The organism is Pseudomonas sp. TH08, assembly GCF_016651275.1.
In the GTDB taxonomy this organism is placed as follows: domain Bacteria; phylum Pseudomonadota; class Gammaproteobacteria; order Pseudomonadales; family Pseudomonadaceae; genus Aquipseudomonas.
Map to the genome: position 1 here is coordinate 635,391 of NZ_JAEKEE010000002.1, position 115,343 is coordinate 750,733.

At 59.1% G+C, this 115,343-nt stretch carries 100 protein-coding genes and 2 pseudogenes (2 of these 102 cut by a window edge); 57 read left to right on the forward strand and 45 right to left on the reverse strand.

The features are described from left to right. From JFT91_RS12560 to JFT91_RS12570, 3 genes are all read right to left on the reverse strand, one after another. Nucleotides 1-731 carry the 5' portion of an ABC transporter substrate-binding protein gene (locus tag JFT91_RS12560; protein ID WP_201232544.1) on the reverse strand. 373 nt of this gene lie to the left of the window's left edge, so the window shows 731 of its 1,104 coding nt (coding positions 1-731); its start codon is at nt 729-731; its stop codon lies beyond the left edge, outside the window. A 217-nt stretch (nt 732-948) separates the two neighbouring features. Continuing rightward, complete coding sequence (locus JFT91_RS12565) at nt 949-2,397, reverse strand: aldehyde dehydrogenase family protein (RefSeq protein ID WP_201232643.1); 1,449 nt, start codon at nt 2,395-2,397, stop codon at nt 949-951. After that, nucleotides 2,397-4,034 carry a 5-guanidino-2-oxopentanoate decarboxylase gene (locus tag JFT91_RS12570; RefSeq protein ID WP_201228295.1) on the reverse strand — a complete coding sequence of 546 codons (1,638 nt, stop codon included), beginning with the start codon at nt 4,032-4,034 and terminating at the stop codon, nt 2,397-2,399. Before JFT91_RS12570 ends, JFT91_RS12565 begins: the two co-directional genes overlap by 1 nt. A gap of 230 nt (nt 4,035-4,264) precedes the next feature. Here JFT91_RS12570 and JFT91_RS12575 point away from each other — a divergent pair, with 230 nt between their 5' ends. After that, nucleotides 4,265-5,146, forward strand: a complete 882-nt coding sequence (locus JFT91_RS12575; protein ID WP_201232545.1) for a LysR substrate-binding domain-containing protein — start codon at nt 4,265-4,267, stop codon at nt 5,144-5,146. Between the two features lie 111 nt (nt 5,147-5,257). On the opposite strand, the gene JFT91_RS12580 is transcribed toward JFT91_RS12575, so the two are convergent. Both JFT91_RS12580 and JFT91_RS12585 read right to left on the reverse strand, forming a co-directional pair. Beyond that, complete coding sequence (locus JFT91_RS12580; protein WP_201228297.1) at nt 5,258-5,872, reverse strand: NAD(P)-dependent oxidoreductase; 615 nt, start codon at nt 5,870-5,872, stop codon at nt 5,258-5,260. Nucleotides 5,873-5,917: 45 nt separating this feature from the next. After that, entirely contained in the window at nt 5,918-6,796 is an 879-nt protein-coding gene (locus tag JFT91_RS12585) for an MBL fold metallo-hydrolase (RefSeq protein ID WP_201232546.1), read from the reverse strand. Nucleotides 6,797-6,910: 114 nt separating this feature from the next. Between JFT91_RS12585 and JFT91_RS12590 the strand changes: the two genes are divergently transcribed. Next, complete coding sequence (locus JFT91_RS12590) at nt 6,911-7,816, forward strand: LysR family transcriptional regulator (protein ID WP_207196863.1); 906 nt, start codon at nt 6,911-6,913, stop codon at nt 7,814-7,816. Between the two features lie 220 nt (nt 7,817-8,036). Continuing rightward, a complete protein-coding gene (locus JFT91_RS12595; RefSeq protein WP_201232547.1) occupies nt 8,037-8,213 on the forward strand; it encodes a hypothetical protein in 177 nt (58 codons plus the stop codon). Nucleotides 8,214-8,344: 131 nt separating this feature from the next. Here JFT91_RS12595 and JFT91_RS12600 read toward each other — a convergent pair whose 3' ends face one another. Beyond that, nucleotides 8,345-9,229, reverse strand: a complete 885-nt coding sequence (locus JFT91_RS12600; protein ID WP_201232548.1) for a helix-turn-helix domain-containing protein — start codon at nt 9,227-9,229, stop codon at nt 8,345-8,347. Between the two features lie 177 nt (nt 9,230-9,406). On the opposite strand from JFT91_RS12600, the gene pobA reads away from it, so the two are divergent. Further along, complete coding sequence (pobA, locus tag JFT91_RS12605) at nt 9,407-10,600, forward strand: 4-hydroxybenzoate 3-monooxygenase (RefSeq protein WP_201232549.1); 1,194 nt, start codon at nt 9,407-9,409, stop codon at nt 10,598-10,600. A gap of 79 nt (nt 10,601-10,679) precedes the next feature. Further along, nucleotides 10,680-12,197: a DHA2 family efflux MFS transporter permease subunit gene (locus JFT91_RS12610; protein ID WP_201228301.1), complete on the forward strand. Its 1,518-nt coding sequence runs from the start codon at nt 10,680-10,682 to the stop codon at nt 12,195-12,197. A gap of 120 nt (nt 12,198-12,317) precedes the next feature. Here JFT91_RS12610 and JFT91_RS12615 read toward each other — a convergent pair whose 3' ends face one another. The 4 genes from JFT91_RS12615 to JFT91_RS12630 form a co-directional block, all read right to left on the reverse strand. Continuing rightward, the gene (locus JFT91_RS12615; protein WP_201232550.1) at nt 12,318-13,166 is read right to left on the reverse strand and encodes a cache domain-containing protein; all 849 of its coding nucleotides are present in this window, start codon (nt 13,164-13,166) and stop codon (nt 12,318-12,320) included. Nucleotides 13,167-13,445: 279 nt separating this feature from the next. After that, nucleotides 13,446-14,300, reverse strand: coding sequence for an ATPase (locus JFT91_RS12620; RefSeq protein WP_201232551.1), 855 nt, complete (start codon nt 14,298-14,300; stop codon nt 13,446-13,448). A 126-nt stretch (nt 14,301-14,426) separates the two neighbouring features. Further along, nucleotides 14,427-15,419 carry an NAD-dependent epimerase/dehydratase family protein gene (locus JFT91_RS12625; protein ID WP_201232552.1) on the reverse strand — a complete coding sequence of 331 codons (993 nt, stop codon included), beginning with the start codon at nt 15,417-15,419 and terminating at the stop codon, nt 14,427-14,429. 96 nt (nt 15,420-15,515) lie between these two features. Beyond that, a complete protein-coding gene (locus JFT91_RS12630; protein ID WP_201232553.1) occupies nt 15,516-16,415 on the reverse strand; it encodes a LysR family transcriptional regulator ArgP in 900 nt (299 codons plus the stop codon). Nucleotides 16,416-16,513: 98 nt separating this feature from the next. Here JFT91_RS12630 and JFT91_RS12635 point away from each other — a divergent pair, with 98 nt between their 5' ends. The 10 genes from JFT91_RS12635 (at nt 16,514) to JFT91_RS12680 (ending at nt 30,716) form a co-directional block, all read left to right on the forward strand. Beyond that, on the forward strand, nt 16,514-16,915 hold the full coding sequence (locus tag JFT91_RS12635) for an ACT domain-containing protein (RefSeq protein ID WP_201232554.1): 402 nt from the start codon (nt 16,514-16,516) through the stop codon (nt 16,913-16,915). Nucleotides 16,916-16,920: 5 nt separating this feature from the next. Then, nucleotides 16,921-17,523: a LysE/ArgO family amino acid transporter gene (locus tag JFT91_RS12640; protein WP_201228308.1), complete on the forward strand. Its 603-nt coding sequence runs from the start codon at nt 16,921-16,923 to the stop codon at nt 17,521-17,523. A gap of 176 nt (nt 17,524-17,699) precedes the next feature. Beyond that, entirely contained in the window at nt 17,700-18,296 is a 597-nt protein-coding gene (locus tag JFT91_RS12645; RefSeq protein WP_042560704.1) for a superoxide dismutase, read from the forward strand. Nucleotides 18,297-18,731: 435 nt separating this feature from the next. After that, nucleotides 18,732-20,783, forward strand: a complete 2,052-nt coding sequence (locus JFT91_RS12650) for a putative bifunctional diguanylate cyclase/phosphodiesterase (protein WP_201228309.1) — start codon at nt 18,732-18,734, stop codon at nt 20,781-20,783. Nucleotides 20,784-20,979: 196 nt separating this feature from the next. After that, a complete protein-coding gene (locus JFT91_RS12655) occupies nt 20,980-22,326 on the forward strand; it encodes an imelysin family protein (RefSeq protein ID WP_201228310.1) in 1,347 nt (448 codons plus the stop codon). Nucleotides 22,327-22,602: 276 nt separating this feature from the next. Further along, nucleotides 22,603-24,030 carry a di-heme oxidoreductase family protein gene (locus JFT91_RS12660; protein ID WP_201228311.1) on the forward strand — a complete coding sequence of 476 codons (1,428 nt, stop codon included), beginning with the start codon at nt 22,603-22,605 and terminating at the stop codon, nt 24,028-24,030. 26 nt (nt 24,031-24,056) lie between these two features. Continuing rightward, on the forward strand, nt 24,057-25,121 hold the full coding sequence (locus tag JFT91_RS12665; RefSeq protein ID WP_201228312.1) for an imelysin family protein: 1,065 nt from the start codon (nt 24,057-24,059) through the stop codon (nt 25,119-25,121). A 14-nt stretch (nt 25,122-25,135) separates the two neighbouring features. After that, nucleotides 25,136-26,236, forward strand: coding sequence for a DUF1513 domain-containing protein (locus JFT91_RS12670; RefSeq protein ID WP_201228313.1), 1,101 nt, complete (start codon nt 25,136-25,138; stop codon nt 26,234-26,236). A gap of 282 nt (nt 26,237-26,518) precedes the next feature. After that, nucleotides 26,519-27,667 carry an efflux RND transporter periplasmic adaptor subunit gene (locus JFT91_RS12675; protein ID WP_201232555.1) on the forward strand — a complete coding sequence of 383 codons (1,149 nt, stop codon included), beginning with the start codon at nt 26,519-26,521 and terminating at the stop codon, nt 27,665-27,667. 13 nt (nt 27,668-27,680) lie between these two features. Next, nucleotides 27,681-30,716 carry a multidrug efflux RND transporter permease subunit gene (locus JFT91_RS12680; protein WP_201232556.1) on the forward strand — a complete coding sequence of 1,012 codons (3,036 nt, stop codon included), beginning with the start codon at nt 27,681-27,683 and terminating at the stop codon, nt 30,714-30,716. Nucleotides 30,717-30,880: 164 nt separating this feature from the next. On the opposite strand, the gene JFT91_RS29565 is transcribed toward JFT91_RS12680, so the two are convergent. The 5 genes from JFT91_RS29565 to colR form a co-directional block, all read right to left on the reverse strand. Next, complete coding sequence (locus JFT91_RS29565; protein WP_242485633.1) at nt 30,881-31,108, reverse strand: hypothetical protein; 228 nt, start codon at nt 31,106-31,108, stop codon at nt 30,881-30,883. A 2-nt stretch (nt 31,109-31,110) separates the two neighbouring features. After that, complete coding sequence (locus tag JFT91_RS12685; protein WP_201147328.1) at nt 31,111-31,824, reverse strand: lipopolysaccharide kinase InaA family protein; 714 nt, start codon at nt 31,822-31,824, stop codon at nt 31,111-31,113. A gap of 4 nt (nt 31,825-31,828) precedes the next feature. Then, on the reverse strand, nt 31,829-32,497 hold the full coding sequence (locus tag JFT91_RS12690) for a class I SAM-dependent methyltransferase (RefSeq protein WP_201228316.1): 669 nt from the start codon (nt 32,495-32,497) through the stop codon (nt 31,829-31,831). Nucleotides 32,498-32,659: 162 nt separating this feature from the next. Then, the gene (locus tag JFT91_RS12695) at nt 32,660-33,934 is read right to left on the reverse strand and encodes a sensor histidine kinase (RefSeq protein ID WP_201232557.1); all 1,275 of its coding nucleotides are present in this window, start codon (nt 33,932-33,934) and stop codon (nt 32,660-32,662) included. Further along, nucleotides 33,934-34,605: a two-component system response regulator ColR gene (gene colR, locus JFT91_RS12700; RefSeq protein WP_158833779.1), complete on the reverse strand. Its 672-nt coding sequence runs from the start codon at nt 34,603-34,605 to the stop codon at nt 33,934-33,936. Before colR ends, JFT91_RS12695 begins: the two co-directional genes overlap by 1 nt. 202 nt (nt 34,606-34,807) lie before the next feature. Between colR and JFT91_RS12705 the strand changes: the two genes are divergently transcribed. Next, entirely contained in the window at nt 34,808-36,757 is a 1,950-nt protein-coding gene (locus JFT91_RS12705) for an LTA synthase family protein (protein ID WP_201232558.1), read from the forward strand. A 54-nt stretch (nt 36,758-36,811) separates the two neighbouring features. Continuing rightward, nucleotides 36,812-37,555 carry a phosphatase PAP2 family protein gene (locus tag JFT91_RS12710; RefSeq protein WP_201232559.1) on the forward strand — a complete coding sequence of 248 codons (744 nt, stop codon included), beginning with the start codon at nt 36,812-36,814 and terminating at the stop codon, nt 37,553-37,555. 205 nt (nt 37,556-37,760) lie between these two features. Here the strand turns inward: JFT91_RS12710 and groL are convergent, their stop codons facing one another. The 4 genes from groL to JFT91_RS12730 form a co-directional block, all read right to left on the reverse strand. Beyond that, nucleotides 37,761-39,407: a chaperonin GroEL gene (gene groL, locus JFT91_RS12715; protein WP_201228320.1), complete on the reverse strand. Its 1,647-nt coding sequence runs from the start codon at nt 39,405-39,407 to the stop codon at nt 37,761-37,763. Nucleotides 39,408-39,457: 50 nt separating this feature from the next. Continuing rightward, nucleotides 39,458-39,751 carry a co-chaperone GroES gene (locus tag JFT91_RS12720; protein ID WP_003227685.1) on the reverse strand — a complete coding sequence of 98 codons (294 nt, stop codon included), beginning with the start codon at nt 39,749-39,751 and terminating at the stop codon, nt 39,458-39,460. A gap of 260 nt (nt 39,752-40,011) precedes the next feature. Further along, nucleotides 40,012-40,497 (reverse strand): FxsA family protein, encoded by a 486-nt coding sequence (locus tag JFT91_RS12725; RefSeq protein WP_201232560.1) that lies wholly within the window; start codon nt 40,495-40,497, stop codon nt 40,012-40,014. Nucleotides 40,498-40,562: 65 nt separating this feature from the next. Beyond that, the gene (locus JFT91_RS12730) at nt 40,563-41,294 is read right to left on the reverse strand and encodes a HugZ family pyridoxamine 5'-phosphate oxidase (RefSeq protein WP_201228322.1); all 732 of its coding nucleotides are present in this window, start codon (nt 41,292-41,294) and stop codon (nt 40,563-40,565) included. Nucleotides 41,295-41,456: 162 nt separating this feature from the next. On the opposite strand from JFT91_RS12730, the gene JFT91_RS12735 reads away from it, so the two are divergent. Next, nucleotides 41,457-42,215 carry an SDR family oxidoreductase gene (locus JFT91_RS12735; protein ID WP_201228323.1) on the forward strand — a complete coding sequence of 253 codons (759 nt, stop codon included), beginning with the start codon at nt 41,457-41,459 and terminating at the stop codon, nt 42,213-42,215. Nucleotides 42,216-42,344: 129 nt separating this feature from the next. Here the strand turns inward: JFT91_RS12735 and apbC are convergent, their stop codons facing one another. Then, on the reverse strand, nt 42,345-43,439 hold the full coding sequence (gene apbC / locus JFT91_RS12740) for an iron-sulfur cluster carrier protein ApbC (protein ID WP_201228324.1): 1,095 nt from the start codon (nt 43,437-43,439) through the stop codon (nt 42,345-42,347). A gap of 321 nt (nt 43,440-43,760) precedes the next feature. Here apbC and metG point away from each other — a divergent pair, with 321 nt between their 5' ends. From metG to JFT91_RS12780, 8 genes are all read left to right on the forward strand, one after another. Next, nucleotides 43,761-45,812 (forward strand): methionine--tRNA ligase, encoded by a 2,052-nt coding sequence (gene metG / locus JFT91_RS12745; RefSeq protein WP_201232561.1) that lies wholly within the window; start codon nt 43,761-43,763, stop codon nt 45,810-45,812. A gap of 114 nt (nt 45,813-45,926) precedes the next feature. After that, nucleotides 45,927-46,496 (forward strand): Rnf-Nqr domain containing protein, encoded by a 570-nt coding sequence (locus JFT91_RS12750; protein ID WP_201232562.1) that lies wholly within the window; start codon nt 45,927-45,929, stop codon nt 46,494-46,496. Continuing rightward, on the forward strand, nt 46,493-47,701 hold the full coding sequence (rsxB, locus tag JFT91_RS12755) for an electron transport complex subunit RsxB (protein ID WP_201232563.1): 1,209 nt from the start codon (nt 46,493-46,495) through the stop codon (nt 47,699-47,701). Before JFT91_RS12750 ends, rsxB begins: the two co-directional genes overlap by 4 nt. After that, the gene (locus JFT91_RS12760) at nt 47,688-48,671 is read left to right on the forward strand and encodes an RnfABCDGE type electron transport complex subunit D (RefSeq protein WP_201232564.1); all 984 of its coding nucleotides are present in this window, start codon (nt 47,688-47,690) and stop codon (nt 48,669-48,671) included. Before rsxB ends, JFT91_RS12760 begins: the two co-directional genes overlap by 14 nt. Then, entirely contained in the window at nt 48,668-49,273 is a 606-nt protein-coding gene (locus JFT91_RS12765) for an RnfABCDGE type electron transport complex subunit G (RefSeq protein ID WP_201232565.1), read from the forward strand. Before JFT91_RS12760 ends, JFT91_RS12765 begins: the two co-directional genes overlap by 4 nt. Continuing rightward, entirely contained in the window at nt 49,270-49,851 is a 582-nt protein-coding gene (locus JFT91_RS12770; protein WP_201232566.1) for an Rnf-Nqr domain containing protein, read from the forward strand. The genes JFT91_RS12765 and JFT91_RS12770 overlap by 4 nt, the downstream gene beginning before the upstream one ends. Continuing rightward, nucleotides 49,848-50,486, forward strand: coding sequence for an endonuclease III (nth, locus tag JFT91_RS12775; protein WP_201228331.1), 639 nt, complete (start codon nt 49,848-49,850; stop codon nt 50,484-50,486). The genes JFT91_RS12770 and nth overlap by 4 nt, the downstream gene beginning before the upstream one ends. Before the next feature lie 106 nt (nt 50,487-50,592). Next, the gene (locus JFT91_RS12780; RefSeq protein WP_201232567.1) at nt 50,593-50,769 is read left to right on the forward strand and encodes a PA3496 family putative envelope integrity protein; all 177 of its coding nucleotides are present in this window, start codon (nt 50,593-50,595) and stop codon (nt 50,767-50,769) included. Between the two features lie 89 nt (nt 50,770-50,858). On the opposite strand, the gene JFT91_RS12785 is transcribed toward JFT91_RS12780, so the two are convergent. Continuing rightward, nucleotides 50,859-51,485 carry a response regulator transcription factor gene (locus JFT91_RS12785; protein ID WP_053123410.1) on the reverse strand — a complete coding sequence of 209 codons (627 nt, stop codon included), beginning with the start codon at nt 51,483-51,485 and terminating at the stop codon, nt 50,859-50,861. A 515-nt stretch (nt 51,486-52,000) separates the two neighbouring features. Here JFT91_RS12785 and JFT91_RS12790 point away from each other — a divergent pair. Further along, the gene (locus JFT91_RS12790; RefSeq protein ID WP_201232568.1) at nt 52,001-52,714 is read left to right on the forward strand and encodes a hypothetical protein; all 714 of its coding nucleotides are present in this window, start codon (nt 52,001-52,003) and stop codon (nt 52,712-52,714) included. A gap of 136 nt (nt 52,715-52,850) precedes the next feature. Here JFT91_RS12790 and JFT91_RS12795 read toward each other — a convergent pair whose 3' ends face one another. Both JFT91_RS12795 and JFT91_RS12800 read right to left on the reverse strand, forming a co-directional pair. Next, nucleotides 52,851-54,068 carry an argininosuccinate synthase gene (locus JFT91_RS12795; protein ID WP_129395322.1) on the reverse strand — a complete coding sequence of 406 codons (1,218 nt, stop codon included), beginning with the start codon at nt 54,066-54,068 and terminating at the stop codon, nt 52,851-52,853. 129 nt (nt 54,069-54,197) lie between these two features. Then, the gene (locus JFT91_RS12800) at nt 54,198-55,106 is read right to left on the reverse strand and encodes a flagellar protein MotY (RefSeq protein ID WP_201146911.1); all 909 of its coding nucleotides are present in this window, start codon (nt 55,104-55,106) and stop codon (nt 54,198-54,200) included. A gap of 160 nt (nt 55,107-55,266) precedes the next feature. Between JFT91_RS12800 and pyrC the strand changes: the two genes are divergently transcribed. Beyond that, on the forward strand, nt 55,267-56,313 hold the full coding sequence (gene pyrC, locus JFT91_RS12805) for a dihydroorotase (protein WP_201228335.1): 1,047 nt from the start codon (nt 55,267-55,269) through the stop codon (nt 56,311-56,313). Further along, nucleotides 56,310-56,990 carry a ribonuclease T gene (gene rnt / locus JFT91_RS12810; protein ID WP_201232569.1) on the forward strand — a complete coding sequence of 227 codons (681 nt, stop codon included), beginning with the start codon at nt 56,310-56,312 and terminating at the stop codon, nt 56,988-56,990. Before pyrC ends, rnt begins: the two co-directional genes overlap by 4 nt. Before the next feature lie 73 nt (nt 56,991-57,063). On the opposite strand, the gene JFT91_RS12815 is transcribed toward rnt, so the two are convergent. Beyond that, complete coding sequence (locus JFT91_RS12815; RefSeq protein ID WP_003227723.1) at nt 57,064-57,666, reverse strand: peroxiredoxin; 603 nt, start codon at nt 57,664-57,666, stop codon at nt 57,064-57,066. Between the two features lie 315 nt (nt 57,667-57,981). On the opposite strand from JFT91_RS12815, the gene JFT91_RS12820 reads away from it, so the two are divergent. Beyond that, on the forward strand, nt 57,982-58,200 hold the full coding sequence (locus JFT91_RS12820) for a bacterioferritin-associated ferredoxin (RefSeq protein ID WP_003227725.1): 219 nt from the start codon (nt 57,982-57,984) through the stop codon (nt 58,198-58,200). 201 nt (nt 58,201-58,401) lie between these two features. Beyond that, on the forward strand, nt 58,402-58,875 hold the full coding sequence (gene bfr / locus JFT91_RS12825; protein ID WP_095190453.1) for a bacterioferritin: 474 nt from the start codon (nt 58,402-58,404) through the stop codon (nt 58,873-58,875). Between the two features lie 176 nt (nt 58,876-59,051). Here bfr and grxD read toward each other — a convergent pair whose 3' ends face one another. The 3 genes from grxD to plzR all read right to left on the reverse strand — a co-directional run bounded on the left by grxD (nt 59,052) and on the right by plzR (nt 62,021). Next, nucleotides 59,052-59,393: a Grx4 family monothiol glutaredoxin gene (gene grxD / locus JFT91_RS12830; RefSeq protein WP_042560740.1), complete on the reverse strand. Its 342-nt coding sequence runs from the start codon at nt 59,391-59,393 to the stop codon at nt 59,052-59,054. A gap of 97 nt (nt 59,394-59,490) precedes the next feature. Then, on the reverse strand, nt 59,491-61,596 hold the full coding sequence (locus JFT91_RS12835; protein ID WP_201232570.1) for a molybdopterin oxidoreductase family protein: 2,106 nt from the start codon (nt 61,594-61,596) through the stop codon (nt 59,491-59,493). 134 nt (nt 61,597-61,730) lie between these two features. After that, nucleotides 61,731-62,021 (reverse strand): PlzR type 4 pili assembly inhibitor, encoded by a 291-nt coding sequence (gene plzR / locus JFT91_RS12840; RefSeq protein WP_201232571.1) that lies wholly within the window; start codon nt 62,019-62,021, stop codon nt 61,731-61,733. Nucleotides 62,022-62,425: 404 nt separating this feature from the next. Between plzR and argF the strand changes: the two genes are divergently transcribed. Together argF and JFT91_RS12850 are read left to right on the forward strand one after the other, a co-directional pair. After that, a complete protein-coding gene (gene argF, locus JFT91_RS12845) occupies nt 62,426-63,346 on the forward strand; it encodes an ornithine carbamoyltransferase (protein ID WP_201228339.1) in 921 nt (306 codons plus the stop codon). Then, on the forward strand, nt 63,343-64,452 hold the full coding sequence (locus tag JFT91_RS12850) for an ABC transporter ATP-binding protein (protein WP_201228340.1): 1,110 nt from the start codon (nt 63,343-63,345) through the stop codon (nt 64,450-64,452). Before argF ends, JFT91_RS12850 begins: the two co-directional genes overlap by 4 nt. Nucleotides 64,453-64,630: 178 nt before the next feature. Here the strand turns inward: JFT91_RS12850 and JFT91_RS12855 are convergent, their stop codons facing one another. Both JFT91_RS12855 and ybaK read right to left on the reverse strand, forming a co-directional pair. Further along, nucleotides 64,631-65,413: a PhzF family protein gene (locus JFT91_RS12855; RefSeq protein ID WP_201232572.1), complete on the reverse strand. Its 783-nt coding sequence runs from the start codon at nt 65,411-65,413 to the stop codon at nt 64,631-64,633. 98 nt (nt 65,414-65,511) lie between these two features. Continuing rightward, the gene (gene ybaK, locus JFT91_RS12860) at nt 65,512-65,982 is read right to left on the reverse strand and encodes a Cys-tRNA(Pro) deacylase (protein ID WP_201228342.1); all 471 of its coding nucleotides are present in this window, start codon (nt 65,980-65,982) and stop codon (nt 65,512-65,514) included. Between the two features lie 362 nt (nt 65,983-66,344). On the opposite strand from ybaK, the gene JFT91_RS12865 reads away from it, so the two are divergent. From JFT91_RS12865 to glpD, 4 genes are all read left to right on the forward strand, one after another. After that, the gene (locus tag JFT91_RS12865) at nt 66,345-67,196 is read left to right on the forward strand and encodes an MIP/aquaporin family protein (RefSeq protein WP_201228343.1); all 852 of its coding nucleotides are present in this window, start codon (nt 66,345-66,347) and stop codon (nt 67,194-67,196) included. Nucleotides 67,197-67,273: 77 nt separating this feature from the next. Further along, a complete protein-coding gene (gene glpK, locus JFT91_RS12870) occupies nt 67,274-68,776 on the forward strand; it encodes a glycerol kinase GlpK (RefSeq protein WP_201146917.1) in 1,503 nt (500 codons plus the stop codon). A gap of 238 nt (nt 68,777-69,014) precedes the next feature. Further along, entirely contained in the window at nt 69,015-69,770 is a 756-nt protein-coding gene (locus JFT91_RS12875) for a DeoR/GlpR family transcriptional regulator (protein ID WP_007916700.1), read from the forward strand. A gap of 322 nt (nt 69,771-70,092) precedes the next feature. Further along, complete coding sequence (glpD, locus tag JFT91_RS12880) at nt 70,093-71,631, forward strand: glycerol-3-phosphate dehydrogenase (protein WP_201232573.1); 1,539 nt, start codon at nt 70,093-70,095, stop codon at nt 71,629-71,631. A gap of 231 nt (nt 71,632-71,862) precedes the next feature. On the opposite strand, the gene JFT91_RS12885 is transcribed toward glpD, so the two are convergent. Next, entirely contained in the window at nt 71,863-72,750 is an 888-nt protein-coding gene (locus JFT91_RS12885; protein WP_201232645.1) for a LysR family transcriptional regulator, read from the reverse strand. Nucleotides 72,751-72,855: 105 nt separating this feature from the next. Between JFT91_RS12885 and JFT91_RS12890 the strand changes: the two genes are divergently transcribed. The 9 genes from JFT91_RS12890 (at nt 72,856) to JFT91_RS12930 (ending at nt 81,948) form a co-directional block, all read left to right on the forward strand. Then, on the forward strand, nt 72,856-74,223 hold the full coding sequence (locus tag JFT91_RS12890) for an MFS transporter (RefSeq protein ID WP_201232574.1): 1,368 nt from the start codon (nt 72,856-72,858) through the stop codon (nt 74,221-74,223). Further along, nucleotides 74,204-74,617, forward strand: coding sequence for a DUF4440 domain-containing protein (locus tag JFT91_RS12895; RefSeq protein WP_201232575.1), 414 nt, complete (start codon nt 74,204-74,206; stop codon nt 74,615-74,617). Before JFT91_RS12890 ends, JFT91_RS12895 begins: the two co-directional genes overlap by 20 nt. 259 nt (nt 74,618-74,876) lie before the next feature. Beyond that, nucleotides 74,877-75,791 carry a glutamate/aspartate ABC transporter substrate-binding protein gene (locus JFT91_RS12900; RefSeq protein WP_201146919.1) on the forward strand — a complete coding sequence of 305 codons (915 nt, stop codon included), beginning with the start codon at nt 74,877-74,879 and terminating at the stop codon, nt 75,789-75,791. Between the two features lie 192 nt (nt 75,792-75,983). Further along, the gene (locus tag JFT91_RS12905) at nt 75,984-76,730 is read left to right on the forward strand and encodes an amino acid ABC transporter permease (protein ID WP_201228345.1); all 747 of its coding nucleotides are present in this window, start codon (nt 75,984-75,986) and stop codon (nt 76,728-76,730) included. After that, nucleotides 76,730-77,401 (forward strand): amino acid ABC transporter permease, encoded by a 672-nt coding sequence (locus JFT91_RS12910; RefSeq protein WP_201146921.1) that lies wholly within the window; start codon nt 76,730-76,732, stop codon nt 77,399-77,401. The genes JFT91_RS12905 and JFT91_RS12910 overlap by 1 nt, the downstream gene beginning before the upstream one ends. Then, complete coding sequence (locus JFT91_RS12915; RefSeq protein ID WP_007927141.1) at nt 77,398-78,132, forward strand: amino acid ABC transporter ATP-binding protein; 735 nt, start codon at nt 77,398-77,400, stop codon at nt 78,130-78,132. Before JFT91_RS12910 ends, JFT91_RS12915 begins: the two co-directional genes overlap by 4 nt. Before the next feature lie 239 nt (nt 78,133-78,371). Beyond that, nucleotides 78,372-80,273, forward strand: a complete 1,902-nt coding sequence (gene aauS, locus JFT91_RS12920; protein WP_201228346.1) for a two-component sensor histidine kinase AauS — start codon at nt 78,372-78,374, stop codon at nt 80,271-80,273. Next, entirely contained in the window at nt 80,270-81,598 is a 1,329-nt protein-coding gene (gene aauR, locus JFT91_RS12925; protein ID WP_201228347.1) for a two-component response regulator AauR, read from the forward strand. The genes aauS and aauR overlap by 4 nt, the downstream gene beginning before the upstream one ends. Before the next feature lie 11 nt (nt 81,599-81,609). Continuing rightward, nucleotides 81,610-81,948, forward strand: coding sequence for a GlpM family protein (locus tag JFT91_RS12930; protein WP_201232576.1), 339 nt, complete (start codon nt 81,610-81,612; stop codon nt 81,946-81,948). A gap of 37 nt (nt 81,949-81,985) precedes the next feature. Here JFT91_RS12930 and JFT91_RS12935 read toward each other — a convergent pair whose 3' ends face one another. Both JFT91_RS12935 and JFT91_RS12940 read right to left on the reverse strand, forming a co-directional pair. Further along, a complete protein-coding gene (locus JFT91_RS12935; RefSeq protein ID WP_201232577.1) occupies nt 81,986-82,444 on the reverse strand; it encodes a hypothetical protein in 459 nt (152 codons plus the stop codon). Nucleotides 82,445-82,649: 205 nt separating this feature from the next. Beyond that, a complete protein-coding gene (locus JFT91_RS12940) occupies nt 82,650-83,684 on the reverse strand; it encodes an alpha/beta fold hydrolase (protein WP_201232578.1) in 1,035 nt (344 codons plus the stop codon). 206 nt (nt 83,685-83,890) lie between these two features. Between JFT91_RS12940 and JFT91_RS29570 the strand changes: the two genes are divergently transcribed. The 3 genes from JFT91_RS29570 (at nt 83,891) to JFT91_RS29580 (ending at nt 89,426) form a co-directional block, all read left to right on the forward strand. Continuing rightward, complete coding sequence (locus JFT91_RS29570; protein WP_242489260.1) at nt 83,891-85,639, forward strand: dermonecrotic toxin domain-containing protein; 1,749 nt, start codon at nt 83,891-83,893, stop codon at nt 85,637-85,639. Between the two features lie 119 nt (nt 85,640-85,758). After that, entirely contained in the window at nt 85,759-86,286 is a 528-nt protein-coding gene (locus tag JFT91_RS29575) for a hypothetical protein (RefSeq protein WP_242489261.1), read from the forward strand. Between the two features lie 38 nt (nt 86,287-86,324). Beyond that, nucleotides 86,325-89,426, forward strand: a complete 3,102-nt coding sequence (locus JFT91_RS29580; RefSeq protein ID WP_347340634.1) for a dermonecrotic toxin domain-containing protein — start codon at nt 86,325-86,327, stop codon at nt 89,424-89,426. A gap of 73 nt (nt 89,427-89,499) precedes the next feature. On the opposite strand, the gene metE is transcribed toward JFT91_RS29580, so the two are convergent. After that, the gene (metE, locus tag JFT91_RS12950; RefSeq protein ID WP_201232579.1) at nt 89,500-91,812 is read right to left on the reverse strand and encodes a 5-methyltetrahydropteroyltriglutamate--homocysteine S-methyltransferase; all 2,313 of its coding nucleotides are present in this window, start codon (nt 91,810-91,812) and stop codon (nt 89,500-89,502) included. 111 nt (nt 91,813-91,923) lie between these two features. Between metE and metR the strand changes: the two genes are divergently transcribed. Further along, nucleotides 91,924-92,841 carry a transcriptional regulator MetR gene (gene metR / locus JFT91_RS12955; RefSeq protein WP_201228350.1) on the forward strand — a complete coding sequence of 306 codons (918 nt, stop codon included), beginning with the start codon at nt 91,924-91,926 and terminating at the stop codon, nt 92,839-92,841. A 98-nt stretch (nt 92,842-92,939) separates the two neighbouring features. Here metR and JFT91_RS12960 read toward each other — a convergent pair whose 3' ends face one another. From JFT91_RS12960 to JFT91_RS12980, 5 genes are all read right to left on the reverse strand, one after another. Continuing rightward, nucleotides 92,940-93,446, reverse strand: coding sequence for a GNAT family N-acetyltransferase (locus JFT91_RS12960; protein WP_201232580.1), 507 nt, complete (start codon nt 93,444-93,446; stop codon nt 92,940-92,942). Nucleotides 93,447-93,448: 2 nt separating this feature from the next. Further along, nucleotides 93,449-94,087 (reverse strand): LysE family translocator, encoded by a 639-nt coding sequence (locus JFT91_RS12965; protein WP_201232581.1) that lies wholly within the window; start codon nt 94,085-94,087, stop codon nt 93,449-93,451. Nucleotides 94,088-94,110: 23 nt separating this feature from the next. Further along, nucleotides 94,111-94,533, reverse strand: a complete 423-nt coding sequence (locus tag JFT91_RS12970; protein ID WP_201232582.1) for an NUDIX hydrolase — start codon at nt 94,531-94,533, stop codon at nt 94,111-94,113. 79 nt (nt 94,534-94,612) lie between these two features. Next, entirely contained in the window at nt 94,613-95,938 is a 1,326-nt protein-coding gene (locus JFT91_RS12975) for an APC family permease (protein ID WP_201232583.1), read from the reverse strand. A gap of 180 nt (nt 95,939-96,118) precedes the next feature. Then, on the reverse strand, nt 96,119-96,940 hold the full coding sequence (locus JFT91_RS12980) for a carbon-nitrogen hydrolase family protein (protein WP_201232584.1): 822 nt from the start codon (nt 96,938-96,940) through the stop codon (nt 96,119-96,121). 125 nt (nt 96,941-97,065) lie between these two features. Here JFT91_RS12980 and JFT91_RS12985 point away from each other — a divergent pair, with 125 nt between their 5' ends. Both JFT91_RS12985 and JFT91_RS12990 read left to right on the forward strand, forming a co-directional pair. Beyond that, nucleotides 97,066-97,854 (forward strand): helix-turn-helix transcriptional regulator, encoded by a 789-nt coding sequence (locus tag JFT91_RS12985; RefSeq protein WP_201232585.1) that lies wholly within the window; start codon nt 97,066-97,068, stop codon nt 97,852-97,854. 129 nt (nt 97,855-97,983) lie between these two features. Beyond that, a complete protein-coding gene (locus tag JFT91_RS12990; protein ID WP_201232586.1) occupies nt 97,984-99,603 on the forward strand; it encodes an FMN-binding glutamate synthase family protein in 1,620 nt (539 codons plus the stop codon). A gap of 492 nt (nt 99,604-100,095) precedes the next feature. Here the strand turns inward: JFT91_RS12990 and JFT91_RS12995 are convergent, their stop codons facing one another. The 4 genes and pseudogenes from JFT91_RS12995 to JFT91_RS13010 all read right to left on the reverse strand — a co-directional run bounded on the left by JFT91_RS12995 (nt 100,096) and on the right by JFT91_RS13010 (nt 103,689). Further along, nucleotides 100,096-101,178: a glycosyltransferase family 39 protein gene (locus JFT91_RS12995; protein ID WP_201232587.1), complete on the reverse strand. Its 1,083-nt coding sequence runs from the start codon at nt 101,176-101,178 to the stop codon at nt 100,096-100,098. Then, nucleotides 101,175-101,537, reverse strand: coding sequence for a GtrA family protein (locus JFT91_RS13000; RefSeq protein WP_201232588.1), 363 nt, complete (start codon nt 101,535-101,537; stop codon nt 101,175-101,177). The genes JFT91_RS12995 and JFT91_RS13000 overlap by 4 nt, the downstream gene beginning before the upstream one ends. A gap of 116 nt (nt 101,538-101,653) precedes the next feature. Further along, a pseudogene (locus JFT91_RS30210) lies at nt 101,654-101,818 on the reverse strand (glucosyltransferase domain-containing protein); the annotation flags it as partial. Between the two features lie 452 nt (nt 101,819-102,270). Beyond that, nucleotides 102,271-103,689: an amino acid permease gene (locus JFT91_RS13010; protein ID WP_201228360.1), complete on the reverse strand. Its 1,419-nt coding sequence runs from the start codon at nt 103,687-103,689 to the stop codon at nt 102,271-102,273. 687 nt (nt 103,690-104,376) lie between these two features. On the opposite strand from JFT91_RS13010, the gene JFT91_RS13015 reads away from it, so the two are divergent. The 5 genes from JFT91_RS13015 to JFT91_RS29965 all read left to right on the forward strand — a co-directional run bounded on the left by JFT91_RS13015 (nt 104,377) and on the right by JFT91_RS29965 (nt 113,590). Continuing rightward, nucleotides 104,377-104,835, forward strand: coding sequence for an REP-associated tyrosine transposase (locus JFT91_RS13015; RefSeq protein WP_201232590.1), 459 nt, complete (start codon nt 104,377-104,379; stop codon nt 104,833-104,835). A gap of 281 nt (nt 104,836-105,116) precedes the next feature. Next, on the forward strand, nt 105,117-108,260 hold the full coding sequence (locus tag JFT91_RS13020) for a transglycosylase domain-containing protein (RefSeq protein ID WP_201232591.1): 3,144 nt from the start codon (nt 105,117-105,119) through the stop codon (nt 108,258-108,260). A 188-nt stretch (nt 108,261-108,448) separates the two neighbouring features. Next, the gene (locus JFT91_RS29585; RefSeq protein WP_242489263.1) at nt 108,449-110,281 is read left to right on the forward strand and encodes a dermonecrotic toxin domain-containing protein; all 1,833 of its coding nucleotides are present in this window, start codon (nt 108,449-108,451) and stop codon (nt 110,279-110,281) included. Nucleotides 110,282-110,348: 67 nt separating this feature from the next. Continuing rightward, nucleotides 110,349-111,611, forward strand: coding sequence for a DUF6543 domain-containing protein (locus tag JFT91_RS29590; protein WP_242489264.1), 1,263 nt, complete (start codon nt 110,349-110,351; stop codon nt 111,609-111,611). Further along, on the forward strand, nt 111,539-113,590 hold the full coding sequence (locus tag JFT91_RS29965; protein ID WP_347340632.1) for an NEL-type E3 ubiquitin ligase domain-containing protein: 2,052 nt from the start codon (nt 111,539-111,541) through the stop codon (nt 113,588-113,590). The genes JFT91_RS29590 and JFT91_RS29965 overlap by 73 nt, the downstream gene beginning before the upstream one ends. A gap of 53 nt (nt 113,591-113,643) precedes the next feature. Here the strand turns inward: JFT91_RS29965 and JFT91_RS13030 are convergent. The 3 genes and pseudogenes from JFT91_RS13030 to JFT91_RS13040 all read right to left on the reverse strand — a co-directional run. Further along, nucleotides 113,644-114,135 (reverse strand): annotated as a pseudogene (locus JFT91_RS13030) (CS1 type fimbrial major subunit); the annotation flags it as partial. 33 nt (nt 114,136-114,168) lie between these two features. Beyond that, nucleotides 114,169-114,912 (reverse strand): molecular chaperone, encoded by a 744-nt coding sequence (locus JFT91_RS13035; RefSeq protein WP_201232593.1) that lies wholly within the window; start codon nt 114,910-114,912, stop codon nt 114,169-114,171. 42 nt (nt 114,913-114,954) lie between these two features. Then, nucleotides 114,955-115,343, reverse strand: partial view of a hypothetical protein gene (locus JFT91_RS13040; RefSeq protein ID WP_201232594.1) — the end only. It continues 826 nt past the right edge of the window; 389 of the gene's 1,215 nt are visible here — the last part of the coding sequence; its start codon lies off the right edge, out of view; it ends in the stop codon at nt 114,955-114,957.

Genomic DNA, 115,343 nt, shown 5'->3' on the forward strand with positions numbered 1-115,343 from the left:
AGCCCGCCCATGTCCAGCGAACCGGTGCGGAACAGCTCGGCAATCTGGTTGGGGTTCTCGCCCAGTGTCACCACGCGGTCCTTGAGTTCAGCGAGTTTCTTGAAGCCCGGCTCGATGTTGTGTTCGTCACCGCCAGCGAGTTTCGCGGCGATGATGATCAGGTCCATCGCCTCGGTCCAGTTTGGCGGCGGCAGGAAAATATTCGGCGCCAGTTCGGCGTCCCACAGCGCGGCGTAACTGTCCGGCGCTTCCTTCTGGGTGCGAGTGCTGTAGACCAGACTGTTGCACCACAACAGATAGCCGATACCGTGACCGTTGGCCCCCGTGCGATATTTTTCCGACACGTCGACCAGGTTGGGAATGCGGTTCAGATCAGGTTTTTCCAGCAGCCCGGCGGCGGCCAGACCTTCGGCGCCAACGCCCGCCAGGGTGATGATGTCGTACTGCGGACGGTCACCGCCGGCCTTGAGTTTGGCGACCATTTCCGAGGTACTGCCGGTACGGTCGGCGATGACCTTGGCGCCGGTCTTGGCTTCGAAGGTTGCGGCAATGTTGCGCAGTGCGGCGAGACCGGTGTCATCCGACCAGGTCAGCAAACGCAGGGTCTTGCCGGCGAAACGCGTGTCGCTGGCACTCGCCCGGATGAAGGGCATGCTCATAGCGGCCGCCGCCACCGAGGCGACGCCAACGGTTTTAATGAATTGACGCCTGTTCAGATCGTGCTCGCCCATGACGGACTCCCTTTGTTTTTTTAAGTATGAGGTTGGTCGCAACCGTTGCATCCGCGCGGCCGGATCCGCGCCAAGACCCGTATTACAAGGGCTTTAGCGCTGCCGACAGGTTCATCCTGAGGTCGTGCAAAACACCTGACTATCGATAAAAACTCATTGAAGCCATGACGCCGACGCATGCCTCGTTGCGAGGCATGCGCTGACCTTTTCGGGCGTTTCAGAGCGCCCGGATCACGTGTTTGATTTCCTGAAACGCGGCCAGGCCCCACGGCCCCAACTCACGGCCAATGCTGCTCTGCTTGTAACCGCCCCACGCCGCCTGCGGGAAAATCACCTGCGGTACATTGATCCACACCAGCCCCGCCTGTAACGCATTGGCCACACGATCCGCCGCTACAGCATCAGCCGTCACCACACTCGCCACCAAGCCAAACGGCGTGTCATTGGCCAGCGCAATCGCCTCGGCCTCACTGCTGAAACTGCGCACGCAAACCACCGGGCCGAAAATCTCTTCACACCACAGCGCACTGTCCAGCGGCACGTCGGTGAACACCGTCGGCTGCAAGAAGTAGCCGCGTGGCAGATCTGTCGGGCGATTGCCGCCGCAGATCAATCGCGCACCGGCACTCAGTCCACGGTCAATGTGCCCGAGCACTCGCTGGTACTGCGCCTGATTGACCAGCGCGCCCATTTCCACGTCAGCATCGAACGGATCGGCGACACGAATGGCCTGCGCACGCTTCTGTAGCCGACGCAGAAACTCCTCTTCCAGCTCATCAGCAACCAATACACGACTGGTGGCCGAGCACATCTGCCCGGCGTTGAAAAAGGCGCCGCCGCAGGCCAGCTCAACCGCCAAATCGATGTCCGCATCCGCCAGCACCAGCAGCGAGGATTTGCCGCCCAGTTCCAGGCTCACGCCCTTCACCGTTTCCGCCGCGCGCTGCATCACCTGCACGCCGACTGCGTTGCTGCCGGTAAAGGAGATCCTGGCGACACGCGGGTCCGCCGACAACGGCGCACCCACCGCCAGCCCCGTGCCGCAAACCAGATTGAACACGCCATTGGGCAGACCCGATTCAGCGATGATCGCCGCCAGTTCCAGCTCCGGCAGTGGCGTGACTTCCGAAGGCTTGAGCACCACGCAGCAACCCGCCGCCAGCGCTGGCGCCAGTTTCCACGCGGTGGTGACCATGGGGAAATTCCACGGCACGATCAGCCCGACCACACCGCACGGCTCACGGCGAAGGCGTGCGCTGAAATCATCGCTGGGCAGCGGCACGTTGCTGTCCTGTTTCGCGTCGAGGCCTTCAGCGAGTTCGGCGTAATACTCGAACGTGGCGATGACATCGTCGACGTCGATAGCCGCTTCGAATTGCGGTTTGCCGTTGTTGCTTGACTGCAACTTCATCAAATGCTCGCGACCGTCGCGCACGCCGTTGGCGATGTTGCGCAGGATCGCGCCGCGCTCGGCGCCCGTGGTTTGCGACCAGCGCTTGAACGCCTCGCTGGCAGCCGCGATGGCTTGGTCGACCGCTTGCTCGTCACCGCCATTGACGGTGGTCAGCAGCGCTTCGGTGGCCGGGTTGATCACGCGCAGATGCTCGCGACCGGCAGACCATTGGCCGTTGATGTAGAGGCCATCGAGTGTGGTTGGGAAATTGATCATTGCGCCACCGCCTTCATCCATTGGGTCTGGTCGATTTCAATCAGGGTCGGGCCCTGCCGATCGGTTGCACAACGCAAGGCGCTGCGCAGTTGCTCGATGCTGCTGATGGCTTCGGCCGCGCAACCGAGGCCCTTGGCCACAGCGACAAAATCCGGGGTGTAGATGTCGACGCCGACCGGTTCGATGGCGCGGTTGACCATGTACTTTTTGATTTCTTCGTAGCCCTGGTTATTCCACAGCAGGACGATCACCGGCACCCGAGCTTCGACGGCGCTGGCCAGTTCCGGGAGGGTGAATTGCAAGCCGCCGTCGCCAATCAGGCACACCACCGGCGGGCGCGCGCCTTTGTCGAGTTGGCCACCGAGCCAGGCGCCAATCGCAGCGGGCAAGGCGTAACCGAGGGTGCCGTAACCGGTCGAGGCGTTGAACCAGCGACGCGGGTGATCGGGGTTGAAGGTCAGGTTGCCGGTGTACACCGGTTGCGTGGAGTCGCCGACGAACACCGCGTTCGGCAGTTCATCGAGCACGGTGTCGAGGAAACGGGTTTGCGCGAGGGTCGGTACGTCCCAGCTCGCGGCCAGTTCAGCGCGCAATTTGCCGGCGCGGGCCTGACCCCAATCGCTGCTGCGCTCATTGAGTTTTTCCTGGGACAGCGTGTTCAGCAAGGCTTGTGCAGCGTTGCGTGCATCGGCCACCAGCGCCAGGTGCGGCGGGTAGTTGCGCACGGTCTGGTCGGCGTCGATATCGATGCGCAGCAGTTTGCCGGGAATCTCGAAACCGCCGGCGAAGGTCACGTCGTAATCGGTCTCGGCCAGTTCGGTGCCGATGGCCAGCACCACGTCGGCATCAGCGACCAGCGCGCGGGTTGCGACCAGTGTCTGGGTCGAGCCGATCAGCAGCGGATGGTTGCCCGGCAGCATGCCTTTGGCATTGATGGTCAGCGCCACCGGCGCGTCGAGCAGCTCGGCAAGTCGGGTCAATTCCGGCGCTGCGTCGATGGCACCGCCGCCCGCCAGAATCAGTGGACGTTTGGCTTCGGCCAGCAGCTCGCTCATGCGTTTGACGGCACTCGGTGCAGCACCGGCGCGGTCAATGTTGACCGGGACACTGGCGAGCAACTCATCGGCGTTTTCGACCAACACGTCCAACGGAATTTCGATGTGCACCGGACGCGGACGGCCGGCCTGGAACAGCGCAAACGCGCGAGCCAACACCGCCGGCAATTCAGCCGCCGACATCAGCGTGTGAGAAAACGCTGCGACACCGCCAACCAACGCACTCTGGTTCGGCAATTCATGCAGCTTGCCGCGACCGCCGCCCAACTGACTGCGCGATTGCACGCTGGAAATCACCAGCATCGGGATCGAATCGGCATAGGCCTGGCCCATGGCGGTGGTGATGTTGGTCATCCCCGGGCCGGTGATGATGAAGCACACGCCCGGTTTACCGCTGGTGCGCGCGTAACCGTCGGCCATGAAACCGGCGCCCTGCTCATGCCGTGGCGTGACATGACGAATGCTCGAACGGGCCAGCCCGCGATACAGCTCCACGGTATGTACGCCAGGAATGCCGAACACCTGCTCGACCCCATAACCTTCAAGTAACTTGACCAGTACTTCGCCACACGTCGCCATGTCGATTGCCCTTGCATATTCATTGAAGACACAAGGCTTTGTGTAGGAGTGAGCCTGCTCGCGATGGCGGTAGATCAGTCACTGCGAATGCTGGATGTGATGACGCCATCGCGAGCAGGCTCACTCCTACTTAAAAGCCCTTCATGGGTTCATTGAACGGTTGCCAGGTAGCCGCAACAATCGATTAAAAGTCATACTAGCCATGTCCTCACGTCATACCTTGGATCCACATGAAGCGCCTGCCTCCCCTGCCCGCTCTGCACACGTTCTGGATTACTGCGCAGTGCTGCAACTTCACCCGCGCTGCCGAGCAACTGCACATCACTCAAGGTGCGGTGAGCCGCCAGATCGCCGGGCTGGAGGAGCATCTCGGTTATCCGTTGTTCATTCGTCTGGCGCGAGGTCTGGCGCTGACGGCCGAAGGTCGTGAATGGCTGCCGCGAGTGCAACAGGTCTTCGCCCTTATCAGCGAAGCGTCCGAGCAGATCGGTCTCAAGCGTGAAACCCTGCAACTCAAGGCACCGAGCTGCGTGATGCGCTGGCTGTTACCGCGTTTGCTGCAATGGCAAAAGGAACGCCCCGACGTGCCGGTCAAACTCACGGCGTCGTTACAACACGGTGTCGATTTCCAGCGCGAGCAGTTCGACGCGGCGGTGATCTACGGCCCGCCGCCGGACAACGCACCGGGGGCATTGCACCTGTTTGATGAGCAATTGACGCCGGTATGTTCGCCGCTGCTGCTCAAAGGTACGCCAACGCTGAATACACCCGCAGACCTGCAACAGCATCTGTTATTACACCCGACTCACGATATTCAGGATTGGTCGGTGTGGCTGAACGCTGCCGAGCTGCAGCTGAACAACATCAGCAGCGGCCAGCATTTCGAAACGCTGGATCAGGCGATGTCGATGGCGTCGCACGGGACGGGAGTCGCCATTGGCGATTGGTCGTTGATTGGCGATGACTTGCGCGCGGGGCGGCTGGTGATGCCGTTTGATTTGAAGGTGAAGACAGGGTTGGCGTATTACCTGGTTTTACCGCCAGCAGTCGAGCCGTCGCCACCGCTCGAAGAGCTGATGATCTGGCTGGTCGAGCAGGCGCATTTGCGCTGAAAAATGTAGGAGTGAGCCTGCTCGCGATAGCGGTGAGTCAGTGACATTTACTTCGACTGACACACCGCTATCGCGAGCAGGCTCACTGCTACAGTTAAAAAGCGCGGAGCATCAGTAGCCGACGGTGTAGCGTTGGCGCGAGTGCTTGGGTGTTTCCACTTCGTCGATCAGCGCAATCGCATAGTCGGCAAAGGTGATCCAGCTACGGCCCTCGGCGCTCACCAGCAAATGGTCCTTGCCGACGCGGAATTTGCCCGTGCGCTCACCTTCAACGAATTCCGCCGATGGCGAGAGGAAGGTCCAGTCCAGATCCTTCTCCTGGCGCAATGCATCAAGAAACGCAGCACCGGCGCTGGCCTCGGTTTTGTACTCGGCCGGGAAACCCGCGCTGTCGATCACTCGCGTGTCGTCCGGCAGCAATAGCGAACCCGCACCGCCGACCACCAACAAGCGCTTCACGCCGGCCTGCTTCACCGGCCCGACGATTGCGCTCGCAGGAACAGTGGCGAAATGTGCGGCGGTGATCACCACGTCGTGACCGGCCACCGCATCTTGCAACGCTGCCGAATCCAGCACGTCGACATTCTTGCTGACCACACCGGCACGGGCGGCGAGCTTCGAGGTATCGCGAGCGATAGCGGTAACGCTATGGCCGCGACGCAGGGCTTCTTCCAGCAGCTGGCTACCGGCACGGCCGGTGGCACCAATGATTGCGATCTTGCTCATGACGTTCTCCAGTTGGCTTGAGAGTGCTGCGTTTTCAGATTCGGATTACCACTTCATTTCACCCTTGGCGACTTTCGCGCTCAGTTCCAGCGAGCTCTCTTCACCCAGCTTCGGGTAGCGCTTTTTCATCGCCGCGATCAGCGCAGCAGAATCCTTGGCCTTCGCGGTTTCCTCGTCGAAAGCTTTAATGTAGTCGGCGGTGAATTTTACGCTGGCCAACGAGCGGCTGCTGTTACCGAGGTAGTGACCCGGCACCACGGTTGTCGGCTTCAGGGTTTCAATCGAATGCAAGGTCTCCAGCCAGTCGGCGTGGGACTGCGCGCTCTGGGTGTCGGCCATCCACACGTGAATGTTCTCGGCAACTACCACGCCACCGACCACAGCCTTGAGCGATGGAATCCACACGAAGCTGCGATCCGGCTGCTTGCCTTCAAGCCCGACCACCTGCAACTTCTGCCCTTCCAGCATCAGGCTGTCGCCCTTGAGCACGCCCGGCACAATGGTTTTCGCCGGTACGTCGGCGCCCATTTTCGGGCCCCAGAAAGCCAGTTTGCCGGCAACGGTTTTGTTGATGTGATCGACGGTCGGCTGCGAGGCGAGCACCTTGGCGTCGGGAAAAGCTTTGGTCAGCGTGTCGAGGCCGAAGTAGTAATCCGGATCACCGTGACTGATGTAGATGGTGGTCAATTGTTTGCCGCTGGCGCGAATCTTTTGCACCACCTGCTCAGCCTGGGGTTTGCCGAATTGCGCGTCGACGAGAATCGCGTCCTTCTCACCGCTGACCAGTACCGACGTCACCGGAAAAATCGCGTTGGTACCTGGGTTGTAGACATCGAGCGTCAGGTTGGCAGCGGCCGCATGCGCGGCGAATCCGAGGGAGGCGGTGGCGAGTAGAACGCGTTTGAGGGTGGTGAAGCCGATCATGGGTTGCTCCGGTGTCCGTATGCCGTGTTTGGCGATGGGACAGAGCTTAGTTGCCTGACTCAGTACAAAAAATGCGATGCTTGGACATAGTTTGTTTCTGAAAGCGGGCAAATCATGGATCGTCTCCAAGCAATGCGGGTGTTTGTCACCGTGGTCGACCTGGGCAGTCAATCGGCCGCCGCCGATCACCTCGACCTGTCACGGCCAGTGGTTTCGCGCTATCTGGCGGAGCTCGAAGACTGGGTCGGCGCACGTCTGATGCACCGCACCACGCGCAAGTTGAGCCTGACAGCCGCCGGCAGTGAAATCCTCCCGCGCTGTCGGCAGATGATCGAACTGTCCAGCGACATGCAGGCCGCCGTCAGCGAACCCCACGATGCACCGCGCGGATTGCTGCGGATCAGCGTCAGCACCTCGTTCGGTCAAGCCCAACTGGCCGATGCGATGGCGGCGTACGTCAAGCGCTACCCCGGCGTGAGCATCGACCTGCAGATGCTTGATCGCACGGTGAATCTGGTGGATGAACGGATCGATCTGGCGATCCGCACCAGCAATGACCTCGATCCAAACCTGATCGCCCGGCGTCTGACCGTTTGCCGCTCGGTCGTCTGCGCTGCGCCGGCCTATCTCGATGAACATCCCGTGCCGCAACGGGTTGAAGAACTGAGCCGGCATAACTGCCTGACTCACTCGTATTTCGGCAAGAGCCTTTGGCATTTCGAAGAGGACGGCGAGCCGGTATCAGTGCCGGTGCAGGGCAATATCAGCGCTAACGAAGCCAGTACGTTATTGCGCGCAACGTTGGCCGGCGCAGGGGTGGCCATGCTGCCGACCTATCAGGCCGGTGTGCATATCCATTCGGGAGAATTGATTCGATTACTGCCGGATGCCGAGCCACGGCAGATGAACATCTACGCGGTGTACGCCTCACGCAAACACATGCCGGCGGCGTTACGCAGCATGCTGGATTTTCTGGTAGAGCGCTTTCCAGAGCATCCGCAATGGGACGTTGATCTGTAAACCCGATCCCCTGTAGGAGTGAGCCTGCTCGCGATAGCGGTGTGTCAGTCGGATAGAGGGTACCTGACACACCGCCTTCGCGAGCAAGCTCTGCTCCTGCAAGGGTTCATCAATGTTCTGAATGGCGGGGTACATCCTCAGGCGTACTCGCTGGCAACTCCCCGGCGCTGGCCTATGCTGAAAGTAATACCTCAGGGTATTTCGTTCAGAGGTGAACGCCATGAACATCAAAACAAGAAAGTACTTCGCGATTTTCATCACCTGCGCCGCCACGCTGGCGCTGTACGGCACCGCTGCCTGGCGGGTCGAGCAACTGCGACAACTGCCGCGTGAATACGCGAGCTGTAACTTCGAGCGCTGCATTCCGCACAACGCCACGCTCAACGCGTTGCGCTGATGTAGCTGAAGCGAACCCTGTAGGAGTGAGCCTGCTCGCGATAGCGGTGTGTCAGTCTTCTGCAATATTGATCATGACGGCGCTATCGCGAGCAGGCTCACTCCTACAAGGGATTTGTGGTGGTTACAGATTTACTGCTCGGTCTTCAGACGATCGCGGAACGCCTTTGGCGAGATCCCCACCCGACGCCGAAACAGGCGCGTGAAGTTGGTCGGATCGGAAAACCCCAGCAATTCCGACATCTCGTAAATGGTCATGCTGGTGTAAGTCAGCAAGCGCTTGGCTTCGAGCAACTGACGCTCGTGCATGATCTGTAACGCCGGTTGCCCGGCCAGTTCACGGCACGTGCCGTTGAGGTGCGAGACCGAAATCCCCAGCCGATGGGCCAGATCCTCAACCTTCACATGCTGGCGGTAAGTCTCCTCCACCAATTGAATGAAACCGTTGAGGTATTCGCGTTGACGTTGCGGCCGTTGGCTGGCGTTATGGCGCACGATGGCCTGCCGACTGACCCAGACCATGATCACGCTGACCAGCGAGTGCATGAGCATTTCCCGCGCCGGTTGATGGCCGTTGTACTCAGCCTGCAACGCTGAAAAAAGACTGTTCAGGTAATCGCCGTCAGGGCCTGCCGGATAGCTTTCGGCTCTGGCGAGCGCATGCACCGCATCGCCCAGTTGCGCCTGCAAGTGGTTGATCAGTGGCGTTGCGAGCGTGACGACAAATCCTTCGACGTCTTCGGAAAAGCGAAAGCCATGCACCGATAACGGTGGCAGGACTTGAATAGCGGGGGTCTGGAGTTGTGTGCGCTGACCTTCAATCTCAAGCTCTGCCTGACCTTTGAAGACGAAGAGCAGCTGGCATAAATCGGCGTGACGGTGGGGTTTGATTTCCCATTGATGTTCGCGACTGCGTGAGGAAATAGTTTCACAGTGCAGCAAGTCAGGGGTCGGCCAGTCCAGGCTTTCACCGTAAAGCTTGAACACCGGAATGGAAGGCAGCTCGGGCTTGTTCATCACTTCATCCAGGCCTCGAAGGTTGCGGGCGATAATCGCACCGATTGGCAGAATGTACAGGTATCGGCTCAGTTTTCACCTTCAATTGACAGACCCGCAAGGGAAAAATGCAAGCACTCGATCCATAAAAAACATTCGCCGGCATTTGCCGCGTGAAGCTTGCGAGTCATAAAAACAATGAAAACGCTGAAAACCCAAGTCGCCATCATTGGCGCCGGCCCCTCCGGTTTGCTCCTCGGTCAGTTGCTGCACAACGCCGGCATCGACACCCTCATCCTCGAACGCCAGACGCCCGATTATGTGCTCGGTCGCATCCGCGCCGGTGTGCTTGAACAAGGCATGGTAGAGCTGTTGCGTCAGGCTGGCGTGAGTCAGCGCATGGACACCGAAGGTCTGGTTCACGGCGGCTTCGATCTGGCCATCGACGGGCGTCAGGTACACATCGATCTGCACGCATTGACCGGCGGCAAGACCGTGATGATCTACGGCCAGACAGAGGTCACTCGCGACCTGATGGCCGCTCGTCGGGAGGCCGGTGCAGCGACTATTTATCAAGCGAGTGATGTCGTTCCTCACGGGATGAAAAGCGACGAAGCTTTTGTCACCTTCGAAAAGGACGGCGAAACCTGGCGCGTCGATTGCGATTACATCGCCGGTTGCGATGGCTTCCACGGTGTGGCGCGGCAGTCGATTCCGGCGGACTGCCTGAAGGTATTCGAGCGGGTTTATCCGTTTGGCTGGTTAGGGATTCTCGCCGATACGCCGCCGGTGCATGAGGAGTTGGTCTACGCCCGTCATGCACGTGGTTTTGCCTTGTGCAGCATGCGTTCAGCGACGCGCACGCGTTACTACTTACAGGTGCCGGCAGATGAAAACGTCGACGCCTGGAGCGATCAGCGTTTCTGGGATGAACTGAAAAGCCGCATGCCTGCGCAGCTCGCAGAAAAACTGGTGACCGGCCCGTCCATCGAAAAAAGCATCGCGCCGCTGCGCAGCTTTGTCGTCGAACCGATGCAGTACGGGCGCATGTTTCTCGTCGGCGACGCCGCCCACATCGTCCCGCCCACTGGCGCCAAGGGCCTGAATCTGGCGGCCAGTGACGTCAGCACATTGTTCAATATTCTGCTGAAGACCTATCGCGACGGCCGCACCGATCTGTTGGAGAAATACTCCGAGATCTGCCTGCGCCGAGTCTGGAAAGCCGAGCGCTTTTCATGGTGGATGACGTCAATGCTGCATCGCTTCGACGATCAGGATGATTTCAGCCAGCGCATCAGCGCCTCCGAACTGGACTACTTTGTCAGTTCAGAAGCGGGTCGAAAAACCATTGCAGAAAATTACGTCGGACTTCCTTATGAGGCTATCGAATAGCCTGCTACCGACTTACACTGGCGAGCACCTACCCGCGCGCCCTGGCTGTGCGGGTCAATCACTGCCCGCAGGCTTGCCCGTGACCAATCTCAATCACCCCGAAACGCCCAAACCGGCCATTCGCAGCGTGCTGGTCGCGCTGATGATGGCGATCTTTCTTGGCGCGCTGGATCAGACCATCGTCGCCGTGTCGATGCCGGCCATCTCCGCACAGTTCAAAGATGTCAGCCTGCTGGCCTGGGTGATTTCCGGGTACATGGTGGCGATGACCGTGGCGGTGCCGATCTACGGCAAACTCGGTGATCTGTACGGGCGACGCAAATTGATGCTGTTCGGCATGGGCCTGTTCACCCTGGCCTCACTGTTCTGTGGCATGGCGCAGAACATGGAACAACTGGTGCTGGCGCGAATCGTTCAGGGCATCGGCGCAGGCGGGATGATTTCCGTCAGCCAAGCGATCATCGGCGATATCGTGCCGCCGCGCGAACGGGGTCGCTACCAGGGTTATTTCAGCAGCATGTATGCGATGGCCAGCGTCGCCGGCCCGGTGCTCGGCGGCTACATGACGGAATATCTGTCGTGGCGCTGGGTGTTTCTGATCAACCTGCCGCTGGGTCTTGGCGCCTGGTGGGTCGCCCAGCGCAATTTGCGCGGGCTGCCGATTCCCAATCGTAAACCGATCATCGATTACCTCGGCACCGTACTGATGATCATCGGCCTGACGGCGTTGTTGCTCGGCATCACGCAGGTCGGTCAGGGCCATTCCTGGCGCAGCGGTGAAGTGCTCGGTCTGCTGGCCGGCGCTGTCGCAGTGCTGGCGGTGTTTGTCTGGCATGAACGCCGCGCGCGCGAGCCGTTGCTGCCGATGCACCTGTTCGCCAACCGCAACGCCTTGCTGTGCTGGTGCACGATTTTCTTCACCAGTTTCCAGGCGATTTCGTTGATCGTGCTGATGCCGCTGCGCTTTCAGAGTGTCACCGGTGGCGGCGCCGACAGTGCGGCACTGCACTTGCTGCCGTTGGCGATCGGGTTGCCGATCGGCGCCTTTTTCGCGGGCCGCCGCACCTCGATCACCGGGCGCTACAAGCCGCAGATTCTGACCGGTGCGATGCTGATGCCGATTTCGATTCTCGGCATGGCGTTCAGCCCACCGGAGGCGACGCTGGTCAGCGGGTTGTTCATGTTGCTCAGCGGCATCTCCAGCGGCATGCAGTTTCCGACCTCATTGGTTGGTACGCAGAATTCGGTGGAGCAGCGCGACATCGGCGTGGCCACCAGCACCACCAACCTGTTCCGCTCGCTGGGCGGTGCGGTCGGTGTCGCGTTGATGTCGGCGCTGTTGCTGGCGTTGTTGCAGGATTCGAGTTTTGCTCACTTGGCGAGCAGTTCGCTGATGAGCGAGGGGCACTCGGGCAACGTTTTGCTCGACGGATTGAACGCCGCGCCGGGGGATGCGCAGAACGCCTTGCGTGCGGAACTCGCGGTAACGTTCCGGCATCTGCTATGGGTCAGTGCGGCGGTGTCGTTGCTCGGGTTGGCGGCCGCGATTGCGATGCCCAACAGCCTGCTGCGCGGGCGTGAACACGGCGCCAAATAAAACAAGCACTACGAAACGCTGTAGGAGTGAGCCTGCTCGCGATGAGGGCGTGTCATACAACAATGACGTCGACTGACACACCCTCATCGCGAGCAGGCTCACTCCTACAAGGGCTGATCTTCAAGGGCTGTAGTAACCCACCGCCACCAGGAAATGCCCGACCTTCTTCAGGTAGGCATGTTTGTCCTCGATCTTGCCGGTCACCGGATTCTTCCAGCGGTACTCGTATTCACCCGCGTCCTGCTTGGCGATCAGCGCCAGAATCGGCTCGCCCACCGGTTTGCCCTCCGGGTCCTTGACCTTGCCGAAGTCGGTGTTGATCAAACGCAAATTGGTGCCATGGGCGACGTAGCGCTGGGTGTCCAGATCGACCACGAACACGTACAGATCATCCTGCAAATACCCGCCCTTGAGCGAGTTGATTGCCGTCAGCGTGGTCTTTTCATCCTTTGTCAGATCCGTTGCGGCTTTATCCAGCAGAGCTTTGGCTTGTTCAGCGGAGGCGCGCGGCAGGTAATAACCGACCGCCAGAATTCGCTGACCGATGCGTTGGTAGAACACATGCTTGCGCTCGACCTTGCCGTCCGCCTGGTTCTGCCAGCGGTACTCGGCTTGCTGAATGCCATTGCCTTCGGGCACCAGCAGCGCTTCCTTGAACGCCTTCTGCAAGTCCGGCCCGAGCACTTCAGTGACGTCGCGGCCGATCAACGCTGATGAAGGCCCGCCGCTGGCGAGCATCACGCCTTTGGTATCGACCACGAACACGTAGCGATCCTTATCGACGAACTCGCCCTGGCGACTGAACGCGGCGAACGCCTTGTCGCCATTGTCGTGGTAGTAGGCCAGCGCTTTTTCCAGCAAGGCAATGGCGGCCTGGCTGTCATCTTTGGTTGTTGTGGCGGCGCTGGCCTGACCGAAACCGGCCAATAACATCACACCAAGCCAGGCTATTTTGTGCAAAAACCCCATGACGCATCCCTCGTTCTTGTTGGTGTTTCAAGAGCGTAGACGGGTTGGGGTGATGTATGGATATTCAGAAGGTTTCTGGAAATGACACAGTCCCCTGTGGTGAAAGGGGATTATCTGTGGTGAGGGGATTTATCCCCGATGGGCTGCGAAGCAGCCCCAATTCAAGCAACACATATTTCCTGACACACCGATCTGAATGGTTGTAGGGCTGCTTCGCAACCCATCGGGGATAAATCCCCTCACCACAGGATTTACCCACTCCACAAAAATGCTGTTCAGTTAAGGTCGGGCATTGATCTGCTGCTGCAAGTTCTGGATCTGCGCCTGAAGCGTGTTGATGTTGCGGGTCATCTGCCCGCGGAACGCATCGAACTCAGCCGTATTGCCACCGCCCTGCGGGGCTGCCGGACGATTGTCCTGCTGACTTTTCAGGACGACGATGTCCTGTTCCAGACGATCAATCGCCGCGCTCGGGTTGCCCTGTTTCTTCAACGCGGCGATATCGGCGCCGAGGCTCTTGAACTGCGCATCGAAGCCCTTGAGCTGAGCGTCGACCTTGCTGGTGTCGCCCGACGTGCTTTTCACCGCCGCCAACTCCGCGCTCAAGGCTTTGACCTGCGCCTGCAACTGGCTATTGGCGTTCTGCTGTTCGGTGGTCTGCGCCGTCATCTGCGCCAGACGCTTGTCGAGATCACTGGCCTGACCGGCGACGCCCTGCTGCTGTTTGCTCTGATCCAGCAGCTTGCCTTCCAGTTGTTTGATCTGCAGCTTCAAGGCTTCGCTGTCACTGCTGACGTTGGTCTGACTGGCGACGACCTTGCCGGAAATGTCCTGCAAGCGCCCCGCTGCTTCTTCGCTGATGCGCGCGAAACTTTCCTGGGTCGCAACCAGTTGCTGCTCCATCAGCGAAATCTGCTGAAAGCTCCACCAGGCAAGGCCGATGAAGGCAAAAAACAAGGCACCGACCAGCGCCCACAATGGCCCGGTGCTCGCTGCCTTGACCTTGACCACAGGCGGTGTGCGCGAGTGCACGGAGGTGCGGGCGGTGGTCGGAATGTCATCGTCGTCGAAGGTGTCGGCACGCAGGCTCGGGACATCGTCGAAATCGTCGTGGGCATCATTACGCATGGACATTGAGGCAACCTTTGTGGAACGCGGTGATGGCAGATTGGCGCGAAGTATAAACCCCACAGCCGCAGGGATTGACCCTCAACCTGCGGTGCGGTTCATTGCCGGCCGGCCGATTCGTTTCAACGAATGTCAACGAATGTCCTGAGCTTTCCACCAGCTGCAGAACTCATCCAGTGCCGACCAGAGGCTGACTTTCGGATCGTAGTCCAGATAATGCCGGGCGCGACTGATATCGAGGGTGAAATTTTTCTTCATCACTTGCATGCCCAAGCGCGACAGCGTCGGCTCCGGGCGCCCGGGCCAGAGTTTGCACGCGCCTTCGTTGAGCGCCGCGACGCTGTAGGCCAGTCCGTAGGAACGGTACTTGGTGACCTGTGGGACTTCCATCTTGCGCATCACGTAATTGACCACATCCCACAGCGGCACCGGCGCGCCGTTGCTGATGTTGTAGGCCTTGCCCAGCGCGGAACCGGCGGCCAGCAGACTGCTGAGCATGGCTTCGTTGAGGTTCTGCACGCTGGTGAAATCGACCTTGTTCAGGCCATTGCCGATGATCGCCAGCCTCCCCTTGCGCTGCATGTTGAGCAGCCGCGGGAAGATGCTCATGTCGCCGGCACCGGTGACGAAACGCGGGCGCAGCGCAATGGTTTCGAGACCGAATTCCTGCGCACCGAAGACCTTCTGCTCGGCCAGATACTTGGTCGCCGCGTAGTGATGCTTGAAGCGTTTTGGCACTTGTTCTTCGGTCAGGTTGAGGTGGTCGCGGCCATCGAAATAGATCGACGGCGACGACAGATGCACCAGCCGCCGCACGCGTTGCTTCAAACAGGCTTCGACGACATTTTCGGTAACTTGCACGTTGCCCTGATGAAAGTCCTGATAACGACCCCACAGCCCGACGGCGCCAGCGCAATGCACCACGGATTCAACGTCGCTGCAGAGTTCGCGCACCAGGTCCGGGTCCGTCAGATCGCCGGGGACGAACTCAGCGCCACGGCGCACCAGATGCTCAACGCTCTCGGCCCGGCGACCATTGACCCGCACGTCCAGGCCCTGCTCCAGAGCGAAACGCGCAAAGCGTCCGCCAATGAAGCCGCTTGCGCCGGTGACCAGAATTTTCATGTATAGCTCCAACAAAAAGCAGCTACTAGCGTCAAGCTTCTAGCTGCAAGTTTAAAACGGCGCACAGCGCTGAACTTGCCGCTTGCAGCTTGACGCTTATGGCTGCTTCCAGGGCACCAGCCATTGCGCTGAAGAGCGCACCAGTTGCTCGGTCAACAAGCCCAGCAACTGACCGCCATTGCGCCAATGATGCCAGTACAGCGGCACATCGATCGGTTTATCTGGCAACAGCTCGCATAACTCACCGCGCTGTAATTGCTCGCGCACTTGCAGTTCCGGTACCAGGCCCCAGCCCAGGCCGGCTTCGGTCAGGCGGATAAAACCTTCGGAAGACGGGCATAAATGGTGCTCGAAACCGCCATCGACGCCGAGCGACGCCAGGTAACGATGCTGCAGAAAGTCGTCCGGGCCGAACACCAGCGCCGGCGTGCGCGGCAGTTGCTCGGCGCGCACGCCATCGGGGAAATGCCGCGCGATGAACGCCGGGCTGGCCAGCGCGCGATAACGCATCGCGCCGAGCAACACACTGCGCGCGCCGGCCACCGGCCGTTCACTGGCGCATAGGCATGCGGCCACTTCACCGGCGCGCATGCGTTTAAGGCCCACGGTCTGGTCTTCGACGATCAGATCCAGCAACAAATGCTGTTCGGCGCAGAAATCCCCCACCGCTTGCGCCCACCACGTGGCCAGGCTGTCGGCGTTCAACGCGATGCGCAGGCGCTCCGGCACACCCTCTTCGTCCAATGCCGGCACCAGGGTCTGCAAGTCACGCTCAAGCAGACGTACCTGCTGCACATGGTTGAGCAGACGCCGGCCAATTTCGGTCGGCGAAGGCGGTGTGCCGCGCACCAGCACCGGTTGGCCGACCCGCGCTTCGAGCAGTTTGATCCGCTGCGAAATCGCCGACTGCGACAAGCCCAGCACCTGCGCGGCGCGTTCGAATCCGGCCTGCTCGACCACGGCGGCCAGAGCGGAAAGCAATTTGTAGTCGAACATCAGTTTTCCTAATGAGCGATCAGCACTATTGGTTTTTCTTATACAGCGTTCAACCGGAGAATAGCCAGCAAGCACCCTCTTTGTTCAGGAATACCTTCATGGCTGGCGAAACTTCACTCACGACCCTGCTGCGCAGCATGAGCCCGCAACTCAATGTCGGCGAATACGTGTTCTGCACCTTGCGCGACGGTCAGATGCCGAGCGGGCTGGAGATTGTCGGCAGCTTCCGCGAGCAGGAAGGTCTGACGGTGATTCTCGAACGTTCCCACGCCGAACAGGCCGGTTTCAGTTTCGATTACGTCGCTGCCTGGATCACCCTCAACGTGCATTCAGCACTGGAAGCGGTCGGCCTTACTGCAGCATTCGCCAGCGCACTGGGCAAGGCCGGGATCAGCTGCAACGTGATTGCCGGTTACTACCACGATCATCTGTTTGTCGGTCAGGCCGACGCCGAACACGCCATGCACGTGCTGCGCGATCTCGCAGCCAACGCGGAGTAAACCTTATGTGGCAAAGCTATGTGAACGGCCTGCTGGTGGCGTTCGGGCTGATCATGGCGATCGGTACGCAAAACGCTTTTGTGTTGGCGCAGAGCCTGCGTCGCGAGCATCACCTGCCGGTTGCCGCGCTGTGCGTGGTCTGTGATGCACTGCTGGTAGCCGCCGGAGTGTTCGGCCTTGCAACGGTGCTGGCGCATAACCCGACACTGCTGGCGGTGGCTCGCTGGGGTGGTGCAGTGTTTCTGATCTGGTACGGCAGCCAGGCGTTGCGCCGAGCATTCTCGAAACAGAGTCTGGATCAGGGTGAAAACCAGACCGTGCGCTCTTTGCGTGCCGTGATGCTCAGTGCCTTGGCGGTGACTTTGCTCAACCCGCACGTTTATCTGGATACCGTGCTGCTGATCGGCTCGCTGGGCGCGCAACAATCGGTGCCGGGCGCGTATGTGGTGGGCGCTGCGAGCGCTTCGCTGTTGTGGTTTTTCACTCTGGCGCTGGGCGCGGCATGGCTGGCGCCCTGGCTGGCTCGCCCGAGTACCTGGCGGATTCTCGATCTGGTGGTCGCGCTGATGATGTTTACCGTAGCGGGACAACTTATTATCGCCAGTTGATTTATTCCAAACGGCTCTGGAACCTCTATCCCACACAGTTGTTGCGTGGTTAAGCCGCAACCCCGGTGCTATGATCCGAACCCTGCGCCGCAAAGAGTAAAAACTCGCCGGTGCATTTCTGGCCGCCCGTGATCGGCCTTGCGCTCACCGCAACAGACCTGATTAGGAGAATCATCATGGCTTTCGAATTGCCGCCGCTGCCTTACGCACACGATGCCCTGCAGCCGCACATTTCCAAGGAAACCCTGGAATTTCACCACGACAAGCACCACAACACCTACGTCGTGAACCTGAACAACCTGGTGCCAGGCACCGAGTTCGAAGGCAAGACCCTGGAAGAAATCGTCAAGACTTCTTCGGGTGGCATCTTCAACAACGCCGCTCAGGTCTGGAACCACACTTTCTACTGGAACTGCCTGGCGCCAAACGCCGGCGGTCAACCTACCGGCGCGCTGGCTGAAGCCATCAACGCAGCCTTCGGTTCGTTCGACAAGTTCAAGGAAGAGTTCAGCAAAACCTCGATCGGCACCTTCGGTTCCGGCTGGGGCTGGCTGGTGAAAAAGGCTGACGGCTCCCTGGCTCTGGCCAGCACCATCGGCGCCGGCAACCCGCTGACCAGCGGCGACACCCCGCTGCTGACCTGCGACGTCTGGGAACACGCTTACTACATCGACTACCGCAACGTTCGTCCGAAGTATGTCGAAGCGTTCTGGAACCTGGTCAACTGGAAGTTTGTTGCTGAGCAGTTCGAAGGCAAAACCTTCACCGCTTAAGCTGCGCGCCAGTCAAAAAACCCGGCATTGCCGGGTTTTTTTATGCCTTTGATTCATGCAGGAGCTGCCGCAGGTTCGGGCCGTGATCGAATGATCTTTTGACGTTGATCGGGAAAACAAGATCAAAAGACCGCAGCCTTCGGCAACTCCTACATCGGGATGGCGTTACTCCCACAGAAAATGCAGCTTCAAGCCGCTTGCTGCCTTGCTACGGAGGGCTAACATCAAAACATTGGGAAAATTGTTCCGCGCCGCTCAAGTTGAGGGCCAAAACTACCGACACAGTACAATTAGGGCTAATACTCCAGACAGCAGCATTTTGGCCAAGGCTAAAGGCAAATGATCCTGGGCCTGATTGTCCCTTTGACTGCCAACTCGGGATTGCCAATACTCATGGCAACTTGATGCTACCCGCACGGAACAAGGAATAACCCTTTGAAGCTGGAACTCAAGAACAGCTTGTCGGTGAAGTTGCTCCGGGTCGTGCTCCTGTCGGCATTGATCGTCGGCGTGGTCTTGAGCTGCGCGCAGATTGTTTTCGATGCCTACAAAACCCGTCAGGCCGTTGCCAACGACGCCGAACGGATCCTCGACATGTTCCGCGATCCCTCCACCCAGGCGGTCTACAGCCTGGATCGCGAGATGGGCATGCAGGTGATCGAAGGTCTGTTCCAGGACGACGCCGTGCGCCAGGCCTCCATTGGCCACCCCAACGAAGCGATGCTCGCGCAAAAATCCCGCGACTTGCAGCATTCCAACAGCCGCTGGCTGACCGACCTGATCCTCGGCCAGGAGCGCACGTTCACCACGCAACTGGTGGGCCGTGGCCCGTACAGCGAGTATTACGGCGACCTGAGCATCACCCTCGACACCGCGACTTATGGCGAAGGTTTTATCGTCAGCTCGGTAATCATCTTCATTTCCGGCGTTCTGCGGGCCCTGGCCATGGGTCTGGTGTTGTACCTGGTTTATCACTGGCTGCTGACCAAACCGCTGTCGCGGATCATCGAGCACCTGACCGAAATCAACCCGGACCGCCCCAGCGAACACAAAATCCCCCAGCTCAAGGGCCACGAAAAGAACGAGCTCGGTCTATGGATCAACACGGCCAACCAGTTGCTCGAATCCATCGAGCGCAATACCCATCTGCGCCACGAAGCGGAAAACAGCCTGCTGCGCATGGCCCAGTACGATTTCCTCACCGGCCTGCCGAACCGCCAGCAATTGCAGCAGCAACTGGACAAGATTCTGGTCGATGCCGGCAAGTTACAGCGCCGGGTCGCGGTCTTGTGCGTCGGGCTGGACGATTTCAAAGGCATCAACGAGCAGTTCAGTTATCAGACCGGCGACCAGTTATTGCTGGCCTTGGCCGATCGCCTGCGTGCCCACAGCGGCCGCCTCGGCGCCCTCGCCCGTCTGGGTGGCGACCAGTTTGCGCTGGTGCAGGCGGACATCGAGCAGCCGTACGAAGCCGCCGAACTGGCGCAAAGCATTCTCGATGACCTGGAAGCGGCGTTTGCCCTCGATCATCAGGAAATCCGCCTGCGCGCGACCATCGGCATCACCCTGTTTCCCGAGGACGGCGACAGCACTGAAAAGCTGCTGCAGAAAGCCGAGCAGACCATGACGCTGGCCAAGACCCGCTCGCGCAACCGCTATCAGTTCTATATCGCCAGCGTCGACAGCGAGATGCGCCGCCGTCGCGAACTGGAAAAAGACCTGCGCGATGCCTTGCTGCGCGATCAGTTCTACCTTGTCTACCAGCCGCAGATCAGCTATCGCGATCACCGCGTGGTCGGCGTCGAAGCGCTGATTCGCTGGCAACACCCGGAGCACGGACTGGTGCCGCCGGACCTGTTCATTCCGCTGGCCGAGCAGAACGGCACGATCATCGCTATCGGCGAATGGGTGCTTGATCAGGCCTGCAAACAGCTGCGCGACTGGCACGATCAAGGCTTCGTCGACCTGCGCATGGCGGTCAACCTGTCGACCGTGCAACTGCACCACGCCGAGCTGCCGCGAGTGGTCAACAATCTGTTGCAGATGTATCGCCTGCCACCGCGCAGCCTGGAGCTGGAAGTCACCGAAACCGGCCTGATGGAAGACATCAGTACCGCCGCCCAGCACTTGCTGAGCCTGCGCCGCTCCGGCGCGCTGATTGCCATCGACGACTTCGGCACCGGCTATTCATCGCTGAGTTATCTGAAAAGCCTGCCGCTGGACAAGATCAAGATCGACAAGAGCTTCGTCCAGGATCTGCTCGATGACGACGACGACGCGACTATCGTTCGGGCAATCATTCAACTGGGCAAGAGCCTTGGCATGCAGGTGATTGCCGAAGGCGTGGAAACCGCCGAGCAGGAGACTTACATCATCTCCGAAGGCTGTCATGAAGGTCAGGGTTACCACTACAGCAAACCGCTGCCGGCGCGTGAATTGACCGCCTACCTCAAGCAGGCACAGCGCAGTAACGCGGCCATTCTTTAAAAATCAAAAGATCGCAGCCTCTGGAAGCTTCTGCGTTCCCTGTAGAAGCTACCGGAGGCTGCGATCTTTCGATCTGCGTAAATAAGAAATATTTCCAGCCACAACCCTTTACACATAATGCGAAAGATTTGCATTATGTCGCAGCTTTGCGCACCCCCGCGCCTGTCCATTCATCTACCGAAGCAGGATGTTCGCCATGATTCGTATGCCTCTGGCTACCGCCAGTCTGCTGGCCATCGCTATTTCCCTCGCCGGTTGCGGCGAAGGCAAAGACAAGGCCGCCGCTCCGGCCACGCCGACTCCAGCCGCCAGCACCACCGCACCTGCGGCTGCTCCTGCCGCTGCCGGTAAAGTCGACGAAGCCGCCGCCAAGGCTGTGGTCGCGCATTACGCCGACATGGTCTTCGCCGTTTACAGCGATGCCGAATCCACCGCGAAAACCCTGCAAACTGCCGTTGACGCCTTCCTCGCCAAGCCGAACGCCGACACCCTGAAAGCCGCCAAGGCTGCCTGGGTCGCTGCCCGCGTTCCTTACCTGCAGAGTGAAGTGTTCCGCTTCGGCAACACCATCATCGATGACTGGGAAGGTCAGGTGAACGCCTGGCCACTGGACGAGGGTCTGATCGACTACGTCGACAAATCCTACGAGCACGCACTGGGTAACCCGGGCGCCACTGCCAACATCATCGCCAACACCGAAGTTCAGGTCGGCGAAGACAAGGTCGACGTCAAAGACATCACCCCGGAAAAACTCGCCAGCCTGAATGAGCTGGGCGGTTCCGAAGCCAACGTCGCCACCGGCTACCACGCGATCGAATTCCTGCTCTGGGGCCAGGATCTGAACGGCACCGGCCCTGGTGCTGGCAACCGTCCTGCTTCCGACTACCTGGAAGGCGCCGGCGCCACTGGCGGCCACAACGATCGTCGTCGTGCCTACCTGAAGTCGGTGACCCAACTGCTGGTCAGCGACCTGGAAGAAATGGTCGGCAACTGGAAGCCAAACGTGGCTGACAACTACCGCGCCACGCTGGAAGCCGAGCCAGGCGAAACCGGCCTGCGCAAAATGCTCTTCGGCATGGGCAGCCTGTCCCTGGGCGAACTGGCGGGCGAGCGCATGAAGGTGTCTCTGGAGGCGAACTCGCCTGAAGACGAGCAGGACTGCTTCAGCGACAACACCCACAACTCGCACTTCTACGATGCCAAAGGTATTCGTAACGTCTACCTGGGCGAGTACACCCGTACCGATGGCACCAAAATGACCGGCGCCAGCCTGTCGTCGCTGGTGGCCAAGGCTGACCCGGCTGCCGACACCGCGCTGAAAGCCGATCTGGCTGCCACTGAAGCGAAGATCCAGGTCATGGTTGATCACGCCAACAAGGGTGAGCACTACGACCAACTGATCGCTGCCGGCAACACCGCTGGCAACCAGATAGTCCGCGACGCCATCGCCTCGCTGGTCAAGCAGACCGGTTCGATCGAAGCCGCTGCCGGCAAACTGGGCATCAGCGACCTGAACCCGGACAACGCTGATCACGAGTTCTGATCAACAGCGTCCGCGTCAAAAAAGGCGACCTTCGGGTCGCCTTTTTCATGCCTGATGTTCACAGTCCCCTGTAGGAGTGAGCCTGCTCGCGATAGCGGAGTGTCAGCCAAGAATTAGCCGACTGACACTCCGCTATCGCGAGCAGGCTCGCTCCCACAGGGTTTGCATGAGCTTCAAGGCTTGCCACAAATCAAGCAAACGATAATTCCTCTTATTCAAACCCCCTCTCCCTGTTAGACTTTGCGCCTTTATTTTTGCCCGTCCGCAGGATGTCTGATGCCCTCGCTGCCTCTTCGCTTGTCCGCACTGTGTCTGGCCCTGGGCCTGAGTGCCTGCGATGACGCCCCGCGTTTCACCAAGGCCGAGCCTGGTGAAGCACGTTCGGGCGGTGCAGCGACCGTGCGCAAGACCGATCAGAACGCGTTCTCCCTGCCCTCGGCCAACCTGCCGCCGTCGCGTCGAGTGGACTTCAGCGTCGGCAACAGCTTCTTCCGCAGCCCGTGGGTGATCGCGCCGTCGACCACCACCGCGCGTGACGGACTCGGCCCGCTGTTCAATACCAACGCCTGCCAGAACTGTCACATCAAGGACGGTCGCGGTCATCCGCCAACGCCGGGTGCGGCCAATGCGGTGTCGATGCTGGTCAGGCTGTCGATTCCCGACGCTCCGGAATATGCCCGGCTCATCGAGCAGGTCGGCGTGGTGCCGGAGCCGGTCTACGGTGGCCAGTTCCAGGACATGGCTGTGCCCGGCGTCGCTCCCGAAGGCAAAGTGCGGGTCGACTACACGCCGGTGCCGGTACGGTTCAAGGACGGCACCGAAGTCGAACTGCGCAAACCGACGTTACAGATCACCCAACTCGGCTACGGCCCAATGCACCCGGACACGCGTTTCTCCGCCCGCGTCGCCCCGCCGATGATTGGCCTCGGCCTGCTCGAAGCGATCCCTGAAGAAGCGATCCTCGCCAACGCTACCGCGCAAGCCAAAGAGAACGGCGGCATCAATGGCCGGCCAAACCGAGTCTGGGACGACGCGTTGCAGCAAACCGTGATCGGCCGATTTGGCTGGAAAGCAGGGCAACCGAATCTCAATCAACAAAATGTTCACGCGTTTTCTGGTGACATGGGCCTTACGACCAGCCTGAGACCTTTCGATGACTGCACCGAGGCGCAAACCGCCTGCAAGCAGGCGCCGAACGGCAATGGCCCGGACGGCGAGCCGGAAGTCAGCGACAACATCCTGCGTCTGGTGCTGTTCTACAGCCGTAACCTCGCCGTGCCCGCGCGCCGTAACGTCAACGATGAACAAGTGCTGGCCGGCAAAAACCTGTTTTTCCAGGCCGGCTGCGATTCGTGTCACACCCCGAAATACACCACCGCCGCCAACGCCGCCGAACCTGAATTGGCCAATCAAGTGATTCGCCCTTACAGCGATCTGCTGCTGCACGACATGGGCGACGGTCTGGCTGACAACCGCACGGAATTCCAGGCCTCCGGCCGCGACTGGCGCACGCCGCCGTTGTGGGGGATCGGCCTGACGCAAGCGGTCAGTGGCCACACCCAGTTTTTGCATGATGGCCGCGCGCGCAATCTGCTCGAAGCGGTGCTCTGGCACGGCGGCGAAGCAAAAGCGGCGCAGCAACAGGTTTTATCGTTCAATGCCGAGCAGCGTGCCGCGCTGCTGGCGTTTCTGAATTCACTTTAAACACTTAAAAGAATCGGGAGCCCGACATGTTCCGTCCCAAGCTACTGTTCACCAGCCTTGCCGCACTGGCCCTCGGCGCGTGCTCGCCACAGGATCCGCAAGCCGTCACCTCGGCGGCCATCGCCAAATCGGTGATCCTGCCGACTTACACCCGCTGGGTCGAGGCCGACAAGCAACTGGCTGTCAGCGCCCTCGCCTACTGCCAGGGCAAGGAAACCCTGGAGACCGCCCGCGCCGACTTCCTGCACGCGCAGAAAGCCTGGGCCGAGCTGCAACCGCTGCTGATCGGCCCGCTGGCCGAGGGCAACCGTTCGTGGCAGGTGCAGTTCTGGCCGGACAAGAAAAACCTCGTCGGCCGTCAGGTCGAGCAACTGGTCGTCGCCCAGCCGCAAATCGATGCCGCTGCACTGGCCAAGTCGAGCGTGGTGGTACAGGGCCTGTCGGCTTACGAGTACATCCTGTTCGACGCCAAGCCTGATGTCGCCAACGCCGACCAGAAAGCCAAGTACTGCCCGCTGTTGATCGCCATCGGCGAACGTCAGAAGCAACTGGCCGAAGAGATTCTGCAGAGCTGGAACAACACCGACGGCATGCTCGCGCAGATGACCAAGTTCCCCAACCAGCGCTACGCCGACTCCCACGAAGCGATCGCCGATCTGCTGCGTGTACAGGTCACCGCACTCGACACTCTGAAGAAAAAACTCGGCACGCCGATGGGCCGCCAGAGCAAAGGCGTGCCACAGCCGTTCCAGGCCGATGCATGGCGCAGCCAGTCGTCGTTGACCGCGTTGGAAGCCAGCCTTGCCGCCGCCAAAACCGTTTGGGAAGGCGTCGACAACAAAGGCCTGCGCAACCTGCTGCCAAGCGATCAGAAGCCATTGGCAGACAAGATCGACGCCGCTTACGCTGCCTCGCTGAAACTGTTCGACAGCACCCAGCGGTCGCTCGGCGAAATGCTTGAAGACGATGCGGGTCGTCAGCAACTCAACGACATCTACGACAGCCTCAACGTCGTCCATCGCCTGCACGAAGGCGAATTGGCCAAGGCGCTGGGCATTCAACTGGGCTTCAACGCCAACGACGGTGACTGATGAGGGCAAGTGCCATGCTGCGACGCCAGGCTCTGACTTTAGGTAGTGTGCTGCTGGGAGCAGTGACGCTGGGCGGCTGGACGCTGTTCAAACGCAAGGATCAGAGCCCGCTGCTGCTGTCGGCGCGCGACGACACCGACGGCAAGCACTATGCCGTCGGTTATCGGCTGGATGGCACGCGCGTGTTCGCCACCGAAGTCGGCCAGCGTTGCCACGACATCATCAACCACCCGACGCAGCCGATTGCACTGTTCGTCGCCCGCCGGCCGGGCACCGAGAGCTACCTGATCGATCTGCGCGACGGTGCTTTGTTGCAGACCGTGACGTCGCAACCGAACCGGCACTTCTACGGTCACGCGGTGATTCACAAGGACGGCGAATACCTGTACGCCACCGAGAATGACACCAGCGATGCCGGTCGTGGTTTGCTCGGGGTGTACAAGTTCGAAGGCGAACGGCTGGTGCACAGCGGTGAGATTTCCACTCATGGCCTCGGCCCGCATCAGGTGTCATGGATGCCCGATGGCGAGACGCTGGTGGTGGCCAACGGCGGGATTCGTACTGAAGCGGAAAGCCGCGTCGACATGAACCTCAACGCCATGGAGCCGAGCCTGGTGCTGATGCAGCGCGACGGCACCCTGCTGAGCAAGGAAACCCTCGCCCAGCAGATGAACAGCGTGCGCCACCTGGGCATTGCCAGCGACGGCACCATCGTCGCCGGCCAGCAATTCATGGGCGCCTCGCATGAGCGTTCGGAGCTGTTGGCGATCAAGCGTCCGGGGCAGCCATTCGTGGCGTTCCCGGTGCCGGAGCATCAGTTGCAGTCGATGGGCCATTACACCGCGAGTGTGGCGGTGCACAGCGAGTTGCGTCTGGTCGCATTGACGGCGCCCCGTGGCAATCGCTTCTTTATCTGGGATCTGGACAGCGGCGAAGTGCGCCTCGACGCGCCGTTGCCTGATTGCGCGGGCGTGGGTGCGGTGAAGGACGGTTTTGTCGTGACCTCGGGTCAGGGCCGTTGCCGTTACTACGATTGCCGCCAGGATGAACTGTTGGCCAAGCCACTGGAACTGCCGGCGGGGCTCTGGGACAACCATTTGCACTTGATGGCATAACCACCTGTTCTGAGTACGACTCATAACCTGTGGCGAGGGGATTTATCCCCGATCGGCTGCGTAGCAGTCGCAAAACCATCGCACACGGTTCAATTGACAGACCGCGGTTGCAGGTTTTGGGGTGGCTTCGCCACCCATCGGGGATAAATCCCCTCACCACAGGTTTTGTGTTCAGACTTCTTCACTCCATCCTCCCCTGTAATAACTGGCAGTTGGAATCCCTGCCTGTCTCGGAGTAATGTGCCCGCCTGTCTCACCTGATTTATCCAAGGAACTGGAAATATGCTGCGTCGCCGCATGCTGATCATGTTGGGTGTTGTTTTGCTGATCGTCCTTGTGTTGGGCGGGTACAAAGCCTTTTCGATCTACACGATGGTCCAGGGCTTTTCCAAACCGAAACCGCCGATCAGCGTCGCCGTGGCCACCGCGTCCGAACGGCCGTGGCAGATGCGCTTGCCCACCGTCGGCACGCTCAAGGCGCTGCAAGGCGTCGACTTGAGTCTGGAAGTGGCCGGCACCGTCACCGAGCTCAAGTTCGAGTCAGGCCAGAAGGTCAAAGCCGGACAACCGTTGCTGCAACTCGACAGCGCCGTCGAAACCGCTCTGCTGGAAACCGCCAAGGCTGATCTGGGCCTCGCGCAACTGGACTTCGGCCGTGGCAGCCAACTGGTCGACAGCCGCGCCATCTCCAAAGGCGAATACGACCGCCTCTCCGCCGTACTGCAAAAGAACAAGGCCACGGTCAATCAGCTCAACGCCTCGCTGGCGAAAAAACGCATCCTCGCGCCGTTCAGCGGCACCATCGGCATCCGTCAGGTCGACGTCGGCGACTACCTCGCCAGCGGTACCAAAATCGCTACGTTGCAGGACCTGAGCAGCCTCTACGCCGACTTCTACCTGCCCGAGCAATCGGTGCCGAAACTGGCCATCGGTCAACCGGTGCAGATTTCAGTCGCCGCCTATCCAGGGCAAAACTTCGCCGGCAAGATCAGCGCGATCAACCCGATTGTCGAAAGCACCACGCGCAACATCCTGATACGCGCGACCCTGGCCAACCCCGACGGCAAATTGCTGCCGGGCATGTTCACCAGCCTCGAAGTGCTGCTGCCGGATCCGCAGAAACATGTCGTGGTGCCGGAAAGCGCGATTACCTACACCCTCTACGGCAACTCGATCTACGTGGTCGGGCAGAAGAAAGCCGAGGACGGCAGCGTTGAAAGGGACGACAAGGGCCAACCGGTACTGATCGCCGAACGCCGCTTCATCGAAACCGGTGAGCGCCGCGACGGCGTGGTGATGATCAACAAGGGCGTGCAGAGTGGCGAAACAGTGGTGACCGCCGGCCAGATCAAACTGGACAACGGCGCCCACATTGCCATCAGCGACGACAAGACCCTCGGCGAGCAGAACAGTCCGCCCCGCGCCGACTGATCAAGGAAACCCCATGGCTTTTACCGATCCGTTCATCCGCCGCCCGGTGCTCGCCACCGTGGTCAGCCTGTTGATTGTGCTGCTCGGCTTCCAGGCCTGGAGCAAGCTGCCGCTGCGCCAATACCCGCAAATGGAAAACGCCCTGATCACCGTGACCACGGCGTACCCCGGGGCCAACGCCGAGACCATTCAGGGCTACATCACCCAGCCGATGCAACAGAGCCTGGCCAGCGCCGAGGGTATCGACTACATGACCTCGGTCAGTCGGCAGAACTTCTCGACGATTTCGATCTACGCCCGCATCGGCTCCAACACTGATCGCTTGTTCACCGAACTGCTGGCCAAAGCCAACGAGGTGAAGAACAAACTGCCGCAGGACGCCGAAGACCCGGTGCTGAGCAAGGAGTCCGCCGACGCTTCGGCGCTGATGTACATCAGCTTCTTCAGCAAGGACTTGAGCAACCCGCAGATCACCGACTACCTGTCCAGGGTGATCCAGCCAAAACTGGCGACCCTGCCGGGCATGGCCGAAGCGGAGATTCTCGGCAATCAGGTATTCGCCATGCGCCTGTGGCTCGACCCGGTGAAACTCGCCGGTTTCGGCCTCAGCGCCAGCGACGTGACCAACGCCGTGCGCCAGTACAACTTCCTCTCCGCCGCCGGCGAAGTGAAAGGCGAATACGTGGTCACCAGCATCAACGCCAACACCGAACTGAAATCCGCCGAGGCGTTTGCGGCGATTCCGCTCAAGGTCAGCGGCGACAGCCGCGTGCTGCTCAGCGATGTCGCGCGGGTTGAAATGGGGGCCGAAAACTACGACTCGATCAGCTCGTTCGGCGGCACGCCGTCGGTGTACATCGGCATCAAATCCTCGCCGGGCGCCAACCCGCTGGACGTGATCAGGGAAGTGCGCAAGATCATGCCGGAGCTGGAGGCGCAGTTGCCGCCCAACCTCAAGAGCGAGATCGCCTACGATGCCACGCTGTTCATTCAAGCATCCATCGACGAAGTGGTGAAAACCCTGTTCGAAGCGGTGCTGATCGTCATCGTCGTGGTGTTCCTGTTCCTCGGCGCACTGCGCTCGGTGGTGATCCCGGTGGTGACCATTCCCCTGTCGATGATCGGCGTGATGTTCTTCATGCAGATGATGGGTTACTCGATCAACCTGCTGACCTTGCTGGCGATGGTGCTGGCCATCGGGCTGGTGGTCGACGATGCGATTGTCGTGGTGGAAAACATCCACCGGCACATCGAGGAAGGCAAGACGCCTTTTGATGCCGCCCTTGAGGGTGCGCGGGAAATTGCCATGCCGGTGGTATCGATGACCATCACCCTGGCGGCGGTGTACGCGCCAATCGGTTTCCTCACCGGGCTGACCGGGGCGCTGTTCAAGGAGTTCGCCCTGACTTTGGCCGGTGCAGTGGTGATTTCCGGGGTTGTCGCGCTGACGTTGTCGCCGATGATGTGCGCGTTTCTGCTGCGCCCCGAACAGAATCCCAGCGGCCTCGCGCATCGCCTCGACCGCGTCTTCGACAACCTCAAGCGCCGCTACCAGAGCCTGCTGCACGGCACGCTGAATACGCGGCCGGTGGTGCTGGTGTTCGCGTTGATTGTGCTGTGCCTGATCCCGGTGTTCCTCAAGTTCACCAAATCGGAACTGGCGCCGGACGAAGACCAGGGCATCATTTTCATGATGGCCAGCGCCCCGCAACCGACCAACCTTGACTACCTGAGCACCTACACCGACGAGTTCATCAAGATCTTCAAGGAATTCCCGGAGTACTACTCTTCGTTCCAGATCAACGGCTACAACGGCGTACAGGCCGGGATCGGCGGCTTCCTGCTCAAACCGTGGAACGAGCGCAGTCGCACACAGATGCAGATCCTTCCCGAGGTGCAAGGCAAACTGGGAAGTATCCCCGGCTTACAGATCTTCGGTTTCAATCTGCCCTCGCTGCCCGGCACCGGTGAAGGCTTGCCGTTCGAGTTTGTAGTCAACACCGCCAACGACTACGAACTGCTGCTGCAAGTGGCTGACCGGATCAAGAAACGCGCGATGGAGTCGGGCAAGTTCGCCTTCGTCGATCTCGATCTGGCATTCGACAAACCTGAGGTAGTGGTCGACATCGACCGCGCCAAAGCCGCGCAGATGGGCGTGTCGATGCAGGATCTCGGAGGCACCCTGGCGACGCTGCTCGGTGAGGCGGAAATCAACCGTTTCACCATCGAAGGGCGCAGCTACAAGGTCATCGCTCAGGTCGAACGACCGTACCGAGATAACCCGGACTGGCTGAACAATTACTACGTGAAAAACACCCAGGGTGAGCTGCTGCCCCTGTCGACACTGATCAAGATCAGCGATCGCGCGCGACCACGACAGCTCAACCAGTTCCAGCAGCTCAACGCCGCGAAAATCTCCGGTTTCCCGCTGGTGAGCATGGGCGAAGCGATCGATACCGTGTTGCAGATCGCCCGCGAGGAAGCACCGGCCGGTTTTGCTTTCGACTATGGCGGCGCGTCACGCCAGTTCGTCCAGGAAGGCAGTGCCTTGTGGGTAACCTTCGCGTTGGCGCTGGCGATCATCTTCCTCGTGCTGGCGGCGCAGTTCGAGAGCTTCCGCGATCCACTGGTGATTCTGGTGACAGTGCCGCTGTCGATTTGCGGCGCGCTGATTCCGCTGTTCCTCGGTTGGTCGAGCATGAACATCTACACCCAGGTCGGACTGGTAACGCTGATCGGGCTGATCAGCAAACACGGGATCCTGATCGTCGAATTCGCCAACCAGTTGCGCAAGGACAAAGGCCTCACGGCGCGCGAAGCGGTGGAGGAAGCGGCGGCGATTCGCTTGCGACCGGTGCTGATGACCACCGCGGCGATGGTGTTTGGCATGGTGCCGTTGATTCTGGCGACCGGTGCAGGCGCTGTGAGCCGGTTTGATATCGGCATGGTGATTGCGACGGGGATGTCGATCGGCACGTTGTTTACGCTGTTTGTGTTGCCGTGCATCTACACCCTGCTGGCGAAACCGGATCCCAAAGAACACGCGTAATTCCTGTAGGAGTGAGCCTGCTCGCGAAGCGGTGTGCCAGTCACCCTGGTATTGACTGACACACCGCTATCGCGAGCAGGCTCACTCCTACATAGAGATCTGCGTTGCCCAAGGATAAAAAAGACCTCGCATTTGCGAGGCCTTTTATGTGGGCTTGAACCGGGTCAACTCTGTGGCTTCATCCCTTGGGAAAGCCCGAACATGAACAGCAACAAATCATGGTCGGGTTTACTCGCCGCAGAGACTTTTGCCACGCGGGGTATAGCGCAGTGAGCATCCGTTGTGGATGCACCTATTACCTGCATGCGAGGCTGCTCCCAGGCAGCCACCGCCAGTGAAGCAACTGCCAAGGCCCCTACCAGGAACAAACCTCGTGCAATTTCGAGTTTCATCGCTATAAACCTTTGATAGCGCTGCCAAACGCCGTCTCATAAAAGTAGACGAGTTTTTTCCAGTCCGTATCGCTGAACGACGAGTGGCGACGCATTTGCTTCATGTCATGGGAGGCGGCGCGATAGGCGGTCAAACGTTGCCGGCACTTCTCGAAGTCGATCAAAGCGACTTCGACCTTGGCCGACTCAGGCTCACCGGTTACCCGCACAAATACGTGTTTGATGTAGATGCAACTGTGCTGCCAACGGCCCTTGTGCATACGCGCAAGATTCTCGGCCAGCTCTTTGAGGACACGCTCATAAACCGCTTCGCCGAATTGCGCGCGACCACCGCCGGCTTCCCACTTTTCCAGTTCGTCGAAACCGTCCAGCGACTTCGTCACCAGCAAGGCTCGCCACTTGTATTGCGGGTCAGGTTGCGCGCCGCAGAAAACGATTTCCGGCACCCGCACTCCGAGCTTGCTGACGCCGGTCAGGGCATCGAGCTCACGCAATACCGTCGGGCGACCGAACGGGTGCAACCAACTGCGATAGATGTGTCCGGTCTGGCGCTTTGCATACAGCAGTTGCCCGTCACGTCCGATGACTCGTTGCACACCACTTTCGCCACCACGACGCACGTTGGGTTCTTCTACCCACTCACCGCGCTGGTTCCAGTAATAGTCAAAACGATCCTGCGGAGCAATGTCCGATTCTGCTGCAAATTGCACTGCCATTCCGTTACCTCTTGCGTAATACGTAAACCCGCCACATGGCATAGAGCGGAATAAAATCCAGTTGTTCTTGAATGCGGAACCCAGCGTCTTCAAATTCCTTTTCGACCGTAACAGCCGGTAACACAAAGCGATTCTGGTAACCTTCCTGTCCACGCTCGGCCTCGGCCTTCTTGCGTTTCCAGGCCTTGAAGTTGCCATCCACCCACAGCGAAATAATCACGCTGTCACGGGTGACGCGTTCAAATTCACGCAGAATGGCCCGTCGATGCTCGGCTTCACCGATGTGATGGAGCAATCGCATGCAGAAAATGCTGTCGACGGCGTTATCAGGCAGGGCAATGTCGAACGCAGATGTGTGCAAGGGTTGTACCCGTTTCACCACCTCCGCCGGTTGCGCCTGCATGGCCGTCCGGATCATCGACTCGGAATTGTCCGCGCCAATGATCACCCGGTTGGGTTTTTCCGCCAGCAATGGCCAGAAACGCCCCGCCCCGCACGGCAAATCCAGCACCAGACCCGGTTCGCCAGCCAATGTCAGCGCCTTGCGAGCCAGTTGCTCGTCACGCCAATGGGACAAACGGCGACCGAGATTGGCCTGATGCTTTTGCAGATATTTCTGCGCATGCGTGTCGTCATACTTTTCGGAAAAATCGAGTTTGATCGGGCCGGCCATCACCAGGACTCCTGAATTGCTGATGTCCCCACCATAAGCAGGGCCGTGTCAGCGTCAGGTCATCCATTTGTGAAAAAAACGTCGGGTAAACCCGCAAACTATTTCAAGGTTATACAGGATTTAGACAGGTTGGCGGGAGTGGCTGGGTGCCACCACCGCGTGTCAGCCTTTGCCCAATTCCACCTCAAAACGGCAACCGTTGGGCTGCATGGTGCTCAGCGTCACCGTCCAGCCCTGGTTCTCGCAGATCCGCTGAACCAATGACAATCCGAGCCCCAACCCTTCGCCGCGGTTTTCAGTGCCGCGTACAAACGGCTGAAACATCGCCTCGCGCTTCTCCTCGGGAATGCCGACGCCCGAATCTTCGACGACAAAGCCATTAGCGTTCAGCGTCAGGCGAATAAAGCCCTGTTCGGTGTAGTGGCAGGCATTGCGCAAGAGGTTGCCCATCACCGCTGTCAGCAACGTGGCGTTGTAACAGGTGTCCGGTGGGTTGCCGGGTTCGAACTGCAATTTCAGGCCTTTGCTTTCGATCGGTTCGCGCCAGACATTCAGCAAGCTGTCAGCCACCTGAGCGAGATTATGTTGCGGCGCCATCCCGGCGTCTTCGCGCTGGGCACGGGCGAGCATCAGAAAGGTCTGCACCAGTTCGCGCATTTCCTCGCTGGCACGGGCAATACGCTCGACCTGAGAGCGACCGCGCTGATCGATAGCCGGGTTCTCCAGCAGCAATTCGCAGGAGCTGGCCAGCACCATCAGTGGGGTGCGCAATTCGTGGCTGACGTCACTGGTAAACAGCCGTTCGCGACTCAACGCCTGACGCAGACGCCCGAGCGTCGCATCGAAGGCCACTGCCAGTTCACCGACTTCGTCTGCTGCGTAATCCGGCGCCAACGGTGGCGCCAGCCCGAGCAACTGGTCGCGATGGCGTACCTGCCGGGCCAGTCGTACCACCGGCGCCATCACTTTGCGCGCCAGCACCCAGCCGAGGAATACCGCCAGCGCCAGGCTGAGCACAAAGCCCACCAGCACGACGGCAAACAGCACGCGTTCACGCTCTTCAAAATCGCTTTGATCCTGCAGCAGCACATAGCGCCGACCGTCGACGATTTCGACCATCGCGTGGTACGACAGCTGCTCGCGGAACACTTCGTGGAAACCGGAATCGAGGTGGCGCAAATCCTTGGGCAATTCGAAATCACCCGGCCCGCCACTGAAATAGAACAACTGATCCGGCTCCGGGCGATGGCTCCAGTCGGAGACATTGTCCATCAGCAGCAGGCGCTGCAAATCGCCGCCGAGCCCGGCCGAAATCAGTTTCTCCTCGACCAGATGCACCGTTGCGACGATGCCCATGGCGAAGGCGCCGGCCACCAGCGCGCTCATCAGCGCGAAGGCAATGATGATCCGTTGAGAAAGGCTCTGTCTAAACTCCATTACGCATCGGCCAGGCGGTAACCCACGCCGTGCACGGTATGCAGCAGTGGCTTGGCGAAAGGCTTGTCGATCACCTGACGCAACTGGTGAACGTGGCTGCGCAGACTGTCGCTATCGGGGCAGTCATCGCCCCACAGCGCTTCTTCAAGCACTTCGCGACGCAGTACATGCGGGCTCTTCTGCATCAACACTGCCAGCAACTTGAGGCCGACCGGGTTGAGTTTCAGCAGCTTACCCTCGCGGGTCACTTCCAGCGTATCGAGGTCGTAACTCAAATCGCCAACCTGCAACGCCCGACGTCCGCCACCCTGCGCCCGGCGCATCACCGCTTCGACGCGCGCGGCCAGCTCGGACAAGGCAAACGGCTTGATCAGGTAATCGTCGGCGCCGGACTTGAATCCCTGCAAGCGGTCGTCGAGTTGATCGCGGGCGGTGAGCATGATCACCGGGGTGTCGCGGCGGGCATCTTCGCGCAGGCGCTTGCACAGCGTGTAGCCATCAATCCCCGGCAACATGATGTCGAGAATGATCAGGTCGTAATGCTCGGTCGCCGCCAGATGCAGGCCCGACAGACCGTCCTGCGCGCAGTCGACGGTATAGCCTTTGAGGCCCAGATAATCGGCCAGATTGGCGAGGATGTCGCGGTTGTCTTCGACCACCAGGATTCGCATGGGCACCTCTTCCGTACACAGTAATGGCCGTCTTGGCCCGCGCAGCTTACGGCCAACTCAGCCTCAGGGCTAGGCTGAAAACCGTTGAAATCGACGCTCTCAACCAAATTTGAGGGTTAACAAGATTTTCACTATCGGTTCACAACCTGACTACAGTCACCACGCAACACTCTCGCGCCATTAGATATAAGGAATGTAGACAATGGACTCTTTGAAGATGGCGCCCCTGCGCCTTCTGCTACTGGTCACCGGTGTATGGCTGGTGATCTTTTCCATGACCCGCGCCGTTTTGTTGCTGACGCATCTGGATGAGGCCGGTGGCGGCGCTTTTGCCGTATTCGGCATCGGTCTGCTGTACGACCTCGGCTTCCTTGCGTATGCAGCGTTGCCGATGGGCTTGTACTTGTTGCTGTGCCCGCCGGCGTTATGGCGTCGTCGCGGCCATCGCTGGTTTCTGCAAGGCCTGTTCACCGTCAGCCTGTTCGCCATGCTGTTCGTGTCAGTGGCCGAATGGCTGTTCTGGGACGAGTTCGGCGTGCGCTTCAACTTCATCGCCGTCGACTACCTGGTGTATTCCGACGAAGTGCTGAACAACGTGCTGGAGTCGTACCCGATCGGTACGCTGTTGAGCATTCTAGCGCTGCTGGCCATTGCCATCAGTTTTGCTCTGCGCAAACCGTTCAATGCTGCACTGGACGCTCCGCTGCCGCCGCTGCGTGGGCGCTTGCTCAATGCGCTGGGTTTGCTGGTTGTCGCAGGCCTGAGCCTGCAACTGCTGAGTCAGGACGCACCGCGTGCTCAGGGCGGCAACGCCTATCAAAACGAATTGGCGAGCAATGGCCCGTATCAGTTTTTCGCTGCATTCCGTAACAACGAGCTGGATTACACCCAGTTCTACAGCAGCCACACACCTGAGGTAGTCGCCCGACAGATTCGCGCTGAATTGAGCGAACCCAATGCCCGCTTCATCGGTCAGGATCCGCAAGACATCCGTCGGATGATCGACAACCCCGGCACTGCGCGCACACCGAACATCGTGCTGGTGACCATCGAAAGCCTCAGCGCCAAATACCTGGGCAGCAATGGTGACGAACGCAACCTCACGCCAAATCTCGATGCCTTGCGCAAACAGAGCCTGTACTTCAACAATTTCTACGCCACCGGCACCCGCACCGACCGTGGCCTGGAGGCCATTACCCTGGCCATTCCACCGACGCCGGGCCGTTCGATCGTCAAGCGCATCGGCCGTGAAAGCGGTTTCGCCAGTCTTGGCCAGCAACTGAGTGCGGTGGGTTACGACAGCGTGTTCGTGTATGGCGGGCGCGGCTATTTCGACAACATGAATGCATTCTTCAGTGGCAACGGCTATCGCGTGGTCGATCAGAGCAGCGTCGATGAAGCGGACATTCACTTCAAGAATGCCTGGGGCATGGCCGACGAGGATCTGTACAAACAGACCCTGAAACTCGCCGATGCCGACTACGCCAAACAGCAGCCTTTCCTGCTGCAACTGATGACCACCTCCAACCACCGTCCTTACACCTACCCGGACAATCGCATCGACATCAAATCCGGTAATGGTCGCGACGGCGCGGTGAAATACACCGACTACGCCATCGGCGAGTTCCTTGCGCAGGCGCGGCAGAAACCGTGGTTCGACAACACGATCTTCATTTTCGTCGCTGACCACACCGCAGGCAGCGCCGGTAAGGAAGACTTGCCGATTGCCAACTATCAGATCCCGCTGTTCATTTATGCACCGAAGCTGATTGAACCTCGCGAAAACGGCCAACTGGCCAGCCAGATCGACCTCGCGCCGACCTTGTTGGGTTTGCTGAACATGGATTACCAATCGACGTTCTTCGGCCGCAACCTGTTGCAGGACAACCCGCTGCCGCCACGTGTCGTGGTGGGTAACTATCAGCATCTGGGCCTGTTCGACGGCAAGGATCTGGCGATTCTCAGCCCGCGCCAGGGCCTGCGTCGCCACGAGGATGCACTGACCGAAAGTCGCGAGTCCCGGGCGACCAGCGATGACCCGCTGATCAGCCGCGCCATCACCTATTACCAAACCGCCAGTTATGGCTTCAAGCAACAGCTGCTTGGCTGGAAAGCACCCAAGGAGGGTGCTCCGCAAGTCAGCGAACGTTAATCGAAGCGCCCCGGGCCGATGTCTCGGGGCGTTTTCTTTTGTTCAGGATCCGTCATGTCATCAAGCGTTGTACGCCCCACTCCTCGCCCGTTGAACCTGTGGTTGTGCCTGGGGATTCCCGTCGCTGCCGCGATCATTCTGGTTTTGCTGGAACTGACCGATCTGGACATGGATCTGGCTCGGATGTTTTACGACCCGGCGGCCGGAGACTTCATCGGGCGTCACAGTTACTTCCTCGAGAACATCCTTCACGACCGCGCAAAAGAGGTGGTGATCGCGTTCTCGGTATTTGCGGTTCTGGGTTTTATTGCTTCGTTTTTCATCGAACGATTGAAACCGTTCAAGCGCGAACTGGGTTGCCTCGTGCTGTCGTTGGGCCTGGCGACGTCGTTTGTCACGCCGATGAAGGCGGTGACGGCGGTGCAGTGCCCGTGGAGCCTGGAGCAGTTCGGCGGCCATGAGACTTACAGCAAACTGATGGAACATCGGCCGCAGACCAACAAACCTGGTCGTTGCTGGCCGGGTGGTCATGCGGCAACGGGGTTCACACTGTTTGCGCTGTTCTTTGTGTTGCGTGACCGTCGTCCGCGTCTGGCAAAACAAGCGTTTATCTTTGCCTTTGCATTGGGCTCGGTGTTTTCGATCAGTCGAATGATGCAGGGCGCGCACTTCTTTTCGCACAATGTGTGGACGGCGATTTTCTGTTGGCTGATTTGCCTGGGGTCGTATTACTGGGTCTTGTATCGCCCGGCCGTGAGGGCTGAAATAGTCGTAAAAACACAAACCGTCAGCGCCTGAAACACGATCCCATGTAGGAGCGAGCCTGCTCGCGATAGCGGTATGTCAGTCGCAATCATGTTGAATGACACACCGCTATCGTCGGAACGCCGCCCGGAGCAGGCTCACTCCTACATGGGTTATGTGTGAAGTTCGATATCCGGGCAATAAAAAACCCCGCTGGCGAGAGCCAGCGGGGTTTTTGCGTTACAGGGGTAAGGCTGGCTTACATCATGCCGCCCATGCCACCCATGCCGCCCATGTCTGGCATGCCGCCGCCAGCGCCGCCGTCTTTCTTCGGCGCGTCAGCTACTGCCGCTTCGGTGGTCAGGATCAGACCGCCGATCGACGATGCAGCTTGCAGAGCGGAACGAGTCACCTTGGTTGGGTCCAGGATGCCCATTTCGATCATGTCGCCGTATTCGCCAGTCGCAGCGTTGTAACCGAAGTTACCAGTGCCGTTCTTGACTTCGTTGACGACAACGCTTGGCTCGTCGCCGCTGTTGGCAGCGATCTGACGCAGCGGTGCTTCAACAGCGCGGCGCAGAACTGCGATACCGACGTCCTGATCAGCGTTGTCGCCTTTCAGGTCGTTCAGGGTTTGCAGAGCGCGGATCAGCGCAACGCCACCGCCAGGTACCACGCCTTCTTCAACGGCTGCACGGGTTGCGTGCAGGGCGTCTTCAACGCGGGCTTTCTTCTCTTTCATTTCTACTTCGGAACCAGCGCCAACCTTGATGACTGCAACGCCGCCGGACAGCTTGGCCAGACGCTCTTGCAGTTTTTCACGGTCGTAGTCCGAGGAAGTTTCAGCAGCCTGGGCACGGATCTGAGTGATACGCGCCTGGATGTCTGCTTCAACGCCAGCACCGTCAACGATGATGGTGTTTTCCTTGGAGATGGTCACACGCTTGGCGCTGCCGAGGTTTTCCAGGGTAGCGGCTTCCAGGCTCAGGCCGATCTCTTCGGAGATAACGGTACCGCCGGTCAGAACAGCGATGTCCTGCAGCATGGCCTTGCGACGGTCGCCGAAGCCTGGAGCCTTGACGGCTGCGACTTTAACGATGCCACGCATATTGTTCACAACCAGAGTCGCCAGGGCTTCGCCTTCAACGTCTTCGGAAACGATCAGCAGTGGACGGCCGGCTTTGGCAACGGCTTCCAGCACTGGCAGCATTTCGCGGATGTTCGAGATCTTTTTGTCGACCAGCAGGATCAGCGGGCTGTCCAGCTCGGCAACCATGGTCTCTGGCTTGTTGACGAAGTATGGGGACAGGTAGCCACGGTCGAACTGCATGCCTTCAACAACCGACAGTTCGTTTTCCAGGCCAGTGCCTTCTTCAACGGTGATCACGCCTTCTTTGCCGACTTTTTCCATGGCTTCGGCAATGATGTCGCCGATGGAGCTGTCAGAGTTGGCCGAGATGGTGCCGACCTGAGCGATGGCCTTGGTGTCAGCGCAAGGCTTGGACAGGTTCTTCAGCTCTTTGACGATAGCGATGGTCGCTTTGTCGATACCGCGCTTCAGGTCCATCGGGTTCATGCCGGCAGCGACGGCTTTCAGGCCTTCGTTGACGATCGACTGAGCCAGAACGGTAGCGGTAGTAGTACCGTCACCAGCGTCATCGTTGGCACGGGAGGCAACGTCTTTGACCAGCTGCGCGCCCATGTTTTCGAAACGATCTTCGAGTTCGATTTCTTTGGCGACGGAAACGCCGTCCTTGGTGATGGTCGGAGCGCCGAAGCTCTTCTCGATGATCACGTTACGGCCTTTCGGGCCCAGGGTCGCTTTTACTGCGTCAGCCAGGACGTTGACGCCCTTGAGCATTTTTTTACGGGCGGAATCGCCAAACAGAACTTCTTTAGCAGCCATGATCGATATTCCTTAAATACTTTGTAGTAGCGGGAAAATGGGCGGGGAAATCAGCCTTCCAGTACAGCGAGAATCTCGTTCTCAGCCATTACCAGCAGGTCTTCGCCGTCGACTTTCACAGTGTTGCTGCCGGAGTAAGGACCGAACACAACCTTGTCACCGACTTTAACGGCCAGCGCACGCACTTCACCGTTTTCCAGAGTCTTGCCTGGGCCTGCAGCGACGATCACACCGTGGTTGGCTTTTTCAGCAGCCGAACCTGGCAGGACGATACCGCCAGCGGTTTTCTTTTCTTCTTCGCTGCGACGGATTACGACGCGGTCATGCAGAGGACGAAGCTTCATTGTCGATCTCTCCTAATTGTGGTTTTCATCGGCCGGTGTAGTCCCGGCGGGTTTAACGAATCCGGCCTGCGCCGGTTGCGGTTCGTCTAGCGAGCCGCGGAAGTCTGTCCGACTCAAATGTCGGAAACCTTTCGGTGACCGATAGATAAGGGCGCATAAGCTTATTACAAGGGCGAGGCTAAAAAAATTTCACCGAGGCTCGTTACAAAAGCAGCCCACAAATGAACACGGCACCCGAGGGTGCCGTGTCGATAACGCCGTTACTTGGTGTCGCGGTGTTCGAACTCGCCTTCGATCACATCGCCTTCGCGGCCCAGAGGCTCGCGCGGAGCAGGACCGCCCCGCGGTTGCAGGTCGTCGGCGAACGCGCGTTGGCGCATGGCCTGGTCTTCGGCGCGCTGGCGCATCTTGTTCGCCAGCAGGCGGCGGGTGAATGGCAGCAACATCACCAGACCGACCACGTCGCTGATAAAGCCCGGCAGGATCAACAGACCACCGGCCAGCGCCAGCATCAGACCTTCAAGCATGGTTTGCGCAGGCAGTTCGCCGCGGTTCAGGCTTTCACGGGCACGCAGTGCCGTGGCCAGGCCGGCGACGCGCAGCACGAACACGCCGAACATCGAGCCGACAATGATCAGCAGCAGGGCCGGGAAAAACCCGATAGACCCTGCCACTTTGACGAATACGAACAGCTCCAGCACCGGAAACAGCAGAAAGAGCAGAAAGAGCAACAGAAAAGGGCGCATCAAAGTTTCCTCAACGCAAGAAATGCCTTGCAGTAAGCCTTAGATGACGTCGCCCTTTCGTGAATTCAAGCGTCGGCCACTGCATTTTTTGGCCAGACCTCGGCGTGAGCCAGAGAAACCAAGGCTTCGCGCACTTGTGTCGGCGTATTACAAGGCGCTGGGAACGGCAGCCAGTACAGTGCCTGACCGATGCGCAGGTGCATGCCTTCGGTGTCGATCCCGGCCATTTGTGCCGGCACGCTTTTCGGCAGACCGGCGAGGTCGACGTAGTGCGCGATGGCTTTGGCATGGTCGCTGTTCATGTGCTCGACCATGCTGATCTCGCCCTTGCCGGCGAACGGGTTGGCCAGGGTCAGTTGATCGACCCAGTGAATCGCGCCGAAACCGCCGATGTAGCGATGCCGCACGGGCGTCAGCACCCAGAAATCGAAATCGTGGGCCTTGTGGTAGTTCTGCGAATCGGGGAAGTAGCGGTAGTAGCGCTCGGCGGCCGCTTCAATTGCCGCAGCGTCTTCGAGCTTTTGCGCTTCGGCCAGGTAGGTCAGGCGACCTACGGCTTGCACATCATCCGCCTCGCGCTCGCCAACCAGCAGCGAGCATTTCGGGTCTTTTTGCAGGTTATGGGTGTGCTGGGCGATGCGGCTGATGAGGATCAGCGGTCGGCCCTGCTCGTCCAGGCAATACGGCACCACGGAGCCAAAGGGAAAACCGGGCATCGATTTGGAGTGAGTCGACAGCACCCCGCGGTATTCCTTGAGAAGCAATTCTCGGGCATTCTTGGCCACTTCAACGCTCAATTTATGACTCCTTAAATAGAATCCGTCGTAAAAACGGACAGGTGACCGGGATAAGTTCCAGTCACTTTGGGGCAGTTCTCATGTGCAGCCAGGCCACGTCGGGCGCAGATCGAGAGGCTCTCTTGAGGGAAAACCACTCTGACCTGCTATCGGGGCATGCGAATGCAACTCAACGACAAAGTAATCATTATCACTGGCGGTTGCCAGGGTTTGGGCCGTTCGATGGCCGAGTATTTCGCCGGTAAAGGCGCGAAGCTGGCACTCGTCGACTTGAATCAGGAAAAACTCGACGACGCGGTGGCTGCCTGCAAGGCCAAGGGCGTCGAGGCGCGCAGCTATCTGTGCAACGTGGCCAATGAAGAACAAGTGGAGCACATGGTTGCTCAGGTTGCCGCCGACTTTGGTGCGATTCACGGTTTGATCAACAACGCCGGGATCCTGCGCGATGGCCTGCTGTTGAAGGTCAAGGACGGCGAAATGAGCAAAATGAGCCTGGCACAGTGGCAAGCGGTGATCGACGTCAATCTGACCGGCGTGTTCCTCTGCACCCGTGAGGTGGCGGCGAAAATGGTCGAGCTGAAGAATAGCGGCGCGATCATCAACATTTCATCGATCTCGCGTGCGGGCAATGTTGGCCAGACCAACTACTCGGCGGCCAAGGCTGGCGTGGCGGCGGCGACGGTGACCTGGGCGAAAGAACTGGCCCGTTATGGCATTCGGGTGGCGGGGATTGCACCGGGTTTCATTGAAACCGAGATGACCCTGGGGATGAAGCCCGAAGCGCTGGAGAAGATGACCTCGGGGATTCCGCTCAAGCGCATGGGCAAGCCGGAGGAGATCGCCCATTCGGCGGCGTATATCTTCGAGAACGACTACTACACCGGCCGGATCCTGGAGATGGACGGCGGCTTGCGTATCTGACCGCAGCGCAAAACCTGTAGGAGCCGAGCTTGCTCGCGAAAGCGGTGGTTCATTCAACAGATCTGTTGAATGTTAATCCGCTATCGCGAGCAAGCTCGGCTCCTACAACTACAGGGTGTTGCTGAGGTATCAATCGTCGCTGATGGTGATGTTCGGCATCGCCGGCGTTGCCGCTTCCTGCAACACGATCCGCGCGCCGACGTGGCGGGCCAGTTCCTGATAGACCATGGCGATCTGGCTGTCCGGCTCGGCGATCACCGTCGGTTTGCCACCATCGGCCTGCTCGCGAATCAACATCGACAGTGGCAGCGAGGCCAGCAGCTCGACGCCGTACTGGGTCGCCAACTTCTCGCCACCGCCCTCACCGAACAGATGCTCGGCATGCCCGCAGTTCGAGCAGATGTGCACGGCCATGTTTTCCACCACACCGAGTACCGGAATGTTGACCTTGCGGAACATTTCCACGCCTTTGCGCGCGTCGAGCAGCGCCAGATCCTGCGGCGTGGTGACGATCACCGCACCCGCCACCGGGACTTTCTGCGCGAGGGTCAGTTGGATGTCGCCGGTGCCTGGCGGCATGTCGATCACCAGATAATCCAGATCGCCCCACGCCGTTTGCGTAACCAGTTGCAGCAGTGCGCCGGAAACCATCGGCCCGCGCCAGACCATCGGCGTGTTGTCGTCGGTCAGGAAAGCCATCGACATCACTTCGACACCGTGGGCCTTGAGCGGCACAAACCACTTCTGATCCTTGACCTCAGGGCGAGTGCGCTCGGGAATGCCGAACATGATGCCCTGGCTCGGGCCATAGATATCGGCATCGAGAATACCGACCTTGGCACCCTCGCGGGCCAGTGCCAGCGCAAGGTTGGCGGCGGTTGTCGACTTGCCCACGCCACCTTTGCCGGAGGCTACGGCGACGACATTTTTGACGTTGGCCAGACCCGGAATCTGCGCCTGCGCCTTGTGCGCGGCAATCACGCTGTTGACTTCGACCCTGGCGACGACGACGCCATCAAGGTTTTCGATCGCCAGTTGCAGCAGTTGTGCCCAGCCGCTCTTGAACAGACCGGCGGCGTAGCCGATTTCCAGTTGCACATTGACGCGGTCACCGACGATCTCGATGTTTTTCACGCAACCGGCGCTGACCGGATCCTGGTTCAGGTAAGGGTCGGTGTATTGGCTGAGGACGGCTTCCACCGCTGCGCGAGTGACGGCGCTCATGGGCAACTCCGATAACAAGACTGGGAAAAGATGACGGCTATCGTACGCTGGACATCGATTTGAGGCGAACAGATTGCTCGAGTTGGAAAACCTTTGTGGCGAGGGGATTTATCCCCGTTCGGCTGCGCAGCAGTCGTGAAACCATTCAACGCGGTGTACCTGATACACCGAGGTATCAGGTTTTGGGGCGGCTTCGCCACCCATCGGGGATAAATCCCCTCGCCACAAATGCTCTTAAGTACCCAGCGGCTCAGGGGTGAAAAATATACTCGGGCGCTTTATAGTGGCCGACCTCCGTTTCATCAAGTAGCGAAGCCCCACATGTCCGAACCACGCAAGATCCTCGTCACCAGCGCCCTGCCCTACGCCAACGGTTCGATTCACCTTGGCCATATGCTGGAATATATCCAGACCGATATGTGGGTGCGCTTCCAGAAGCATCGCGGCAATCAATGCATCTATGTCTGCGCCGACGACGCCCACGGTTCGGCGATCATGCTGCGTGCAGAAAAGGAAGGCATCACCCCGGAACAACTGATCGCCAACGTGCAGGCTGAACACAGCGCCGACTTTGCCGAGTTCCTGGTCGATTTCGACAACTTCCACTCCACTCACGCCGAAGAAAACCGTGAGCTGTCGAGCCAGATCTACATCAAGCTGCTTGACGCCGGGCACATCGCCCAGCGCTCGATCACCCAGTATTTCGACCCGGAAAAGAAAATGTTCCTGGCCGACCGCTTCATCAAGGGCACCTGCCCGAAATGTGGCACTGAAGACCAGTACGGCGACAACTGCGAAAAATGCGGTGCAACCTACGCACCGACTGACCTGAAAGATCCGAAGTCGGCGATCTCTGGCGCCACCCCGGTGCTCAAGGATTCCCAGCACTTCTTCTTCAAGCTGCCAGACTTCCAGCAAATGCTGCAGACCTGGACCCGCAGCGGCACCTTGCAGGACGCCGTGGCCAACAAGATCGCCGAATGGCTGGACGCCGGCCTGCAACAGTGGGACATCTCCCGCGATGCGCCGTACTTCGGTTTCGAGATCCCGGGCGAACCAGGCAAATACTTCTACGTGTGGCTGGATGCACCGATCGGCTACATGGCCAGTTTCAAGAACCTTTGCGATCGCACGCCGGAGCTGGACTTCGACGCGTTCTGGGCCAAGGACTCCACTGCCGAGCTGTACCATTTCATCGGCAAGGACATCGTCAACTTCCACGCACTGTTCTGGCCAGCGATGCTCGAAGGCGCCGGCTACCGCAAGCCGACCGGTATCAACGTGCACGGCTACCTGACCGTCAACGGCCAGAAAATGTCCAAGTCGCGCGGCACCTTCATCAAGGCCCGCACGTACCTGGATCACCTGTCGCCGGAATACCTGCGCTACTACTACGCGGCCAAACTGGGCCGTGGCGTCGATGACCTCGACCTGAACCTCGAAGACTTCGTGCAGAAGGTCAACTCCGACCTGGTCGGCAAAGTGGTCAACATCGCCAGCCGTTGCGCCGGTTTCATCCAGAAGGGCAACGCCGGCCTGCTGGTCGACACCAATGCTGCGCCGGAGCTGACCGAGGCTTTCCTCGCCGCCGCGCCAAGCATTGCCGACGCTTATGAAGCCCGTGACTTCGCCCGCGCCATGCGTGAAACCATGGCCCTGGCCGACCGCGCCAACGCCTGGATCGCCGACAAGGCGCCGTGGTCGTTGAACAAGCAGGAAGGCAAGCAGGATGAGGTTCAGGCGATCTGCGCCACCGCCATCAACCTGTTCCGCCAACTGGTGATCTTCCTCAAACCGGTATTGCCGTTGCTGGCCGCCGACGCCGAGGCGTTCCTCAACGTCGCCCCGCTGACCTGGAACGATCACACCAGCCTGTTGGCCAACCATCAGCTCAACGAGTTCAAGCCGTTGATGACCCGCATCGACCCGGTAAAAGTGCAAGCCATGAGCGACGCCTCGAAAGAAGACCTGACCGCCAGCCAGACCGACACCGGCGCCGCCGCCCCTGCGGGCAACGGCGAACTGGCCAAGGATCCGCTGTCGCCGGAAATCGACTTCGACGCGTTTGCCGCCATCGACCTGCGCGTTGCGCTGATCGTCAAAGCCGAACACGTCGAAGGTGCCGACAAGCTGTTGCGCCTGACCCTCGACATCGGTGACGAGCAACGCAACGTGTTCTCGGGGATCAAGAGCGCCTACCCCGATCCGTCCAAGCTCGATGGTCGTCTGACCATGATGATCGCCAACCTCAAGCCCCGGAAAATGAAGTTCGGTATTTCCGAAGGCATGGTGATGGCTGCCGGCCCCGGCGGTGAGGAAATCTACCTGCTGAGCCCGGACAGCGGCGCCAAGCCAGGTCAACGCATCAAGTAACACTCGGCGGTGAATCGATCCCACAGGCGTGCCCCGCATGCCTGTGGGATTTTTCATATCCGCCCGGATAATGCCTAACCTTAAGAGACACTCGCCCGTTTCGCTGGCAGAACCATGACCGAACTTGTGCTTACGCTCATCAGTGCTGCGCTGCTCAACAACTTCGTGTTGCACTGGCCGCTGGGCATCGATCCGCTGTTGGCGGGCCGTCGCCAGCAGGTACATGCGCTGGGGCTGGCGACGCTGTGTCTGATGATGATCGTTGGCGTCATCGGTTACGCGATCTGGCATTGGTTGCTGGTGCCGCTGCAACTTGAAGCGCTGCGCCTGTTCGTGTTTCTGCCGTTGAGCGTGTTGCTGATTGCGCCGCTGCTGCACGGCTTGCAGCGCTGGCTGCCAAACCTGCCCTTCGACGGGTTATGGCCGCTGTTGCTGGGCAATGGCGGCGCGCTTGGGCTGGCGCTGATCAATGCGCAAAACGATCAAGGCCCGCTGCACGCGACAGCGCTGAGCCTCGGCGCCGGGCTGGGTTTCTGGCTGGTACTGAGCCTGTTTTGCGATTTGCGTGAACGCACGGCCGACAACGATATTCCCCTGCCCTTTCGCGGCCTGCCGATCGATCTGATCGGCGCCGGACTGATCGCAGTGATTTTTCTCGGATTCAGTGGATTGATCAAAACATGAGTCTGATTCAACGCATCGATGCGCTCCTGCCGCAGACCCAATGCGGCAAGTGTGGCCATCCCGGATGCAAGCCGTACGCAGAAGGCATCGTCGACGGCGAGCCGATCAACAAGTGCCCGCCCGGTGGTGATGAAACCATCGCGGCACTGGCTGAACTCTTGAAAATTCCAGTGCTGGAGCTGGATATCAGCCGTGGTTCAGCACCGCCGCAAGTCGCTTATATCCGTGAAGCCGAATGCATCGGCTGCACCAAGTGCATTCAGGCTTGCCCGATCGATGCCATCGTCGGCGCGGCGAAGTTGATGCACACCGTGTTGATCGACGAGTGCACCGGTTGCGACCTGTGTGTCGCGCCGTGCCCGGTGGATTGCATCGAAATGCATCCACTGCCACTCGGCACATTGCCGGTGGTGGGTGGGCTGGCGTTCAGCCTTGAAGAACAACGCGCTCGCGCCGTCAAACGCGACCATGCTCGCCAGCGTTTCGAACGCCGTAATGCGCGCCTGCAACGAGAAGAACAGCAGAAACAGACTGAACGTGAAGCGAGGGCGAAAAAGGCTGCACAACCTGAAGTCACTACGCTTGACCCCGTGCAGGCTGCGCTGGAGCGTGTGCGCGCACAAAAAGCCGCCACCGCGGATGCAGCGCTGAAGAAAGCCAAGATCGATGTCGCGATGAGCCGCGCGCAGTTGCACAAGTCACTGAAAGCTTTCGGTCATCCGCCGACCTTTGAGCAGCAGTCGCAATTGATCGTGTTGCAGCAACAATTTGCAGCGGCCGAGCAGGCGCTGGCGAAACTCGAAAGCAGCGCACCCGCGGCTCCGGTCGCACCCGCCCCGGCGAAGGATGCCGACCTGAAACGGGCGAAAATCCAGTTGGCCATGCGTCGCGCCGAATTGAAAAAGGCACAGACCGCCGAAGCGTCCCCCGAGCAGATTGCCGCACTGGAACAGGCACTGCGTGAGGCCGAGCAAGCTCTTCACTCCGCCGAAGAATCAAGTGATCAGCCTGTGCCTGACATTGTGCGAGTGGAAAAACGCCCGATCGACGGCCAGCTTCGCCAGTTGAAAACCGAATTGGCCTACGCCCGCGCCGACTTCAACAAACTCGAACGCAGCGCCGACACGCCCGCCGAAACCCTCGACAAGGCCCGCGCCCGTCTGCAAGACGCCGAGCGCCAGGTGCAAGATCATGTCACCCCTTGAGGCACCCGACGATCGCCTGCAACAGGCGATGAAACTGGTGCTGCTCGCCACGCTGCCGGGTCTGCTGACTTTGTTCGCGCTGTACGGCTGGGGCGTGTTGATCAATTTGATGCTGTCGGTCAGCACCGCGTTGATCGTCGAGGCGGGCGTCACACGTCTGCGCCGCCAACCTTTACAGCCAACATTGAGCGACGGCAGCGCACTGGTCAGCGCGACACTGCTGGCGGCTGCCCTCCCACCTTATTGCCCTTGGTGGTTGACGGTAATGGCGATGGCCTCTGGTTTGTTGCTCGGCAAACATGTGTACGGCGGCGTCGGCAAAAATCCGTTCAACCCGGCAATGCTCGGATTCGCCTTGGCGATGTTGATGTTTGCACAGCCAATGACCCATTGGCCGGCGCATGGCATGGATGTTGTGGCTGCCGTGCATCAGGTATTCAACGTCGGCTCTGCGCCGGACGCTTGGGTTCAGGCCACGGCGCTGGACAGTCTGCGCATCAACAAAAGCCTGACCATGGATGAGCTGTTCGCCAGCAATCCGGCGTTCGGTCGATTCGGTGGACGCGGTGTGGAATGGGTGAACCTGGCGTTTCTCGCCGGTGGACTGTTCTTGTTGCAGCGCCGGGTGATCGGCTGGCAGGCGCCGGTCGGCATGCTCGCCAGCCTGTTTGTGGTCAGCCTGCTGTGCTGGAACGGTTCGGGCTCGGACTCCCATGGGTCACCGCTGTTTCACTTGCTGAGCGGCGCGACCATGCTCGGTGCGTTTTTCATCATTACCGAGCCGGTCTCCGGCGCCAGAAGCGCGCTCGCTCGCCTGCTGTTTGGCGTCGGCGTCGGGCTGCTGACCTATTTGATTCGCACGTGGGGCGGCTACCCTGACGGCGTCGCGTTTGCGGTGTTGTTGATGAATCTATGCGTCCCGACACTCGAGCGTTTTGCCGCCAGCCGCCAGATGCAGGTGAGCCCATGAACCGCAAGAGCCGCGTGATGACGCTGGTCTTGCTGGCGGCCATCGGCCTCGGCGCGACGTATCTGGTACAGCACCTCAATGCGCCACAGATCGCCGCCGAACAACGTTTGATCGACAGCCGCAAACTGCTCGACGTGCTACCCGCCGAGGCCTACGACAACCAACCACTGGAACATCCGCTAACGCTGGCCGACATTGCGTTGAGCCACAGTGCCTTGACTGGCGGCTATCGCGCGACCAGGGGCAGTCAAACCGTCGCAGTCCTGCTGCGGAGTCAGACTCAGGGTTATGCAGGCGTCATCGAGTTGCTGATTGCCATTGATGCCAATGGAAAGTTACTTGGCGTGAAAACCCTCAGGCAAAACGAAACTCCGGCGCTGGGCGGGCCCATAGGCGACTGGCCAAATACCTGGCTTGCGGCGTTTTCCGGCAAATCGAGCAGCGAACCGGCAGACGCAGCCTGGGCATTGAAGAAGGATCAGGGCCAATTCGATCAGATGGCCGGCGCGACCATTACCTCCCGCGCAGCGATCAACGCGATTCATGACGCATTGCGTTACTTTGATGACCATCGTGCGCCGTTACTGGGGAACGAACCATGACCCGATCGGCGACGCTGGCGAACTCATTGATGCTGATGTTGCTGCTGGGCACCACCGGCTCGTTGGCTGGCGCGCTGCTAACGGTTCTGATGTTCGTTCTGGTCGTGGGTGCTTATGGCGCATGCATGGCACTGCTGCGCTCGCGACTGACGGGGACCAGTGCATTGCTGGCCAGTCTGCTGCTCGCGGCGACGTTGACCAGTTGTGCAGACATTCTTGCGCAACGCTGGTTTCTGCCGTGGCATCAGTCGGTAAGTCTGTATATCGGTCTGATCGCCTTGCAATGCGTGGTGCTGGAGTGCCATGGCTTCTTTCGCCAACCGCTGACCGACCGTTTCAGGCTCTGCGGTCTGTTCGGCGGGCTGATGCTGCTACTCGCGGCACTGCGCGAACTCATCGGCCACGGCAGCCTCGGTCACGGACTATCCGAACACTGGCAAGGTCTGGTTTTATTCAGCGAGGGCCTGCATCTGATGACGCTGGTTCCCGGCGCCTTCATATTTCTGGGCCTGCTCCTTGCGGCCCGTCAGGCGTGGACTCGCTCGCACTCTATTTCCAAGGAATCGCACCGCCCATGAATGCCGCAAAACGTCTTGAGATCTTTCGCAGACTGCATGAAGACAATCCCGAGCCGAAGACCGAATTGGCCTACTCCTCGCCCTTCGAGTTGCTGATTGCGGTGATTCTCTCGGCGCAATCCACCGATGTCGGCGTCAACAAGGCCACGGCGAAGCTGTTTCCGGTCGCCAACACTCCGGCAGCGATTCACGCCCTGGGCGTTGAAGGATTGTCCGAGTACATCAAGACCATCGGTCTGTACAACAGCAAAGCGAAAAACGTCATCGAGACTTGCCGCTTATTGGTCGAGCGCCACAACAGTGAAGTGCCGCAGACGCGCGAAGAGCTCGAAGCTCTGCCCGGTGTGGGACGCAAGACCGCCAACGTTGTGCTCAACACTGCTTTTCGCCAGTTGACCATGGCCGTCGACACGCACATTTTCCGCGTCAGCAACCGCACCGGCATCGCCCCCGGCAAGAACGTGGTCGAGGTGGAAAAGAAACTGATGAAGTTTGTACCAAAGGAATTCCTGCTCGACTCCCATCACTGGTTGATTCTGCACGGACGCTACGTGTGTCTGGCACGTAAGCCGCGCTGCGGCAGCTGCCGGATCGAAGACTTGTGTGAATACAAAGGCAAAACCTCGGACGATTGACTGGCTATTAGGTTTATTGATTCATCGATTGAAAAAATCTTTTTTACCCGCTGCTGGAATGTCGATATAAGGAGCGCCAAAGGCATTCTTAGCCGGGAGTCAGCTTATGAGTAGCGACAAAGAGCAACTGGAAATAGATGACGATATCGCTGCAGAGACTGATGACGCAGAACCAGTGGTTGAGGTCGCCAAGACCAATCTGAGCAAGCGCCGCACTATCGATAACTTGCTGGAGGAGCGCCGTTTGCAGAAGCAATTGGCCGAATACGATTTTGATGACTGATACTTGAAAGCCTCCCGGAACGGAGGCTTTTTACTTTCTGCTGCTTGCTGAACTTGATCGGCCCATGATCCCGTCAGCGGTCGAAATGATCAGACAAGCCCATTACGCTGCGCCAATTCGATCAGATCAACCAGAGAGCGTGCGTTCAGTTTCAATAACAAACGTGTCTTGTAGGTGCTGACGGTCTTGTTACTTAAAAACATACCGTCGGCAATTTCCTTGTTGGTCTTGCCCCGTGCCAGCTGTTGCAAGACCATCATTTCCCGCCCGGAAAGGCGATCCACCATATCGGCTTCACTGGCATTGCCCAAACTGGTACGTACCGTATGCAATGCCTGGTTGGGGAAATAACTATAACCTGACAATACCGCTTTGATTGCACTCAGCAACTCGGTCAGGTCCTGCTGCTTGCAGACATAACCGGCGGCGCCCGACTGCATGCAACGCATGGAAAAGTGCCCTGGTGCCTGAGAAGTCAAAACCAGCACTTTCATTGGCATGGCCACCGAACTCAATCGGGCAATAACTTCCAGACCATCAAGTTTGGGAATACCGATATCCAGTATCACGATGTCCGGCATTTGTTCGCGAGCCAGTTGTAACGCGTCCACACCGTTATCTGTCTCCGCAATGACTTCGTAGCCATGACGCTCCATCAGCATACGTACCGCGAGACGAATGACGGGGTGATCATCCACGATCAGCACTTTATTCATGGGCAGGTCCAATTTCGCTGTTCGAATTTCTAGAGCCCGCACCTTAGCTTAGTCATATCGCCTGTGGCATGGCGTTGTTCTCTTGCACTTGCAGCGAAAGACATGCCCTACAACCAATAAAGATTATTCCTACAAAAAATCCGCTCCCATCTAAAAATCCGACATTGGAACGCTTCAACATCCACATTACATTTCCTTCTCCAACTTGTAACAGCTTGCGACCGACGCGCCACGCAGGTGCCGTTCCACAGCCCGAGGCCATTACGGGCTAGCGCCTGAAACTCTAACAAAGAAGATGACGACAGCTCATTCAGACTGGCGACTGGAAACATAAAGCAATGACACTACTTCCTACAACTCAATACACCACCACGCCGCGCATAAACGCTTGAAACAAGATATTTATACTCAACCAAACACTTTTGCTATAAATACAATACTAACCACTAAACTTACAACTACCAACAAACACAAACAAAACCACAATGAGAAAACCCAGACAAAAGAGTACAAATATGTTAAAGATAAAAAATAGAATCACTAACCCAATGACGATCATCGCCATATTCGCCGGTATCTCCGAAGCATCCGCCGCGATATCTTTGCCGTTCCTCAACAGTGAGGAACGCTCTATCTATATATGGTTCCTGATCAGCTTCCCGTTCTACTTGTTATTTATTTTTTTTATAACTTTAAACTTCAACTACCGCTCGCTCTATTCACCTTCCGATTTCGGCAAGGACGAGACCTTCTTGAAAGCCATGGACAACAATGACCGCGACAACAAACGCAACACATCCAGAGAAGGTCCCACTGCACACAATACTTTCGGAATCTCGAGTCGCGTCGTGCCTGATGATACCGCCGCACAATGCGCGGACTCGTGCGAAATCCACAACGCGCCCGATCCACCAACGGACATCCGTGCGAGGTCAAACCTGACGGTTCAACACAATATTCAGTTGCCCGTCTCCGTCAGCAATCTGCACATCATCGATCTCCGTGACATCGATGCGGCGAGAGAACTCGACACGATTCTGCAAAGAATCCGGCTCAACGACAGGAAAGCCATCCGCGTCATCGTATTTCTTTCCAATCATGTGTCGGACGCTTCACTGACGAAGAATGCGCTGCTACAGATCAAATACGCCAAGAAAGACTCAGGCACTACGCTGTGTATTGTTTACAACCTGTGCTCGCAAGCGGTGACGCTGTTGGGACGGACTTGAAGGACGGGGTCATTGTCGTGCAAGCAGACAGACCAGAGACATTGCTCGACAAGCGCCGAACAAAAGAATTAAGTAAAAAGGGCGGCCCCGTCTCTAAGACAAGGCCGCCCTTTCATTGCGCATCAGTCTGAAGTAATCAGAACAGCTTGCGACCCTTGTTGGCAGCAATGCGCATACGCAGCGCGTTGAGCTTGATAAAGCCCGCCGCGTCGGCCTGGTTGTAAGCACCGCCGTCTTCTTCGAAGGTCGCGATGTTGGCATCGAACAACGAATCGTCGGACTTGCGGCCGGTGACGATCACATTGCCTTTGTACAGTTTCAGGCGCACAACGCCGTTCACGTTGACCTGCGAAGCGTCGATCATCTGTTGCAGCATCAGACGCTCAGGGCTCCACCAGTAACCGGTGTAGATCAGGCTGGCGTACTTCGGCATCAGCTCGTCTTTGAGGTGAGCGACTTCGCGGTCCAGGGTGATCGATTCGATGGCGCGGTGGGCGCGCAGCATGATGGTGCCGCCCGGGGTTTCGTAGCAACCGCGGGACTTCATGCCGACGTAACGGTTTTCGACGATGTCGAGACGGCCGATACCGTGAGCACCACCGATCTTGTTCAGCGTCGCCAGCACGGTAGCCGGGGTCATTTCGACGCCGTCCAGTGCAACGATGTCGCCGTTACGGTAGGTCAGTTCCAGGTATTGCGGTTTGTCAGGAGCGTTCTCCGGGGAGACGGTCCATTTCCACATGTCTTCTTCGTGCTCGGTCCAGGTGTCTTCCAGCACGCCGCCTTCATAGGAGATGTGCAGCAGATTGGCGTCCATCGAGTACGGGGACTTCTTCTTGCCGTGACGCTCGATCGGGATCGCGTGCTTCTCGGCGTAGTCCATCAGCTTCTCGCGGGACAGCAGGTCCCACTCACGCCACGGAGCAATCACTTTCACGCCAGGCTTGAGTGCATAGGCACCCAGTTCGAAACGCACCTGGTCGTTGCCCTTGCCGGTGGCGCCATGGGAAATGGCGTCAGCGCCGGTTTCGTTGGCGATTTCGATCAGGCGCTTGGCGATCAGTGGACGTGCGATGGAGGTACCCAGCAGGTACTCACCTTCGTAAACGGTATTGGCGCGGAACATCGGGAACACGAAATCACGCACGAATTCTTCGCGCAGATCGTCGATGTAGATTTCTTTGACGCCCATGGCCTGAGCCTTGGCGCGGGCCGGCTCGACCTCTTCGCCTTGACCGAGATCAGCGGTGAAGGTCACCACTTCACAGTTATAAGTATCCTGCAGCCACTTGAGGATCACCGAAGTGTCCAGGCCGCCGGAATACGCCAGAACGACCTTGTTTACGTCCGCCATGCCATCACTCCACGGGGTTCTACGGAAAGCCGAGGAGTCTACCGCCCAAACGCGATAATTTACAGAGGCGCGACAGCTTAAGACGACAAAGCGACAGAATCTGTCGAGAGCGCGACGATGACCGGCGGGTCAGGAAGTCGCCGCGGTATTGGCTGGAGTGCTGGCTTGCGGTGCTGGAACCGCAGTGGGTGCTACCCGCGCCAGTTTTACATTGACCCGACGGTTTTTCGCGCGATTGGCCGCGTTGGTGTTCGGCACGATGGGATATTGCTCGCCATGGAAACGCACGGTGATCTGCGATTCCTGTATGCCATTGGCCTTGAAGAAATCGACCACTGCCAGCGCGCGGCGGCGCGACAGTTCGCGGTTGGTCAGGCGATTGCCGCTGTTGTCGGAATGACCGTCGAGTTCGATGTGATTGACCGTCGGATCGGCTTTCATGAACTCAAGCATCACTTGCAGTTTGGCCTTGGCGGCGGCATCGAGGTCAACGCCTTCGCCGGGGAAGCCGATCTGCGACTGTTTGATCTGATCGAAATTCTGCGGCAGCAATTTCGCCACACAGGTCTGATAGTCGTTAAACGCCTTGCTGAACTTCACCGGCAATAAACGCACTTCCGACACGCGGCCATCGCCCGAAGCACGGCGCACGACCGGACTGCGTCCATCCAGCAGGCCACTGATCAGACCGCCGGCCTGAGATTGCGAACTGTTGAACAAGACGTTGCCGCTGCCGAGCCTGACATTGCCCAGATTGATGTCGCCACGTCCTGGCTGCCACGGTGCAGCCGCTGCCAGCAGCGTCGCCGAGCCACCGCCGAGCATGGCGTTGTAGGCATTCAGACGAAATATCGCCTGTTCGCCGGCCTTGCGCACGAATTCACCCGAGCCGAAATCAGTGATCGGTTGTGTCAGGCGGCATTCGAACTTGTCGCCGGCGACCGTCCACTCAATGTTCTCCAGGCGAGTCTGGTAGGTGAGCGCCATCGCGGGAAGGCTGGCAAACACACTGAGCAAGGCTAAATAACGCTGGCGCACGGGAGGCTCCATTGGCTTCTGAAACACAAAGACCGATTCACACTATGTTTACGGCATACGTACGGGATATCGGAAGCTTCCCGCAAAACTTGATAGCGAGTGCCTGCAAGAGTCTTTTCCGGTAGCATTCGCCTCAGTTTGACCCGCCTGGAATCCCCTCATGTCCGACCGCCTGACCCTGCTGCGTCCCGACGACTGGCATATTCATCTTCGCGATGGTGCCGTGTTGACCAATACCGTTGCCGATGTTGCGCGCACGTTTGGTCGCGCCATCATCATGCCCAATCTGGTACCTCCGGTGCGCAACGCCGCTGAAGCCGACGGCTATCGCCAGCGGATTCTCGCTGCCCGCCCGGCCGGCAGTCGCTTTGAGCCGCTGATGGTGCTGTACCTCACCGACCGCACCCAGCCCGAAGAAATTCGTGAAGCCAAGGCCAGCGGATTCGTGTACGCCGCCAAGCTGTATCCGGCTGGCGCCACCACCAACTCCGACTCAGGGGTGACCAGCATCGACAAGATTCTGCCGGCGCTGGAAGCCATGGCCGAAGTCGGCATGCCGCTGCTGATCCACGGTGAAGTTACCCGTAGCGACGTCGATGTGTTCGACCGCGAAAAGATTTTCATCGATGAGCATATGCGTCGTGTGGTCGAGCGCTTCCCGACGCTGAAAGTGGTGTTTGAACACATCACCACCGGCGACGCCGTGCAGTTCGTCAACGAGGCTTCGGCCAACGTCGGCGCGACCATCACCGCGCATCACCTGCTCTACAACCGCAATCACATGCTGGTGGGCGGGATTCGGCCGCACTTCTATTGCCTGCCGATCCTCAAGCGCAACACGCACCAGGAAGCCCTGCTCGACGCTGCCACCAGCGGCAGCGCGAAGTTCTTCCTCGGCACCGATTCGGCACCGCACGCCCAGCACGCCAAGGAAGCCGCCTGCGGCTGCGCCGGCTGCTACACCGCGTACGCCGCCATCGAAATGTATGCCGAAGCCTTTGAACAGCGTAATGCCCTGGACAAGCTCGAAGCGTTCGCCAGCCTCAACGGCCCGCGCTTCTACGGCCTGCCAGCCAACACCGATCGCATCACCCTGGTTCGTGAAGAATGGACCGCCCCGACCAGCCTGCCATTCGGCGAGCTGACCGTTATCCCGCTGCGCGCCGGTGAAAAACTGCGCTGGCGCCTGCTGGAGGAACACGCGTGAGTGAAGACCATTTCGACGACGAACTGGACGGTCAAAGTGGTGGTGGTGGCGGTTCCCGTCATCCCATGGCAGCACGCTTTCGCGGCTACCTGCCGGTTGTCGTCGACGTAGAAACCGGTGGCTTCAACTCGGCCACCGATGCGTTGCTGGAGATTGCTGCGACCACCATCGCCATGGATGAAAAGGGTTTTGTTTACCCCGATCACACTTACTTCTTCCGTGTTGAGCCGTTCGAAGGCGCCAACATCGAAGCGGCGGCGCTGGAGTTCACCGGGATCAAGCTCGATCACCCGCTGCGCATGGCGGTCAGCGAAGAAACCGCGCTGACCGACATTTTCCGTGGCATCCGCAAGGCGCTGAAAGCCAACGGCTGCAAGCGTGCAATTCTGGTCGGCCACAACAGCAGCTTCGATCTGGGCTTCCTGAACGCCGCCGTTGCGCGGCTGGACATGAAGCGCAACCCGTTTCACCCGTTCTCCAGTTTCGATACCGCGACACTGGCTGGCCTGGCGTACGGTCAAACCGTACTGGCAAAAGCCTGTCAGGCAGCCGACATCGATTTCGATGGCCGTGAGGCGCACTCGGCGCGTTACGACACCGAGAAAACCGCTGAGCTGTTCTGTGGCATCGTCAACCGCTGGAAACAGATGGGCGGCTGGGAAGACTTCGACGACTGATACTCGTCGGATTTCTACCGAGCATAAAAAAACCGGCCACTTGGGCCGGTTTTTTGTACCTCGACGTTGCGCCTTACAGGGCAGCAGCGTTCTCGGTCAGGTAAGCAGCAACGCCTTCTGGCGAAGCGTTCATGCCTTTGTCGCCTTTTTTCCAGTTGGCAGGGCAGACTTCGCCGTGCTCTTCGTGGAATTGCAGAGCGTCGACCAGACGGATCAGCTCTTCCATGTTACGGCCCAGCGGCAGGTCGTTGATGATCTGCGAGCGGACAACGCCTTTGTCGTCGATCAGGAACGCGCCACGGAAAGCTACGCCGCCTTCCGATTCAACGTCGTAAGCCTTGGCGATGTCGTGCTTCATGTCGGCAGCCATGGTGTATTTCACCTGGCCGATGCCGCCATTGTTGACTGGGGTGTTGCGCCAGGCGTTGTGGGTGAAGTGCGAGTCGATCGACACAGCGATCACTTCAACGTTGCGCGCTTTGAAGTCAGCCATGCGGTTGTCCAGAGCGATCAGCTCGGACGGGCAGACGAAGGTGAAGTCCAGTGGGTAGAAGAACACCAGGCCGTATTTGCCTTTGATGGCCGAGGACAGGGTGAAGCTGTCAACGATCTCGCCATTGCCGAGTACGGCCGGGACGGTGAAATCAGGGGCTTGTTTGCCTACGAGTACGCTCATTGATATCTCCTGGTGTAAAAACTTGAAGTTCAGGGTTCGGGCCAGCCTGCCATCCTCAGACGACAGCCCTGTGACACGAACCCCCTTCGCAAGGGCCGACCATCATACACTGCGTGTTTCGCCTGTCCTTAACGGTTTTTAAAAAGGAGGCGGATAACCACGCTGCATTTACAGGGCCAGGCAATTAGCCAGTGATCACCGTTCGTCAGCCACAGCTGTCAATCAGCTGAAGTCTTCCGAAAGCACTTTGACAATCATTCTCGTTAACATTAAGATCCATCGCAATTGAGTCACAACCAGCGACGGTTCTCACTTATGTATGTTTGTCTCTGCACTGGCGTCACCGACGGACAGATCCGCGAAGCGATCTATGAAGGTTGCTGCAGCTATAAAGAAGTACGCCAGGCCACCGGCGTCGCCAGCCAATGCGGCAAATGTGCCTGTCTTGCCAAGGAAGTGGTTCGCGAAACCCTGACCAAGCTGCAAACCGCCCAGGCCGCGATCCCCTATCCTGTAGAATTTACCGCTGCGTAAATTATCCCTATTTCAAAGAACCGGACTTATGTCCGGTTTTTTTATGCCTGAAAATCAAATGGTTAGCGTCTAGACGCGGAACACAAACATTCTTATTCCGATTAATTTTCATATATTATTCAATAACTTAGGTTTGACACTTATAAGTACGAAGCTCAAACTCCGCCTTATATACAGCTATTACAGGGCAGGACTCCGATCATGAAAGGCGACATTACAGTCATCCAGCATCTCAACAAGATCCTTGCCAATGAGCTGGTCGCGATCAATCAGTACTTCCTGCATGCCCGTATGTATGAAGATTGGGGTCTGAACAAGCTCGGCAAGCACGAATACAAAGAATCCATCGATGAGATGAAGCACGCGGACAAGCTGATCAAGCGCATCCTGTTCCTCGAAGGCCTGCCAAACGTGCAGGACCTGGGCAAGCTGCACATTGGCGAGCACACCCAGGAAATGCTGGAGTGTGACCTGCGTATCGAGAAGACCGGTCACGCAGACCTGAAAGCAGCGATCGCGCATTGCGAAACCGTGGGCGACTTCGGTAGCCGTGAACTGCTCGAAGACATTCTCGAATCCGAAGAAGAACACATCGACTGGCTGGAAACCCAACTGGGTCTGATCGATAAAGTCGGTCTTGAGAATTACCTGCAGTCGCAGATGGGCGAAGAGTAAGTTAGCGCCCGCTAAACCCGAGACATTAAAAAGCCCCGCCCTCTTTCGAGGTGCGGGGCTTTTTGTTGGCTGGAGATCAAAAGATCGCAGCCTCGTTTCACTCGACAGCTCCTACAGGGAAGCATGTGCCGGGTGAAACCAATGTGGAGTCAGGCTGCTGGCTCCACAGAGGCCGATCAGGCTTCCGACTTGTTCGCCGCAGCCGCTTCAACAGCAGCCTTGATGGTGCTTTGCAGCGAGCCGTCAGCAGACATTTCGGTCATGATGTCGCTACCGCCGACCAGCTCACCACCCACCCACAGTTGTGGGAAAGTTGGCCAGTTAGCGTACTTTGGCAGGTTGGCGCGGATTTCCGGGTTCTGCAGGATGTCGACGTACGCAAACTTTTCGCCACACGCCATGACAGCCTGTGCAGCTTTCGCGGAGAAGCCACACTGTGGGGCATTCGGCGAACCTTTCATGTAAAGCAGAATGGTGTTGTTGGCAATCTGCTCTTTAATCGTTTCGATGATATCCATGGAGCACCTCGGCTGAACTTTCCGACTCATGGGTCGGCACGGTGGCGCATTGTAACGGAATCCCGAGCGCGCTGCTCGGTCTCCCCGACAGACATCCTCAAGCCGCCGCCACGGTCACCGGCACGCCATTCAACGCCGCGTTGCCCGACAACTCGTCGAGTTGGCATTCATCAGTCAGGTCATTGGCACTCGACCCCGGCTGGCCGCTGGCAATCGCCATCCTCACACCCGGACGCGCATGGCCCCAGCCGTGCGGCAGGCTGACCACGCCTTTCATCATGTCCAGGCTGCCAAGCACTTCCACCTCGATCTGGCCGACCCGCGAACTGACCCGCACCCACTGCCCATCACTGAGCCCACGGCTGGCGAGGTCATCCGGGTGCATCAGCAACTGATGACGCGGCTTGCCCTTCACCAGACGATGATAGTTGTGCATCCACGAATTGTTGCTGCGCACATGCCGGCGACCGATCATCAACAGTTCATCGGCGGCGGGCGCCTGCAATGCGGCGAAACGTGCAAGGTCAGCGAGGATCTCCGGCGGTGCAGCCTGGACACGCTGATCAGGGGTTTTGAGGCGCGCCGCCAGGTTCGGCTTCAACGCACCGAGGTCAATCCCATGGGGATGATCAAACAGGGTCGCCAGCGAGAGCTTTTGCTCCGAGCCGTCACCGTACAGCCCCATGCGCAGGCCCATGTCGATCATCTTGGCCGGCGGCATGGTCGGTTTCAGTTCCTTGTCGGTCTTCTCGGCGAACGCCTTGGCGAGGCCAACAAAGATCTCCCAGTCATGCAACGCACCTTCGGGCTTGGCGAGGATCGCTCGATTGAAGCGGGTAACGTTGCGCACCGCAAACAAGTTGAACGTGGTGTCGTAGTGATCGTTCTCCAGCGCCGAGGTCGACGGCAGAATCAGGTCGGCATAACGCGTGGTTTCGTTGATATACAGGTCAATGCTGAGCATGAACTCCAGGCCATCCAGCGCCTGCTCCAGTTGTCGCCCGTTCGGGGTCGACAACACCGGGTTGCCGGCCACGGTGATCAGCGCGCGGATCTGCCCTTCGCCTTCAGTGAGCATCTCTTCGGCCAGCGCCGAGACCGGCAACTCGCCGCCGTACTCGGGACGCCCGGAAACCCGACTTTGCCATTTGTTGAAATGCCCGCCCGACGTTGAAGCCACCAGATCCACCGCCGGCTCCGTGCACAGCGTCCCACCCACACGATCGAGGTTGCCGGTAACCAGATTGATCAACTGCACAACCCAATGGCACAGCGTGCCGAACGCCTGCGTCGACACGCCCATGCGCCCGTAACAAACCGCACTCGGCGCCGCGGCAAAGTCGCGGGCCAACTGACGAATCTGTTCAGCGGGAACGGCACACAACGGGCTCATCGCCTCGGCAGTAAACGTCGCCACTGCTGCACGCACTTCGTCCTGGCCCTCGACCGGCAGGTGACTGTCGCGCGTCAGGCCTTCGCTAAACAGCGTGTTGAGCAGCCCAAACAATAACGCCGCATCGCCACCGGGGCGCACAAACAGGTGCTGATCGGCCATCGCCGCCGTTTCGCTGCGCCGTGGATCGACCACCACGACTTTGCCGCCCCGAGCCTGAATGGCTTTCAGGCGCTTCTCAACGTCAGGCACGGTCATGATGCTGCCGTTGGATGCCAGCGGATTACCGCCGAGGATCAGCATGAAATCGGTGTGGTCGATGTCCGGAATCGGCAGCAGCAGGCCATGGCCGTACATCAGGTAACTGCTCAAGTGATGCGGTAACTGATCGACCGAGGTCGCGGAAAAGCGATTGCGCGTCCTCAGCAAGCCGAGGAAGTAATTGCTGTGGGTCATCAGCCCGTAGTTATGCACGCTCGGGTTGCCTTGATAGACCGCCACGGCGTTCTGTCCATGCCGCTCCTGAATCGCCGCCAATTTCTCCGCCACCAGCGCAAACGCATCGTCCCACGCGATCGGCAGCCATTCGCTGCCAACGCGGCGCATCGGCTGGCGCAGGCGATCCGGGTCATTCTGGATATCTTGAAGCGCTATGGCCTTGGGGCAGATGTGGCCACGACTGAAAGTGTCGAGCGCATCACCTTTGATCGAAGTGATCGCGACATTGCCGTCGGTTTCAGTGGTTTCGATGGTCAGCCCGCAAATGGCTTCGCACAGGTGGCAGGCACGGTGATGGAGAGTCTTGGTCATGGCCAGTCTCTGTCTTGTTCTGGACGGGCAATCACGCCCGCGGGAACAAAACTATGGCCCGAGTGCCGACACGACGCCAGCGACGTTCGTCTTGTGAATCGATGACTATCAGGTGAGCCGATAGACCGCCGCAATCAGCTTGAGGGCAACTGAGGGGGCGCCTGCAGCTGGATTTCCTGAATGGTTTCGATCTGCTCGTGAGCAACGTGTACGCCGGTGAGTTCGCCGATCAATCGCCAGTGTTCGTCGAGTCCGGCGCTGATGGTCGCCATGCGATCGATCATGTGGCGCCCGGCGGATTTGACCACTTCGTCTTCGCTGCGCAACAGTTCAAAAGACATTGAAGTGACTGAAGCGGTCAGATGGGTCAGTGAGCGAGCCGTGTGGCCCAGCAATTCCATTAACAGTTTTTCTTTCGATTCCATGCGGTGGGCTTCCTGCGTCGCTCGAAACTTATTTATAACTCAGCACTTTGCTTTAGCAAATGTTTCAGACTGAGCATCCGACCAAGTGATGGCATGGCGCCACGGTCGTAAACCGACTCAAGCGACCCGATCCCCGCCACACCGCATTGCCAAGCCCTGCGAGGCCAGTGTACAAAGAGGCTCGCTGCTGTGCTGAACCTGGCTTCAAATGCGTGACTGCAACATCATGTCCGCCCTCCGAATCCCGCAAAAACCGTAGCCTATTGGAAAAACGCGACATTTAGTGTCAATATCGCGCCTTCCCCTATTTCGTCGCCCCGTGCGGCTTACGCCGCAGGTCTCGCCCGTTGTTCCGTTAAACAAGGCTTTGAGCATCTGCGGTTTGTAGCAAAAGGTAGTCAATGATGAGCGCAAGGCACTTTCTCTCCCTGATGGATTGCACGCCCGAAGAGCTGGTCAGCGTGATCCGTCGAGGCGTTGAGCTCAAGGACCTGCGTAACCGCGGCGTACTGTTCGAGCCTCTGAAAAACCGCGTGCTGGGGATGATTTTCGAGAAATCCTCGACCCGCACGCGGATCTCGTTTGAAGCGGGCATGATCCAGCTCGGCGGCCAGGCGATCTTCCTTTCGCCGCGCGACACCCAACTGGGCCGTGGCGAGCCGATCGGCGACTGCGCCATCGTCATGTCGAGCATGCTCGACGCAGTGATGATCCGTACCTTTGCCCACAGCACCCTGACCGAATTCGCCGCCAACTCGCGCGTGCCAGTGATCAACGGCCTGTCCGATGACCTGCACCCGTGCCAGTTGCTGGCCGACATGCAGACATTCCTCGAGCACCGTGGCTCGATCCAGGGCAAAACCGTGGCCTGGATCGGCGACGGCAACAACATGTGCAACAGCTATATAGAAGCGGCGATCCAGTTCGACTTCCAGTTGCGCATCGCCTGCCCTGAAGGCTACGAGCCCAACCCTGAATTCGTCGCCAGGGCCGGCGACCGCGTGACCATCGTCCGCGATCCGCAGGACGCCGTGCGTGGCGCGCATCTGGTCAGCACCGATGTCTGGACTTCGATGGGCCAGGAAGAGGAAACTGCCAAGCGCCTCAAGCTGTTCGCGCCGTTCCAGGTCAATCGCGCCCTGCTCGACCTCGCTGCCGAGGACGTGCTGTTCATGCACTGCCTGCCCGCGCACCGTGGCGAAGAAATCAGCCTCGACCTGCTTGATGACCCGCGCTCCGTCGCCTGGGATCAGGCAGAAAACCGTCTCCACGCACAGAAGGCCCTGCTCGAGTTCCTCGTCGAACCGGCATATCACCACGCATGAGCCATGAATTACTGCTGAACCTGCGCAACCTCGCTTGCGGCTATCAAGATCAACGTGTGGTGCAGAACCTCAATCTGCACCTCAACGCCGGTGACATCGGCTGCCTGCTCGGCTCGTCCGGCTGCGGCAAAACCACGACGTTGCGCGCCATTGCCGGTTTCGAGCCGGTGCACGAAGGTGAAATCACGTTGGGCGGCGAAACCATTTCCAGCGCCGGTTTCACCCTCGCACCGGAGAAGCGCCGGATCGGCATGGTGTTTCAGGATTACGCGCTGTTCCCGCACCTCAGCGTCGCGGACAACATTGCATTCGGCATCCGCAAGCACCCGAACAAGGAGCGCGTTACCGAAGAGTTGCTCGAACTGGTCAACCTGAAAAACCTCGGCAAGCGCTTCCCCCACGAGTTGTCCGGCGGCCAACAGCAACGCGTCGCCCTCGCCCGCGCTCTGGCACCCGAGCCGCAATTGCTGTTGCTGGATGAGCCTTTCTCCAACCTCGATGGTGAATTGCGCCGCAAGCTCAGCCATGAGGTGCGCGACATCCTCAAGGCCCGTGGCACCAGTGCGATTCTGGTGACCCACGATCAGGAAGAAGCCTTTGCCGTGAGCGATCATGTCGGCGTCTTCAAGGAAGGTCGACTGGAGCAGTGGGACACGCCGTACAACCTGTATCACGAGCCAGCAACGCCTTATGTAGCGAGTTTTATCGGTCAGGGTTACTTCATTCGTGGCCAACTCGGCAGCCCGGAATCGGTGCAGACCGAACTGGGTGAACTGCGCGGCAACCGGGCCTATACGTGGCCGATTGGCGGGGCGGTGGATGTTTTGCTGCGCCCGGATGACATTGTTTATGCGCCGGACAGTGGGTTGAAGGCGCGAATTGTCGGCAAAACTTTCCTTGGGGCTTCGACGTTGTATCGCCTGCACTTGCCTACCGGCGCGCAGCTGGAGTCGATTTTCCCGAGCCATGCTGACCATCAGGTGGGTGCAGAGGTGGGGATTCGTGTCGCGGCCGAACATCTCGTGTTGTTCCAGGCCTCGGGCAGCACCGCAGCACAAATTCCGGCAGTGGAAAACGGCGTCCGCCGCTACAGCACTGCACTCTGATCCGTCCCGGATCAGAACTGTGGAGGGCTTTTGTGGCGAGGGATTTATCCCCGATGGGCTGCGCAGCAGCCCCAAAACCATTGCATGCGGAGCAACAGATGCTCCGCGATTGCAGGCTTAAGGGCCGCTTCGCAGCCCATCGGGGATAAATCCCCTCACCACAAAGGCTCACCCCTACCTAGCCCAATATTAGGGTGCCGCTCGCAACGAGCGTCGCATTGCCGCCGATCTTCACCCGCTCGCCTTCCAGCCGACAAAACAACTCCCCGCCCCGCGCCGAACGCTGGCACGCGGTCAGGCTCGACTTGCCCAGACGTTTCGACCAATACGGAATCAAGCTGCAATGGGTCGAACCAGTCACCGGGTCTTCATTGATGCCAATTGCCGGCGCGAAATAGCGCGAGACAAAATCATGCTGATTGCCGCGCGCCGTGACGATAGCGCCAAGCCAAGGCAGTTTGGCCAATGCAACCATGTCTGGTTGGCAATCGAGCACAGCCTGCTCCGACTCCAGCACCACAAACAATTCGTTGGACCCGAGCACATCCACGGCTTCGACGCCCAGCGCCCGCTCGACATCCAACGTCACGCCAATCTCCGAGGGCACGATTGACGGGAAGTCCAGCCACAAGCGGCCATCCTCACGGCTCACACTCAGCGGCCCGGACTTGCAGGTGAAGTCCAGACGCTCGGCCGTTTCCTTGTAGATCTCGAACAGCACATAAGCGCTGGCCAGCGTCGCGTGACCGCACAACGGCACTTCGGTGGTCGGCGTGAACCAGCGGATATGCCAGGCCGAACCTTCCCGCACCAAAAAGGCAGTTTCCGCCAGATTGTGTTCGGCGGCGATCTTCTGCATCAACTCGTCCGCGAGCCACGCGTCGAGCCGATACACCATCGCCGGATTGCCGCTGAATGGCCGATCACTGAATGCGTCGACCTGATGAAAATCAAGCTGCATAACTTACTCCCTCAGTCAGTCGGCAGAGCATGCAGCGCTGCTCGGATCAACGCCAGTGACAGAACCCGCCAATTTTCTTCATACAGCCGAGGTTATTCTCATGCGCGACCAATGTCGGCGAATTCGGCCTGGGTATGCTCGGCCAGCACAGCAGGAGCCAATTCGACTTCCAGGCCACGTCGACCGGCGCTGACATAAATAGTCGCAAAGGCCTGAGCGGAATTATCAATGAAGGTACGCAGACGTTTCTTCTGACCCAGCGGACTGATGCCCCCCAACAAATAACCGGTGGAGCGCTGGGCCGCCGCCGGGTCCGCCATCTCGACTTTTTTCACCCCTGCCGCGTGAGCCAGACCTTTGAGGTCGAGACTTCCGACGACCGGCACCACTGCCACCAGCAATTCGCCTTTCTCACTGGCCGCGAGCAGCGTCTTAAACACCTGCGCAGGCTCCAGCGCGAGTTTTTCCGCGGCCTCCAGCCCGTAGGACGCGGCCTTCGGGTCATGTTCGTAACTGTGCACGCGATGTTCGGCACGAACTTTTTTCAACAAGTCCAACGCAGGGGTCATGGCAGCTCCAGGCTCGGCAGTGGCAGAAAAATCCTGCGCCGGATTCTAGGCGATCAGATAACAAAAGGCTCTAGTCCAGCGCCGCGTTTCCCGCGGCCTGCAGCCTTTTCAGAAGATCGATAATCGGCCCTCGTCGAGGATCATTCACAGCGCCAATAGTTTTATTGTGACCGATGGTTCACTTTCGACCTTTGACAGGTTTGTTTCTTGTCTATATTTTTTCGAATCTGAATAATGTAAAAATTATCATCATTGCAGCACCCAGCAGTAAACCGGGAACAGGATGGGGATCCTGCCCCGGGGAAAATCGCGCCCTGCCCTGACGGCATCGCGCCAGACAACAACAAAAAACGAGGTTTTCAATGACAACTGCTTTACAGCAACCATCGCTCTCGGGCCAATGCATGGCCGAGTTTCTGGGTACTGCACTCCTGATCTTTTTTGGTACCGGCTGTGTCGCCGCGCTCAAAGTCGCGGGTGCCAGCTTCGGCCTTTGGGAAATCAGCATCATCTGGGGCGTCGGCGTGAGCATGGCGATCTACCTCACCGCAGGCGTTTCCGGCGCGCATCTGAACCCGGCCGTGAGCATCGCGCTGACAATCTTCGCCGACTTCGAAAAGCGCAAACTGCCCTTCTACATTCTTTCGCAGGTGGCTGGCGCCTTCTGCGGTGCGCTGTTGGTTTACACGCTGTACAGCAATCTGTTCTTCGATTACGAACAAACTCACCAAATGGTGCGTGGCTCGGCCGCCAGCCTTGAGTTAGCGTCGGTGTTCTCCACTTTCCCGAATCCGGTGCTGTCCACCGCTCAGGCGTTCCTGGTCGAGATGATCATCACCGCCATCCTGATGGGCGTGATCATGGCCCTGACCGACGACAACAACGGCTTGCCGAAAGGCCCGATGGCACCACTGCTGATTGGTTTGCTGATCGCGGTGATTGGCAGTTCGATGGGCCCTCTGACCGGTTTTGCGATGAACCCGGCACGTGATTTCGGTCCGAAACTGATGACTTTCTTTACTGGCTGGGGTGAAATTTCCTTCACCGGCGGCCGTGATATTCCGTACTTCCTGATTCCGATTTTTGCACCGATTGTCGGTGCCTGCCTCGGCGCTGCCGGGTATCGCGGGCTCATCGCCCGTCACCTGACCGGCGCCACACCTGCTACAAAGGATGCAGAACCGGCCATTGACGGCAAACCAAGAACTTCTTGAAACAGCCGGCGCGGGTTTCTGCCAATCCGAGCCTGCGCCACGGCCCACTCTCCCTTATTTCGTCCAAGGCAATCGACATGACCGACATTCAGAATAAGAACTACATCATTGCCCTCGATCAGGGTACGACCAGCTCACGCGCGATCATTTTTGACCGCGATGCGAACGTGGTCTGCACCGCGCAGCGCGAATTCGCCCAGCACTATCCGCAAGCCGGTTGGGTCGAACATGACCCGATGGAAATCTTCGCCACCCAGAGCGCCGTGATGGTTGAGGCGCTGGCCCAGGCGGGTCTGCATCATGATCAGGTCGCTGCCATCGGCATCACCAACCAGCGTGAAACCACCGTAGTCTGGGACAAGACCACCGGCCGCCCTGTCTACAACGCGATCGTCTGGCAGTGCCGCCGCAGCACCGAGATCTGCCAGCAGCTCAAGCGCGACGGCCACGAAGACTACATCCGAGACACCACCGGCCTGGTCACCGACCCGTACTTCTCCGGCACCAAACTCAAGTGGATCCTCGACAACGTCGAAGGCAGCCGCGAACGTGCGCGCAACGGCGAACTGCTGTTCGGCACCGTTGATAGCTGGCTGATCTGGAAATTCACCGGCGGCAAAGTTCACGTCACCGACTACACCAACGCCTCGCGCACCATGCTCTTCAACATTCACTCGCTGGAGTGGGATTCGAAGATGCTGGAGATCCTCGATATCCCGCGCGAGATGCTTCCGGAAGTCAAAGCCTCCTCGGAAATCTATGGTCGCACCAAGAGCGGCATCGCCATCGGCGGTATCGCTGGCGACCAGCAAGCGGCACTGTTCGGCCAGATGTGCGTCGAGCCGGGTCAGGCGAAAAACACCTACGGCACCGGTTGCTTCCTGCTGATGAACACCGGCGACAAAGCGGTGAAATCCCAGCACGGCATGCTCACAACCATCGCTTGCGGCCCGCGTGGCGAAGTGGCTTATGCACTGGAAGGCGCGGTATTCAACGGCGGTTCGACCGTGCAGTGGCTGCGCGATGAACTGAAGATCATCAACGACGCTCACGACACCGAATACTTCGCCAGCAAGGTCAAGGACAGCAATGGCGTGTACCTGGTGCCGGCCTTCACCGGTCTGGGCGCTCCCTACTGGGACCCGTATGCCCGTGGCGCGCTGTTCGGCCTGACTCGCGGCGTGCGCGTTGATCACATCATCCGCGCCGCGCTGGAATCGATCGCCTACCAGACTCGTGACGTCCTCGACGCCATGCAACAGGACTCCGGCGAACGCCTCAAAGCCCTGCGCGTGGACGGCGGCGCGGTAGCGAACAACTTCCTCATGCAGTTCCAGGCCGACATCCTCGGCACCCAGGTCGAGCGCCCGCAAATGCGCGAAACCACAGCACTGGGTGCGGCCTATCTGGCCGGTCTGGCGTGCGGCTTCTGGGGCAGCCTGGAAGAACTGCGCGGCAAGGCAGTGATCGAGCGCGAGTTCGAGCCGAGCCTGGACGAAGTCGAGAAAGAGAAACTGTACAAAGGCTGGAAAAAAGCCGTCAGCCGTACCCGTGACTGGGCGCGTGAAGACGCTGAATAAGCCAACCTTAGGACTGGCTAAAGCGGTCCAAACAGCGTGAAAGCGTAGCGAGCGAAGGCAAGCCAAGGCAAAAACAGGCGAGGACGCGGAGTTTACGGGTTTGTAAATGAGCAGTCCGAGCCTGTTTTTAACGCAGGATGGCCGAGCGCAGTAGCTTTCACGTTGTTTGGAAACTGGTCGGGAGCGGATTCCTGCGGCATCATGGGCAAATTTTGCACGGCAGCCCAAAGGAAGCCCCATGAATCTGCCTCCCCGTCAGCAGCAAATCCTCGAGCTGGTCCGCGAACGCGGCTATGTGAGCATCGAGGAAATGGCCACGCTGTTCGTTGTTACCCCGCAAACCATCCGCCGCGACATCAATCAGCTCGCGGAAGCCAATTTACTGCGTCGCTACCATGGCGGCGCGGCCTACGACTCCAGCGTCGAAAACACCGCTTATGCGATGCGCGCCGATCAGATGCGCGATGAAAAACAACGCATCGGTGAAGCCATCGCCGCGCAGATCCCCGACCACGCCTCGTTGTTCATCAACATCGGCACCACCACCGAATCGATTGCCCGCGCCCTGCTCAATCACAATCACCTGAAGATCATCACCAACAACCTGCACGTGGCGTCGATGCTTAGCGCCAAGGATGATTTCGACGTGCTGTTGACCGGCGGCAATGTGCGCCGCGATGGTGGCGTGGTCGGTCAGGCGAGCGTGGATTTCATTAATCAGTTCAAGGTTGATTTCGCGCTGGTCGGGATTAGCGGGATTGATGAAGACGGCAGTCTGCTCGACTTCGATTATCAGGAAGTACGGGTTTCCCAAGCGATCATTGCCAATGCACGGCAGGTGATTCTGGCGGCGGACTCGAGCAAGTTCGGACGTAATGCGATGATTCGACTTGGGCCGATCAGTCTGATTGATTGCCTGGTGACCGATCAGCAGCCGGTGCCGGCGCTGGCGCAATTGTTGAGCCAGCACAAGATTCGCCTCGAAGTCGTTTAACCCCGTTCAACATTCCCCTGTGGCGAGGGGATTTATCCCCGATGGGCTGCGAAGCAGTCCCAAAACCACCCAATGCGGTGTGCCTGATACCCCACGGTAGTTGATTGAGGGGCCGCTACGCGGCCCATCGGGGATAAATCCCCTCGCCACAATGGCTCCTCTTCACCACTAATGTTCGAAAATTTTCCTTTTTTTGATCTTCGATGAGTTTTTTCAATCGAACGCGACTGGCTGTGCGCGTCTTTATGGGCTACCATTTTCGCAAATGAACATTAATGTTCGATTTCCAATATAGAAAATCAAAAGAGCCCGAGGCCAGCCGATGTCCACCTCTACCTTGCGTACGCCCCCACTCTCCGAGATCTACGATATCGCCGTGATCGGTGGCGGGATCAATGGTGTCGGGATCGCAGCGGATGCCGCCGGTCGCGGTCTTTCGGTGTTCCTTTGCGAAAAGGACGATCTGGCCAGCCACACCTCGTCGGCCAGCAGCAAGCTGATCCACGGTGGCCTGCGCTACCTCGAACATTACGAATTCCGTCTGGTACGTGAAGCGCTGGCCGAGCGCGAAGTGCTGCTGGCCAAGGCGCCGCACATCGTCAAGCCAATGCGTTTCGTGCTGCCGCACCGTCCGCATCTGCGTCCGGCGTGGATGATTCGTGCCGGCCTGTTCCTCTATGACAACCTCGGCAAGCGCGAAAAACTGCCAGGTTCGAAAAGCCTCAAGTTTGGCGCCGACAGCGCACTGAAAAGCGAAATCAAGAAAGGCTTCGAATACTCCGACTGCTGGGTCGACGACGCCCGCCTCGTGGTACTCAACTCCATGGCCGCCCGGGAAAAAGGCGCCCACGTGCACACCCAAACCCGTTGCGTCAGCGCCCGTCGCGCCAAAGGTCTGTGGCACCTGAACCTGGAACGTGCCGACGGCAGCCTGTTTTCGATCACTGCCAAAGCGTTGGTGAATGCTGCCGGCCCATGGGTCGCCAAGTTCATCCGTGATGACCTGAAGATGGAATCGCCGTACGGCATCCGTCTGATTCAGGGCAGCCACATCATCGTGCCGAAACTGTACGAAGGTGATCACGCGCACATTCTGCAAAATGAAGATCAGCGCATCGTTTTCACTATTCCGTACCTGAACCACTTCACCCTGATCGGTACCACCGACCGTGAATACACTGGTGATCCGGCGAAAGTGGCAATCACCGACGGCGAAACCGATTACCTGCTGAAAGTGGTCAACGCCCACTTCAAGAAACAGATCAGCCGCGACGACATTCAGCACAGCTACTCGGGCGTACGTCCACTGTGCAACGACGAATCCGACAACCCGTCGGCTGTCACCCGCGATTACACCCTGGCACTGTCGGGCAGTACGGAAGAAGCGCCGCTGCTGTCAGTGTTCGGCGGCAAGTTGACCACCTACCGCAAACTCGCCGAGTCGGCGATGGCGCAGTTGATGCCGTTCTTCACCCAGATGCGCCCGAGCTGGACCGCGACGGCGACCCTGCCGGGCGGCGAAGACATGACCACACCGCAGGCCTTGAGCGCGCTGATCCGCGACAAGTTCGACTTCGTGCCAACCGAGATTGCCCGTCGCTGGTCTACCACGTACGGCAGCCGCACCTGGCGCATGCTCGAAGGTGTCGAGACCCTTGCCGACATGGGCGAACACGTTGGCGGCGGGCTCTATACCCGTGAAGTCGATTACCTGTGCAGCGAAGAGTGGGCGACCACGGCGCACGACATTCTGTGGCGCCGTAGCAAGTTGGGGTTGTTCACTACGCCGGCAGAGCAAGATAAGTTGGCCGCATACCTGGGTCAGGTCGAACAGAACCGTAGCAAGATCGAAGCGGCGTGATTTGAACATTGCTTAAACGAAAGCCCCTGAATCGCAAGGTTCAGGGGCTTTTTTATGGACTGAACCTAACCCTGTGGCGAGGGGATTTATCCCCGATGGGGCGCGCAGCGCCCCCTCCTTCAAATAAATGCAAAAGCGAGGACTGCTGCGCAGTCCATCGGGGCGGTGCGACGTTTCGCTAAATCCCCTCGCCACAAGGTATGTGCCGTTCACAAAAAACAATGGTCGGCGTCAGCTCCCCAGATGCAGCAGCAGAAAATCAATAAACACCCGCGACTTGTGCGGCAAGTGCGCCGTGTTGGGAAACACCACATTGATCGAGCGCAGCGGTAACGAATACTCCGGCAACAATCGGATCAACCGTCCACTGGCAAGGTCATCCTCGATCAACCACTTCGGCAGCACCGAGACGCCGAGTGAAGAAAGCGCCATCGAGCGCATCGCCGCCGAAGAATTGGTTTCGAAGTGATGCACACCGCTGACCTCGACGCCCTGCCCTCGCTCATCGCGCATTAGCCACTGAGTCGGCGTCTGCAAATTGCTGTTGGCGATCCATGGCACACCACTCAGGTCCTGTGGCTCGCGCACCGGATGACGGCCGAGAAATTCCTCGGTGGCGACCAGGACGATTTCATAGTCAGCGATCTTGCGGCTCTTGAACGCCGAATCCGCCAGTCGGCCCAGACGAATCACCAGATCAAGCTTCTCCGCCACCAGGTCATTCAATGAAGAGTTGACGTGGTAGCTCAGCCTGATCTGCGGATAGGTCTGCAAAAACAACGGGATCAGCGGCAGGATGTATTTCTCGCCGTACTCACTGGTCGAACTGATCCGCAACTTGCCAGACACCCGGTTACTGCCCTTCAAGACGTTATCAAAGGCACTGTCGATGTCCGCGACGATTTCCTTGAACTCGTTGTAGAAGCTCTGACCGGTCTCCGTCAGCGCTACCGATCGGGTCGTGCGGATCAGCAGCGTGGTGGCCAACGCCTCTTCCAGCGCCTTGATGTGCAGGCTGGCCATCGCCCTGCTGATATTCAGGTAATCCGCAGCCTTGGTGAACGACCCCAGATCGACGATCGCGAGAAACGTCTGGACCCGATTCAAATGCCCGTGCATGGCGCCCTGATTCACTGTCAAATCCCTTCAAACATTGTGTTCAGCCCCATTGCATCGACGCCCGGAGTCTATCGCCCCTAAGCTCGCCGACAAAGGGGAAACACCATGGGTTATCGCTACAAGGTCGCGTCGATCTTCCTGATCGGCTTTTTCATCGACTGCATCAATATCTTCATGTCGGCCGTGGCCTTGCCCAGCCTGTCGGCAACGCTGCACGTCAGCAGCTCGTCCGTGGCGTGGGTCGCCAACGCCTACATTCTCGGACTGACCCTGATCATTCCCGTGAGCACCTGGCTGGCCGCGCGTTTTGGCAGCCGGGAGGTTCTCACCGCTTCAATGCTGCTGTTCAGCCTGGCGGTGTGGATGTGCGGGCTGGCGAACAGTTTCGCGGAACTGGTGATCTGGCGTTTCGTGCAAGGCATTGGTGGCGGTCTGTTGATACCGGTCGGGCAGGCGCTGACGTTCAATCTGTTTCAGGGTGAGCAGCGAGCGAAAATCTCCACGCTGGTGATGGCCGTTGCGCTGATTGCTCCGGCGATTTCACCGACGGTTGGCGGTCTCATCGTCGACAGCAGCTCATGGCGCTGGGTGTTTTACAGCAATGTGCCGTTCTCGCTGATCGCCGCCGGGTTGTCGTGGTGGTGGATCAAGGAAGCAAAACCAACTCACTTGCCACGTCCGGACATCAAAGGCCTGCTGCTGGTGAGCGCGGCACTCGCCAGCCTGCTGCTGGGCATGTCGCTATATGGCGGCGACTCCCGAACATGGCTGGCCATGGCCTGCATCGCAGCAGGCCTGCTGTTTATCGGGCTGTACCTGCGCCATTACCGCCAGTCGCGCCACGCGATCATCGACCTGAGCCTGCTCAACAGCACAAAGCTCAGTACGTCGATCTTCATCTATTACGCGATTCCCGGCGTGTTCACCGGGGTCAATCTGCTGAGCATGTTCTTCCTGCAGAACACCCTGCATTTCAGCGCCCGGCTGACCGGAACATTCATGATCGTCTATGCCATCGGTGCGTTCATCGCGATGACGATCAGCGGCCGGGTCTACAACCGCGTCGGCGCCAGGCGCCTGTTCACCCTCGGCATGCTGCTGCACAGCGGCGGCATCGTCACCCTGACGCGGGTGAATGCACCGACCGATCTGTGGCTGATCGTTATCGCCTACAGCCTGATGGGCATTGGCGGCGGCATCGGCGCCAACACCGCGCAAACCACTTCACTGATGGATTTCAACGGCAGCGATACACACAAGGCCAGTGTGATCTGGAACATCAACAGGCAGTTGTCGTTCAGCCTCGGCGCTGCACTGTTTCTGATGATCTTCAACCTGCTGCTCAAACCGTTCGACAGCCCCTCGGCCTACCACGCGACGTTTGCGATTGCGGCGCTGGTCGGGCTGTTCCCGCTATTTTTGATGAGTCAATTGAACCCTGCAAAGGCAAACCATGAACAACCACCCGATTGAACAAGCGCAACACAGCATTCACCACGTGCATGAATTGATTCATCGCGTGTTTAACGATACCGACGGCAGCGGCGCAGCCACCATCGAACCGCTGATGGACGCCTTCGCCAAGCACTTCAGCATGGTCACCACCGCGGGGGTGACGGTTGATCGAGCGCAGGTCGAACAGCTGTTCAGGAGAAACGTGGGTGGCAGGCCGGGGCTTGAGATCGTCATCAACGATCTGCACACCGTCTGGCAGGAAGGCGAGACGATTGCGCTGAGCTATACCGAAACCCATCGTCAGGGCGAACACCTCAGCTCACGTGTCTCGGTGGCGATTCTGCGCATTCGGGCAGAACACGTTGAGTGGCAGTACCTGCATGAAACTGCCTTCACTGCACACAAAGGCTGAAAGCTCGTTCGGTTTTCCGAACGCGACTTCCCGGTCGATTCGGTAAACCGGATCAGTTATGCCCAAACAAACCATCACAAAACTTTAATAACGTTATAAATCATCCACTTAACTACATCAGACTGGTCTGGCACGACTCATGCTCTACACTCTCTCGACGAATGCCTGCTGTGCCAACACTTCAGGAGCCGTCAGGCATTCGAAGCACAAAAGGGCCGACGAACTGGCTCCATAAAAAAAACAATTCGAGGAAAATTTGATGCGCATCGTTCCCCATATCCTGGGCGCAGCCATTGCTGCCGCTCTGATCAGCACGCCAGTTTTCGCCGCCGAGCTCACCGGCACCCTGAAGAAGATCAAAGAGTCGAACACCATCACTCTGGGTCATCGCGACGCCTCTATTCCTTTTTCCTACATCGCTGATGCGTCCGGCAAACCGGTCGGCTACTCCCACGACATCCAGCTGGCCATCGTCGAAGCGATCAAGAAAGACCTCGACCTGCCAAACCTGCAGGTCAAATACAACCTGGTAACCTCGCAAACCCGTATCCCGCTGGTGCAGAACGGCACCGTGGACGTCGAGTGCGGTTCCACCACCAACAACGTCGAGCGTCAGCAACAAGTTGACTTCTCCGTTGGCATCTTCGAAATCGGTACCCGTCTTCTGTCCAAGAAAGACTCCAAGTACAAGGATTTCGATGACCTGAAAGGCAAGAACGTCGTGACCACCGCCGGCACCACGTCCGAGCGCATCCTCAAGGCGATGAATGCCGACAAGCAGATGGGCATGAACGTCATTTCCGCCAAAGACCACGGTGAGTCCTTCCAGATGCTGGAATCGGGTCGTGCCGTTGCGTTCATGATGGACGACGCCCTGCTGGCTGGCGAAGCTGCCAAAGCCAAAAAGGCTGATGACTGGGCCGTGACCGGTACTCCTCAGTCCTATGAAATCTACGGCTGCATGGTGCGCAAAGGCGACGAGCCGTTCAAAAAGGCTGTCGATGACGCCATCGTGGCGACCTACAAGTCGGGCGCGATCAACAAGATCTACGAAAAATGGTTCATGCAGCCGATTCCGCCAAAAGGCCTGAACCTGAACTTCCCGATGAGCGACGAGCTCAAGAAGCTGATCGCCGAGCCGACCGACAAAGCGGCCGACGACAAGAAAGCCTGATTTCTGACTAACCTTATCTCCTGAAGGGGCGCCGCCCTTTCAGGAGCTTGTCACTCCCTGCTGGTACTTTTTGGAAACACTCGAACCGGTGGCTGTCGAGCCGATCGCGTGTGCCTGATCCTCAAGATCAGGTGGGAATGGATCTTCCCCAGGCGGGCACTTGTACATCGATCGAATCGAGGGGAGACCCTAATGAATTACAACTGGGACTGGGGCGTTTTCTTCAAGTCCACCGGCGTGGGCAGCGAGACCTATCTCGACTGGTTCATCTCCGGTCTGGGCTGGACCATTGCCATCGCCATCGTGGCCTGGATCATCGCCCTGCTGCTGGGCTCGATACTGGGCGTCATGCGCACCGTGCCGAACCGCCTCGTGGCGGGCATTGCGACTTGCTACGTCGAGCTGTTCCGTAACGTGCCGCTACTGGTTCAGCTGTTCATCTGGTACTTCCTGGTGCCCGACCTGCTGCCGCCGGATCTGCAAGAGTGGTACAAGCAGGATCTCAACCCGACCACCTCGGCCTACCTGAGCGTTGTCGTGTGCCTTGGCCTGTTCACCGCCGCACGGGTCTGCGAACAAGTGCGCACCGGTATCCAGGCGCTGCCGCGTGGCCAGGAATCGGCCGCCCGCGCCATGGGCTTCAAGCTGCCGCAGATCTACTGGAACGTGCTGCTGCCCCAGGCCTACCGGATCATCATTCCGCCGCTTACCTCGGAATTTTTGAACGTGTTCAAAAACTCCTCCGTGGCCTCGCTGATCGGTCTGATGGAATTGCTCGCGCAAACCAAACAGACTGCCGAGTTCTCGGCCAACCTGTTCGAAGCCTTCACCCTGGCGACCCTGATCTACTTCACCCTGAACATGAGCCTGATGCTGCTGATGCGCGTGGTCGAGAAGAAAGTTTCCGTGCCCGGCCTGATCTCCGTGGGGGGTAAATAATGGAATTCGATTTCAGTGGCATCGTCCCGGCCATTCCCGGTTTGTGGAATGGCATGGTGATGACCCTCAAGCTGATGGCCATGGGCGTGGTCGGCGGGATTATTCTCGGCACCATTCTCGCGCTGTGTCGTCTGTCGCATAACAAACTGCTGTCCAGACTGGCCGGCGCGTACGTCAACTATTTCCGCTCGATCCCGTTGCTGCTGGTGATCACATGGTTCTATCTGGCAGTGCCGTTCGTGCTGCGCTGGATCACCGGCGAAGACACCCCGATTGGCGCGTTCACCTCGTGCATCGTGGCGTTCATGATGTTCGAAGCGGCGTATTTCTGCGAAATCGTCCGGGCCGGCGTGCAGTCGATTCCCAAGGGCCAGATGGGCGCAGCCCAAGCGCTGGGCATGAGCTACGGCCAGATGATGCGTCTGATCATCCTGCCGCAAGCGTTCCGCAAGATGACCCCGCTGTTGTTACAGCAGAGCATCATTTTGTTCCAGGACACCTCGCTGGTTTACACCGTGGGCCTGGTCGACTTCCTCAACGCCTCGCGCGCCAGTGGCGACATCATTGGCCGCTCGAATGAGTTCCTGATCTTCGCAGGTCTCGTGTACTTCACAATCAGCTTTGCCGCCTCGCTGCTGGTCAAGCGTCTGCAAAAAAGGTTTGCCGTATGATCTCTATCAAGAACATCAACAAGTGGTATGGCGACTTCCAGGTACTGACTGATTGCAGCACCGAGGTCAAAAAAGGCGAAGTGATCGTGGTCTGCGGCCCGTCCGGTTCGGGCAAATCGACCCTGATCAAATGCGTCAACGCGCTGGAGCCGTTCCAGAAAGGCGACATCGTCGTCGACGGCACCTCGATTGCCGACCCGAAAACCAACCTGCCGAAACTGCGTTCGCGCGTCGGCATGGTGTTCCAGCATTTCGAGCTGTTCCCGCACCTGACCATCACCGAAAACCTGACCATCGCGCAGATCAAGGTGTTGGGCCGCAGCAAGGAAGAGGCGACCAAGAAAGGTCTGCAACTGCTTGAGCGCGTAGGCCTGTCGGCGCATGCCCACAAGCATCCGGGGCAACTGTCCGGTGGTCAGCAACAGCGTGTGGCGATTGCCCGTGCGCTGGCGATGGACCCGATCGTCATGCTGTTCGACGAACCGACTTCTGCGCTCGACCCCGAGATGGTCAACGAAGTGCTCGACGTGATGGTGCAACTGGCCCACGAAGGCATGACCATGATGTGCGTGACCCACGAAATGGGCTTTGCGCGCAAAGTGGCCGACCGGGTGATTTTCATGGACGCCGGCAAGATCATCGAAGACTGCCCGAAAGAGGAATTCTTCGGCGACATCAACGCCCGCTCCGAACGCGCGCAGCACTTCCTCGAGAAAATCCTGCAGCACTAAAAGCAACTCCCCGCCCCCGGCTATGGGGGCGGGCTGATTGACAATGAGTCCCTTGTGGCGAGGGGATTCATCCCCGATGGGCTGCGAAGCGGCCCCCTGCATTCCAAAGTCAAACCGCGTGCAATGGTTTGACGACTGCTTCGCAGCCGATCGGGGATAAATCCCCTCACCACAGGTTCCGCGCTCGACCAAACCAGCGTGCTGTCCGCAGCAGCGCTGGTTGACCCAAGGCATCTGTGATGAAATGCGACCCCAATCTCTATCGCGCCGCGCCGCCATCACTTGCCGTGAAGCCCCGTCTGATTCGTCATTTGTTCCTGCCGCCGCTGATTATCATCCTGATGGTCGGATTGGGTTATGCCGGCTTCTTGATCAGTGAACACTTTGGCATTCGCAGCCTCAGTGAAAACGGCCAGCGCCAGCTTGAACTGAACGCCCGCGCGGTCGAAAGCGAGATCAGCAAATACACCTACCTGCCCAGCCTGCTGGAACTCGAAACGAGTGTGCCGCAGTTGCTGGCCGACCCGACCCCGGAGCACCGGCAAACGGTCAACGATTACCTTGAAGGCCTGAACCGGCGCAGCCGCAGTCGGGCCATCTACGTGATGGACACCACTGGCCGCGTCATGGCCACCAGCAACTGGCGCGATGTCGACAGTTACCTCGGTGAAGACCTGTCCTTCCGTGCCTACTTTCAAAAAGCCATACGCGGCGAACCCGGACGTTTCTACGGCATCGGCAGCACCAACGGCGAGCCCGGCTACTACCTCGCCCACGGTCTCGAAGAGCACGGCAAGATCGTCGGCGTCGCCGTGGTCAAGGTGCGCCTCGAAGCCATGGAAGAACGCTGGCAGCGGGCGCGCCTTGAAGCCTTCGTCAGCGACGAAAACGGCATCATCATTCTCTCCAGCGACCCTGCCCGCCGACTCAAGTCAGTGGTTCCGCTGAGCGAAGAAACCAAAGAAAAACTCGCCCGCAGCCTGCAGTACTACTGGTTTCCGCTCAACGAACTGCAACCGCTGGCCCGCGAAACGTTGTCCGAAGGCGTGGAGAAACTCACGTTTCCGGCCAACAGCGAAGTGCAGTCGGACGAGGACGACATCAGCTATCTGGCGCAGACCCGGCCGCTGAGTGATACACCGTGGAATTTCACTCTGCTGACGCCGTTGCAGGATCTGCGCCGCGAGGCGATCAACCAAGGCATTCTGGTCGCCGTCGCCTTTGCGCTGGTGGCGTTCCTGCTGATCGCCTGGAACGAGCGGCGCAAGGTCATCGCCACCCGCCTCGCCGCCCGCGAAGCCTTGCAGGAAGCCAACAATCAACTGGAACGTCGGATTACCGAACGCACCACCGACCTGCGCGCCAGCAACGAGCGGCTGAAGAGCCAGATCCGCGAACGCCGTCAGGCCGAAGAGACCTTGCGCCGTGCTCAGGATGAGCTGGTGCAGGCCGGCAAGCTCGCCGCCATCGGCCAGATGTCGACCAGCATCGCCCACGAATTGAACCAGCCACTGGCGGCAATGCGCACCTTGTCTGGCAACACCATTCGTTTTCTTGAGCGCGGCCAGCTCGACATCGCCAGTACCAACCTGAAGACCATCAACGAACTGATCGACCGCATGGGCCGAATCACCGCCAGCCTGCGCTCGTTTGCCCGGCGCGGTGACAATCACGGTCAGGCCAGCCTCGGCAAAGCCGTGGACGCCGCGCTGCAACTGCTCGGCGCACGGCTGGAGCACTCGCCGCTGCAAATTCACCGGCAATTTATCGATGTGCAATTGCTGATCGACCAGACACGCCTCGAACAGATTTTGATCAACCTGATCGGCAACGCCCTCGACGCCATGCAGGCGCAGCCGCACCCGGAACTGTGGCTGGAGGGCGAAGAGTTCAACGGCAAATACCGCCTGCGCGTGCGCGACAACGGCCACGGCGTCGATGCCGAAGCGCGCAAGCATTTGTTCGAGCCGTTCTTCACCACAAAACCCGGTGAGCAAGGCCTGGGCCTTGGCCTGACCCTTTCTGCCAGCCTCGCGGCCGCCACCGGCGGGCATCTGGGTGTCGAACACCCGGCCAGCGGTGGCACCACCTTCGTCCTCAGTTTACCGTTGGTAAGCCCTACTCCTGCCGAGCCAATATGAACCCCGACCTTAGTGTGCTGATCGTCGAAGACGACCCCCATGTGCTGCTCGGCTGCCAACAGGCGCTGACCCTTGAAGACATTCCCTGCGTCGGCGTCGGCAGTGCCGAGGAGGCGCTGGAGAAGGTCGGCGACAACTTTGCCGGCATCGTCATCAGTGACATTCGCCTGCCGGGCATCGATGGCCTGGAACTGCTGACGCGTCTCAAGCAACGCGATCGCAGCCTGCCGGTGGTGTTGATCACCGGCCACGGCGACATTTCCATGGCCGTAGGCGCGATGCAGAAAGGCGCCTACGACTTCATGGAAAAACCGTTCTCACCGGAACGTCTGGTCGATGTCGCACGGCGCGCGCTGGAGCAACGCAGCCTGGCTCGCGAAGTGTCGTCGTTGCGTCGGCAACTGGCCGAGCGTGATTCCCTTGAAGGACGCATCATCGGCCGTTCGCCGGCGATGCAGAACCTGCGCGAGCTGATCGCCAACGTCGCCGACACTTCGGCTAACGTGTTGATCGAAGGTGAAACCGGCACCGGCAAAGAACTGGTCGCGCGTTGTCTGCACGATTTCAGTCGCCGCCACAGCAAGCAGTTCGTCGCACTGAACTGCGGCGGTCTGCCGGAAAACCTTTTCGAAAGTGAAATTTTCGGCCACGAAGCCAACGCCTTTACCGGCGCTGGCAAACGCCGGATCGGCAAGATTGAACACGCCGACGGCGGCACGCTGTTCCTCGACGAAGTGGAAAGCATGCCGCTGCCCTTGCAGATCAAACTGCTGCGCGTGTTACAGGAGCGCACCCTCGAACGCCTCGGTTCGAACCAAAGCGTGGCGGTCGATTGCCGGGTGATTGCGGCGACCAAGTCCGACCTCGACGAATCGAGCAAGGCCGGCGAATTCCGCAGCGACTTGTACTATCGCCTCAACGTGGTGACGCTGGAACTGCCACCGTTGCGCGAGCGCCGCGAAGACATCCTGCAACTGTTCGAACACTTCACACAGCAATCGGCGCTGCGTTTTGACCGCGCCTTGCCGGACCTGGACAACCAGACGCTATCCAACCTGATGAGCCACGACTGGCCGGGCAACGTGCGAGAACTGCGCAACGTCGCCGAACGCTTTGCCCTTGGCCTGCCGGCGTTCAAAAAGTCCGGTGCCAACAGCGGCGGACAAGGCCTGGGCTTTGCCGAAGCGGTGGAAGCGTTCGAGCGCAACCTGCTCAGCGACGCCCTGCAACGCAGCGGCGGCAACCTGACCCAGGCGAGTCTTGAGTTGGGCATGGCCAAGACCACGCTGTTCGACAAAGTCAAAAAATACGGCCTGAGCCATTAAGCGAGAACCACGTGGATCTGTTTTTCAAAGCCTTGCTGGGCGCAGCGGTGGTACTGATCATCGCGGCGCTGTCGAAGACCAAAAACTATTACATCGCGGGATTGGTGCCGTTGTTTCCGACGTTTGCGCTGATTGCACATTACATCGTCGGCAAGGGACGTTCGATTGAGGATTTGAAGACCACGATCGTGTTCGGGATGTGGTCGATCATTCCGTATTTTGTGTATCTGGCGACGTTGTACGTGATGGTGGATCGGATGCGGCTGGAAGCTTCGTTGGCCGTCGCGGCCGTCGCGTGGTTGATGGCCGCCACTGTGCTCGTCACCGTTTGGGTACGAGTTCACGCATGACTGTTGTCAAGACCTCAATCAATATGCACAGATCTATTTATTTATTGCAGTCATCAACTGTTAATTTCCCGTCACAATTATTGTATTTGCCAACCACACTGATCGGTACCAATAAACCTTCATAAACGATTGATGTATTCACATGGGTAGTTGAAAATTCACCCCTTTTACTCTCCGACCAATCATCGGTGGGTGATGTACCGGCCTTCGGACAGGAAATACTTGTAAACCTGCATTGATCATTAGGCTCATCCGAGATAGTGGATGAAATACAGCTATGATTTGCGCTATTGCTTTTCCAGGCTGTTTGACAAGGTGTATCAGGTTTTGGCTTGCCACTGGCCTCCCACGCTGCCACTTCAGCTGCCTCTGCAGCCTTCTCCTTCTCCCAGGCGGCCTGCTGATCGTCAAACTCGTCGGCAATGGCAAAGCCGGCATTCAGTGAAAATATCGCAACAAGTGCTAAAACAACGAAACCATCGCATTGGCGCTTCATTTTTATTCTCCGCATTATCAATCCCGCTTAGCGGGAACATAAGCCAAGAATATGTTGACGACTTGCCTTTAGCCACTGTCAGAAATTACAGGTTGAAAGACTCATTACGAATATCAAAAGATCCTTTGATTCAATTTAACCCAAATACAGCTACTGACTTGCAGAGCACAAGCTCGTTAACAACTAATAGATCACAGGCTGTTTATTACAAAAGGCCAGTGCCCATTACCGGCTCAATCTGCGCCCAATGCGAAGTGTCTTCTCGGTGCTGCTGCAAATACGGCAACACCGCCGCCAATAACGGTTCCTTGAACGCCTCTTGAAAACGATGCGCCAGCCCCGGAATCAGCTTCAATTGACTGCCGCGGATATGCGCTGCCAGGTGCACACCGTGCATCACCGGCAGCAACGGATCCGCCGTGCCGTGCACCACCAGCGTCGGCACGCGCAACTGGTTAAGCAATGCCACCCGGCTCGGTTCGGCGAGGATCGCCATGATCTGCCGCTTCACGCCTTCCGGATTGAACGCGCGGTCATACGACAATGCCGCTTGATGCAGCAATGCCTGGCGGTCATCCGTCACCGACGGGCTACCCAGCGCCGCCAGCAGATCAGCTTGCTGCTCCAGCGCAACTTCGCGATTCGGCGCGCCGCGACGGGATAGCAGTTGCACCAACGCGGCACTCGGTGCCGGCAGGCCTTCAGCGCCGGAGGTGGTCATGATCAGCGTCAGGCTCTCGACCCGCTGCGGCGCCATCGCCGCCATGTGCTGGGCGATCATCCCGCCCATGCTCGCGCCGAGGACATGAAACTGCTCGACGTGCAGCGCCGACATCAGGCCCAGCGCGTCGTTGGCCATGTCAGTCAGGCTGTACGGCGCCGCCACCGGCAGCCCAAGTTTGTAGCGCAGCACTTCAAAGGTCAGATTGGCCTCAAGCGGGGCCTGGCGCCAGGTCGACAGACCGACATCGCGGTTGTCATAACGGATCACCCGAAAGCCCTGCTGACACAGCGCGACTACCACCTCATCCGGCCAGTGAATCAATTGCCCGCCCAGGCCCATCACCAGCAGCAACGCCGGATCCGACGCGCGACCAATACTCTGATAAGCGATGCTGACTTGTTGCAGATCGACGTGCTCGGTCGGCACGTTGACATCGCAACGCGCTGCCGCCATCGACGGCGCACCGAACAAAAGCGCGGCCAACATGGCCGCGACTGATAAAAACACCTTGTGCATGAAAAACACCGAAACGCAGAACCCCAGTAGAGCGCGAGTCTGATGAAGTTTGTTCAAGCGCGCTGCCACAGTTGCGTGACAGTTTGATGAAGAGTGCCGAGCGGTCAGCACGGCGATAACTATCTACCGCCATGCTCGGCCGCTTTCCCCGTTGAATGGCTCAGGACCGGAGCGCATCCGCCGCTCCCCACCGCGAGCCGTTAACCATGCCCGATCGATTATTGTTAAATGCCCCCGCCCTTGAGCCGCCCGCCCAGTCAACGGCAGCGCGCTTGCCGGCCCACCACGACGAAGGTTTACTGCTGAATGCCGCTCATCGATGGCGAGAAAGCTGCGAGGCGTTGCATCAATTGTTTGCCGATGTGCCTACCGCACGGGACACGCTTTTACGGGTGCTCAAGCAACAGTTGAATCTGGAGCAAACCGGCGCCGGTCTGCTCTTTGCCGCGCAGGATCCGCGCCCGGAACGCTTCATCCCGATGGTGCAGGTTTGTGCTTTTGTCTTTCAGCAGCCACTGGCCAAGATTGCCGTGGAGGCATCCTGTCGGGTCACCGGCCTCTCCACCGCCCACGCCTTGTTCGGCCTGACGCCGGCGCAATTGCTTGCGCGGCTCAAGACATTGCCCATCGAACAAGCCCTGCAGACGCGCTGGAATACCTATTGGGATGCCCGCACGCCGGGCAGCCCGGTATCGCGCCGCGAACGCGCCAGCCAGTTGTACCGCGAACATCTCGACGCGACCGCGCAGCTCGCGTTCGCCCAGCGCAGCCTGACCGCCGAACAATTGCTCGCGCTCGCCACGCTACAGGAGGCCAGCGCCGCCACACCCGCCATCACCACCGAGCAACTGTCGCTGGTGCTGAGCAATGGCAGCAAGGTCAAATTGCCCGCTGCCTGGGTCATCAGTTTCGGTACCGAGGCGCCGGTCAGCCAGTGGTTGTACCTGCCGCTGCGGCCTGAGGCGTTCCAGGTATTTGCCCAACGTCAGGACCTTGAGAGCTGGCTGTCGACGCAATCGTTGGTGCCCACCGGCCTGCCGCACACCGACCTGCACTTTGAATACACCGGCAGAAACCTGCCATTGACCGCAGGCATGACCGACCTGCTGGCTCACCTGTACAAAGCCCAGTTCGATGCGCTGCGCAATGGCAGTGTCGGCAAAGCGAACCTGTACGAACAGGCCAGCCAGGCTCTCGACAACGTCGATCAGACCGATCACCAGCGCAATACCGGCGCGGTGTTTGCCTTTCCGCCAACGCTCGACAACGTCGTGGTCGAGCCTGAGCAACAGGCCCTGTTCGGAAGTCTGTACGCCGACATCCCCTGGCCCCTGCGCCAGGCAGCGCTCAACCGGCAACGCGACGCGCTCGAAACACTACTCGACGGTGCCGATACCAACACCGCCCTGCAACCGTTCAAGCAAACACACGAGACGCTGGAAGCCGCCGAGCAAGCCGCTGACAAGGCCGCTACGGCATTGCTGGGCCGGCCGCGCGCCCTCGACCTGGCGACGTTCAACCGTGAATTCACCGCCCTGCACCAGGCGCACAAAAGCGGTTTGCAAGCCGAAGCCGACTTGCAAGGGCTGCTGAGCCAATTGAGCGAGACCGAGCGAGACCGGATCAAGGCCCTGCTCGAAACTCCACAAAACCCCGGCGCCGAGCATGTCGCGGCCAGCCTGGTCCTGTCGTCCCATGAGCAGGGCGCCGACAACCCGGCCCCCGCTGAACTCAATGGCCCGTTTGTGATGACCCACCCGCAGGCACTGCTTGATCGGGAGTCGCCGCACAGCGTGTTGCTGTACTGGCCAGGCAACGGCGGTGGTCTGCAACGTTTCGCCAATCGGCGGGTGCTGGAACAGCAGGTGTTCAAGATTGCCGGGCAGGACGCTGCACTTGCCTTGCAACTGAAAAAATCAGCGGTGATCCGCTGCAGCATGGCCTCAGTCAACTGACCAGCGACTTCGACGAACAGGCCGGTCTCCTGCGTTCACGTTTTGCCGATGCCAGTACAAAAAACCAGTACGACGAACAACTCGCCGCCCTGCGCCAGCGCAGTCTCGGTGCGTTACAGGTGCCGGTAAACGCCGCTCGCAGCCTGGCGTTCACGCAGGTGCTGGAGCAAGCAAACAGCGGCACGCTGGCAGACGTCCTGCCGGACTGGCTCGCCAGGCTCAGCACGGCAGACCGCAGCGCGCTCAAGCAACTGATCGAGGCGTTCCTCCTCGCGATGCAGCGCAGCCATGAGCAACTGACCCTCGCCCTGCAACCACGGGACGACTTCACGCGCACACATCTGCATGAGCGACTGCGCAAGGACTTCGCGCTCAAGGGCAGCTTCGAGATCACCCTCGACCTGCCTGACTCGGTAAAAATGGTCAAACGCTACAAACCCGCCCCCGGCCACTCGGGTTATGAACTGGTGCCGGAGCCCAGTGCCACCCGCAGCAAAATGCCGCTGGTGGAACTGGCCCAACTGAACATCGACAACACGCCATCGATGCAGCTCGAACCGCTTTCGCTGCGCCTGACGTACATGCGGGTGGAGGTCAGCGCAAGCGATGCGGTCGAGGCTGAAACCTTGAAAAAGGTCTCACCCTGACCTGGCTGAAACGTGTACTGCCAGAGCTCGATCTGCCCCTGGCCTACGAAAAACGCATTCGCGAGGCGTTCACCGGTGCGCCCGACGAGTCGACTTTCGTCAGAGAGCATCGCCGCGAATGCCTGGTCGAATCCTGGCGCGCAATGCTCAAACTGCAAGGTGAATTCGCCCGTCTGCAAAATCACATCAGCCAAGACGAATTGCAGATCCTCAGCATCGCCACGGATGCCAACACCGCGCAAGCCTGGCAAGCCGAGCGCAAACGCATCGTTATCCGTCCGGCGTATCTGAGCGTCGGTGGCGCGGACACGCCCAATGAAGGTGCCGTCACCCTGTCCGGCGTGACCTTCATTGAAGAGCAGGTCAGCGGCATCACCCTGCTATATCTGCCCGACAGTCCCGACGACCGTTTTCTGCGGCGTTACGACAACCTCGAATCGGCGCGCATGGCGTTGTACAAAATGTGCATGCAGGACAGCTGGATCCGCTATCTGGCCGGCCGCGCCTTGCAGGGTAACGTCAGGGCGCATGAGAGCCGGCTCAACGAGGCCGTGCTCAAGCACTTCGACGCGATCATCGGCGTCGGCGAGCGCTGGCCGCCCGGCACCTCGTTCGCCACGCACTTGCTGGATGCGCACATGGGACGGCTGATCGAAGCCCATCGCGGCACCTCGCGCTCCAACGATGCGCTGTACATGGAACGCTATGCGCTGAAGGGACCGCGCGCGTTCAATTACCTGAAAATGGCGATCGGCCTGCTGCCCTTCATCGGCACCGCCATTGCCGTTTACGATGCCTGGACGGCGGCCAACCAGTCAGTGGCCGCGTTTTTACGTGGCGACATCGGTGAGGGTTTGGCCGAACTGGAATCGGTCCTGCTGTCATTGATCGACGCGGCCATGGATCTGCTGCCCGGTGAACTGGCGTTTTCGGCCGTGTCGCGCGCGGCTCGCTCGGTGACCCGCGCACGCCAGATGCGCGTATTGCTCAGAACCACGGCAGCGCTGCAGAACACGTCACGGCGTCAGGCTCGACATCTCGCGGCGCGCTTCTCGGGTTACGAATATGAAAAACCGATTTCCCTCGCTGGCCTGCAACCGGGCACCGACGGCCTGTATCGCGGCATCTACCGGCATGCCGACGGCGATTTCATTGTGCGTCAGGGGCGGATCTTCGAGGTGCAGCGCAGTAATGACTCACGTAACTGGCGCTTGCGCGGCACCCGCAAGGCCACCTACAAGCAACCGGTGGCGCTCAACGACAACGGCGAGTGGGACACCTGGTTCGGCGTTTACGGCAGTACCTTCGAGGGCGGCGGCCTGGGAGGCGGAAACGTCATCGGGCATCTGGCCGATACGCTTGATCCGATCTGGCCGCAGGCGATTCGTCAACGACTGCCGCGCTGGTGGGTAGACCGCAATTTTCGCCGTCATCACCTGCTGACCGCGCTCGCCGATGACCTTTCCGAACAACTCGAAATCCGCGGCGGAAACAGCGACGTGACGTTAAACCGCTATGCCAGTGCGAAAACCGATGAGGCACGCCAGGCCCTCATACCTGCCGCTGAAGCCGCCGCCATCGGTGACATTGAAATCGCAATCCGGCGTTACCAGACATTGCTTGAACTGGAACCGCTGACCCACGGCAACAAGCGTCGCGCCTTGATCGAGATGCAAAGCGGTACAGCCGCCGTATTGACAGATCGGTACGCACGCCGCGCGATCCACAACTCGCACAGCACCTCGCCGTTGATCACCCGGATCGAGGCACTGAACAAGCAACTGGATGAACTGCCGCAAGACGCCCTCGTACAACGCCTGACGCTGATGGAAGAACGCCGCCAGCTGCGCCTCGAATACCTGCGCAAACTGGATCAGATGGAGGTGCTCAGAGTTGACGTCAACCATTGGTACGAGCGCATTCGCATCGCGGCGGACAAAAAAGTAGTGGCCAGCCTTGTCGATGACCTGAACGCCAAACACAGTACTTTTCTCCTGAGTTTTCAGAAAACCTATCAACGCCTTGAGGCGGTGCAGCGCGCCGGTAGCATCGGCGATGCTTCATGGCTTTATCTGCTGGGGCAGGCGCGCAGACTGCGGGAAAAAGTCGCCCGTGCGCTCAACACTCACCACGACCTGTTGAGCGCCAACGTCACCCGGGTACAGCGCGATGCCATTCTTCAGGACTGCGTCGATACGTACGCGCAGTTTGCCCGCGAGATGAAGGTCTGGACCGCCAGCTACCCGCAATATTTCCATGAGGAACTGATCGAGCCGCTGATGTCCGGGTTCGAAAAACTCGGCGAACAGGCGCGCAAAAGCATTAGCAACCCCGTACATGCCGCGCCGCCGGCCGGAGAGATCAATCGCAAGGTCTTTCCCACCGAAGACGATCAATGGCTGATCGGTGTGGAAAAATGGGACAAGAAAAACAACAAGCATCAGTACGAGATGCACAGCGGGGAAATCTGGGAACAGACCGCCAGCGGCAAATATCGCCTGTCGAGTCCTGCGGCCGCAACACCGGCGCCGCCGCCGTTGAGTCTGTCGACACTGGTGGCCGAAGCGCGCAAACGCCTGGACTCGCAAGCGGCTTACCGGGCCCGGGTCGATTCCTACGCCGATCAGGACATGTTGCCGGTCGACCTTGAGCACATGCTGGTGAGCGAGGCCGCCGAGCTGAATCTGCGCGCCGACCGTATCGCCAACATCGCGCCGCAGAATCCGGTCATTACGCAACTGCGCAACAAAGCCACTGAATTGATCGCCAGTGGTCGTGCCCTGCGCACCCGTCAGTCACTGACCACGAAATCGCCCACCGACGGCATGCTGCTCGACCTGATCGAACAGCACGCGGTGGAAATCCGCAAAGTCCAGCCCCTGAAAAACATCAGCAAGCGAGGCGCCCGAAAGGACTACCTGCAGGAATATGAAATCTGGGATCTGACCCTGATACCCAGTGAGCTGCTGTGGTATGCCCACTTCCATTACACCCGCGCAACGCCGGTAATGCGCGTATTCGAAAAAGCCCATCTGAAACTGCCCGAGCACCGGTTTTCGACCCGTGCCGACGATCCCGATCTGCCGACTGCCGATATCGGCAGACAGTCGGCAGTGCTGGAGTATTTCGAGGCGCTTTGAACGTTAAAAAAGCAAAAACCCGCTGAGCCTTTGGGCTCAGCGGGTTCGTTGTATCAATGGACAGAGCGCAGGTTTACGCCAGTTGACTGCGCAACTGTCGTGCAGCGGTCACCATGTGTACCAACGCTGCTTCGGTTTCCGGCCAGCCGCGGGTTTTCAGGCCGCAGTCCGGGTTGACCCACAGGCGCTCGGCTGGAATGCGTTTGGAGGCCTTGCGCAGCAAGTTGGCCATTTCCGATGCATCCGGAATGCGTGGCGAGTGAATGTCGTAGACGCCCGGGCCGATTTCGTTCGGGTAAGCGAAGGCTTCGAAAGCGTCGAGCAACTCCATGTCCGAACGCGACGTTTCGATGGTGATCACGTCGGCATCCATCGCCGCGATGGACTCGATCACATCGTTGAACTCGCTGTAGCACATGTGTGTATGGATCTGCGTTTCGTCACGCACACCGCTGGCGCACAGACGGAACACTTCGGTCGCCCAGTCCAGGTAATGCTGCCACTGCGCCTGACGCAACGGCAGACCTTCACGGAACGCCGCTTCATCGATCTGTACGATCTTGATGCCGACGGCTTCCAGGTCAACCACTTCGTCACGGATTGCCAGCGCCAGTTGTCGAGCCTGCACTTCACGGCTGACATCTTCACGCGGGAACGACCACATCAGCATCGTCACCGGACCGGTCAGCATGCCTTTCATGACCTTGTCGGTCAGGCCCTGGGCGTAGCGGATCCACTCGACGGTCATGGCTTTCGGACGGCTCAAGTCGCCGAAGATCACTGCCGGTTTCACACAACGCGAACCGTAGCTTTGCACCCAACCGAAACGGGTGAACACGTAACCGTCGAGTTGCTCGGCGAAGTACTCGACCATGTCGTTGCGTTCGGCTTCACCGTGCACCAGCACGTCGAGGCCCAGGCGCTCCTGGATTTCCACCGCGTGGCGGATCTCGCTGTGCATCGCCTCGGTGTATTCGGCGGCGCTCAGCTTGCCTTGCTTGAACGATTGGCGTGCCAGACGAATCGACGCGGTTTGCGGGAAAGAACCGATGGTCGTGGTCGGGAACAGCGGCAGATCCAGCCCGGCGCGCTGCTTGGCGATTCGCTTTGCAAACGGCGATTGACGCTGACTGTCGTTGGCGGTGATCGCGGCAACACGCGCCTGAACGGCGGGTTTGTGAATACGTGGCGACGCAGCGCGAGCAGCCTGCACCGAACGGCTTTCGGTCAATGCGCGGAGCACTTTAGGCGCTTCCGGTTCGTTGACGGCGTGCGCCAGAACAGCCACTTCTTCGCACTTCTGCACAGCGAACGCCAGCCAGCTCTTCAGCTCGGCATCGAGTTTATCTTCACGCCCCAGATCCACCGGGCTGTGCAGCAGCGAGCAGGACGGCGCGACCCACAGGCGATCACCCAAACGCTCATGAGCGTGCTGCAAAGTGGCCAAGGCATTCTCCAGATCGCAGCGCCAGACGTTACGGCCGTTGACCACACCCAGCGACAACACTTTATAAGCTGGCAAGCGATCAAGAATGGTCGGGTATTGTTCCGGTGCACGCACCAGATCGATGTGCAGACCGTCGACTGGCAGGTTCGCCGCCAGGCCGAGGTTTTCTTCCAGGCCACCGAAGTAAGTGGCGAGCAGCTTCTTCAGCGGCGAATACTGGAGGATGTGATAAGCGCGCTCGAAGGCACTTTTCCACGCTAGCGGCAAGTCGAGGGTAAGGATCGGTTCATCGATCTGCACCCACTCCACACCTTGGGCAGCGAGGCGGCCGAGGATTTCGTTGTACACCGGCAGCAAGCGTTCAAGCAGATCGAGTTTGTCGAACTCGTCGCCTTTGGCCTTGCCCAGCCACAGGTAAGTCAGCGGGCCGATGATCACCGGCTTGACGTTGTGCCCCAGCGCCCGCGCTTCTTCGACTTCGTCGAACAACTGTTCCCAGCTCAGCTTGAACGGCTGGTCAGCGGTGAATTCCGGGACGAGGTAGTGGTAGTTGGTATCGAACCACTTGGTCAGCTCTTGGGCGTACTGAGTCTTGCCGTGTTCGCCGCCGCAGCAGCCTGCCGTCGCGCCGCGCGCCATGGCGAACAGGGTGTCGAGGCTCGGCTGGCCGTGTTCGTCGCGCACGCCGTCAAAACGTTCCGGGATGACGCCGAAGGTCAGCGAATGAGTCAGCACCTGGTCGTACCAGGCGAAATCGCCGACCGGCAGCAAGTCGATGCCGGCGTCTTTCTGCAACTGCCAGTGGGCGGCGCGCAGATCACGGCCAACCTTGTTCAGGGCAGCCTGATCGAGATCGCCTTTCCAGTAGGCTTCGAGGGCTTTTTTCAGTTCGCGGTCGGCGCCGATGCGCGGAAAACCAAGGGTGTGGGCCACGGCCATGTCGAATGTGCTCCATTGGGTAAAAGATGGCGCCATTGTCGACAGCCCCGCCAACATGAGACAAACTCACCACCATCGCTGAATCAGCAAATTTTTTTCATGGAGCCATCGGTGCTTGAGATCCGCCACTTGAAAACCCTTCATGCCCTGCGTGAAGCCGACAGCCTCGTCGACGCGGCTGATCGCCTGCACCTGACGCAATCGGCGCTGTCTCACCAGTTCAAGGAACTGGAAGAGCGCATGGGCATGCAACTGTTCGTGCGCAAGACCAAACCGGTGCGTTTCACCAGCGCCGGTTTGCGTCTGCTGCAACTGGCCGATGCGACCCTGCCGCTGCTGCGCGCCGCCGAGCGTGACATCAGTCGTCTGGCCGGTGGCACGGCCGGGCGTCTGCACATGGCGATCGAATGCCACAGTTGCTTTCAGTGGCTGATGCCGACCATCGACCAGTTCCGCGATGCCTGGCCTGAGGTTGAACTCGATCTGGCCTCGGGTTTTTCCTTTGCACCGCTGCCGGCATTGGCGCGGGGCGATCTGGATCTGGTGGTGACCTCCGACCCGCTGGAAATTGCCGGCATCACCTATGTGCCGCTGTTTACCTACGAGGCGATGCTGGCGGTGGCGAACCAACATGCGTTGGCGAGCAAGCCGTACATCGTGCCGGAAGACTTGCTCACGGAAACGCTGATCACCTATCCGGTGGAACGCGACCGGCTGGACATCTTCACGCGCTTCCTTGAACCGGCGGATATCGAACCGGCGCAGGTGCGTACATCCGAGCTGACGGTAATGATGATGCAACTGGTCGCCAGCGGTCGTGGCGTGTGTGGCATGCCGCACTGGGCGCTGCACGAATACAGCTCGCGCGGGTACGTGAAGGGCAAGCGGCTAGGGGAAAAAGGTCTGTTCGCCACGCTGTATGCCGGCATTCGCGCGGACATGCTCGATGCGCCGTACATGCGCGATTTCCTGCTGACGGCGAAGGACACTTCGTTCTCGACACTCGATGGTGTCAGTGCAGTTCGCTAAAACCCAAATCAAAAGATCGCAGCCTTCGGCAACTCCTACAGGATGGATGTGCACGCACGTTCTGTGTAGGAGCTGCCGCAGGCTGCGATCTTTTGATCTTATGTGTTGGCGAGCTCACGCCACATATGGATTTTGTCGAAGTAGTCTTCACCGACGCGCACGGCCAGTGGTTCGAGGCCGAACTGGATAAATCCGCAGCGTTGGTAGAGGTTGAATGCCGCGTCGTTGCCAGCGGTGACCGTCAGTTGAAGCAATTGCAGCGCCGGACGGTTTCGCGCCTCGGCAATGACCGCTTGCACCAACTCGTGACCGAGACCGTGCTGGCGAAAATCCGCCGACACATACATCCCGAACAACGTGGCTTTATGCCGAGCCTTTTCCCGAGGCTCGAGCGCCAGCCCCACAATCCCGGCCAGCGTGCCGCCCTCGAATGCGCCCAGCACCACATCCAGTTTGCTGGTCAGCCGCGCCTCCCACCAGCTCAACGGCATCACCGCGCGCTCACGCACGCTGGAGGTGAACGCCTGCGGATGGCGGTCATACGCTTCGAGCATCAACTCCCGATAAGCCAGGGCATGACTGGCGTCCAGCCGTTCGATCCACATGGTCAAGCCGTCCTGCGTTGCTCAAGCATCAGCCGTACAGCGAGGCCGCCGAGGACAAACCCCATGAAGTAACGCTGCATCGCCAACCACGTCGGATTACGCACGAACCACGAAGCGATCCCCGCGGCGAACAACGCGATCAACAGATTGACGGTGAAACTGACGCTGATCTGCGTCAGCCCGAGAATGATGCTTTGGGTGAACACCGAGCCGTGTTCCGGCGTGATGAACTGCGGAAACACCGAGAGATAAAACACCGCGATCTTCGGGTTCAGTGCGCTGGTGAGAAAGCCCATGGTGATCAGTTTGCGCGAGGAATCCGGCGGTAATTGCTGCGCCTCGAACGGCGAGCGCGCACCGGGTTTCACCGCTTGCCAGGCCAGCCACAACAGGTACAGCGCGCCGGCCCACTTCAATACTTCATACGCCATCGGCACCGCGAGGAACACCGCCGTCAAACCCGCGGCGGCTGCAAACATGTGCACAAAGAACCCCGCGACCACGCCAAGCAACGAGGTCACCCCGGCCTTGCGCCCCTGACAGATCGAACGCGAGATCAGGTAGATCATGTTCGGCCCCGGCGTCAGCACCATCAGCAACGCCGCGGCGGCGAATATCAGCAAGTCTTGAAGCGGGATCATGGCAACGTCCTTTGCATGGATGATCAGGCGATGGCGGTCAGCGAGGCTCGATAAAACGGCAGGATCACGTCCTGTGTCAATGGCGCCAGTTCAATAGCAGGATCAGTGGCCGGGTCGATCCAGATCACTTCTTCGATTTCAGCAGCCGGAGTGACTTGCGCGTCGATGGTCAGCTGAAAGATCTCGGCCTGTACGACAAAACCCGGTTCGTTGGCGGCAGGTGCGGAGAACTGACCCAAGAAGGTCGCCTGCGCTGGATCGATCTGCAGATCCAGTTCTTCTTCCAGCTCTCGGGCCAAGGCATGCACCGGTAATTCATGCGCTTCAATTTTGCCGCCCGGTTGCATGAATGCAGTGGTGCCGCGTTTGCGAACCAGCAGGGTTTGGCCGTTCGCGTTAAGCAGCAGAGCAGCGGCGATGCGGATGATGCGGGCAGACGTCAACATAGCGAAAAACCTTAGGCGCAAAAGCCGCAAGCATCACACGTCCCCTGCCGAACACCAACCCCATGCAGGATCTGCCGGATCAGGTGGCTTCCTGGAAATCCATCTCCGGCGGCTGGCGACGGAAGCCGCCGGTCAGTACTGCCAGATACACAACACCGATGGCCAGCCAGCTCAGGCCCAGATAAACCGCCAGATGATCCAGACTGACCATCAGCCACAAGTCCGCCACCAGGCCAATGAACGGGAAAATCAAAAACAGCAGCAGTTCGCGCAGCCCCTTCTTTTCACCGCCGATCCAGTAATGAAAGATCACCGACAGATTCACCAGGCTGAACGCCAGGAACGCGCCGAAATTGATGAACGAGGTCGAGGTGGTCACGTCGAGTTTCAGCGCCAGCAACGCCACGACGGCGCAGAGCAGAATGCTGTTGACTGGTGTGCCGAAGCGCGCGTGCAAGGTGCCGAAAAACGACTTCGGCAGCACCCCGTCGCGGCCCATCGCGAACAGCAATCGCGAACCGCTGGCCTGCGCTGAAAGCCCGGACGCAAACTGACCGACGATCAGGCCGATGAGGAAGATCGAAACGAACAGGTCGCCGCCAATATTGCGGGCGATTTCATAGGCCGCCGAGTCGACGCTGTCGAACTGGAACGACGGGTGGGCGATCTGCACGAAGTACGACACGCCGACGAAAATCAGCCCGCCGATCAGGGTGATCAACATGATTGCCCGAGGAATGGTGCGGCGTGGATCGCGGGTCTCTTCGGTCAAGGTGCTGACCGCGTCGAAACCCAGGAACGAATAACAGGCGATCGCCGCACCGCTCATGACCAGCGGCATCTGCATGTCACCGTTGAAGAACGGTTTGATCGACCACAACGGCGTGCTCGCATCACCACCGATGTAGTGCACGCACAGCGCGACGAAGGCGATCAGTACGAGGAACTGCACCAGCATCAGCAAGGCGTTGATGCCATTGGCCAGTTTCAGGCCGATGATGTTGATCGCACTGGTGATGCCGATGAACGCCAGAACCCAGATCCATTGCGGAATCGACGGGAACGCCGAGGCCAGGTACGCGGCGCCGATCAGCCAGATCGCCATCGGCAGAAACAGATAGTCGAGCAGTACTGCCCAACCGGCGATGAAACCGAGTTTCGGGCTGATGGCCTTGCGCACGTAGCTGTAGGCGGAGCCAGCGACAGGGAACGCCGCAGCCATGCGCCCGTAGCTCATTGCAGTGAAAAACATCGCGACCAGCGCCGCCAGATACGCGGCGGGCACCATGCCCGCGGTGGATTGCGCGAGGATGCCGAAGGTGCCGAGAACAATGATCGGCGTCATGTAGGCGATGCCGAACAGCACCACCGACCCTAGCGAAAGGGTGCGTTGCAAACGAGCCATGGACGACTTACTCCGAATTTTATTGGATTTATGGCAGAGCCGAGTTCGGCGAATGTTTCGGGTGTGGTTTTGTTGTTTGGGTGAATCAATCGGGTCGCTAAAAGATCGCAACCTTCGGCAGCTCCTACCTTGGCATGCGTACTCCTGTAGGAGCTGCCGAAGGCTGCGATCTTTTGATTTTCAACGTTGAGGGATCAGCAACTCGCGCCGCCCGCAAGCGTGCTCCACCACCTCCCCCGGCAGCTTCAATCGCTGATCATCCAGATAGCGGTAATCCTTGCGCGCCAGTTCCAACTGGGCAAAATCCAGTTCAACCGTGAACTGCCCTTCCTCGCGCCCCGCCTCGAACAACAGTGTCCCCAGCGGATCCACCAGCGCGCTGCCACCGGCAAACATCAAGCCGTCATCCCCTGCTTCCACGCGATTGACCATCAGCGCGAACGCCTGATTTTCCTGGGCCCGCGCCATGATCGCGGTGCGATGGGTCGAGGCGTAGGGGTCCATGTTGCCGTTGGTCACGATCAGCAATTCGGCACCCAGTTGCGCCAAGGCACGGGCGGTTTCCGGAAACTCGATGTCGTAGCAGATCAGCAGACCGACGCGCACGCCGTTCCACAGACAGGTCGCATAGCGGTCACCCGCCTCGAACACACCGCGATCCGAAGCCCACAAATGCGTCTTGCGATATTTGAGGGCAATGCCTTCGGGGGTGATCAGCAGAGTGGTGTTATAGAACCGACCGCTGTCGTTCTCGGCCATGCCGATCACCACCGCAATGTTGCGTTCGCGGGCGGCGGCCAACACTGCGCTGACGGTCGGGCCATCCACTGGCTCGGATGTTTGCGCAACGGTCGCGGCCGTCGGGAAGCCCATCAGGTGGGTTTCCGGGAACACGATCAGTTGCGTATCGGCAGCGCACGCAGCAATCGCGGCGAGCGCACGTTGGAGGTTGTAAGCCGTGCCATTATCACGGCCCGCCAGTTGGGCGAGTTCGACTTTCATCGGTAATCCTTGTTCTGAGTGCCGGGCGCTGAAAGATTGCCCGGTGGCTGTCTGTGGGCCAGTATGCGCAGCAAGCAACCGGCCAGGGAATCACGCGGCCGGGGTAACCCGATAGGGGTAGATCGATGACACTTTCCTTCAGTGATATCACCTGGCATCGCGCCTTCGGGCAATTGATCGAGGCGCTGGACAAGCCGAATTTCTGGGCACAACTGGTGCGTCTGCTCGACCAGTACATGCCGTTCGATAGCTGGGTGGCGCTGCTGTTCAGCGCCGGGCAGCACCCGCAGGTTTTCGCCGCCAGCCCTGGCGAGGATGGCATTCCCGATCCGTTGTTCGAGGATTATCTGCGCGGGCTGTACTTGCTCGACCCGTTCTATATCGCCAGTCGCGAGCAATCACGTTCGGGATTGTTTCGCCTGTGGGAAGTGGCGCCCGAGCATTTCGAGCTGACCGAGTATTACCAGCGATACTTTCGTCTGAATGTCGTCGCCGACGAAATCCAGTTCAATTGTCAGCTCGAAGGCGATCGAACGTTGTGCCTGTCGCTGGGCAGCAAACAGCGCTTCAGCAGCGAGCAGATCGCCTTGTTATCGTTGATCCAGCCGTGGCTGCTCGCGCTGTTGCGCCAGCGTCTGCCCTATGAACTCAACGAGAGTGTGGCGCCGGCCTCCGCCGATTGGCGGCTGCAACTGGAAACCTCGGTGCAACAACTCAAGGGCGCGCAACTGACCGCCCGCGAGCAGGATGTCGGGCGTTTGATGCTCAGCGGTTGCTCCAGTAAAGAAATCGCCCGTAAGCTGGAAATCTCCGTAGAAACCGTGAAAGTCCATAAGAAACACATGTACAGCAAGCTGGGGATCAAATCCCAGTCCGAGCTGTTTTCGATTTTTCTTCAGGCGCAAAACGCCTGAAACAGCTTTCCTGTGTCGATGGATCCCCTGTGGCGGGGGGATAAATCCCCTCACCACAATAGATGCCATCAACAGGCCCGACTGCTGCCACAGGTTTGCAATCCACTGAGTCCGAACCAGGGAAACCGTATGAGCCTGTCACTCCTGAGCCGCTACGCCTTCTTTGCCGTCTGCGTGATTTTCACCCTCGCCAGCCTGCCTTTTCTCGACCACGACTGGCTGTGGCCGATCACTGCCGTCACCGGCGTGCTGAGCCTGATCGGTCTGTTCGACCTGCTGCAGAGCCCGCACGCGGTACGCCGCAACTACCCGATCCTCGGCAACATTCGCTACCTGGTCGAAGGCATTCGCCCGGAGATCCGCCAGTACCTGCTCGAGTCCGACAGCGACGCCCTGCCCTTCTCCCGTGCCCAGCGCTCGCTGGTCTATTCGCGAGCGAAAAACGAAAGCGCCGACAAGCCATTCGGCACCCTGATCGATGTCTATCAATCCGGTTTCGAATTCATCGGCCACTCGATGCGCCCGGCGCCATTGAGCGACCCGAGCAGTTTCCGCGTCACCGTTGGCGGCCCGCAGTGCTCGCAGCCGTACTCGGCGTCGGTGTTCAACATCTCGGCGATGAGCTTCGGCTCGCTCAGCGCCAACGCCATTCGCGCGCTCAACCAAGGCGCGAAACTCGGCAACTTCGCCCACGACACCGGCGAAGGCAGCATCAGCCCCTATCACCGTGAAAACGGCGGCGACCTGACTTGGGAACTCGGCAGCGGCTACTTCGGCTGCCGCACCAGCGACGGCCGTTTTGACCCGGAGCGCTTCGCTACGCAGGCGCAAAACCCGCAAGTGCGAATGATCGAAATCAAGATGAGCCAAGGCGCCAAACCCGGCCACGGCGGCATCCTGCCCAAACACAAAGTCACCAAGGAAATCGCTGAAACCCGTGGGATCATGATGGGCGAAGACTGCGTGTCGCCATCGCGCCACAGTGCGTTTTCCACGCCGATCGAAATGATGCAGTTCATCCAGCAACTGCGTGAACTGTCCGGCGGTAAACCGGTGGGCTTCAAGTTCTGCCTCGGCCATCCGTGGGAGTTCATGGGCATCGCCAAAGCCATGCTGGAAACCGGCATCCTCCCGGACTTCATCGTTGTCGACGGCAAGGAAGGTGGCACCGGTGCCGCACCGGTGGAGTTCACCGACCACATCGGTGTGCCAATGCGCGAGGGCCTGTTGTTTGTGCACAACACCCTGGTCGGCCTGAACCTGCGCGACAAGATCAAACTCGGCGCCAGCGGCAAGATCGTCAGCGCCTTCGACATCGCCAGCGTGCTGGCCATCGGCGCCGACTGGGCCAACTCTGCGCGCGGCTTCATGTTTGCCATCGGCTGCATCCAGTCGCAGAGCTGCCACACCAACAAATGCCCGACTGGCGTCGCTACTCAAGACGCTTTGCGCCAGCGTGCACTGGTCGTGCCGGACAAGGCTCAGCGCGTGTTCAACTTCCACCGCAATACGCTAAAAGCGCTGGCGGAAATGCTTGCCGCTGCCGGGCTTGAGCATCCGTCGCAGTTGTCGGCAAAACATCTGGTACGGCGTATGTCGGCGACTGAGATCAAGCTGTTCTCGCAATTGCATGTGTTCCTCAAACCGGGGGAACTGCTCACCGGAGAAGTGAACGGCGAGTTCTATTCGCGGATGTGGCAGATGGCGCGGGCGGACAGTTTTGAGCCGAATGAGCTGGCGGTAGCCTGATCCCTGAAGAGTTGTCAGCCTTATCAGAGGCTGACCTCGCTTCGTTGACTAACAAGTAAGCGGTCATCGGTCCGCTTCTTAGTTCCACAGTTTGCGTCCAGCCTTTTGATAGCAACTGCCCGAAGTTCTTTTTCGACTCATATGAAACCCACCAGATTCTTCGCCCGCACTGCAAAACAACCAAATCCTGAAAGTAAATCCACTTCAACGGGTCGGGGATCAAGGCATAACCACCGAGTACGGGTGATGCAAGAAACGCCTCGAGAGATGAGCGAATGTGAAATCTGGGTTGAATGCCGGTCGTGTTGTAGTAAGTGAATGGCAGGTATGAAATAAGCGAATCAAGGATGATCACGTCACCCGGCTGAACTTCGCGTTTGATCGCTAGCGCCAGCTCGCGATATCCACTACTTCTGCGCATGTCTGTGCCATTCAATCCATCGGATTGCCGGTAGAGCATCGTCAGTCCATACAATTGCGCAACAACGCAAATCAGCAGAACCGCATGCCGCAACGCAGTCCAGTGCGCCCCCATTTATCCAGCGCCACGGCTGTAATCATCGCAAGGGCAGGCGCGGAAAAAACCAGGTATCGAGGCACAAACAGCGGAAGAACCAAGGCGATAAGATAAAGCGCAATAAGTGGCACGAAAAAATAGCTGACCAACAACAGATTGAAACGACGTTCGCCAGCGTCACTGACAATGAGCGTCACAGCGAACAACAACATCAGAAAAAACGGTGCCAGGTACCAGATCGACGATTCGGAACTTGTGGCTCCCAAGACGGTGAACTGCCAGACAAGCGTCAGCGCCCCGTGCAGCGACACTGGTTTGATCCAGCCCAGACTACTTGTACCCCCAAGCTGCTCGATGAAATGCGGCATCCAGGGCAAATACAACAGCACGATGCCAAGATTAGCAACGATCCACAGACTGAACGAAATCGCCTTCCCATTGCGAGTAACACGGCTCTGCCACCAGAATAACCAATGCACCAATACGCACAGCCCAGCAAAATAGTGGGTGTAAAACGCCGCGCTCATCAGCAGCACATAGATGACTGCAAATCTTTTCCGATCGGGCGCTCTTGCCCAACACACCAACGCCACCGTTGCCCCCATCAGCCAGAATCCAAGCAGGGTGTACATCCGCACTTCCTGACTGTAACGCACCGAAATCGGCAACAACGCCAACAGCAACGCCGCAATCCATGTCGCTCTGCGAGTCGATATCAGACTCATCAACTTGATGCACAACAGCAAGGTGCCTACGTCGGCCAATGCACTCATTGCACGCGCCGGCAACGCTGCGTCGCCCCATATCGCGACCCAATAATGCAGCAGCACATAATAAAGCGGCGGATGAACATCCAATGCTGTCAGCGCCCAGATGCGCGCAGGCGTCTCTCTTGCCAGCAGCAAGCTGTAAGCCTCGTCATACCAGATCACGGGCACTGCGATGGAGTTGAACCGCACGGATAGTGCAATGATCAGAACCACCGCCAGAGCGACACGGTTTACCAGAACCGACGTTTGCGACGGATGGAAAAGCGGTACTGCCAATGAAAGTTTCATGCCCGCTCTCTACGAAACAGCACAAAGCGAAAAAAGCAGTATCCCAACAGCAGATTCAAAGCGGAAAAAACCGCCACTGTCAGTAGCCCTGGCAAGTGATGCTCGTCGGCGAACGAGCCAATACCAAAACTCAGTCCCCCCATCAGACCAATGAACAGCAAGTACCCAGACACCGAAGTTGTGGTTTCGAAGGTGTAAAGCGCATTCACATAAAACGAAAACGCTGCGGCCACACAAAATGCCGCAAAGTTGCTGGCTGCCTGATGAAGACCGGCCGCAGTGACGAGCACGAAGAATATTTGCCAGTGGATCAGCGCATCCGCCAACCCGATCACGCTGGTTGCAGAGAATCCTTTCATAACCACCCCTTGCCGGGTCCGTTTGGCGGACTTTCAAGCTAAGTCATGGCGATGGGCCGGTCTACTGTCAGAAATTACAGGTACGAGAAGTATTCCGACCAACGGTAATAGCCGTTTCACCACTGCAGCAATCTGCCTTGTGGCGGCTCCTTCATCACAATGAATCCGTAATCGCCAATCAGATAAATCCGGTAATACTGGCTCTCCACAAACGTCGGATAACCCAGGTAACCGACGTGCGTGGCATTGCGTCTTTCTCGCTCGGCAACCACGTGCACCAGTTGTCGTCGATGTAGGGGAAGTCGGCGAGGATCAGCGGCAGAACGTACAGCGAAGTCGCGAGCAGAAAAAACAGCACGACCTGACGTCGGCCAAGTTCTCGCACGAGAAAATCGCTGATTCTCATGGCCGCGCCTCGGGGTGGATATAAAGCTTTGAACCTGCTTCGCGGTTTTGTATCGGCCTATCAGACCGGTGGTTACTCGGGTCCCAGCAGTCGTTAGAGAGGCATGCCCGTGGTGATTGCTTTACTTGTTGTGAATGCTTTACGTGTGGTGACTGCTTGGCCAGTTGTGACTGCTTTACCTGTTGTGACTGCTTTACCTGTGGTGACTGCTTTACCTGTGGCGAGGGGATAAATCCCCTCGCCACAGGTTTTACACACATCCTGGGAGCCACAAAAAAGCCCCGATCTCTCGACCGGGGGCTTTGTCGTTTCAGCGCTTAAAACTTACTAAACCGAACGCGCCGTGCCTTGCGTCACTTGCGTCGGTTGCAGCTTGAACACGTAGAACAACACCGTCAGCAGCACCAGGAACGCGGGCCCGACATACAGCGCCACGCGCGTGTCCGGGAAGTACGCCATCAGGCCGACCACCAGCACCAGGAATGCCAGCGCAAAGTACGAACTGACCGGGTACAGCCACATCTTGTACTTGAGTGCCGCACGCTCGCTGACGCTCAGGCCTTTGCGGAATTTCAGTTGGGCCAGCAGGATCATTACCCAGGTCCAGATCGCGCCGAAAGTGGCAATCGAGGTCACCCAGACAAAGACTTTTTCCGGCACCAGATAATTCAGCAGCACGCCCAGCAGCAGCGCGGCGATCGACAGCAACAGCGCACGACGTGGCACACCGTTGTTCGAGGTCTTGGCGAAACCGGCTGGCGCCTGACCGTTCTGCGCCAGGCTGTAGAGCATGCGCCCGGTGCTGAAGATGCCGCCGTTGCACGACGACAGAGCCGCCGTGATCACTACGAAGTTGATGATGCCGGCGGCGGTCTTGATGCCCAGACGCTCAAAGGTCATCACGAACGGGCTGCCCTGCGTGCCGATCTCGTTCCACGGGTAGATCGACAGAATCACGAACAGTGCGCCGACGTAGAACAGCAGAATCCGCCAGAACACCGAGCCGATCGCATTGGGAATGGTTTTCTGCGGGTTCTTCGCTTCGCCGGCAGTCAGGCCGATCATCTCGACACCGAGGTAGGCGAACATGACCATTTGCAGCGACATCAGCACACCGGTCACACCGTTGGGCATAAAGCCGCCGTGGGCCCACAGGTTGGAAATGCCCAGCGCGACGCCATCGTTGCCGAAACCGAAAGCGATGATGCCGACGCCGCCAATGACCATGGCAATGATGGTGACGATCTTGATCAGCGCGAACCAGAACTCGAACTCACCAAAGGCTTTCACCGCGATCAGGTTGATCGAGCCCATGCTGACCAGCGCCGCGAGGGCCCAGATCCAGCGCGGTACATCGGGGAACCAGATGCCCATGTACACGGCCACCGCGGTGATTTCCGCGACGCAGGTCACCAGCCACAGGAACCAGTAGTTCCAGCCAGTGAGAAAACCCGCCAATGGGCCAAGGTAGTCTTGCGCGTAGCGGCCGAACGAACCGGCCACCGGGTTGTGCACGGCCATTTCGCCGAGGGCGCGCATGATCACCAGGATCGCCAGGCCACCCAGAATGTAGGAAATCATGATCGCCGGGCCGGCCATTTCAATGGCTTTGGCCGAACCTAAGAACAGACCGACGCCGATACAGGCACCGAGCGCCATCAGGCGAATATGCCGTTCGCCGAGTTCGCGTTTAAGCGGACCGCCCTGAGCGGTGTCGCCGTGAGGCAGGTGATTGCCGACTGGCATGGGGGTGCAACCTCGTCTTGTTATTGGATATGACCACCGAGTGTCGCAGCGGTGGCGGATAAGCCTTGGCTGCCGTGAAACCGCGCCGGCCTCGTGGGCGAACGCGTCTTGTAGGACAAAACCTGCAAGATCAGCGGGGCGTGCAGTATAAAAAGCCTTGGGCAGGGCTTTTCACTCTATAAACCACAACATTCAGCGACAACTCTCGGCAAAAGCCCGGTTTACGGAGAGGCATTACCTGCGTTTCGTAGGAATATTCGCCGCCGAAAAAGGCGCCGAGTATTGCACAGCATTGGTGCACCGTCATGTCCCTGCTTAGGTCGAATGGGTCCCCTCAAAAGCTCTGGCCCGCTCATCTCCAAGACAACTGATGGCAAAGCTTTGCCTGTCCCAAGAGGATTTCCTGTGGCGAGGGGATTTATCCCCGATGGGCTGCGAAGCAGCCCCCCATATATACAGATACACCGCATTCTCCGGGTTTGGGCCTGCTGCGCAGGCCATCGGGGATAAATCCCCTCACCACAATAAATCCCCTCACCACAGATCCTTCCTCTGCACACCAATCTTCTCTCCCAGTAAATCGCTCTCTCCGTCCTTCACAGAAATCAGAAAATTCACTCAAGCCTTACAGATCCGACTCGGCTAACCCGGCACTAACCTAAAAAGATCAACCACAAGGAAGTGAAAGTGCCTGCCTATCCAAATTCCTGTCGTCTGCGCCTGGGCCGAAGCTCCGAGGTCGGTCGCGCCTACTTCATCACCGCTGTAGTCCACAATCGTCAGCCCATATTTTCCGATTGGCAAACAGGTCGTCTACTGGTCGCGCAACTTCGCAAGGCACACAACGAAGGCCAGGCTGAGTCCATTGCCTGGGTAGTAATGCCCGACCATTTTCACTGGCTAATGCAGTTGAAGACCGACAATCTCGGTGATGTCATTGGCGGTATCAAGGCGCGCTGCACTCACGCTGTTAACAAAAAAACCGGGAGACGTGGGGCACTATGGCAAACCGGGTTTCACGACCGCGCCATTCGCGATGGGGAAGACCTGAAACCGTTCGCCCGCTACATCATCGCCAACCCCCTGCGGGCCGGACTTGTAGCAAAGATAGGCGACTATCCACTCTGGGATGCCTGTTGGCTGTGAACTTCAATGTGGCGAGGGGATTTATCCCCGATGGCCTGCGCAGCAGGCCCAACCCCTGAGAATGCGGTGTAGGTGTAACTGTATATATGGGGGGCTGGTTTTGGGGCCGCTTCGCAGCCCAACGGGGATAAATCCCCTCGCCACAATAAATCCCCTCGCCACAGTAATTCTGCTAAGCCAATAAATCCCCTCCCCAACCCTTCACAATTTTTTCACCAGCGCCAACCACCGTCTAAGCTTCAGACAAGTCCGATCAATCTGCGTGAATGGATCAATCGACTATGGGCGCTTTGTGGCAAACCGATTCGAGTAAATCTGTGGTTCCAACTGAACGTGTGGATCAAGCGCCTGTCCCCAAAAAACCACGTCGTAATCGGCATGGCTGGAAGGCTTTCTGGTTGTTGCTGCTGATTATCGCGATCGTGATCGGTATGGGCGCGGCCAAAGAAATGCGCACCTCGCGTTTTCAGTCCGCTGAAGTCAGCAAATACGCCGCCTCACTGACCTACAAACTGGAACCTGGCCCCAGTGAAGCGATTCACTACCCCGGCAACGGCCCGTTCGATTTGCGCCTGGGTTACAGCTCCCTCGATGAATTTCTGCCGCGTCTGCTCAAGCGCAATTATGTGATTACCGAGCAGACACGCTTTTCCCCTGCCCTGCTCAGCTACACCGACAAAGGCCTGTTCGTACCCTATTCGGAAAAAATTCAGGCCGGCCTGACCATCACCGACTGCCGCGCCGCGCCGCTGTACAAATACAACTATCCGCAACAACTGTATTCCAGCTTCGCGGCAATCCCGCCCGTGGTGGTCAACAGCCTGTTATTCATTGAAAACCGCTTTCTGCTGGATCCCAAACAGCCTCGCGCCAACCCGGCGGTGGACTGGCCACGCTTCGGCATGGCGGCCTGGTCGCAAGTGGCGAAGTTGCTGCATCTGCCCGGCCAGTCGGCGGGCGGCAGCACGCTGGCGACACAACTGGAAAAGTATCGCCACTCGCCTGACGGCCTGACGGTTTCCGGTGCAGAGAAGATCCGCCAGATGATTTCCGCCAGCGTGCGTGCATACCAGGACGGCCCGGACACCCTCGGCGCGCGGCAGAACATCGTCCGCGATTACCTCAACAGTGTGCCGCTGTCCGCAGTGCCGGGGCATGGCGAAGTGCACGGCATGGCCGAAGGTTTGCGCGTCTGGTACGGCAGCGATTTCAACAAGGCCAACGAACAGCTGAACAGTTCGGCCACCGACCCGAAAACCATGGCCGACAAAGGCCTCGCGTTGCGCGAAATGCTCTCGCTGATGATCGCCCAACGCCGCCCTTCGCATTACCTGACCAAGGGTCGCGAAGAACTCGCCGATCTCACCGACAGCCACTTGCGCCTGCTCAAGCAGAACGGCGTCATCGACAGCGCACTGGCCGATGCCGCGCTGGCCAGCAAGGTCACTTATCGCGACTGGCAAACTCAACCGACCATTCAGCCAATCGAAACCAATAAAGGCATCAGCGTCGCCCGTAGCCGCTTGGCAACGATGCTCAACCGCCCGCTGTATGACCTCGACCGCCTCGACCTGTCCGCCACCAGCACCCTGCAAGGCGACCTGCAAATGCAGGCCACCGAGTACCTGAAAAAACTTGCCGACCCGGCCTTCGCCGCGCAGATCGGTTTGATGGGCGAACGTCTGCTGACCCCGACCAGCACCACTCAAGTGCGCTACAGCTTCACCCTGTTCGAGCTGACCCCGGACGGCTCGCGCGTGCGCATCCAGACCGACAGCACCGACCAGCCGTTCGACATCAATGAAGGCAGCAAACTCGAACTCGGCTCCACGGCGAAAATGCGCGTGCTGACCACCTACCTGCAAATCATCTCCGAGCTGCACGATAAATACGCCGGCATGAGCGTGCCGGAACTGAAGAAAGTCGACGTGCCGGATCAGGATCGCCTGAGCCAGTGGGTCATTGATTATCTGGTGCAGAACAAGGATCGCGATCTGTCGAAAATGCTCGGCGCCGCGCTCGACCGTAAATACTCGGCCAGCCCCGGCGAAGCGTTTTTCACCGGCGGCGGTCTGCACGTGTTCCACAACTTCCGCAAGGAAGACAACGGCCGCATGCCGAGCCTGCGCGATGCTTTGCGCGAGTCGATCAACCTGCCGTTCATTCGCCTGATGCGCGACGTGGTGCGCTACGTCACCTATTCCGGCCCCAACAGCAGCGCCGAACTGCTCAAGGACGATCGCGATCCACGCCGTCAGGAATACCTGGCCAATTTCGCGGATCGCGAAGGCACCTCGTTCCTGCTCAAGTTCTGGAAAAAGTACAAAAACAAGGACACCCAGGCGCGCCTGGAAACCTTCCTCGACAGCATGCGCCCGACCCCGATCCGCATGGCCGCCGTGCACCGTTATCTGTTGCCGGATGCCACTCAGGAAGACTTCAACACTTTCGTGCGCGCACACCTCAAAGGCGCCAAGCTCACTGAAAAACTCACCGATGATCGGCTGATCCGCCTCTACGACTCCTATGGCCCCGGCAGCTACGACCTGCCCGATCAGGGCTTCATCGCCAAGGTTCACCCGCTCGATCTGTGGCTGATGGGCTACTTGCTGCACAACCCTGACGCGACTTTCAGCCAGATCGTCAAAGCCAGCCAGTTCGAGCGTCAGGAGGTGTATAGCTGGCTGTTCAAGAGCAAGCACAAAGGCGCCCGTGACAGCCGCATTCGCACCATGCTCGAAATCGAAGCGTTCCTTGAGATTCATCAACGCTGGCAGAAAGTCGGCTATCCGTTCGACCACCTGGTGCCATCGCTGGCGACCGCGATCGGCAGCTCCGGTGATCGTCCGGCGGCGCTCGCCGAGCTGATCGGCACCATCCTCAACGACGGCGTGCGCATGCCGACCCTGCGCATCGACAGCCTGCACTTTGCTGCCGGCACACCGTACGAAACCCGCGTGACCAATGACCCGCATGTCGGCAAACGGGTGATGCCGTCCGAAGTAGCCACGGCCATGCGCGAGGCGCTTTCGCAAGTGGTCGATTCCGGCACGGCCAAGCGCGTCTCCGGCAGTTTCAAGACCGCCGACGGCACTCCGCTGATCATGGGCGGCAAGACGGGCACTGGGGATAACCGCATCGAAGCCATCGGCTCGGGCGGGCGGATTCTCAGTTCGAAGTCGATCAACCGCACCGCGACTTTCGTGTTCTATATCGGCGATCACCACTTCGGCACACTGACGGCGTTCGTGCCGGGCCGCTCGGCAGAGAACTTCAAGTTCACCTCGGCACTGCCAGTGCAGGTGCTCAAAGGCATGGCGCCGATCCTGTCGCCATACCTGCAACCGGGTAGCGACTCGCAATGCCGGCCTGTGGAAAACACTCAGGTTACGTTGGTCACGGCACCTGCCGACGAGCGTCTTTGAACAGCGTTCGGCGTCAGGCTGGTTGCTAAAATCCGCCACACCGGGTGCTACAGGGCTATTTTTTCGATTCGAATTTTCGACCGGTCGGCGGCGAAAAGCCCTGATTAAACAGGTGTGTTTTTCGTCTTTTGTTTTGAGCATCCCCCGATAAGGTGATCATCCCGAACAAGCACTCAAGGATGATTGCCATGCCTGCGTTCCCCTCTTCCGCCGACAATCTGCACAAGGGTCGGCACCACGAATTCATCAAAAACACCCTCGACGAGACGTTCAAGTCCGCCACCCTGAATCGGGGTCTGGCGCTCAGCGCAACAACGCTGAAACCCGAAGCGTGGTACGCCACCACGCACGTCATCCAGCACGATAAACTCAAAGCCGCCAATCTCAAGGCCTGGGCTTCGCAGAACAAGGTCGACGGGCTGCTGGCGCAACTCGATGTCTACACGTTTGCCGCGCCGCTGCTGCAAGCGAAACTCAAGGAACGCTGCGGCGTCGACATCGACGTCAAAACCACCTGGCTGCGCTTGTATATACCCAAGGACAAACCCTGGTGGGCCATCGACACCTCGGGTGCCGCGACGGCCCGCACGGTGTCGTTGCTGGATGCCGCGCTGCACAACTTCGCCAGAGACGAGCAGGTCGATGCGGCCTCGGCGTTCATCAGCAAACCCGATGCTCAGGGCCACTTCGAGGTGCTTAAGCTGGCCAATCTGAGCATCGGCGAGTTCCAGACGCTGTGCCGGGAACTGGACATTGGCGCGCAATACAAAACGCATCTGGAAAGCTATCTGCTGTCCGGCAACGCCGTCGCCGATGCGGTGCTCAAGCACAAAGTGGTCGAGAGCCAGAAAGACGCCCTCAGCGTCGCAGCACAGCTGGCATTGATCACCGGCGACATTCAGTACGACGTCTACAAACTGATGCTGGAGTTGACCAAGGACAAACCCCGCCTGGTGCTGAACGGCAGAAGAATGCAGTGCTGCGACCTGTCGATGATGGACACCCGCCTGACCGGCATCACTCTGCTGATACCCGCCAGACCCGACACCCGTGGCATCAATCGGCTGATCGCCTACCTGCCGCACGACCCCGACCACCCGCTCAAGGAATACGCCTCGGTTGACGCGTTCATCGAGGAACTGGCGCGGCAGTTACGTGAGGACAAACTGGCGATCTCCTCGCAACAGACCTACCGACAATTCTTCAGTCAATTTGTCGATCAGCAACAGCGCGGGCATTTTTTCGCCAGCCTCGAACAACGCCTGTTCACGCTGCAATGGCACCCGCCCGGGGATTCGACCGATCAAAAACCCACCTGGCGCAAGGAGCCGGTGCCACGACCGCGCCTGCAAATCGACACCGTCGCATTGCCTGCGGATTACTGGCGACACGTCTATCAGCAAAAGCTCAACAAGATCCTCAACGATGGCCGCGAGATCGCCGTATCCACTGCCGACACTGACAGCAACGCACGCTGGGCCTGGTGGGACAATTTCAAGAAAATCGTCTCGGATATTTTCAATGCCGCCCTGCTGATTGCCACACCGTTCGTGCCGTTTCTCGGCGAACTGATGATGGCCTACACCGTGTATCAATTGACCAGCGACGTCATCGAAGGCGTTGTCGATCTGGCCGAGGGGCTGGCCGAGGAAGCCGCCGAACACGTGGTCAGCGTGGTCACGGACGTGATTCAGCTGGCAGCATTCAGTGCCGGAGCCGCTATCGGCTCGACCTTGCGCGTCAAGTTGTCCGCGCTGGTGGACGGCATGAAACCGGTGCGTTTGCCTAATGGCAAAACCTCACTCTGGCACGCGGATCTGAGCCCTTACGAACAGAAAAATGTGGCGCTGTCGGTGGCGTCGAAACCCGACCGGCTGGGCCTGCACCGTCACGGCAACGAGCTGCTGCTGCCGCTCGACGGCAAGGTCTACAAAGTGCAGAAGGTCTCGACCGAGCCGGCGCACAAGACCCACCGCATCGAACATCCTTCGCGCACCAGCGCCTATCAGCCGACCGCTTGAGCACAACGAGCATGGCGCCTGGCTGCACGAAGCGGAAAACCCCGAAGATTGGCCAGCCTCAACCCTGATGCGCCGGCTCGGCCATAGCGTCGAGCGCTTTTCGCCGCTGGAGATGGAGCAGATCCGCGTCGCCAGCGGTACCGACGCCGACGAGTTGCGGCGCATGCACATCGACAACAGCCCGCCACCACCGGTACTGGCCGACACGATCAAGCGTTACAAGGCCTATGACGATGCACGAACGACCAGCGACGACATTCGTGCCGGGCGGCCAATCGACGCGCAATCGGTGTGGTTTGAACCGATCATCACCCGACTGTCTGGCTGGCCAGCCGAGCGGGCGTTGCGCGTCTGTGAAAATGTCGACCTCAGCGGCCACTCGCGCCAGTACGGCAATCCGGCCGCATCCGAGGCCGATACCCTGAGCATCGGTCTGCCGGATCTGACCAGCGGCAGACTGCCGGAACGCGCGGCGGTGTTTCTCACCGACAGCGAAATACGCGCACTGACCGGGCGTGAAATCCCGGCAGCACAGCGCCCCCAGGCCCTGCGCAATCTGCTCGCCGATGCGGTGGACGACCTTCAGGGTGATTTGGCCTCGCGTATTTACCAGGGCGCAGAACGCTCCAACAAGGCCGACGTGCGCGTCATGAGCCAGACGTTTCCGGACATGCCGCTGAGCCTCGCCGAGAAAACCCTGGCCCAGGCCCGACCGGTTGAGCTGGAGCGGATTGTCAGCGAAAACCGCCTGCCCCTGCGCATCAAGTCGCAGGCACGCGAGGTCAACTTCGAAGCCGCCACGGCGCGTGCCTACGACGGTTTCTACCATGACGAACGGGTGGTGCCGGACACCGAACGCCTGGCGCTCAATACCCTGCGCACCTTCAGCGACAGTTTTGGCGAGATGCGCCTGGAAGTTCGTGACGGCACTTACGACGGCCCGTTGCGTTGCAGCGTCGGCCCGGACGAAGCAGCGAGTGTCAGACGGCTGATCCGCGATGAACACGGTCGCTACGAAGTGCTCGACGCCGACAACCGCAGCCTGCATGCCCCCGCCGATTTTTACGAAGCGCTGCTGCAGGCCATCCCGGAAGACAAGCGCCAGCAGATCGGTTATCGAACCGGTCAGGGTCGCCTGCTCAAACGCTGGATCATGGACAAAACCGCAGCGCCGGCCGAGCGGCGGTTCCTCCTCGCCGAGCCACCCGTGCGCCCGGTGGCGAGCATTGAAACGGTCGAGCTGGTGCGTGGCTGGCCGTGGCCGTTCGGCGAAAAACCTTCGAAGAACGCATCAAGCAGCTGTTTCCAAGGCTGTCCGAGCGGCAAGTGAACAACTTCGCCGAAGCCTTGCGCGCCAAACCCGATCCTGAAGCGGCGCTGCAAAAGCTCAAGGACCAACTCAAGGACCTGCGCAGCACGCTGGCCCACTGGCGCAACAGCCAACCGGTAGGGCTGGACAGTGCCGGCGAACCGATTCATGGGGTTTCGGCGGAGTTCCTGCGCACCGGCGGCATGCATCTGGAGGAACGTCTGCTCGATTGCTTTGAACGCAAAACCGAAGCGTTCGCCGAGCGCGATCAGCATCCTGACCAAGGCTATGCGCTGGATTTATCGTCCGACCTCTCCCGCCCGGATCACGACCGCTGGTGGAACGAGATGCGCCGGCAACCCGGCATGAAAAAATACCTCGATCAGATCACTGCACTGAAAATCGACAACGGACGCCTGTCCACAGACAGCCATTTACTCAACGATCTGCGGCAACTGCGCCAGTTGAGCGCCCGCCAGTGCGGTTTGAACAGCGTGCCGCCGGCCATTGGCGAGATGCGTCAACTGCAAACCCTCGACCTGACCGATAACCGCATCAGGCTCAATGACGACTCGGCCACCCGTCTGAGCGGTCTCACCCGTCTGCAATCGCTGCGCCTGACCGGCAACCCGCTGGGGCAGGCGCCGGATGTCGGGCGCATGCACCGCTTGAATGAATTGAGCCTGGCCAACAGCGATATCCGCGACTGGCCACGCGGTCTGTTCCGGGTCGCCAATGCACCACGCCATCGCCCGCGCAGTTTTGCCCTGGACATGCGCCGCTGCCCGATCACCACCGTCCCTGAGGTCACGCCCGGTTCCGATGAAGCATTCATCCTCTCTCGCGCACGCTTCGATACCCAACGGCTGGTCGATGCCGACCGCCTCCGCTATGGCGACTACCGCGAATCGGCAGGTTTCAGCCGCCAGCAAGCGTATTCCCCGGCGGTGGAAAACGAAATCAACCATTGGCTGTCGCCGGATGAGTCGCCGACGTTCAGCGCCTCGCAGGCGCTCAGGCGACAGCGCGAAGAATCCTGGCAGGACGTCATGGCCGAACCCGGTTCCGAGGATCTGTTCAGGGTCATCCGTCAGCAAAGACGGAGCGAGGATTACCGTTCGGACCGATCACGCAAGAAACTCACCCGACGCGTCTGGGACCTGATCGACGCCGCCGCGCTGGATTCCGAACTGCGTGAGCAACTGTTCGCCCAGGCCCGCGAGCCGGAAAGCTGCCAGGACGGCGGCGCGCAACTGTTCAATTCCATGGGCCTGAAAGTGCTGGTGTCCAAGGCGTATGCCGAACAGACCTCGGCGAGAACGCTGGACGATAATCTGGTGCGGCTGGCCCGCAGTGCTGCACGCCTGGAACGAGTGGGCGATATCGCCCGCGAGGAAATCAGTCGTCAGCAACAGCAGCACCTGATCAACCCGGCCGGAAATCTGCCACCCGACGACGTTGAAGTGCACCTGGCTTATGAAACCGGATTGGCCGAACGCCTGGGCCTGCCGTGGCAGTCCGACGGCATGATGTATCAGGAGCGCTCAGGTGTAGACGCGGCCATGATCGACCGCGCCTACGACACGATCATCGAACGCGAACGCGGCGACGGCCTGGCCAACGGCATGATCGACTTGTACGTCGACGGGTTCTGGGAACGTCATCTGCGCAGAACCCATCCCACGCAATTCGAAGTCAATGACCGGGTGTTCGAAGAACAGCTGCGGCGCCTGGAAGAGTTGCGCGAATTACAAACCCAGTGGGCCAACGTCACAGACCCCACGCGCCTGAATCCACTGACCAGGCGCATGGAGACACTGGCCAGACAATTGGGCGCACGGGAAACCGAAATCTTCAGTGGCGAAACAATGAGCGAGGCCTACTACAACCGGCTGTTGAGTGATCTGGCGTACGCACGCAATGATCTCGCCCGGCAATTGACCCACAAGGCGTTGCAAGCGGCGGGTCTGCAAAACAGACCCGCAGCAACTGGCCCGTGAAAAGTGCGTGATCGCGGTTGGTTTTTCGTCAACCGCACGCAGGTTTCACTCCCCGGCGCCTTGGAATAGAACAGCAACAGCACATTGCCGCTGTAGTCGCCGGGGCGATAACCCCCAGCCGGTTCAACCGGATCGATTTCCAGTAGCACGCGTTTGCCTGCCGCCGCTTCCTCTTGCGAAACCACCTGGCGTGGCGGCCGTTCTGCGCTCAATACCACGCCATTGAAGGTGACCCGCAATTCGATATCGTCGCCCGACTTGCCGTTGGACAGGTAGGGGATCGTCTCCAGGCGTGCTTCGATCGCGCTGGTGTCGTGGCGTACATCGAAGTTCTTGCGCATGCTGCCCAAGGTTGAAGTGGCGTGATGCCATTCGAGCCGTTGCGGCCGGTGGATCCAGTCGGACTCCGCCGGAAGAACGTAAAACGGCCGACTGGGTACCACCAGCGTCACTTCGAACGTGTGTTCTTCGCGGGCGGCCCAGATCACGGTGGTCGTCAGGGCTGCCGTGGCGATCAGCGCGACGACGGTGCATTGCTTGATCATGTTGATTACCCGTTGCGTCAATGGAGAACAGACCTAGCGGCGGCTGACCTGGAGGATTTTTTTCTGCTCGCCCTCGATCAGAAAGAAGCGGTACTGACGGCCCGGCTCTTTATCGAAAGCGAAACTCTTGCCGGCCAGCACGTGATGCTTGGTGGTCGCGCCGCAGTCGGCTTCGTCGGCCAGCGCGCAGCTTTTGAACTCGTCGATGACCACCACGGTGTTGCCGTTGTTGCGCAATTCGTAGCGACTGTCGGTTTCATTGATGGCGGTGGCGAAACGCGCATCTCGCGGCCGCACGAAAAAGATCGTACCGAACCCGGTCATAAGGTTGACCCCGGCGCTCAGGTTCTTTTTATAGTCCTCGCGTTCCTCGCCGCTGACCACGAACTCATCGGCTTTTTCGGGAACCACCGGAACAAACCGGACGCGGAAATAGCGCTCTTTTTCCCGCTCGCCCATGTACAGCAAACGCGTGCCTTGGGTGCCGTTGGCCGGGACGATCAGGCGTGCCGGGCTGGCCATCAAACCATTGCGCGAAGCACCGTCGGCGGCGTTCTCGACGGCAATTTCCTGCGGCACGCCATCGGCGCCGTAGACGATTTCCAGCACATTGACCTTGACGAACGCGGTGGCGTCGCCGCTGTTGAACACCCGTTTCAGGTAAGTACTTTTATCGGCGTCCAGATAGTCATACACCGTGCCCACATTGATCTGCGGACCGGCCTGTGCCGCCAGGCCAAACAGACTGAGCACGCCCAGTAAAAAAACACGCTTCATCGTCTTCAACTCCATGAAAAATCAAAGGGCCTGTCGGAGTTTTCAGACTTCCGAATCCCAGATAACGGTGATGTTGCCGGTGAACGTGTCGCTGAGCCCGGGACGGATCAGGAAGTCGATTGCGTCCTTGGGTATTTCGAAGCGCAGCGAACCGACCTTGCGATCAACATAAATGCTCGGCTGGAAGGGCCCGCCCCAGGTGTTGTATTGCAACTGGTACAGCTTGACGTCGACACCGCCGGGGCCGGTGATGCCGGCGGGCAACGTGAGATAGGTTTCAACTTCGGTGGAAGCGCCCTTCGGGCTCATCATTTTGCAGCGCGGACCACCGGTTGAGCTGCACAGCATCATCACTTTGAAGCGCGATGAGGCCGACAGGTAAAACTGTTGGTCACGGTAAATCTTGATCGGCTTCTTGCCGCTGTCGATCC

Bases quoted from the DNA above. Each gene is read 5' to 3' on its own strand.
- JFT91_RS12570 (WP_201228295.1), bottom strand. From the start codon at position 4,034: ATGGCGACGTGTGGCGAAGTACTGGTCAAGTTACTTGAAGGTTATGGG.
- JFT91_RS12575 (WP_201232545.1), top strand. From the start codon at position 4,265: ATGAAGCGCCTGCCTCCCCTGCCCGCTCTGCACACGTTCTGGATTACT.
- JFT91_RS12580 (WP_201228297.1), bottom strand. From the start codon at position 5,872: ATGAGCAAGATCGCAATCATTGGTGCCACCGGCCGTGCCGGTAGCCAG.
- JFT91_RS12585 (WP_201232546.1), bottom strand. From the start codon at position 6,796: ATGATCGGCTTCACCACCCTCAAACGCGTTCTACTCGCCACCGCCTCC.
- JFT91_RS12590 (WP_207196863.1), top strand. From the start codon at position 6,911: ATGGATCGTCTCCAAGCAATGCGGGTGTTTGTCACCGTGGTCGACCTG.
- JFT91_RS12595 (WP_201232547.1), top strand. From the start codon at position 8,037: ATGAACATCAAAACAAGAAAGTACTTCGCGATTTTCATCACCTGCGCC.
- JFT91_RS12600 (WP_201232548.1), bottom strand. From the start codon at position 9,229: ATGAACAAGCCCGAGCTGCCTTCCATTCCGGTGTTCAAGCTTTACGGT.
- pobA (WP_201232549.1), top strand. From the start codon at position 9,407: ATGAAAACGCTGAAAACCCAAGTCGCCATCATTGGCGCCGGCCCCTCC.
- JFT91_RS12615 (WP_201232550.1), bottom strand. From the start codon at position 13,166: ATGGGGTTTTTGCACAAAATAGCCTGGCTTGGTGTGATGTTATTGGCC.
- JFT91_RS12620 (WP_201232551.1), bottom strand. From the start codon at position 14,300: ATGTCCATGCGTAATGATGCCCACGACGATTTCGACGATGTCCCGAGC.
- JFT91_RS12625 (WP_201232552.1), bottom strand. From the start codon at position 15,419: ATGAAAATTCTGGTCACCGGCGCAAGCGGCTTCATTGGCGGACGCTTT.
- JFT91_RS12630 (WP_201232553.1), bottom strand. From the start codon at position 16,415: ATGTTCGACTACAAATTGCTTTCCGCTCTGGCCGCCGTGGTCGAGCAG.
- JFT91_RS12635 (WP_201232554.1), top strand. From the start codon at position 16,514: ATGGCTGGCGAAACTTCACTCACGACCCTGCTGCGCAGCATGAGCCCG.
- JFT91_RS12640 (WP_201228308.1), top strand. From the start codon at position 16,921: ATGTGGCAAAGCTATGTGAACGGCCTGCTGGTGGCGTTCGGGCTGATC.
- JFT91_RS12645 (WP_042560704.1), top strand. From the start codon at position 17,700: ATGGCTTTCGAATTGCCGCCGCTGCCTTACGCACACGATGCCCTGCAG.
- JFT91_RS12655 (WP_201228310.1), top strand. From the start codon at position 20,980: ATGATTCGTATGCCTCTGGCTACCGCCAGTCTGCTGGCCATCGCTATT.
- JFT91_RS12660 (WP_201228311.1), top strand. From the start codon at position 22,603: ATGCCCTCGCTGCCTCTTCGCTTGTCCGCACTGTGTCTGGCCCTGGGC.
- JFT91_RS12665 (WP_201228312.1), top strand. From the start codon at position 24,057: ATGTTCCGTCCCAAGCTACTGTTCACCAGCCTTGCCGCACTGGCCCTC.
- JFT91_RS12670 (WP_201228313.1), top strand. From the start codon at position 25,136: ATGCTGCGACGCCAGGCTCTGACTTTAGGTAGTGTGCTGCTGGGAGCA.
- JFT91_RS12675 (WP_201232555.1), top strand. From the start codon at position 26,519: ATGCTGCGTCGCCGCATGCTGATCATGTTGGGTGTTGTTTTGCTGATC.
- JFT91_RS12680 (WP_201232556.1), top strand. From the start codon at position 27,681: ATGGCTTTTACCGATCCGTTCATCCGCCGCCCGGTGCTCGCCACCGTG.
- JFT91_RS29565 (WP_242485633.1), bottom strand. From the start codon at position 31,108: ATGAAACTCGAAATTGCACGAGGTTTGTTCCTGGTAGGGGCCTTGGCA.
- JFT91_RS12685 (WP_201147328.1), bottom strand. From the start codon at position 31,824: ATGGCAGTGCAATTTGCAGCAGAATCGGACATTGCTCCGCAGGATCGT.
- JFT91_RS12690 (WP_201228316.1), bottom strand. From the start codon at position 32,497: ATGGCCGGCCCGATCAAACTCGATTTTTCCGAAAAGTATGACGACACG.
- JFT91_RS12695 (WP_201232557.1), bottom strand. From the start codon at position 33,934: ATGGAGTTTAGACAGAGCCTTTCTCAACGGATCATCATTGCCTTCGCG.
- colR (WP_158833779.1), bottom strand. From the start codon at position 34,605: ATGCGAATCCTGGTGGTCGAAGACAACCGCGACATCCTCGCCAATCTG.
- JFT91_RS12705 (WP_201232558.1), top strand. From the start codon at position 34,808: ATGGACTCTTTGAAGATGGCGCCCCTGCGCCTTCTGCTACTGGTCACC.
- JFT91_RS12710 (WP_201232559.1), top strand. From the start codon at position 36,812: ATGTCATCAAGCGTTGTACGCCCCACTCCTCGCCCGTTGAACCTGTGG.
- groL (WP_201228320.1), bottom strand. From the start codon at position 39,407: ATGGCTGCTAAAGAAGTTCTGTTTGGCGATTCCGCCCGTAAAAAAATG.
- JFT91_RS12720 (WP_003227685.1), bottom strand. From the start codon at position 39,751: ATGAAGCTTCGTCCTCTGCATGACCGCGTCGTAATCCGTCGCAGCGAA.
- JFT91_RS12725 (WP_201232560.1), bottom strand. From the start codon at position 40,497: ATGCGCCCTTTTCTGTTGCTCTTTCTGCTCTTTCTGCTGTTTCCGGTG.
- JFT91_RS12735 (WP_201228323.1), top strand. From the start codon at position 41,457: ATGCAACTCAACGACAAAGTAATCATTATCACTGGCGGTTGCCAGGGT.
- apbC (WP_201228324.1), bottom strand. From the start codon at position 43,439: ATGAGCGCCGTCACTCGCGCAGCGGTGGAAGCCGTCCTCAGCCAATAC.
- metG (WP_201232561.1), top strand. From the start codon at position 43,761: ATGTCCGAACCACGCAAGATCCTCGTCACCAGCGCCCTGCCCTACGCC.
- JFT91_RS12750 (WP_201232562.1), top strand. From the start codon at position 45,927: ATGACCGAACTTGTGCTTACGCTCATCAGTGCTGCGCTGCTCAACAAC.
- rsxB (WP_201232563.1), top strand. From the start codon at position 46,493: ATGAGTCTGATTCAACGCATCGATGCGCTCCTGCCGCAGACCCAATGC.
- JFT91_RS12760 (WP_201232564.1), top strand. From the start codon at position 47,688: ATGTCACCCCTTGAGGCACCCGACGATCGCCTGCAACAGGCGATGAAA.
- JFT91_RS12765 (WP_201232565.1), top strand. From the start codon at position 48,668: ATGAACCGCAAGAGCCGCGTGATGACGCTGGTCTTGCTGGCGGCCATC.
- JFT91_RS12770 (WP_201232566.1), top strand. From the start codon at position 49,270: ATGACCCGATCGGCGACGCTGGCGAACTCATTGATGCTGATGTTGCTG.
- nth (WP_201228331.1), top strand. From the start codon at position 49,848: ATGAATGCCGCAAAACGTCTTGAGATCTTTCGCAGACTGCATGAAGAC.
- JFT91_RS12780 (WP_201232567.1), top strand. From the start codon at position 50,593: ATGAGTAGCGACAAAGAGCAACTGGAAATAGATGACGATATCGCTGCA.
- JFT91_RS12785 (WP_053123410.1), bottom strand. From the start codon at position 51,485: ATGAATAAAGTGCTGATCGTGGATGATCACCCCGTCATTCGTCTCGCG.
- JFT91_RS12790 (WP_201232568.1), top strand. From the start codon at position 52,001: ATGTTAAAGATAAAAAATAGAATCACTAACCCAATGACGATCATCGCC.
- JFT91_RS12795 (WP_129395322.1), bottom strand. From the start codon at position 54,068: ATGGCGGACGTAAACAAGGTCGTTCTGGCGTATTCCGGCGGCCTGGAC.
- pyrC (WP_201228335.1), top strand. From the start codon at position 55,267: ATGTCCGACCGCCTGACCCTGCTGCGTCCCGACGACTGGCATATTCAT.
- JFT91_RS12815 (WP_003227723.1), bottom strand. From the start codon at position 57,666: ATGAGCGTACTCGTAGGCAAACAAGCCCCTGATTTCACCGTCCCGGCC.
- JFT91_RS12820 (WP_003227725.1), top strand. From the start codon at position 57,982: ATGTATGTTTGTCTCTGCACTGGCGTCACCGACGGACAGATCCGCGAA.
- bfr (WP_095190453.1), top strand. From the start codon at position 58,402: ATGAAAGGCGACATTACAGTCATCCAGCATCTCAACAAGATCCTTGCC.
- grxD (WP_042560740.1), bottom strand. From the start codon at position 59,393: ATGGATATCATCGAAACGATTAAAGAGCAGATTGCCAACAACACCATT.
- JFT91_RS12835 (WP_201232570.1), bottom strand. From the start codon at position 61,596: ATGACCAAGACTCTCCATCACCGTGCCTGCCACCTGTGCGAAGCCATT.
- plzR (WP_201232571.1), bottom strand. From the start codon at position 62,021: ATGGAATCGAAAGAAAAACTGTTAATGGAATTGCTGGGCCACACGGCT.
- argF (WP_201228339.1), top strand. From the start codon at position 62,426: ATGAGCGCAAGGCACTTTCTCTCCCTGATGGATTGCACGCCCGAAGAG.
- JFT91_RS12850 (WP_201228340.1), top strand. From the start codon at position 63,343: ATGAGCCATGAATTACTGCTGAACCTGCGCAACCTCGCTTGCGGCTAT.
- JFT91_RS12855 (WP_201232572.1), bottom strand. From the start codon at position 65,413: ATGCAGCTTGATTTTCATCAGGTCGACGCATTCAGTGATCGGCCATTC.
- ybaK (WP_201228342.1), bottom strand. From the start codon at position 65,982: ATGACCCCTGCGTTGGACTTGTTGAAAAAAGTTCGTGCCGAACATCGC.
- JFT91_RS12865 (WP_201228343.1), top strand. From the start codon at position 66,345: ATGACAACTGCTTTACAGCAACCATCGCTCTCGGGCCAATGCATGGCC.
- glpK (WP_201146917.1), top strand. From the start codon at position 67,274: ATGACCGACATTCAGAATAAGAACTACATCATTGCCCTCGATCAGGGT.
- JFT91_RS12875 (WP_007916700.1), top strand. From the start codon at position 69,015: ATGAATCTGCCTCCCCGTCAGCAGCAAATCCTCGAGCTGGTCCGCGAA.
- glpD (WP_201232573.1), top strand. From the start codon at position 70,093: ATGTCCACCTCTACCTTGCGTACGCCCCCACTCTCCGAGATCTACGAT.
- JFT91_RS12885 (WP_201232645.1), bottom strand. From the start codon at position 72,750: ATGCACGGGCATTTGAATCGGGTCCAGACGTTTCTCGCGATCGTCGAT.
- JFT91_RS12890 (WP_201232574.1), top strand. From the start codon at position 72,856: ATGGGTTATCGCTACAAGGTCGCGTCGATCTTCCTGATCGGCTTTTTC.
- JFT91_RS12895 (WP_201232575.1), top strand. From the start codon at position 74,204: ATGAACAACCACCCGATTGAACAAGCGCAACACAGCATTCACCACGTG.
- JFT91_RS12900 (WP_201146919.1), top strand. From the start codon at position 74,877: ATGCGCATCGTTCCCCATATCCTGGGCGCAGCCATTGCTGCCGCTCTG.
- JFT91_RS12905 (WP_201228345.1), top strand. From the start codon at position 75,984: ATGAATTACAACTGGGACTGGGGCGTTTTCTTCAAGTCCACCGGCGTG.
- JFT91_RS12910 (WP_201146921.1), top strand. From the start codon at position 76,730: ATGGAATTCGATTTCAGTGGCATCGTCCCGGCCATTCCCGGTTTGTGG.
- JFT91_RS12915 (WP_007927141.1), top strand. From the start codon at position 77,398: ATGATCTCTATCAAGAACATCAACAAGTGGTATGGCGACTTCCAGGTA.
- aauS (WP_201228346.1), top strand. From the start codon at position 78,372: ATGAAATGCGACCCCAATCTCTATCGCGCCGCGCCGCCATCACTTGCC.
- aauR (WP_201228347.1), top strand. From the start codon at position 80,270: ATGAACCCCGACCTTAGTGTGCTGATCGTCGAAGACGACCCCCATGTG.
- JFT91_RS12935 (WP_201232577.1), bottom strand. From the start codon at position 82,444: ATGAAGCGCCAATGCGATGGTTTCGTTGTTTTAGCACTTGTTGCGATA.
- JFT91_RS12940 (WP_201232578.1), bottom strand. From the start codon at position 83,684: ATGCACAAGGTGTTTTTATCAGTCGCGGCCATGTTGGCCGCGCTTTTG.
- JFT91_RS29570 (WP_242489260.1), top strand. From the start codon at position 83,891: ATGCCCGATCGATTATTGTTAAATGCCCCCGCCCTTGAGCCGCCCGCC.
- metE (WP_201232579.1), bottom strand. From the start codon at position 91,812: ATGGCCGTGGCCCACACCCTTGGTTTTCCGCGCATCGGCGCCGACCGC.
- JFT91_RS12960 (WP_201232580.1), bottom strand. From the start codon at position 93,446: ATGTGGATCGAACGGCTGGACGCCAGTCATGCCCTGGCTTATCGGGAG.
- JFT91_RS12965 (WP_201232581.1), bottom strand. From the start codon at position 94,087: ATGATCCCGCTTCAAGACTTGCTGATATTCGCCGCCGCGGCGTTGCTG.
- JFT91_RS12970 (WP_201232582.1), bottom strand. From the start codon at position 94,533: ATGTTGACGTCTGCCCGCATCATCCGCATCGCCGCTGCTCTGCTGCTT.
- JFT91_RS12975 (WP_201232583.1), bottom strand. From the start codon at position 95,938: ATGGCTCGTTTGCAACGCACCCTTTCGCTAGGGTCGGTGGTGCTGTTC.
- JFT91_RS12980 (WP_201232584.1), bottom strand. From the start codon at position 96,940: ATGAAAGTCGAACTCGCCCAACTGGCGGGCCGTGATAATGGCACGGCT.
- JFT91_RS12985 (WP_201232585.1), top strand. From the start codon at position 97,066: ATGACACTTTCCTTCAGTGATATCACCTGGCATCGCGCCTTCGGGCAA.
- JFT91_RS12990 (WP_201232586.1), top strand. From the start codon at position 97,984: ATGAGCCTGTCACTCCTGAGCCGCTACGCCTTCTTTGCCGTCTGCGTG.
- JFT91_RS12995 (WP_201232587.1), bottom strand. From the start codon at position 101,178: ATGAAACTTTCATTGGCAGTACCGCTTTTCCATCCGTCGCAAACGTCG.
- JFT91_RS13000 (WP_201232588.1), bottom strand. From the start codon at position 101,537: ATGAAAGGATTCTCTGCAACCAGCGTGATCGGGTTGGCGGATGCGCTG.
- JFT91_RS13010 (WP_201228360.1), bottom strand. From the start codon at position 103,689: ATGCCAGTCGGCAATCACCTGCCTCACGGCGACACCGCTCAGGGCGGT.
- JFT91_RS13020 (WP_201232591.1), top strand. From the start codon at position 105,117: ATGGGCGCTTTGTGGCAAACCGATTCGAGTAAATCTGTGGTTCCAACT.
- JFT91_RS29585 (WP_242489263.1), top strand. From the start codon at position 108,449: ATGCCTGCGTTCCCCTCTTCCGCCGACAATCTGCACAAGGGTCGGCAC.
- JFT91_RS29590 (WP_242489264.1), top strand. From the start codon at position 110,349: ATGCGCCGGCTCGGCCATAGCGTCGAGCGCTTTTCGCCGCTGGAGATG.
- JFT91_RS13035 (WP_201232593.1), bottom strand. From the start codon at position 114,912: ATGAAGCGTGTTTTTTTACTGGGCGTGCTCAGTCTGTTTGGCCTGGCG.